Here is a 115343-nt window from a genome sequence, read left to right on the forward strand (position 1 = left end):
TGAGAGCCTACTCTAAGCTTAATGGCTTGAGAGTGAGGCGGACCATATAATTAAGCCCAATGACCGAAATCATTGGGCTTTCAAATCACTATTAGGCTAAATAATTCGTTATCTATTTAGCCTATACTCGACTACAAGTTGGGTCCTGTTGTCGGGTTTTGTGGTAAGTTTTGACTCAAACGCTGCATACCTTGATACATACGGATAAACCAAACCACAATCGCAACACCACCGAACAACATGCCTACATATGGGATGTAGTAAGCGATGTCATCGATAATATGGTTTTGATACCAGTAATCGTTCACACCGATTAACACGCCATTAGAGGTCGCTACCGTGACGATAAGCACCACAAAGAACGTCAGGTTCAAGAAGAAAGAGCGAATCAAGCCGTAGTAATGGGTATCCACTACTTCACCGTCTTCGCCTTTATCTAAACGATAGCCCGCGTAGATGATGGCAACCACACCAGAGAGAAGGCAAGTAAATGGCGTAAAGCAGCTTAGTATGTAAGCGACCCAAATGCCTTTATGAGGTTTGTTCATTCTTATTCACCCCTTCCGTTTTCTCTGTTGTTGCATTTGCGCTTTGTTCAACGCCGTTTTTCTCTTGTTCCATTACTTCTTTGTACCAAAGGTCATGGTGCTCTTTAGCCCAAGTCTCATCAACTTCGCCTGTTACCATGCCTTCTAGTGCCCCTTCCATACCGAACAAGCCGATGTAGATGTGGAACACGAAACCACAGATAAGGATCAAAGCAGCCAACATGTGGACTAGGTTTGAAAGCTCCATATCTCGACGCGTTTGACCGAAGATTGGGAAGTCTAAAACCAAGCCACTGATCGCAGCCACACTACCCATAACAATCAATAGCCAGAACAGTGCTTTTTCACCCGCGTTCGAAAACTCTGCAGATGGATGAGAACCTTTATGTTTCCCGACCATACCACCCAGCTTCATGAACCACTGGATATCGACCATCTTGAAGATAGACTTGCGCCACCACTTGATAAGAACAGCCATCAACAGCACGTAGAAAATCGGGCCGATGTAGTTATGGTATTGCTTAGCCAGTAGAACGATGAAGCCCCATAGATCCGTTGGGATATAAGGTTTCAAGAAGTGTTTACCGTAAACCAACATCAAACCACTGAACGCCAGTGTTAAGAAGGTAAACGCCATGCTCCAGTGCAATGCACGATCAAGTCGAGACCAACGTTTGATCTTACGGCCTGTTCTTGGTGCACTTAGCATTAGCGGGCCAATCACAACGTACATCAAAGTCACAAAAGCAATACTGCCAAAGATAGCGACAGCACCGGCTGGTGACATCCACTTCTCTTTCAATATGTACCACGTTTGACCTGGAGTACTGATTAAAACACCGTGCTCAGCTGATTGAGATGTAGTGTAACCTTCCTCACCATTTCTTACTTGTCGCCAAAAATCGGCACCAGCAAGCTGTGTGATTTCTCGTTGAGCAGAGCTCGATTGAGTTTGTGATGAGTTCGTCTCAGATGCATGACTCATAGGAGAAAGCATTGTTAGTGCTGCCAACATCGGCAGCACAACAAGGAAGAGACGCTTAAACATTGTAAGCATATGTCTCTCCTACTTAGCTCTTAGTCGCATCGTAAGAAAGGTCGTTGCCGTCTGTCCAACCTGCACCTTTCGCACCACGTTCAACTACACGCTGACGGAAAACATCAGAAACTTTCTCTGCGTCACCCGCTAGTAGTGCTTTGGTCGAACAAAGCGAAGCACACATTGGCAGTTTGCCTTCAGCAATACGGTTCGCACCGTACTTTTGACGCTCTTCAACAGAACCTGGCTCTGTTTCTGGGCCGCCAGCACAGAAGGTACATTTGTCCATCTTGCCGCGCTCACCAAACGCTTCCTGTTTAGGGAATTGAGGTGCACCAAACGGACAAGCAAACAAGCAGTAACCACAACCGATACACAGATCTTTATTGTGAAGTACGATGCCGTCTTCTGTATGTTCAAAACAGTCTGCAGGACAAACTGCCATACAAGGTGCATCAGTACAGTGCATACACGCTACTGAGATAGAGTTTTCACCCGGTTCGCCATCATTCAGTGTGACAACGCGACGACGTTGAATACCCCATTCTAGAGCATCATCATTTTCATTCTTACATGCAGTGACACAACCGTTACATTCGATACAACGCTTGGTGTCACAAAGAAATTTCATTCTAGCCATTTTAAGACTCCTTACGCTTTACGAATATTACAAAGGGTTACTTTCGTTTCCTGCATCAACGTGACAGGGTCGTAACCATAAGTGGTTGCTGTGTTAGCAGCTTCACCAATAACGTAAGGATCAGTGCCTTCTGGGTATTTAGAACGCAAATCTTCGCCTTGGAACTTACCACCGAAGTGGAATGGAATGAACGCCAGCCCCGGTTTCACACGACGCGTTACCATCGCTTTCACCTTAATACGGCCTTTCTCTGCACCTTCAACCCAAACATCGTCACCGTCTTTAAAGCCGATGTCGTTCGCGTCTTTCGGGTTCACTTCAACGAACATCTCTTGTTGAAGTTCAGCTAGCCATGGGTTTGAACGTGTCTCTTCACCACCACCTTCGTACTCAACCAGACGACCAGAAGTCAGGATAATCGGGTATTCACCAGATTTGTCTTGCTCTTGAATCGACTTGTAAAGCGTAGGTACACGGAAGATCGCTTCTTTGTCATCCCACGTTGGGTAATCAGCAACTAGGTCGCGACGTGGTGTGTAAAGCGGCTCACGGTGCAGCGGTACGCGGTCTGGGAATGTCCAAACAATCGCACGCGCTTTTGCATTACCAAATGGGATACAACCGTGTTTAATTGCCACACGTTGGATACCGCCAGAAACGTCGGTCTTCCAGTTTTTACCTTCAGCAGAGGCTTTCTCTTCTGCGGTTAGGTCATCCCACCAACCCAGTTGTTTCAGTAGTTTGTCACTGAACTCTGGGTAGCCATCTTTGATTTCGCTGCCTTTCGAGTAGCTGTCTTCAGCCAGTAGGCTTTGACCTTCAAACTCCACACCGAAACGAGTACGGAAGTTACCGCCGCCCTCAGCAACAGGCTTAGACGTATCGTAAAGGATATGTGTGCCTGGGTGTTTCATCTCTGGGTTGCCCCAACATGGCCAAGGAAGACCGTAAGTCTCGCCATTCGCTGGGCCGCCTTCTGCAGCAAGTGTTGTTTTGTGGAACGTATGCCAGTTTTGTTGGTGCTCTTTCAAGCGCTCTGGGCTTTGACCTGTGTAGCCGATCGTCCACATACCTTTGTTGAATTCACGTGTGATGTCTTCAATCAATGGTTGGTTGTTCTCAACACGGATGTTTTTGAACAGCTGATCAGAGAAACCAAGCTTCTTAGAAAGAAGGTACATGATTTCGTGGTCAGGCTTAGATTCGAACAGAGGATCAACAACCTTGTCACGCCACTGTAGAGAACGGTTTGATGCCGTTACACTGCCGTAGGTTTCAAACTGAGTCGTCGCTGGAAGCAGGTAAACGCCGTCGGTACGATCGTTCATTACCGCTGCAACGGTTGGGTATGGGTCAACAATAACCATCATATCCAGCTTCTGCATCGCTTTCTTCATCTCTGGACCACGAGTCTGAGAGTTCACTGCGTGACCCCAGTAGAACATCGCGCGGATGTTTTCGCGTTGACGAATCTTGTCTTTGTCTTCAAGCACACCATCAACCCAACGAGATACAGGAATACCTGCACTGTTCATTGGTTTTTGACCACCGTATGCGCTGTCGTCGAATCGGCCTTTTACCCAGTCAAAGTCGATATCCCAAACTTTTGACCAGTGACGCCAAGAACCTTCAGACAAGCCGTAGTAGCCTGGAAGTGTGTCAGAAAGTACGCCAAGGTCAGTTGCGCCCTGTACGTTATCGTGACCACGGAAGATGTTTGCACCGCCGCCTGATTTACCGATGTTACCTAGCGCAAGCTCAAGTACACAGTAAGCGCGTGTGTTGTTGTTACCAGTCGTGTGCTGAGTACCACCCATACACCAAACGATACAACCCGGACGGTTTTCAGAAAGTAGTTTCGCTGTGTGGTATACGTCTTCTTCGCTTACGCCTGTTACACGCTCAACTTCAGCTGGGCTCCACTTCGCGACTTCTTCACGGATCTCGTCCATGCCGAATACACGTTGGCGGATGAATTCTTGGTCTTCCCATTTGTTAGCAAAGACATGCCATAGCACACCCCAGATAAACGCAACGTCAGAACCTGGGCGAAGTGATACATAGTGATCAGATTTCGCAGCAGTACGCGTACGACGAGGATCCGCAACAACGATCTTACAGTTGTTCTTCTCTTTCGCGATCAAGATGTGTTGCATCGCTACTGGGTGAGCTTCTGCTGGGTTTGAACCAATGAACAGCATTGATTTACAGTTGTGCATGTCATTGAACGAGTTTGTCATTGCACCGTAACCCCAAGTGTTTGCAACACCGGCTACTGTGGTTGAGTGACAAATACGCGCTTGGTGGTCAACGTTGTTGGTGCCCCAAAGCGACGCCATCTTACGGAATGCGTAAGCTTGCTCGTTGCTGTGTTTCGCACTACCGAGGAAGTAAACCGAATCAGGGCCAGACTCTTTACGAAGCTCTAACGCCTTGTTACCGATCTCTTCAATCGCTTGTTCCCAAGAAAGCTTCTTCCACTTACCGCCTTCCAATTTCATTGGGTACTTAAGACGACGCTCACCGTGGCCGTGCTCACGAAGTGCTGCACCTTTCGCACAGTGTCCACCAGCGTTAAATGGGTGATCGAATGCAGGCTCTTGACCTGTCCATACGCCATTTTGAACTTCAGCGTAGATACCACAACCCACAGAACAGTGAGAACAGATAGTACGTTTCACTTCTGTTTTCGCTTCTGGATCGACTGATTTAGCCTGTGCTTTCTTCATCATGCCTGGTGCAAATAGACTTGCGCCTACCACTGCGCCACCAGCAGCTAATGAAGTGTTTTTCATGAAGGCACGTCGAGACACGCCTAATTGATTGGTTTCTTTGCTCACACTATCGGAGCGTTTGACAAGTTTCATCCGTTATCTCCTAAAGTGTGTCGTAGTAATCGCGAATATGTTGCGTTTCACGATACCCAGTCTTCTTCACGTCTTCTTTCGAAATTTCAACAGTTTCTGAAGCGGTTGCCACTTTAGTTGTACCAGCGACAACGGCACCAGCTACGGCTGCAGTCGTCAAGCCTTTGAGTAAGTCCCTACGGCTTGTATTTATATCTTTATTATCTTTCATCATTGCTTCCTTACCTTACGGTAGATCTTTTTTTGGAGGCTTAATGCCCCTCTATCGATATAATCGCGTACTGCTCGATTACTCGTAATCAGTGACGTTTTTCACATCAATCTTTAATTTGTGCTTACTGCTTTTTGTATTCACACTAAAACGCACTTGTTCTAGCGTTAGGAATGCTTCACACAGCTGAGCGGCCGATTTGTAGAAGTTCGCGCTTTCTGCCCCTTCAAGCTGACGCGTGAAAGAGTTAAACCAAGGGCCAAGGTGCTTATTGAATACCGCTTGTTGTAGGGCTTCTTCTTCAGCCGTTAGCATGGCCATCACTTCACACAATGCTGCGATATGATCTTCTGGCTCTTTCACTTGATCGTCACGCTCAATACCTAAAAGCTCTAAGTCATGACGAATCTCTGCTAATGGTTTTTCCATCATGGCGCCAGTGCGATGCCAAGAACCGAATGGAACCACTTCTCCGCGACCAATGCCGATGAATAAGTCTTGATATTCTTCTTCAAGAGCTTCACGGTTTGATTCTGTTGCCGCTTGTTGAATAGCAATCCAAGCCTTTTGCATCGCGCTTTCAGACGCTTCAATATCTAGCGTTTTTAGAAAGTCGATCACCTCTTCAGAAGGTGCGCTACGAAACAGTGCTGATAGAACCAAATAGATCTCAGTTCGTAGTGTCTGTTCTTGTGCCTGATCCAAATTCGTTTCCAAGGCTAACTCCTAGTATTTCAATTGTTTCAATGGGTCTTGAGCCATTGAATCGAACATATCCACCACACGACAGTCTTCACACATCGCAATACGATTAATCGCTGCTTCATCTGAAAAGTGAGAGTGACCGCGTAACTTGTTCTGTAACATGTCAATCATAGATTGAGGTGCGAATGGTTTATGGCAACGTACACATTCCGCTGCTTTCTCTTCATGAATCACAACCGCTTTCTGACGTTCTTCTTTTACCCAGTTCATACGAGGCGTAAGAGTCAGAACATTCTCAGGACATGCTTTTTCACACAGACCACATTGAATACAGTCTTGTTCTACAAACTTAAGTGATGGAGATGCGCCGTCTGTATGAAGTGCTCGTGTCGGACACACAGCCACACAACTCATACATAAAGTACAATCTTTGCTTTCACACGAAACCGTGCCATATGGCGCATTCGACGGAAGCTCAACAATGTTCTCAACTGGAATACGAGCCGAAGACATCGCATCAAGTGCTGTGAATAGACGTTGGCGCTTATTACCGTGAAGATCGCCAAGTGCAAGGTCGAATGAATCAACGCACAATGTTGGAAGCCCTTCACGTAGAGATTCTAAATACAGGATATCGATGGTTTCTTTTGGAACACCGATTTGGTCTAGTAGCTCTTGAGCAATCCCTACTTCGTTATTCAGAACTCGAATGATCGTCTCTGGCATAAAACGAGAAGCAGCAAACAGAACCTGAGTCGCCCCATTTACCAGCGCGGCAAACCAAGTATCAATACCAATAGAAGGCAGTTCTTCAACAACGATTGGAATAACGTTATCTGGTAGTGCTTTTAGCGCCATTACATTGTAAGTCTCATGACGAGAGCTACAGATAAGTACGATTGGATCCAGACCGCCCGCATGCTCATAGTTAGCTAGCGTACGTTCAATGAACTTTTGAGTATCGTCAGGGTTTGGAAGCGCATAGGTAATCGCTTCTGTAGGACAGCTTGTTGCACAAGTTCCGACGCCTTGACATAGATAAGGGTTAATCTCGATCTTGTGACCTGTTTTGTCTGAGCCTTCACTTGATAGCGCGCCAGCAGGACAAGCATCAACACAACGTTCACACCCTTTTACGCCGCGAGAACTGTGCGCACAAAGGTCAGTGTCTAAACGGAAGAACTTAGGCTTATCAAATGTACCCATTAGCGTTGGAATCTCTTCCAGTGCTTCGGCCAGTTTTGGATAGCCTCGGCCCACTGGGTAATAACCCGGTACAGGCACTTCTTCTGTCATGCAGCTATTCAGACATAGGTCTAGAACAACATCGAAACAATCGTGATTAATCGCGATTTTCGCTAAGTTGCTTGATGTGCCTTTACTCTCAATCACAACTTCAAACGTGCCAAGGAAACCGGATACTTGAACCGAATTCGCGAAGTACAGTTCTGGGTTTTTGCCCTTTTCGCCGTCTGTCGACAATAAGGTTAAGCTCGTCAATTGAGGTAATTGAGCCGCAGCACTTTCAATGATCGCAGTTGGACCAATAACAAGAGTATTACCGCCGCTTTCGTAGCTAACAGTAGGTGGAATCAGATTTGTTAACTCAACTGTATTTTCAAATGCATACAGTCTTGCTTTAGCGTTATTTGAAGTTGCTTGTTCTAATAATTGTTTAAGCATTGCTCAGTTCCATCTTTGGACATGGATAATCTGTTCAACCTTCATTGTAGTAAGCGATAGAGAACTTGCTGAGTAATCCGTTAACAACTAACCCTTTAGCCAGTGTCTCGCTCGTCAGACTATGAATTCGTCTATCTACAAAAAAGTTGATAATAAACGTTATTTAGCAAATGCCATGCCAATTTAATAAACCTTATATATCAGTAATTTAATTCTTTATAGCGTTTATTGTGCGTATAAAAAAACCGCTTGGGACATTTTGTCGCAAGCGGTTCATTGAGTATTTAGTCAAAATGTACCTATTCTTTGTGTGGTATATTTTGTCCCATCTCTTTCAGGTCATCTTCGTCTGATGTGGTAGCGCTTTTATCTGACACTGTGTTTTTATACAGTTCTTTTTCTTGTTCGGTTATTTCGGCACTTTCTGAAGTTTCAAGTTCATTATCAGATACCTCAAGATCGCTCTCAGAAGTTTCTAAAACTGAGCCCTCATCTTTATTATCAATGACTTGGTCTTCTTCTGGTGTAGTGTCTTCTTCCGTTTTATCTTTAACCCAATCACGCAGGGTTTCCGCAACCCCTTCAGAAAGAGACTTTAAATTACTGTAATCGTCGTCGTAATCATCTAAACCATCACGAACATTGAATTCTTCTGAAAGGAATAATTTACGCAATGCGGCTTTTTTTACGCTTTCTGAGGCTTCTGATACCAATAATTGAGCAACAGACAAGTCTTCAGTGGCTTCTGGTGCGGGATCTTGAACGTCAGCAGCATGAACTTCTTCATTGGTTTCTAAAGCATCACTATCTAAAGACTGAGGCGCTGCTGCTTCCATTTCAGAAGAAAGATCAGCAGACGAAATCTCAGAAGATGAAGAATCAGAGGAAGTGAGTTCCGGTGCTTCCAGTGTTTGCTCTACTTCCAAAGCTTCGTCAGTGGATTCGTCAAGCTTTCGTTGAGACCAACGGCTAAAGAAGTTAGTTGCCATTTGATCTACCCGCACCTTTACGTTTCTTACGTCTTGCTTCTAGCAACTCACCATGACGGCCTATGAAGGCTTCCATCCAAGCTTGCACAGGTAGCGGAATGTCGTATGAAAGGACTTGGTTGTCACCGTCCATGTATTGCCCTGCAACGGTTTGTGATGCTGTAAGTAACTGAATAACTGGTTTTACACCAGAATCGACATTATCCATCACTAAGAAAAGCTTAGGTTGCTGAGAGCTTAAGTTGAAACGATAGTCCGTACGCTCGTCTTTGTGTAACTGAAGTAAGCAAACGTCTTGGGCATCACCTTCTGGCGACAGTTCAAACCCCGTCAATTCCCATTGCGTCGTTACCCAGATACCTGTTTTGATCTCTTTCTCAATTCTTTGGACACCGATTGGCCAAGCTGCTTCTGTTTTTTCATATTGTTCTTTGAATTCTTTTATCTCAGACATACTTCACCCAATTGATTTTCTTTGGTCTGAATGCACTTAGGACATTTTGTACTGTGCGCAATCATATACACCCCATAAAGCAATAAACACGCCAATACGGATTAACTACGAGAGCGTATCTATAGCGTTCGTTATCAAGTTGTCACTATAACGTTAGTCGATACTGGTTATTTCAGACAACTCCACTCGGTGAACTCTCATATTTTGCGCTATTTTAATCGAATGCTTCATGTTTTCCTGAATACCCGTTATTTTGGAATAAGATTTGCTTTAAGCATGAGTTAAAGAATCGATGAACAAGAACGGCGTTAGACCCTCTTGTTACAACCCTATCTCATTAAGTAGGAAGTGATTGTGGTAAAACCAAACATAATAAAAACTAGCGAAAACCCACTTCAAACAATCGAAGTTGAAGTGTTTGATGAATATGGTGAGAAGCTAACCAAACAGATCGCTTGTGAACGCCCTCTTACCGTTATGTTGAACTGGAAAGAGATCGTAACACTGATGACGCTTGGCTCGCGCCCTGAATCTTTAGTCTTGGGTTATTTGAAGAACCAAAGCTTCCTTTCTGACCCTGAAGCGGTTGAATCTATCATCATCGATTGGGAAACCAGCTCTGCAGCTGTTATCACCAAAGAAGATACTAGCCAACTTGAGCAAGCGCTTAAGAAGAAGACGGTGACCTCTGGCTGTGGTCAGGGCACCATGTTTGGTAACGTGATGAAGCAGTTGGAAGATTACCAAGTGCCTCAGACCAAAATTAAGCAATCTGAAATTTACACGGCTTTAGAAGCACTGACTCATTACAACGACACGTACAAGAAAGCTGGCGCGGTACATGGTTGCGCTGTTTGCAAAGACGACAAGGTTCTATCGTTTGTTGAAGATGTTGGCCGTCACAATGCGGTAGATACGTTGGCTGGTGAGATGTGGCTTAACAAAGAAGACGGCACAGACAAGATTTTCTACACCACAGGTCGCCTTACCTCGGAAATGGTCATCAAAGTAGCGCAGATGGGTATTCCTGTTCTGCTATCACGCTCTGGCGTAACGCAAATGGGCTTAGACTTGGCTCAGCAATTTGGTATCACGACCATTGCTCGCGCTAAAGGCCTGCGATTCCAAGTGTTCACTGGCGCAGAGAAGATTGAATTCGATGTTAAAGGTGATCAGGCTTCGTCTGAAAGCTAGATTCAAAAGCCCTGTTCATGCCTAATTAAAGTTGATTTTAGGCGAACGATATAGCTAAACAACAATGCCGCTCACAACCTTGATGAGTGGCATTTTTTATTTGTTCAAAGTTTATTTCAAGATATGCCTAGTAAGCTATATAGCTTGGAGGTTTCTATCAACGGTGCCCACTGATTTTCGCTTGTAGATAAATAACGGCTCCCTCGACCTTAGTTGTAAACGAATCTTGCTTTAACAACCTGATAGGCTATTAGTTACATATTCATCATTTTAATGAATCTATTGATTACAAAACAAAGATGAATATTAACGTCACTGGCTTAAAGGGAATTAACCATGAGTAATCCATCGGAACCTCAGCGTCATTCGCTGTCTCTTTCAATACGCAGTAAATTCATTCTAATCAACCTCACCCTGTTTGTTTCAGTCTTTATCTATGCCATCTATGAGCAGTTTAGCTTAGACAAGCTTGAATCCCTGGAACGTGCTGCTACTGAAAATTTGAGGAGCTCTGTTGACCTGCTCACCCTGAGGCGACATGAAAAAGATTTCTTATCTCGCCACGATAACAAATACGCAGAACGTTTCGACAAAACCGCCAACACTCTGAATCAACGATTGATGACTTTGAACCAAACTCTAGCTTCACACGAGCTTCATTTGTCTGACCAAATGACGCGGATTTCGGACACTCTTCATCAATATCAAAAGCAGTTTCATCGAATTGTCGAACAAGTAAATAACATTGAACGTACGACCGCGCCTTTAGGTTTTGTCGCTGCGTTAGATTCCAAAAGAACCGAATTAAAATCAGCGATCGAATCTGAATCGAGTTTGGCGTTAGAGCTTGCGTTGTTGGAGTTGATTGAAAAAGACTTCCATTATCTCGCTCATATCAATGACCAAACACATATGGCGTTAGCTGATGCTCTTAAAGAGTTTGAACCCTACTCTCAAACGTCGGTTGCGACAGAGCAAGCCTATTCGAACTACAAGGCTGCGGTTGAAACGCTTCTGCTGGCTAACACCAATTTAGGCTTGTCGGCAGAACTAGGCCATAGAGGCGCCTTACGTAGCAACGTCCACCAAACAGAACAAGCCATTGAAGAAGTGCAGAATGAGATAAGCCAAGCGATTACAGCGGCAGTTAGAAACACACAAAACATGTTACACCTGTTTGGCGCAGCTATCGTTGCTCTGCTTTCTCTGTTATTGGTGTTCATCGGTCGCAACATCCTGGGTCGTATCAAAGCGATAAACGTGATGATGGAGTCTATTGCAAATGGAGATGGAGACTTAACCGTCAGAATGAACGCTAAAGGTAACGACGAGCTCGCTCAACTTGCCCACTCGTTCGATACCTTCATCGATAAACTGCACGGTAACATCAAAGAGCTATCCGGCGTGATGACGGTGCTGACAGACAGTTCATGCAGCTCTGAAGAAGCGGCAGTTAAAAGCATGAGCAATGCAGAGAAACAAAAGCAACAATCTGAATCGGTAGCGACGGCAGTTAACGAGTTAGTGATGACGAGTAATGAGGTGACGGCGAACATCGAAAATGCCGCAACCACAGCCGAGAAGATCAAAGAAAATGCCCATCAAGCGCTACAAAAAACACAATCAACCAACGACAGTATTAATGTCTTGGTAGAAAACATCGCAGAGTCGCAGGATCTCATCGTTCAGCTCGAAGAACAGAGCCGTGAAATCAATCAGGTGGTCACGACTATTCAAGGTATTGCTGAGCAAACTAACCTATTGGCACTTAATGCTGCGATTGAAGCAGCGCGTGCTGGCGATCATGGACGAGGTTTCGCTGTGGTTGCGTCCGAAGTGCGAGAGCTTTCGTTAATGACCAACGACTCAACCCATCAAATAGAATCCACGATTCACGGTTTAACCACTGGGATAGACAAGACCGTCGCTAAGATGACAGCGAGCTTAGAACAAACTGAGCTGGTAAAAAGCCAAACCAAAGACGTAGTGAATGCGATAGAAGGAATACACTTCCAAGTTGGCGAGATGTTCGACTTAAACAGTCAGATCTCAACAGCGTCCGAAGAGCAATCAATGGTTTCGGTTGAGATTGACCGAAACATTACGGATATCGCACACCTTGCCAGTGATACTTATACCGTGGTTTCTGGATCAGTGCGTTGCAGTGAACAAGTCTCGAGCGTGAGTGTGAAGCTAGAGAAGATTGTCGCGCAGTTTAAGTACTAGCGATTAACGATTAACGATTAACGCAAGCTAGTTGATTTATGTGGTTTGGAAAAACAAAAGGCCTCTATCTTACTAATAAGATAGAGGCCTTTCTAATTTTAAATACGTACTAACGTGTTATTACGTATTAGCCGCGTGCTTTCAAGAACTCAGCGTAAGTACCGCGGAAATCGTTGATCTTGCCATCTTTGATTTCAAGGATACGAGTTGCAAGCGAGTCTACGAATACACGGTCGTGAGAAACGAAGAACAATGTGCCTTTGTAGTTCTCAAGAGCTAAGTTAAGCGCTTCGATAGATTCCATATCCATGTGGTTTGTTGGCTCATCCATTAGAAGGATGTTTGGTTTATGCATCATGATCTTACCAAGAAGCATACGACCTTGCTCACCACCAGAGATAACCTTTACAGACTTCTTGATGTCGTCTTGGCCAAACAGCATACGACCTAGGAAGCCACGAACAACTTGCTCGTCTTCGCCTTCTTGGCGCCATTGGCTCATCCAATCAAACAGGTTCATGTCTGTTTCGAAATCGTGTGCGTGATCTTGAGCGTAGTAACCGATGTTTGAGTTTTCAGACCACTTGTACTCACCAGTGCGAGGCTCTAGAGCGCCAGCTAGTGTGTTAAGTAGTGTTGTTTTACCTACACCGTTTTCACCGATGATAGCAACACGCTCACCGACTTCGAAGATACCGTCGAACTTGTTGTATAGGTCTTCTTCAAAACCTTGAGATAGGTTTTCAACCACAAGTGCGTTACGGAATAGCTCTTTAGACTGTTCGAAACGGATGAATGGGTTTTGACGGCTAGACGCTTTAACTTCGTCTAGTTGGATCTTATCGATCTGCTTAGCACGAGACGTCGCTTGTTTCGCTTTCGATGCGTTAGCAGAGAAACGAGAAACGAACGTTTGAAGTTCAGCAATTTGTGCTTTCTTCTTAGCATTGTCAGACAGTAGACGCTCACGAGCTTGAGTCGCAGCCGTCATGTACTCATCGTAGTTACCTGGGAATAGACGAAGTTCGCCGTAATCAAGGTCAGCCATGTGTGTACAAACAGAGTTTAGGAAGTGACGGTCGTGCGAAATGATGATCATTGTGCAGTTACGTTGGTTTAGCGTATCTTCCAACCACTTGATAGTGTCCATGTCCAAGTTGTTCGTTGGTTCGTCAAGAAGCATGATATGCGGGTCTGCAAACAATACTTGAGACAATAGAACACGAAGTTTCCAACCCGGTGCTACTTCGCTCATTAGACCGAAGTGCATTGATTCTTCAATACCTACCGCAAGAAGAAGCTCACCCGCTTTAGCTTCTGCCATATAGCCGTCCATTTCAGCGAACTGAACTTCAAGGTCAGCCACTTTCATGCCGTCTTCTTCGCTCATTTCTGGCAAAGAGTAAATGCGGTCACGCTCTTGTTTAATAGCCCAAAGCTCTTTGTGACCCATGATAACCGTGTCGATTACCGTGAATTCTTCATAAGCAAATTGGTCTTGGTTTAGCTTAGCAACGCGCTCGTTTGGATCGTAGCTTACGTTACCAGCACTTGGCTCAAGTTCACCCGATAGGATCTTCATGAACGTCGATTTACCACAGCCATTCGCGCCGATTAAACCGTAGCGGTTGCCTTCGCCGAACTTAACTGAAATATTTTCGAAAAGTGGCTTAGCGCCGAATTGTTGGGTGATATTTGCTGTGGAGATCAATGCCATTACCTTATTAATGTGAAAAACGCCGCAACGTTACTTGTTCAGGGCTTTAACTGCAAGTATTGATTGCAATTACTGCCCATTAAGTGAGTGCTAACCTAGCCAAATCATAGTTTGAGCTGACTCACATTTTTGATTTTCTATTTATATCCGAAAAGCCGTCGATTTTAAGGAAAAATAAAATATCGAACAGCACCCCATAACGGGTGGTATATAACGTCCCAAATCATGCTAACCATTGAATATATCGCATGCTGATTGGTCACAGCAAAAGCAACCCGAACAACGCAACAGTAGACATAGCAGAGATGCTCAAATATTAGCTTAATCCCTGACAATTTCATGACAAAATCGCTAGAAACAGGAATAAAGTACTCGCCCCCGACACGGGGTTGGATTTCACAAAGTCAGATTATCTAACTATAGTAATCCTAACCTCATAATTCTAAGAGACTTTTATGCGTTCACTATTGCGCTTCTTAATCCTCACTTTGGCCATTCTCTCTTGGCCTAGTCATGCCAACTTGGAATATGACTTACAATCTCAGCCGCAGGTATCCGATTCTGCTGTTAACCTCGATGATCGAATTGACTCCTTACCCGACCCCCTCTTTATGGAGCCGTCGGATAGACGCCAAGTCAATATCTTGCTCGCTGAAGTTCTGCGAGTTCAAAAGCAGGAAATCAAAACCTTCGAGCAACAGATAAAAGCCTACAGAGCGAACAACGACGCCGAGCAATGGTTTGCCGTTCAAACCAGTTACGTCACTTTGAATAGCTTGAATGTAAGCAAGCAACACCTGTTAGAGCAGACGAACTCCGCTAATAAAGAGCGTCTAACAGGTTTTGGCCCTTACGGCGTAACTCAATTTAAGCAAGAGTGGGAATTAACCAAGCTCAACATTGAGTATCTTGTTTACTTCCAGATTCGTAGCTTTAAAGCGCTCGTTAACGACATCTTTATTTCGCCAGTGCCTGTGATTGGTGCATCGTTAAAAGTGTTGTTCATCTATTTTGGTTTAGCGTGGTGGCTTGCCAACAGCACTCGCTTGATTGAGTTGTTCAGAATTAATTTTCTTGAAGCGAAAACTAACCCTCCTTTCTTAGTGCGTGTGATCTGGTATATCAGCCGCGCTGATCGTGCGATTGCTTGGTTAATCGCGATTACGCTTTCACTAAGAGTGCTTTCTAGCATCCCTAGCCTGCAACACCTGATTTTCCTTGAGATCTTCACCTGGTGGATTCTAGGTGGTTCGATTGCCATCAGCTTTATTTTGGAGTTTGCGTATCGTTTGGGTCGTACATCCAATCAAGAAGTGATTGCGCTGCGCCTATCGACTATTCGCCGTTATGTATGGAGCTTCATTGTTGCGGGTGTAACTTTGCAAATATCGAGCATCACGCTAGGCAAAGGCACTATCTATAGCTGGATCTACAGCGCTCTGTTTTTCTGGTTTGTACTGGTTACCATTTCAGTGCTTAGATTATGGCGAGCGAAAGTCTTTGATACGCTGCAACACATCTCTGATCGTCCGGTATGGGTGAATTGGGCGGTAAACCGTAAGGAAACCTTCCTACTTAATATATTGGCAACGGCAATTGGCATCGTATGGTTGAGCGTGTACAGCTTCCAGCACCGCATCATGGCCTTGCTGTCTAATTACACGCTGTTTAGCCAAGCCTTAGCCTATCTGTTTAGAATCGAAGTGGCTAAGCAGTCTGACCTTGATAAGAACCAACAAAACTTGGTTAGAATCAAAGGCGATCAAACCTATGAATACATCCTACCGGGTAATATCGACAGCACGCTGATTGATTACGCCGGTGATGAGGTTAAGCAACTGTCTCGCTACCTGATGTCGGACAGCCCTGCTATTTGCATTGTTTCAGGCGAACGTGGTGTGGGCGCAACAACGCTGCTTTATACCCTGCTGCACAAAGTCTCTAACGCTGAACCTGTTTACGTAAGTTGCCCTTACGCGGGTTACCAAGAGTTGTTAGCGCATCTAGCGGTGAGCATCGGCTTAGAAGAAAAAGCGACTGAAATTCAGATCTTGGCGCACCTTCGTAAAAGCAAGACAACGTACTTGATTGCGATCGACAATGCACAGCGATTGGTTAAGCCAATGGTTGGTGGCCTGTCTGATTTGATCCGTTTAACCAACCTACTGCGTCGCTCTAAAAAGAATCACCGTATCGTGATTTCGATTGCTAAATCGAGCTGGCGATTCGTCGATCGAGCGCGTGGTGAACGTCTGTTGTTTGATTTGGTGTGTTTTCTACCTCGTTGGACAGAGAAACAAGTCGGTGAGCTTCTAAATAGTCGTATCAATACGAAGCTTGAGAAGCCGTTATCGTTTGATGGTTTAGTGGTGCCTAAACAGTGGGACCAAGATGACATGAGCGAGGAAGACCGCGCACGTCAAGGCTTCTACCGAATCTTGTGGCATTACTCTGATGGTAACCCTACCGTTGCTCTACGCTTTTTCCGACTCTCTTTGAATCGAAACAAAGATACGGATCAGGCCGTCGTGAGATTGTTCCACGTACCTGAAGCACAAGAGCTGGAAAACATGCCAAAACCTATGTTGGCTGTGCTTCGCTCTATCGTGCAATTGGAAATCGCTTCTCCGGAAGTATTGTCTGATTGTACGCAGCTAAGTACGGCTGAGATAACCGGTATTCTGCGTTACTTTGAAAGCCGTGGTTATATTGGCTGGCATGAAGAAAAGGCTCGAATTTCCGAGCACTGGTTCCGCCACATTACTAACGTTCTCGACCGTCAACATCTACTGGTGAAGTAAAATGAAGAAGTTATTTATCCTACTATTTGTTGGCTTGGCAAGTGCTGTCAGTTTCCCGACCTTTGCGACGGAAGAGTTAGCCAATGTAGAAAACATCTCAAAGATAGCGAGCCTAGTGCGATGGAGCGGCGTGTTCTTCTCCATGATCGTTATTGCCGCGATGTGGTTGCTGCTTAAGTTTATCAACTCAATGGTGACGAGCTTTGGTAGCCAATTCGTGCAATATCGAATGCTGCTACAAAAACTGCAGTCGTTTACTCAATTCTTTATCTATGTGAGCACCGGTCTTATCGTGTTCATGATGAGCTTTAGAATCAACGACCAAATACTGGCTTTGATAGGTGGTACCCTCGCCGTGTCGGTCGGCTTTGCGCTTAAAGATTTGGCAGCATCATTCATCGCCGGTATCACGGTGATGATTGATAGGCCTTTCCAGGTTGGTGACCGCGTCACGTTCGAGGGTAACTACGGTGACATTATCACGATTGGTTTACGTTCTGTACGAATGAGAACCTTGAATGACGACATCATTACTATTCCGAACAACAAGTTCTTAAACGAAGTGACCACCAGTGGTAACTATGGTGCCTTGGATATGCAGGTGGTGATTCCGTTTTATGTCGGAATGAATGAAGACATCACCCTAGCCCGTGACTTGATTCAAGAAGCGGCGTCTTCAAGTCGCTACATCCACTTACCAAAGCCCGTGACTGTTCTGGTTAAACAGACGATCACCGACAACTACCTTGCGATACAGTTGACGTGTAAGGCTTATGTGGTGGATACCGCGTATGAGAAATTGTTTGAAACCGATATTACCCTGCGTGTGATGAAAGAGTTTAAGAAGCATAACATCAACCCACCGAAGATTTCAGTGGCAGCACATTAGTCGCAGTTGGTTTAACGCTCGGAGAGTGAATTAATCTCCTAGTCTGCAACAAACGAAAACACCTCCGAACTTATCTCAAGTGCGGAGGTGTTTTTTTATGAGGTTTTATTTTTGTTAACGCTAAGCAGTTATGGGTTTACACCTTAAAATACTTCAACTGTTCAGTTAGATGCTCTGTAGTATTGGCCATTTTCTGGCTGTCTTCTGCGAGCGATTGTGAGGCTTGCAGAACTTCATTAGCGGCTAAGTGAATACCAGTAACACTCTCACTCATTTCCGTTGCTACTGTGCTCTGTTGTTCCGACGCTGCGGCAATTTGAGCCACCATGTCATTAGCGTTGTGAAGCTCATTCACTATCACATCCAGTTGTTGGCGTGTTTCGTTAGAAGCCACGACACTGTGGTCGACTTTCTCATTACTGCTTTGCATCGCTTTAAAGGTACGCTCAGCTTGCTGAGTCAGTTTTTCAATGGTTGATTGCACTTCGTTGGTCGAGTTCTGAGTACGACTCGCTAGGTTTCGCACTTCATCCGCGACAACCGCGAAGCCTCTGCCTTGCTCACCTGCTCGTGCTGCTTCTATCGCTGCGTTCAGTGCCAACAAGTTTGTCTGTTCTGACACATCACGAATCACACCAACAACTTGGCTAATCTCAGTGACACCAGATTGAAGATCTTTGACTAGGTTATTCGCTGTCGAGATGTTCTCTGAAACCTGCGAGATGGTTGTCGACGTTACCTGCATGTTCTCGTCGTTCTGATTTGCATGATCGACCACCTTATTGGTGCTCGCAGCTGTGTTCTCAGCATTCACTGCAACATCTGAGATAGTCGCACTCATTTCAGTCATCGCAGTAGACAGTAATTCCAGTTGCGCATGTTGTGAGTTAACACTGGTTGCGGCCTCTTCACTGGCTTGCGCGATGTGACTTGCCATGTTGCTCGATAAGTCCGCCGATTCATTGGCAGTGCGAAGCGTGCTTTGAAGCTTATCGAGCATGGTATCGATCTGATGACTCATATCTCCTAGCTCATCTTTGCGTGTCATGTTCATGCGCACACGAAGGTCGCCATCGGCAATCTTATGGGTGTTCTCGATAAGCTTATTCAGTGGAACAAGAATGTTGTTGGAAATCGCGTAGCCCATTGCGAACAGTAAGCCTGACAAAACAACTGCTACCATCCCTTCTTTAATGGCTAAGGCATAGAACGCCTCTTGAATATCCGCGACCAAGATTCCAGAGCCGATGACCCAGTTCCATTCTGGAAACAGCTGAACGTATGAGATCTTGTCTTTGAGTTCGCCTTGGGGGCTCATCCATTGGTAATCAAGAAAGCCTTTCTCTTCAGGTGTACGAGAGATGGTGACCATTTCTCGCCAGTGATGCTTACCTGCGCCATCTCTCAGGTTTCCGGCATTGGTGCCATTAAGCTCTGGCTTTAATGGATGACTAATGATGTTGAGCTGCTGGTTCAGAATCCAGAAATAATTAGTGCTGTCATAGCGAAGCGTCTCAATAGCTTTTAGCGCTCGGTCCTTTGCGACCTCTTCACCCAGCACACTGCGTTGGCTGTAATAGTAGCTTGCCAAACTTACCGCCGTTTCGACTTGCGCACTGAGTTTATCCTGTCGCTCTTCCATAGAGCTCGCGCGCTGCTGCATTAAATTAAAGGTGGATGCCATTACCAGTAAAACGACCGATAAAATGACGATGGAGACGAGTTTTGATTTGATAGATAGGTTACTTAATTTCATAGCTGACTGACTTTATTATTTGTTTTGATTATGGATTTTCGACCAAGTTATCAAAAATCCGTACAGTTCAGATGATATGCATCAAGATGGAAAGATATACACTGTGTTACATAACCAAAAAGAGGTGTACGTCAAACGGGCAGAGGTTGAGATTTGGCTGGCGATAGATTAGTAGTGCGGAATTTTCGTGCTTGGGCTAAAACGTTCGTGTAATAGCCCAAGCGCGTTAGAAATATCATCGGATGATAATATCGGTGAATTGGTTGTTAGAACTTATAGATTTGATACTAGCAATTGAGGTGTCGCTTTCTGTTGAAGATAGATACTAAAACAACTTCCCTTACCTACTTCGGATTCAACACGTATTTCACCGCCCGTTTGGCTCAAAATACTTTGAGAAACGGATAAGCCTAAGCCTGTACCATCTCGCTTAGTCGTATAGAAAGGCGAGAAAATGCGTTTCAGCTGCTCTTCCTTAATGCCGCAGCCTTCATCTTGAACATGAACGATAGCGCCATGAGACACGCCATTTTCAACCCAATCTTCACTCGAAATCGTTAACGTACCCTGTCCGTTCATTGCATGAATTGCGTTCATTTGCAGGTTGACGAGAATTTGCAGCAATTGGTTTCGGTTCACTTCGACTGAGGTTTTAGCATTCAATTGCGAGACATACACAATGCCTTTCTTCTTCGCGCCTGTTTTTACGAGCGTAATGCTTTCATCCACAATTGGATTGATATGTTGCCATGTAATTTCGTCTTGTACGCCACCGTGACGGCTGTATTGAAGCAGGCTTCGTGTGATGTTTCGAATTCGGTCAATCTGCTCCATGATCGCGTGGACTTCTTCGTCTACACGGCTCACTTCATCGCCCAGTTCAAACTTCATCAGCTCAACGTTGCCAAGAATTACTGCGGTTGGGTTATTGATCTCATGAGCAATCCCCGCGGTTAATTCACCTAATGCGGCCAGTTTTTCATTGACCACCAGCTTGTCTCTGGCTTGATTGAGCAGTTTGATGTGCAGTTCGAGTTCTTCAGTTTTCTCTTTCAAGCTTGCCGTACGTGAGTGAACTTTGCATTCCAGTTCAGAAGCCGCTTGTTGAATCTCTTGATTACGCTCGTGCAGTAGATCCAACATCTTGTCGAACTGTTTAGCGAGCAACGTTAGTTCGTGCTGATCATCCAAACCTAACGTGCCAATTCGCTTGTCTTGCCCCATTTGGACAAGCTTGACGACTTTATGAATGCGTTCAATGGGGTTGAAAAGATCACGGGCACCACGATGAACGATCAAACCTGAAGCTAGCAATAGCAATACAATGGTAATGCTTATTTCACCAAGGTTAGTTAAATAAGTTTGTATGAGAGGCCAAATTAGATAACCGGTGTAAAGCATGCCAATCACATTATCAAATTGATCGTGGATTGGTTGGTAAGCCGTGATGTACCAAGCATCGTAAACATACGCTCGATCTAACCACTCTTTACCTTCATTCAAAACTTTTGAATGAACCTCATGAGAGACACGCGTACCAATGGCGCGCCCTACACTGTCTTCACTGCTCAAAGGTACATTGGTGCTGACACGAAGATCATCAAGGAAGACCGTGACCGTACCTATATGACGATTAAAGCCTTCTCTTTGTGGATAGATAAGGTTGTTGATTTGGTCGACAAGTTGAGTACTGTTATTCAGTAAGATCCCACCATCCAGAAAACCAATCACATGATCATGTTCATCTGTGATAGATATAACGGTTCGACTTACCAATCCGCGGGTCTCAACTTCTTGCCCATTGAGCATCGGAACTTCTGCTTTTTTAGCGAGGTCACGGTCGAGATAATTGAGTTCATTACGGCTTAATACACTGAAAAAAGAAGACTTGTGAGTTAGGTTTAGATATTCAAGTTTCTTTTCCATGCTCTCGACACTGCGCCAGCGCAGAAAATCGAGCTCATAACGAGATTTGTTTTCAGACACCCAGCGAGTTAGGTCTTCGTGTGAAAGATCACTCGCAAGCTTGGTTCGAAAGTTATAAGACTCAGCAAACGCACGAACGTTGTATGCTTGCTGATTTTGGATCAGGTGAATACTGTTATCGGCAACATCCAAGCGTTCATCAACATCAATCAGAGCGCCCTGCCACGTGTAATGTATTGACCAATACAGTGTGATCGCCACAAGCGCACACAAGGTAAGAATAATTGGAGCTGATGTTAGAAATAATAAGCGGTAGCGAACCATGGTTTTGAATCGGAACGCCCACTTTGACCACCAACGACGTCTAATCGGCATATTCAGAACCTTCTGTGTTCCAATCTTTGTATTTACGCTCTAGCGTTTTACGCGCGACGCCAAGATCTCTCGCAGCAGCCGACTTATTGCCATCATGGAAACTAACAAGCTGTTCTATATGAGATTTTTCCACTTCTTTGAGTGTCCAAGTGTTTGGGTAACCCTCGGCAGCGTCTGCATTATTCAAGTTTGGCATTTCTGCGCCATGTGACACCGTCACTGAAATGCTAGCGGGTATAGGATCGCCATTAATCTCACGCCAATAGTGTGCTGGTGGCTTGTCTAAAAGAATGCATCGTTCAACTAAGTTTTTAAGCTCACGAATATTCCCCGGCCATTCGTATTCGTTCATCGCCAAGATATCTTCATGTGCCCAATTTGGAATAGGCATGCCAAGTTCGCTTGATAAAAGACGAGTAAAGTATGGAACAAGTTCAATCAAGTCTGATGGGCGATCTCTTAATGGCACCACATCAATCTTAAGTACATTGAGTCGGTAGAACAGATCGCGGCGGAAGTGCCCTTTGTCGACCTCTTCTTGAAGGTTTCGGTTAGTCGCCGCCACCACTCGCACGTCAACGGCAATTTCCTTTTCGCTACCGACCGGACGAATGGTTCTTTGCTCTAACACACGTAACAACGCAGCTTGCATTGGCAGTGGCATTTCACCGATCTCATCAAGGAACAAGGTGCCACCACTTGCGACTCTAAATAGGCCTTCACGGTTTTTCTTCGCGCCGGTAAATGCCCCCGAGGTATGTCCAAACAATTCACTTTCTAAAAGTTCTGGTGCAATCGCACCACAGTTGATTGGTACAAATGGACCCGTACGTTTACTGGCTTCATGTACACCTCGCGCAACCAGTTCTTTGCCGGTACCCGACTCACCTTCTATCAAAACGGAAGCACGAGACGGTGCAAATTGACTGATCAGCAATTTAAGCTGTTTGGTCTTGTCTGAATTGCCGATCAATTCGGTCTTGATATGACGACTAACATCACGCTTCAACGCGTACTGCATTCTTTGGTCGAGTCGTTTATCCATACAACGCAGAACCGATTGTATCATCTGTTCGAGGTTGAACGGCTTAAGAATAAAATCTGAAGCACCAAGCTTAAGTGCAGATATGGTCATCTCTAGATCGGCGTAGCCCGTCATGAAAATCACATCAGCTTTTCGGTCACTGTCATTAAAGGCTTCTTCCCATTCAATACCAGAACGACCTGGAAGGTTGATATCGAGAACAATGAGATCGAAGTGTTCATTGCAACGCAGAACCTCAGCCTCTTCAACCGACCCTGCGCTCGACACCTTGCCAAAGAACTTACCCAGTGCTTTCTTTAAGATAGCCTGCATCCCCAATTCATCATCGACCACCAAAACGGAAAACGCCTGATACTGAGTCAATGTGTTCGGGTTTAGATTGGATGCAGATGAACTAGGTAAAGACATAATGATTAGCCGATGAGGAAAGTTGGGACAGAGTGTACCAATTAACCTTTTCTCCAACAGGGACAATGTGCGACATTTTGTCCTAGCTCATGTTTTGATTCATTTTAACGAGGTAAATGACGCAATTTTGTCCGAAATAACAGCAATTTAATGAAATTTGATGCATGATTTGTTGGCATTAAGCTTGCTTGTAAGGTGTAGATTTCTAATTACAATAATTAGCGTCTTATGCACATGCCCTTCTTTGAGCCCTTTAAAACTGAAGGCATGTCATTCATTTATAACAGAATGGACATAATAATAATGAAAGCAATTCCCCTAACTATTGCAGCCCTATCTATCGTCAGTTACACGGCTAGCAGCGCGGAAGACACCACTCATATTAAGTTGGCGACAACCACAAGTACTTATCACTCTGGTCTACTGGACTACTTATTACCTGAGTTCGAAAAGGATTCTGGTATCAAGGTTGATGTTCTTGCTGCTGGTACGGGTAAATCACTTCGCATGGGTGAAAATGGTGACGTTGATTTGGTGATGACTCACGCACCAAAAGCGGAAGCAAATTTCGTAGAAAAAGGCTACGGCGTTTTACCTCGTAAGCTGATGTACAACGACTTTGTCATCGTTGGCCCACAAAGCGACCCTGCAAAAATTGAATCTCAAAAAGCAGTAGCAGATGTGTTTAAAGCGATCGCGACTAATAACGTGACGTTTGTCTCTCGTGGCGACGACTCTGGCACTCATAAGAAAGAGATGGGTATTTGGGCGCAAACTAAAATTGAACCAAACTTTGGTGGTTACCGCAGTGTTGGTCAAGGCATGGGCCCTACTCTGAACATGGCGTCAGAGATGCAAGGCTACACCATGACAGACCGTGGTACTTGGTTGGCTTACCAAAATAAACTGGATTTAGAAATTCTTTTCCAAGGTGACAAGAACCTATTTAACCCTTACCAAGTGATTTTGGTTAACCCTGAGCGCTACCCAAGCATTAACTACCAAGCTGCGAAAGTGTTCAGTGATTGGTTGGTTAACCCTAAAGGTCAGAAACTGATTAACGACTTTAAACTGCACGGCAAGCAACTGTTTGTTGCAAGCGCAGAATAGTTTGTTGTAAGTGAACAGTCGTTTTCTGTAAGTAAAAGTAGCGCTAAGGGTTCAACCCGAATCAATTAGCGCTACGCTTAACTAAACAGTTAACGAAGCACCTAAGCAATGTCGCTTTAAAAACTATCTTGTTTTAACAGAAGATCACTATAAAGCTGTCTCGCTTTAATAACGTTCACGCTTAAAAACACAATCATGCTTAAGAGCAATAGCTGACCAATACACACTCAAATAGTTAGTGTCAGCTATGATTAACATCAGTCATTACCGATAAAACCTATTATCGATTTACACGAGATACTTCATGACCCTATGGCAAACAACGATTGATGCAATGAATCTACTGGTGAGTTTTGACCACGAATTGTGGCAAATCGTCGCGGTATCCTTCAGCGTATCTTTGTCCGCCATCTCATTGGTGATTGTTCCTGCAATCCTTATGGCTTTCTTATTGGCTTATACTGAGTTTCCCGGGAAATGGGCTCTGCTTTCAGTGATCAACACCCTGCAAGCAATCCCTACTGTGGTTATCGGTTTGTTGATGTACATGATGCTTTCTCGCTCTGGCCCGCTAGGTGATTGGCAATTGCTGTTCACCCAAAAGGCGATGATTCTAGGTCAGATGCTGATCTGCTTCCCGATTCTGGTTGCTATGATGCACGGCGCGCTGCAAGCCAGTGACCGTCGAGCGGTTGAAACGGCACGCACTCTTGGCGTATCAACAACGCGTGTGGCGTGTACTTTGATATGGGAAACTCGTTTTCCTCTATTAGCTGCAACCATTGCGGCATTCTCTCGTATCGTGACAGAGGTAGGTTGTTCAATGATGGTCGGTGGCAACATTATGGGGATGACAAGAAATATCCCAACGGCTATTGCTATGGAAAGCCACAAAGGCGCATTTGCTCAAGGTGTGGCACTTGGTATGGTTTTATTAGCATTGGCATTAGCCCTTAACTTTTTCCTTTCCAGTGTGAGAGGAAAAGGCTACTTGAGAACTTAGGAACGCTGTCATGAGTATAAAAATAACAACGCAGCAAATTTCAATGCGCTATAAAGAGCGTGTTTTGTTCCACATCCCAGAACTGTCGATCGGCCCTAACGATGCCATTTATCTCAAAGGCGATAACGGTGTTGGCAAAACGACCCTACTTAAAATCTTATCAGGATTGATCAAGCCGAGCTCTGGCCGCATTCAGTCTCCGATACAAAGCTGGCAGCAGATCTTGTTCCCTAGGCTCAAGTTCAAAGACATTATCTACCTGCATCAAACCCCATATCTTTTTGATGGTTCGGTGTACCAAAATGTCGCTTATGGCATTCGCTTTAACAAAGAGAGCCAAAAAGATAAGCGAGCTCAAATAATTAATGCATTGAGAATGGTAGGTTTAGAAACCTTGGCAGATGAGCACATCTCTGTGTTGTCTGGTGGTGAGCGTCAACGCGTAGCAATGGCTCGAGCTTGGATTCTTAAGCCTTCAATCTTGCTTATGGATGAACCAAGTGCTTCTTTAGACAAAGAATCTATTGAAAGATTGGTGATTATGGCCGAAGATCTTCTTCAGAGAGGCGCGAGTTTAGTCATCACCAGTCACCAAACTAACGCGTTAACCGATTTATGTAAGAAGCAGTGGTGGATCAAAGACAACACTTTGACCGAATCACCGCTTCTGCAAGTTATTAAAAAGAACAAAGCACAAGAGAATATTTATGCTGCTTCCAACGCAAACTAGTTGGGTTATTTTGGCTGGCGGACAGGCCAGCCGTATGGGCGGAAAAGATAAAGGACTCGTTGAGCTCAACGGTTCTCCGCTTATTCAATACGTTATAAACAAGCTGTCACAACAAGATGTCAGCATCACTATCAATGCCAATCGTAACTTAGACAGTTACCAAGCATTTGCTCCGGTTGTTTCCGATTCTTTCCCTGACTACCCAGGTCCGTTGGGTGGCATTCATGCTGGCCTTAAAAACGCGAACACAGACTGGGTTGGCTTTGTCCCTTGCGACAGCCCACAAATCAGTGACGACCTTGTTGAGCGTTTTTGTTCTGCAGTTAAAGAAGACAGCGATATTCTTGTCGCGCATGATGGCGAATTTAAGCAACCTGTCTTCACCCTTTTCCACAAGCGTGTTCTACCAAAGTTAGAAGCGTTTTTGGAACGTGGTGATCGTAAAATCATCTTGTTATACAAAGAGTGTGTCACCGAATACGTTGATTTTAGCGATTCTCCTAACTGCTTTGTCAATCTCAACACGCCAGAAGAACTCACTCAATTCGGAACGCTTCAATAATGAAAGATTCTAAACAACGTCCTAACCTTCCTTTATTGGGCTTTGCTGCTTACAGCGGTACAGGTAAAACGACCGTACTTGAAGCCCTGCTTCCTTTATTAACTGATGCGGGTTTAAAAGTTGGCGTGTTAAAACATGCTCACCACGATTTTGATGTCGATAAGCCGGGTAAAGACAGTTACCGCTTACGTAAAGCGGGCGCGAACCAGATGTTGATCGCTTCTCGCAACCGTCACGTAATGATGACAGAGACGCCAGAAGCCGAAGCAGACTTCGATTACCTGCTGACTCGCTTTGATACCAACACGCTTGACCTGATTTTGGTTGAAGGCTGTAAGAACATCGCTTTCCCTAAAATTGAATTGCACAGAGATGAAGTGGGCAAACCTTGGTTGTATCCGAACGATAACAACATTATTGCTATCGCGGCAGACAGCCAAGTTGAATCAGATTTGCCACAAATGGCGATCAGCGACTTAGAAGCGATTCGTGATTTCATAATCGAATATGCTCAGTCATTCGACCTTGCCTCTGCAACAGGCAAAGCAGTCTCATGCTCACCTTCAAAAGACGTAGCTCCAGCTGTTTGTTGTGATTCGTTCTCTCCTGCAGGTTTAACCGTTACTCAAGGTCAGCAAAAGATTGTTGATAGCATTGACGCGTTGGTTCTCACAGAATCAGTGGCGTTAGAAAAAGGCTACGGTCGCGTATTGGCTGAAGATGTGATTTCACCAATCAATGTGCCTCAGAACACCAACTCTGCAATGGACGGTTATGCGATTCGTAGTGAAGATCTAGAATTGGACTGCTACCAACTGGTTGCTGAAGTTATGGCTGGCCACAGCTACGACAAAACCGTTCAACAAGGTGAAGCCGTTAAGATCATGACAGGTGCGCCAATGCCTGAAGGCGTTGATGTTGTTGTGATGCGCGAACAAGCCGTTCAAGATGGTGACAAGGTTAGCTTCCCTGACGCGAAAATCTCGGTTGGACAAAATGTCCGTATGGCGGGTGAAGATCTAGAAATTGGCCAACCTGTCTTTACGAGAGGCACACGAATCGAAGCACCAGAAATGGGCATGATGGCGTCGTTAGGTTTTGGTACCTGCCCTGTTCTGCGTAAAGTGAAAGTGGGTGTGTTCTCTACTGGTGACGAAGTTCAAGCACCGGGCAGCGAGCAAAAACCAAACTCTATCTACGATTCAAACCGTTTTACTATTATCGGTATGCTTCAGAAGCTAGGTTGTGACATCGTAGATTACGGCATCATTGAAGATGACGAACAGAAGATGATGGATGTACTTCACGCTGCGTCTTTAGAGACCGATATGGTTCTAACTTCAGGTGGTGTGTCTGTCGGTGATGCTGATTACATCAAACTCGCATTAGATAAGCTGGGTGAGATTAACTTCTGGCGCATCAACATGCGTCCAGGTCGCCCACTGGCTTACGGTAAAATTGAAGACAAACCGTTCTTTGGTTTGCCGGGTAACCCTGTTGCTGTGATGGTGTCGTTTATTAACTTTGTTGAGCCTGCGATCCGCAAGCTTCAAGGTCAAACGAACTGGACGCCAGTGAAAGCTAATGCTGTAGCAACTGAACAACTGCGCTCACGCCAAGGCCGTACTGAATTTAGCCGTGGAGTGTTCTCGATGAATGAATCAGGCGTGCTTGAAGTGAAAACAACGGGCAAGCAAGGTTCAGGTATTCTGCGTTCAATGAGCGAAGCGAACTGCTTAATCGAAATCTCTCCAGCGGTTGATACTGTGAAAGTTGGCGAGACAGTGACGATCATTCCTCTGCAAGGTCGCGTTTGATTCAAAGCTCAAACAACTAAATTGACTTAGCAGCTTTTTAATTGACTTAGAAGCTTTTTAATTGATTTGGAAGATCTTCGCCAAGACATAGACGAAGCCCCTTCTATCGAGCTTTCGATGTTAAGGGGCTTTTTGTTCTTTTCGTTTCGTGAAAAACAATCTGTTCGTTTCCTAAAAGACAAATAGCTTAAATTACGCTAAACGTTTAGAACGATAATCTTAAGATTTCTTACCATTACCTTGAGCCACGTACGGTTTTTATGTAGAGTGCGCGCAAAGTAATAATTCTATTGGAGAGCACCATGGCTCGTACCATTCTGTACACTTACAAAGACGAAGACAAAGAGTTACTGTTTTCAAAACAAGAACACCGCACGATCCAAGAAGCTGTTGCTGCAGCTGAAGGCATCGACATCTCTGAGTATCTAAAAACTGAGCAACAGCTTGAGTTGATTTCTGATACTAAAGCGGTTCGCAACTACCAAGACAACTACTTCCGCAAGCTGGGCTTTACTAAGCTTACGTTGAAGCAAAAAGACAACCTTGGTGTTGGTAAAAAGAAGAAGTAAGCCCTCTGGCTCTTTTCTTGATATTTAGCTTCTAGACTCTAGCTTTTCGTTTGTAGTTAAGCTCTAAGCTCTAAGCTCTTAGAGCTAAAGAAACGAAAACACTGAACAATAAAAAATGCCGCAACCTCTTTCGAGATTGCGGCATTTTTATTTGTGCTTTTTAACTATCTAACCTTAACTAGCTTAACTTAAGTGACGATTACTTAATGTTAAGGAATGCAGCGCCACGAACGCCGCCCGAATCACCATGCTTCGCTTTGATGATCTTAGGGCACTTAGCTACAGACAGTAGGTATTTAGGGATACGTTTTGGCATCTCTTCGTAGATAAGTTCGAAGTTTGAAAGACCACCGCCCAATGCAACTACGTGTGGGTCAAGACCGGTAAACAGGTTCGCGAAACAGATAGCCAATAGCTCCATGAAACGATCCACGTGCTCAGCCGCTTTTGCTTCACCTTCGTTGTACGCTTGAATGATCTCGATTGCTTTCTTCTTCTCACCGAAGTAGTGCTCGTAAATCAATTCAAAGCCACGACCTGATAGGTAGCTGTCTAGACAACCTTTTTTGCCACAACCACAACCGAGTAGCGGTGCGTTGTCGCCAAGGTGGAACCAAGCATCAATAGGAAGACGCATATGGCCCAGTTCACCTGCAACGTGGTTACGACCAGAGAAAACTTTGCCTTCGTAAACTAAACCGCCACCAAAACCAGTACCTAAAATTAGGCCTGCTACTGATGGTTCGTCTTTCAGCTCGTCATCCCACGCTTCTGAAAGCGCAAAACAGTTCGCATCATTTTCAATTTTCACACTACGACCAATAAGCGCTTCTAGGTCTTTACGTAGTGGTTTCCCCGTTGAAGCTGGCACGTTAACAACCAGCATTGTACCGTCGTCAGCATCTTCCATACCAGGAAGACCAAGACCAATTTTACCTTCGCAAGAAAATTCGCTGTCGTACTTCTTCACCAAACCGGCAATTGTATCCAGTAGCAGTTGATAATCTTCAGTAGGCGTTGGTACGCGTTCTGTTGCTACTCGCTCAAGTTTTTCATTGAACGCACCAAATTCAATTTTTGTGCCGCCAACATCGAAGCCGTAATACATGAAATCTCTCCAATTTTTCCCTAAATTCGGGCAAATAAATTTTTTAAATTAAACATCTAGGAAGCATTATCCATAACACTCCCCCTACAAACCGTGATAGATAACAAACTTATCTCGTGTTCGAATCTGTTTGAACAACAAGTCAGCACAAAGCGGTTAAAGGTTAGAGTGACGTCTCATTTTTAGTGTGCTCTATGAAAGCGTTCAGGCTTGGTTTGGTTGGATCGGACTTATAACGCGTCTTGCTTAGCATGTAGCTTTCGCGAAATGTTTCAAACCAAAGCTGTAAAGTCTGAGCGCCCCGCTCTTCACCAGCCTGTTTCAAAACCAAGCTCGCCACTTCTGCAGTCGAAAGGTGTTGTTCGTTGTCTGACTTACGCATCATGTATTGGGAAACCGATTCTGGTTCAATCGACAACACCGGTAAATCTTGCAGGTACTCTGAACGACGGAAGATACGTCGCGCTTCACGCCAACTACCATCAATAAAGATCAGCAGCAACGTCTTGTTCGAATCTCGCATTTCACCAAGGTCTGCAACCACGCGCGATTTGTCATCGGTATAATCTTCAGGAAAGACCACGACTGGCTGATATTTATCGTCTTTTAGCACATCAAGCATCTCTTGATTCGGTTCAGTGCGGTGCCAAAGGTAGGCATAGCTGTCTTTAACGGTATCAAGGATTAAACGGCCGGTATTACTTGGCTTGAGTATTTCGTTGTCCGATAAGATCAACATGGTCGCGACGTTCGTATTTACGTCTGGTTGATGTTCACAGATACAGCTGTCTTGTTTGATTTTACAGAACTCACATCGAACCACTTTACACCCGCGCGCGTTAAACGGCTTGGTAGAAAGAGACAAACGGTGTTGATATAAACGGTGAAAAGCGTGGATTCTCATGGACAATAACGATAAATCTAGAAAAGTGGCACGATTGTACTTACAGTGTCTCTAGAATGATAGAAGGAATTCCCATGCAAGACCCATCCCTGCTTCGCCTTGTTTGTTTTATTGTCGTTTTTGGATTGTGTGCGCTTTGGGAATACCGTTTTCCACGTAAAACACTGACTCAAAGCAAATGGTTTCGCTGGGTAAACAACTTTGCGCTGGTTGCTTTAAACAGCTTTCTATTGGCCACTCTCATTCCTATTGCTGCATTCCAAGCGGCGGTCATCGCACAAGACAACCAATGGGGTTTGTTCAATACCCTGTCACTTCCGAAAGAACTCACCATTCTGATTTGTGTATTGCTCTTGGATTGTGCCATTTACCTACAGCACTTGGTGTTTCACCGTATTCCTTGGTTGTGGAAGCTACATCGAGTTCACCATGCGGATCTAGATATCGATGTCACAACCGGAACGCGCTTTCACCCTATTGAGATGATTCTTTCAATGCTTATCAAAGTCAGCTTGGTGATCGCACTTGGTGCGCCTGTCATTGCTGTCGTGATCTTTGAAATTGTTCTTAATGCCAGTGCGATGTTTAACCATAGCAATGCACGTCTTCCGTTATGGTTTGATAAACGATTAAGAAAAGTGATTGTGACACCAGATATGCATCGAGTGCATCACTCAGTGATCGTCAAAGAAACGCATTCGAATTTTGGTTTCTTCTTATCTGTGTGGGACATATGGTTTAAAACCTATCGCGCTCAACCAAAGCTTGGCCACGATAACGTTCAAATTGGCGTTCCAGAGATTCAAGATGGTAAAGAGCAACGATTGGATTTGATGCTGCGTCAGCCATTTGTACGATTCCCGACAACGAAAGACTAGGTTCGAATTGAGTTGATTCTCAAACTTATATTGAACTGAACTTATCCTAATACCAAAACGCCCTTAGATTCTTGTGAGAACTTAAGGGCGTTTCTGTATCGATATACCTAAGAGCAACTAGTGCTTCAACTCCTGTGCTTTCAGGCTTAACTCAGCACGGTCGATTGCTCTATTTCAGTACGTTCGTTTATTTCAGTACGTATTTGTGAAGCATAGCTTGTTGGTGCCCTGCTATCTCTCCGACTTGTTCTGAACTCTCGATCATAGATTCAAGTTGCAGCTTAGTATTCTCACCTTGCTCAGATACTCGGGTGATTGAATGCGTTACATCGACAGTTGCACGAGCTTGCTGTTCGGTAGCCACCATGATTTGTTCAACCCGCCCTTTGATCTGGCTAACCGCGAATTCGATTTTCTCGAAGGCCTGTCTTACATCGCCACTGGTTTCCAGTGCATTGGCCATTTCGCTTCTCGATTCCGTTACAGAAGCGCGCGAGCGATCAGCTGCCGTGACAAGCTCATTCATCATGTTGCGAATATTGGTGGTTTGCTGGGATGTGCCGCTCGCCAATTTACGCACTTCGTCGGCAACAACCGCAAAGCCTCGACCTTGTTCACCTGCTCTCGCCGCTTCTATTGCAGCGTTCAGTGCCAATAAGTTGGTGTTTTCAGCAATACCACTGATCATGTCGACCATTTCACGAATCTGTTTCACTCGACCATCCAAGTCAGCCATCGACTCTTCGTTCATGCTAAGCGATTGCTCAAGCGCTTGTAATCGTTGCTGGTTAAGACCAACCACTTGGCTGCCATTCACTGACTCATCTTCTGCTATTTGCGCATCGTCGTTTGATGCATTAGAGATACGAGCAATCTCACCAATGGAAGCTTCCAGTTCAGTAATCGTGGTAATCATATTCTGAAGTGATTCGTTCTGTTCGTTCAAGCTAGCATTGGTTTGCTCTGCAGCGTCGTGGCTTACTTCAGCGGTTTGGTAAAGCGTTTCACAGTTGCGCGTGACCAAACGAACCGAATCAGCTGTGGAATCAACGACCGTATTGAGTTTTGAAGTAATAACCTGCAGCTCTAGAGGCCCAAGCAGTTCACTTTGTTTAGAGAAGTCATGATCTGCCAGTGAACTCAACTGTTGAGTAATGTTTTTAAGCCCTTTATTCATCCAACGACGTAACACGAACCATGAAATCACAATAATTATGGCAATCACTAGCCCGCTGATAAACAGCACACGATCAATATTGGTGATGGTTTGATTTACAACCAATTCACTTTCATCAATCAAGTGGGAAGCGGTAGAAGACAACTGATTCAGTGTACTGATGACGGTGTTCGCTAAGGTGATGACTTGCGTTAGGTTCTGCTCTTGCTGCTGAACCAGTTCGAGTTTCAAGAGGATTTGTTTAATTACGCCCTCTTCGGTAAAGCCCTCTTTCACCATCTCGTAAGGCGCCGTCAAGCTCGCGAACTCAGCGATGTCTGGATGCCAATCGGAAAAATCACTGTAAGCTAAGTTAAGGCCTGCAATTCGGTTTCTCAATTGACGATATTCGTCTTGTGCTTTATTAAGGTCAGATTGCATCATCAACATTAAGAAGGTGTTTGCCATAGCAGACGCACTGGATGTAAATCGGTTCGCTGCATCGCTCGCTTCCGGGTTGTCTTCAACCAAGAATGAGCTGATTCGATTCATTTCTGGTCCAATAGATCCAACGCCATAGCGGAACTCGCCCATTTTGCTGTCGATTAGATTTTGCTTACTTTGAATCTCAATCTGCGCTAGTAGTACCATGTTGGTCATGGCTTGTAGTTGTGCCATGTCATCGATAAGGTTTTGTTGTTGCTCTAAAGAGATCGCATCAGGAAAAGACTGGGAGATAAAAAGAAGTTCCTCTAGCGTGCTATTACTCTTTGTCGCGAGTTGGTCAATTGAGCCCCTTGTAGCATTCAGTGTATCTAAGTCGGTTGATTGGGTGCTGTATGTGAGAAGTTTTACTTGTTCTAATACGCTTTGCGTTAATTCTGCGTTGTGCAGAGCAAGGGGTAAAGCTTGTTCTGAGAGTGCGTCAAAGTGTCCACCTACCCGCTCAACGCCCCGAATGCTAACCATTGATAAAAAACTAACAAGTAAAAGAATGGAAATAAATACAGCAGTGACAGTTTGAATGAGCGAGAATGTATAACGTGAGGGTTTTGTTGATAAATTTGTGTCGGGCATGTGAAATCCAGTTTGACTAAGAAAAGAGATATCCTTAAGTTAGTCCGTATACTAGAAGTCCTTGATGACGTTTTTATTTCAGTTTTTTGTCAGAAGAGTTACATATGAAAATCAGAAAAATGGCTGTAGTTACAATAACTTTAGCAACATTGGCTGCTTGTAGCTCGTCACCATCGCCTTCTCAGCTTAGTCAAACCGTACAGAAACCTTTATCAAAGTCAGAACAATTGACTACAAACGCCTATATGAGTGTGTTTGAACAGTGGAAAGGTGTGCCGTACCATTTCGGCGGTACCTCATTTAGAGGTATAGATTGCTCCGCTTTTGTTCAAATCGCCGTGCAAAATGCGACTCAACAAGCCTTACCAAGAACTACAAAAGACCAGAGTAAAAAGGGGAAAGAAATCGCGTATGGGCAGGCAACAAGCGGTGACTTGGTGTTTTTCAAGACTTCGATGACGGTGCGACACGTAGGCGTTTACTTAGGAAACAACCAATTTCTACATGCCTCGACATCAAAAGGTGTCATTATTTCTAGGTTAGATAACCCCTACTGGGCATCCAAGTTTTGGCATTTTAGGCGTTTATAGCGGTTCGAAAGATAAACCGCTGAGCGAGGTAACTCTAGAAAGATACGACTTAAACGCCCGTAGTTATTTATCCTAACTAATTACGACAATAAATGGGCAAATAAACCGTTAGTCGTATTTAGCAACAGCAGTATCAAACAGGTTCTTCACTAACGCGATGTATTCATCAAGGAATACAATTTGTTCGTTAGTCGCTTTCTTAGCCCACACACCCGCTAATACTTCACCAAGGTCCGCTACTACCGCATCGGCTTCTTTCAAAAGCTGAAAACGAACACTCGAATGCAACTCTGGGTTTTGTTCGAAAATAGCCATGATGTTCGTTGAAATCATGTCGGTAACAATGTCTTCGACACTTTCGTTTCCAGTATCACCATTACTATTGGTAAACACATCAAGGTTGAATGATAGGTGCTCGATTAAAGCCAAATAGCCATCGGTTTCTACAACCACAATAATTCTCCGTTTTAAGCTTTAAAGCAGATTAATACGTACTTTCCTAATACTATGTAAATGAAGCTATTTGTCATCACTTTATTGCCCAAAACCGCATTAAAATGATCCTAGTTAGTATTTCAGCTTAAATTTAAATCGATATAGCGCTATGTGGTATACCTGCCTACTTGAGCCATAAGTAAATTCACGCCAACAAAGTGTAAGGCAAACTTTGAAGCAAAGTATTGCGCCAGTTAACAATAGCCCTTTCAACTAACTCGAAAAGCTCATTTAATTTAGTCGCTAGACGATAACAAGCTCAAATCACTTTCCAGTTTGTTGCGTTCAAAACCGTTTCGATTGTGAGACCAGTTCCAAACTATTTCATCACGTCAGGTTTTCAATTTATGTTTGTATTTCAAAGAGCTTGAATCAGTTCGAGTTCACAATTCGGCCAATTGATTCTGCGTAAGATGAAGAAGAGCTAAGAACATTGACGAGTGCGTCTATAAATTGCTCAGATTTATCCTAAACTATTGCTATTAAACAAACAGTATTTCTAACCTTCAATCTTTTTAACTTTCAGTCTTTGAGGATTTCCTATGTGGCAGGCCATTTCTCAACAACTTTCAGATACTCTTCTATTTAACTTTCAGATTACTGAACGTACCAAGGTTTCTGGTGGCGACATTAACGATTGCTATATGATCAGCGATGGTAATGAACGTTACTTTGTGAAAGTGAATCAGCGAGAATTTTTACCTAAGTTTGAAATAGAAGCTGAGAACTTACGCTTGTTAAGAGAAACCTCCACCGTCTACGTTCCCGAGTTGGTGCTTATTGGCAAAACCAAAGAGTGCTCGTTCATTATTCTCAATTATTTGCCGACCAAACCGCTCGAGACGGGCAACAACAGTTTCGATTTCGGAGTACAGCTTGCGCAGCTTCATCAATGGGGCGAGCAAAAAGAGTTTGGTTGTGACCAAGACAACTATATTGGCAGCACACTTCAACCCAACCCTTGGCATAAGAAATGGGGACGCTTTTTCTCTGAACAACGCATCGGTTTCCAACTGCAACTACTGAAAGAGAAAGGCATCGAGTTCGGTGATATTGATGATATCGTTGATGTGGTGAATATGCGTCTTGCTGGCCACAACCCTCGCCCTTCTTTGCTTCATGGGGATCTTTGGAATGGCAATGTAGCAAATTCAGCTTTTGGGCCAATCTGTTACGACCCTGCTTGTTATTGGGGCGATCATGAATGTGACTTGGCATTAACGGAATTGTTTGAAGGGTTTCCAAAAGAGTTTTATGAAGGTTATCAGAGCGTCAATCCACTCGACGTTGGCTATACTGATCGGAAAGACATTTACAACTTGTACCATCTTCTTAACCACTGCAATCAATTTGGTGGCGAATATTTAGCACAAACTGAAGCATACATTCAGAAGATACAGGCTGTTTAATACCAATCACAACTGCTTATAGCGATATATAAGCTACCGCGATCCATACAAGCTACTGAGATCTATAAAGCTACTACGATTGGAACAAGTTACAGTGAGGAGAGTCCGCGATGCATAAATACACAGAAAAACATGTCTCCTGCCCCCACTGTGGGCATGCCATCAGCATCACGCTTGATGCTTCTAATGGGAGCCAAGATTTTTATGACGATTGCCCAGCGTGTTGCAATGCCATTCACCTCGACATGCAGGTAGATGAAGTAAGAGACAGAATTAATCTCTCGATTGATGCAGACGACGAACAAGTCTTCTAACAGCTACTTTCTTGTCGAGTTGGATCTACACCTCGACTTAAAGCTACCCTCGATTCTGAGGCTAGCCTAGAAATACACAAAAATAGAAAAAGAGCACCTAATGTGCTCTTTTTAAATATCTTCGGATAAACCGCTACTACTATTTCTGGTTTGCTAATACGCGTTCAACAGTATCAACAATCGCTTGTGTTTGTGGGTCGAACTCGATGTTTACTTGATCGCCTACTTCACGGCCGCCAAACAGAGTACGATTCAGCGTTTCTGGGATTAAGTGAACAGAGAAACGGTTCTCTTCCACTTCACCGATCGTCAATGAACAACCATCAACGCCGATGTAGCCCTTGTTCAACACATACTTCATTGATTCTTGAGGCAGCTCAAACCAAAGCGTGCGGTTGTTTTCTGTCTTAATCACATCAACGAGATTAGCCATCAGAGTAATGTGGCCAGACATACTATGTCCGCCAATTTCGTCACCAAACTTTGCTGCACGCTCAACATTCACTTTGTCACCAACATTCAGCTGGCCTAAGTTCGTCAATCGCAATGTCGCTTGCATTAAATCGAAAGCAATCTGGTTACCTGAAATTTCCGTTACCGTTAAGCAACAACCGTTATGAGCTACTGAAGCACCAATGGCTAATCCTTCTATCATTTCATCGCTTAGCTCAATGGTATGAGTTTGAAACGACTCTTTTTTGTTGATAGCAACCAGTGTTGCCATGCCTTGAACGATACCTGTAAACATAAGATTCCTATTTAGCATTTTAGTAACAGTTTTTCATAGCAGTTATTGTGACATTTCTTTATGATTCGTCCAGTGGAAGCTTAAGATCATTGTCTCTGATTCCTTCAGAATGTCCTTTCCTACACTATTATTCTAATTTTCCCTCTTATTTGGAGTTGTTTGTGCATCGTTACAAAGAAGAATCCTCAAATCTAATCAAACTTGCGACCCCAGTATTGATCGCATCTGTCGCACAAACTGGAATGGGTTTTGTTGATACCGTGATGGCCGGTGGCGTAAGTGCTATCGATATGGCGGCGGTTTCGATTGCAGCAAGTATTTGGCTACCATCAATTTTATTTGGTGTCGGTCTATTGATGGCGTTGGTTCCTGTCGTTGCACAACTGAATGGTTCTGGTCGACAAGTCAAAATTCCGTTTGAGATTCAACAAGGTGCGTTTTTAGCGCTCGTCATTTCCCTTCCAATCATTGGCGTACTGTTCCAGACACAGTTGATATTGGAGTGGATGGACATTGAACAACTCATGGCGGAAAAGACCATCGGCTATATGAATGCGGTGATGTTTGCTGTACCTGCATTTTTGTTGTTCCAAACATTGCGAAGCTTTACTGATGGCATGTCTTTAACTAAGCCTGCAATGGTGATTGGTTTTATTGGCTTGCTATTAAACATCCCGCTTAACTGGATGTTCGTATACGGAAAGCTTGGTGCTCCTGCCTTAGGTGGTGTTGGCTGTGGTGTTGCAACGGCTATCGTATATTGGGTGATGTTTTCACTGTTGTTCGCTTACGTTTTAACATCAAAACGTTTGGCGAAAATCAATATCTTCGGTACGTTCCACAAGCCGCAACTTAAAGCTCAAATTCGTCTGTTTAGACTTGGCTTCCCTGTGGCGGCCGCTATCTTCTTCGAGGTAACCCTGTTCGCGGTAGTTTCTCTGTTGGTTGCACCATTGGGTTCATTGATTGTTGCGGCGCACCAAGTCGCGATCAACTTCTCTTCGCTAGTCTTCATGATTCCAATGAGTATTGGTGCAGCTGTGAGTATTCGTGTTGGCCATAAGTTGGGCGAAAACAACACCGAAGGTGCGAAGATCGCAACACACGTGGGTATCATTGTTGGTTTGGTTACAGCCCTAATGACAGCGGCATTAACCGTCCTGTTCAGAGAGCAGGTTGCATTACTTTACACAGAGAACACTGCAGTAATTACCGTTGCAATGCAATTGCTGTTATTCGCGGCGGTTTATCAATGCACTGACGCAATCCAAGTTATCGCTGCTGGTGCTCTGCGTGGCTACAAAGACATGCGTTCAATCTTCAACATTACCTTCGTTGCTTACTGGCTGCTTGGTCTTCCTATCGGCTACATCTTAGGAATGAAAGATTGGATTGTTGAACCTATGGGCGCGCACGGCTTCTGGATTGGTTTCATTGTCGGTCTAACGTCAGCAGCGATTATGCTTGGTATGCGTTTACACTGGATGCACAAGCAGGACGATGACGTTCAGCTAGAATTTAGTTCTCGCTAGATTCGCGCTCGCTAAGTCGGTCTATCTGATTTCGAATATAAAAAAGAGCTCTGATTTTCAGGGCTCTTTTTCGTTAACTGGTCAGATAGATCATATGTACCTTAATATTCACTTTTTTCTCTAACAAAGCGCGCGAACTTGGGTTTGCCGTTTTGAGTAAAGCCATTGTAGCGAAAGGTAATACGGCTGCCGATCTCAGGCGGTGCAAGCCTCATTTGATCACTGAACCCACTGCCTATATAAAATTCCACCCCCTCTTCTGTGTGAACTAAAATCGACCCCATCATCCCTTTATACTTTCCTGTCCCGCCTTTGTAGCCAATAACAGTTGCTTCGGCATCATGATGCCTTTTGAGTTTTAATAGGTCGTTGCTTCGGCCTGCTTGATAACGACTGGTGATCTTTCTAAGCATCAAGCCTTCGCCATTACGCTCATCGACATTATCAAGCTGGTGAAACAGTGCTTCTTCACTGTGAATCGGTACATGCTCTATATAGCTGACGTGAGATTCTCCAATCACGCTTACCCAGTGCAAAATGTTGTAATAGCGCTTTTGATAATCACCCGCAGCGCCAGGCATATCAAACAGCATGAAATCTATTTGGCGCCATGCTGTGTCATTAGGCGTATGATCGAGAACGGTAGATTGGACAAGGTGGAACTTGCCTCTTCCTGCCCATAATTCCCCTTCGAGGTGGACCTTAGGCAAGTTTTCCGTAAACCATTTCGGTGAGTAAATACGATTTCCATTGCGTGTATAAAGATGCTGTCCATCCCATAGAGCCCGAATCCCATCAAGCTTTTCACTCTTCCAGTATTCAGAAACATCTATGCCTTGCTGATAGGAGTTTGCAAGAACCAAATGATCGGGCGGGAAATAGGATGAATGAGATGAAAGCGAACACGCCCATAGAGTGGCTAAAGCCAGTTTGGTTAATCTCATCATCTGCTCCGTATTAATATCTGTAGTGGTCAACAAATGCCTTTAATCCTAAGCGCTCTAACACGCAGTTAGACAATCTTTGCGAGAAGATGCGATCAACTCATCAACCTTATCTAACCTTTGCATTTATTCATTAAATTAATGAATTATAGCTCTCATATGTTCCGCCGTTTTTAGTTCTCAAATTGAGAAACGGCTTTTCTCAATTTGAGATGGCAATTCACACCTAATATAACTCATTGAAAAATAAAGATATAAAAGTTGGCACATTCAGTGCAATTGTCCATACATACTTAAAAGGAGATACCGCTATGGAACTACGTAAGATTGATTTAAATACAACGACACTGACACTTTCTATTTTCGGTGATTTGGATGCAGCAGGCAGTCGTGATGCACAAACAGACATTGATGATGTAATTTCCAACGATGGCCACCCTGAAATCGAAGTTGATTTTAGCCAAGTTGAGTTTTTAGACTCATCTGGTGTTGGCGCGATTGTTTACATGTTCAAACGTCTGACCGAGCGCGAACGCAACATGCGACTTGAAAATGTGACAGGCCAGCCACTTGAAATTATGAACTTGCTGCGTATTGGCCACGCTATCCCAGTAAATTCAAAAAATCCTGCAAATTCATGAAGACCCACTAAGCTAGAAGTAACAAAAAATAATAAGAAAAATTAGAAACATAGGACGTTGGCATGAAAATATTGAAAAACTACATAGCCCTTTCTCTGTCCGCTCTCGTTCTGGGTGGCTGTACTAGCTATCCTGAACAAGGCACAGGGGGTTTGGCTGAAAGTTATGATTCTATCAACTATCAAAACTCAGACTTCTCTCCTGTCATGCCAGACGAGCCTCTTGGGCCAGAACATGGATTACGTTTCGATTGGCAACTCGCTAAATTGCACCTAGATGCTTTGATACAAGAAGGTGCTCGCTGGTGTTTCCCCGCTGCTGTTGTCCAAGCCATCGAAAAGCAAAATCGTATTGCTCGTGAACTTCAAGGTGGTCTACTACTGGATGCCGCCAACGATCTAGTGATCCAAAGAAAACGTCTAAATGAACTTGAAGTTCAACTTGATTACGTGACCTCACAAGCCCGTTGCGAACCACCTAAAAACGAAAACCAATTCCGCATGCAACTTTCTGTCATTCAGCAACTATACGATTTGTTCAACGTCGACAATCAATTCGCTGAAAACTCCACTGAAGTTAACCCAAAGTACATGGGGCGACTTGCTGAAGCGACCAACCTGTTGAAAGAACACAAATCTCTAGACCTTGTTGTTACTGGCCACGCTGATGCAACGGGTGCCGAAGAATACAACGATAAGTTAGCACTTGGACGAGCGAAACAAGTCAAACGCTACCTAACTATTTTTGGCTTAGGTGCTCAACGAATCAAAGCTGTTTCTGTCGGCGAAACCGTTCCTCTTTTTGAAGGTGACTCGGACGGTACGCGATTAACTAACCGTCGAGTGAGTATCGAAATTATCTCGCCTAAGAATGCTGAGAAAATGGGAGGTGGACTATGAAATCATTGATCGTTTTTGTCATCACCCTTTCGTTATGCTTTGCGAATATCGTGAATGCTAACGACGAGTTTTCAGACGCAGTTCAAGTCGGTGACCTTATCCAAGTTAACGTACCCGGTGAAAGTACCTTAAACACAGGTTTCCAAGTGGATAAGCGTGGCCGTATTACCCTTCCAGAAGTAGGCGCTGTGTTTGTTGCAGGTTACGACAGTGAGCAGCTTAACAAAGTCGTTTTAGAGTCACTGGCAACCGCTTATAAAGATCTTTCGAACGCTTCAGTATATGTAAAAGAACAGCAAATCATCATCTACGTGCAAGGTTATGTAGAACAACCTGGCGAATACACACTTGCATTAGGTTCTAGCATTCAAATGGCGCTTTACGCTGCAGGTGGTTTACGCCCGGGTGCGCAACTGGATAAGCTTATTCTTAAAAGAGGCGCGGATAAGAAAGAGTTTAACTACAAACGATTCCTTGATTCAGGAGACGAATCAACATTACCTACTCTTCAATCACTGGATTCACTGTTTGTTCCTGCTTCTCCATTGGTCGGTAACATAGAGCAAGAGTTTGACGCAGCAAAGCTCGCTAACTCAGGTGACAGTGCCGACTCTCGCAATTCAATTAAAGTATTTGGTGAGGTAAACGCGCCGGGTTCGTTCACTTACAAAGAGAATACCGACCTTGTCGACGTACTAATGCGTTCGGGCGGTGTTACTCGCTATGCCAGTGTTGAGCAAATACGAGTGATCTCAAACAACACCCCAACGCTGTTCAATCTAAAACGTTACTTAGATTCTGGTGACGAAAGTCTGCTTCCAATTTTACGCCCGGGCGCGACCATTTTCGTTCCTAAACAAGAAGAAGAAATCAAATCCGGCGCAAACATGGTTTACGTGATGGGTGAAGTCGCTGCGCCTGGTGCTTTTGAAGGCAAAAGAGACGCGACCTTTATGGATATCCTTGCCAATGCGGGCGGCCCGACTCGTTTCGCAGAGTCACGACAAATCCGTGTGATCAAAGCGGATGGCAGAGTGCTAAAATTCGATTTAGCGGCTTACACCGAAGGCTTACCTAACTCTAACCCTCCTAGCATCAATGCCGGTGACGCGATTTTCGTTCCTGAGAAAACCGACATGAACGAAAAATCTTGGTTGAAAATTACGCCAGACAGAGCGGTTAACGTGATTGGTGAGGTGAACAGACCTGGTCGTATCGAATGGTCGGATGAAATGAACTTCATGGGATTATTGGCGCATGTCGGCGGCCCTACGCTACGCGCTGATACATCGAAAATTGAAGTCGTGACTGGTAGAAAGCTGGTTGTGTTTAACCTTGATGATTTCATTCGCAATGGTGCGCCACGTGACCAAATGCCTCAAATTCGCGCAGGTTCTATCGTGCGTGTTCATGACCTGCCACAAGATCCATCAGACAATAAATCACAATGGGTTCGTCAAAGCTCAGACGCTTCAATCTACATCTTTGGGCAAGTGAATGCGCCCGGTCGTTACCGCTTCACCAAAGACATGCACTTCCTAGACATCTTGTCAGCAGCTGATGGTCCAACTAAGGATGCTGACATTCATAATGTTCGCGTTACTCACCGCGATAAAACTTATTCTAAGGTCAGCAAACTGAACCTGTCGCTGTATTTTGAAACAGGCGATGAATCATTACTGCCAAACGTAACCACCGGCGACACGATTTACATCCCTGAAAAAGGCAAAAACTGGTTAGATACACCAAAAGAAGAGACGGTTCGTGTCCTTGGTGCCATTAACAATCCTGGTCGATATGTGTTTAATGACAACATGACCATTCTTGATATCTTGGCAGAAGCCGCGGGGCCAACAGACAGTGCTTATGTAGAGAAAATTACCATCGTTAATATGTCTTGTTGCCAAGGTCAAGCGCGTACCTTTGACCTTGTTGAATTCAGCAAAACAGCCAACATTTACAACCTGCCGGTACTTCGTGCTGGTGACACGATTTACATCCCAGACCGCCGTGAAAGCTTTATCGAAAAAGCACGTGTCGGACTCGATGACATACTGCGTATTACGACCACTATCGTATTAATAGGAGCTTTATAATGACTATTTCAGCGACCCATGCCGAAGTTGAGCAACTGTATTTAGCTTTTGAACTTAACGGTCAAAAATCGATATGCGTGACCGCTTGCCATTCAGGTGACGGGGTAACATCTATTGCAACCGCATTAGCCGAACGTTTTCTGCTTGCGGGACATTCAACGCTTTATGTTGATCTCAACTTGTTCAACCCTGCTTTCAAAGATCTGAATATGCTAGAAGACAGTCAGCAGGGTCAATTGATAGAACATGTTGAATCTCAGCGTACGTTTATCGGTGTCCCTGCTCCACAAGTGGCTTCAACTCAGTTGGCTTATAAAGATCCAACAACGTTGCAAAAAGTGGTGAACAAATGGTTAGAGAAGTACGACAGAGTCATCATTGATACTTCACCGCTTCTCAACATAAACAAAGGCAACATTCCTGCGCAGTCTGTAGCTAGCGCTTGTGACAGCACATTGATGGTTGTCGCCTATGGTGAAACGTCGAGTCACCACCTAGAACAAGCGAAAAAGCTGCTTGATGCACAAAGTATCAACCTAATGGGCAGTGTGATGAACATGAAACAAAAGCCAAGCTTTGCGCAAGAGTTGGTCAGACAAATCAATCGAATGAAATTCATCCCTGCTAAGCTTCGCGATAGCTTGGCAAAGAAGCTGTATCAAAATGAGTTTTTGAACCTGCCGATGTAACGTTTCCGCGCCACTATAGCTTTCTTGTACAACTGTATGGCTGTCATTGATACCATGACATCCACCTATCCTATTAGACTTCAAGCGTGATAGCTCTAAATAGCCAAAAACGAAATTAACCATTTTTGGCGAAATTATCATTTAATATAAGATTTTAAAAACCATTCAACGCATTTCACACACGTCATTCATGGTCTTACCACCTTCAAATTCCTTCAAAAATCAACCGCCCTACGCCTAACTTTAGCGGTAATGTGACACAGACAGTTAAAGTGCCATGTAAATCGCATCAAAGATGGAATTCGTACGATTATTCCCTAAGATTATAAATAGAGGTGGTTTTTGACGAATTTGTAATAGTTTGACAAAGTTATCCGATGGCTGTTGAAACACAGTGGATGAATTGGCAGATCACACTTCACTGACTTTGCACGTTTATCTATTTCAAACTTCACCCATCCCTCCTTCTGCTCAAATGGTTCAAATACACGGAAAGGATCACCATCGAGCAATTTAGATAATCAATTTACCTTGGTTACCTTAGTTGTATTATTAAAGAGAAAGGAAACTCAATATGAAATACAAGTTAAGCTCCGTATTTTTGTTAGTAGCAGCAGCCAGCGGTAATGCTAACGCTGGAGAATGTGGCAGCGTAACAATCGCAGATATGAACTGGAACTCTGCAACACTGATCGCCAATATCGACCAATTCATCCTTGAACATGGTTATGGGTGTGATGCTGAACTTATCCCTGGCGACACGATGCCAACAGGCACGTCTATGATCGAAAAAGGCCAGCCTGATGTTGCACCTGAACTTTGGAGCAACAGCTTAAAAGACGCATTAGATAAAGGTGTTGAAGAGAAACGTCTTCGCTACGCAGGTAAAGCACTTGTGAACGGCGGCGAAGAAGGCTTTTGGGTTCCAGCTTACCTCGTTAAACAGTACCCTGAAATGGCAACCATCGAAGGCGTACGCAAGAACGCTAGTTTATTTAAACACCCTGAAGACCCAGATACATCTGCATTCTACAGCTGCCCTGCAGGCTGGAACTGTCAGATCAGCGCCGGAAACTTGTTTAATGCTCTTGAGCTAGAAAACAGTGGTTTCACGATTGTTGACCCTGGCTCGAGTGCCGGTTTATCTGGCTCTATCGCAAAAGCTTACGAACGCGAAGAAGCTTGGTTTGGTTACTACTGGGCACCAACCGCTGTTCTAGGTAAATACGACATGGTTAAAGTCGACTTTGGCAGTGGCGTTAATGAGGAAGAGTTCCTTAACTGTACCACCAAAGAAGATTGTGAATCGCCAAAAGCGACCATGTACCCGCCTTCACCTGTCCACACGATCACCACTGAAAGTTTTGCGTCACGAGCACCAGAAGCGTACGACTACTTTACAAAACGTGGTTTCACAAACGACAAAATGAACTCGCTACTTGCTTGGATGGAAGATAACCAAGCTGATGGTGAGGAAGCGAGTCTACATTTCTTGAGTGAATTCCCAGAAGTATGGCACCCATGGGTTTCTGAAGAAGTCGCTAAGAAAGTTGAAGCCGAGCTGTAATTATTTAAACAACAAGTAATTACGCTTCAACAATAGAACAGAAATAACGTCGCTATACTTGATGTTATTCATGATTCGGAGCCCTTTTCATTAGCGATTTTCTTATCGCATGAACAAGTGGCTCCGAACTATAAGGATATAAAATGGCTGACAGCAATTGGTTATCAAGCTTTCCAGAGATGGAACGCGCTGATTTACGAACCATAAAAAAGACGCTAGATGGCGCATACCGTGAATTTTCCCGTGAATACGGTGAAATGATTGAATCTCTCTTTGACCCTCTTCTTTCATTCCTTGTTTGGTTTGAAAAACTCCTTATCTCAACACCTTGGATTATTGTCCTTGCCGTGTGCACCAGCCTTGTTTACGCAGCAAGCCGTTCTTGGAAACTGGCTTTGGGTTGTGTTGTTTCTCTACTTCTCATTGGTTACTTTGGAATGTGGGAAGACACCATGCGGACGCTCAGTATCATCACTGTGTGTACCTTGGTTTCGATATTCTTAGGCATTCCGATTGGCATTGCGATGGCTCGTTCAAATCGAGCACAATCTATCGTTACGCCGATGCTCGATATTATGCAAACCATGCCTGCATTCGTTTACTTGATTCCAGTGGTAATGCTACTCGGCATCGGTAAGATTCCAGGGTTAATCGCCGTGGTTATCTACGCGATTCCACCTGTGATTCGTTTAACTAACCTAGGCATACGCCTAGTCGACAAAGAAGTCCTTGAGGCTGCTACCGCATTTGGTGCGAGTAAAAAGCAACGCTTATGGGGTGTTCAACTTCCTCTAGCAATGCCAACGATTATGGCGGGTATAAACCAAACCATCATGATGGCCCTGTCTATGGTTGTTATCGCATCCATGATTGGCGTAAAAGGCCTAGGACAACCGGTTCTTAAATCGATCACCAACCAATATTTCACATTAGGCTTGATGAATGGTTTCGCCATCGTTGCCCTCGCAATCCTTTTTGACCGCGCTTCACAAGCGTACGCGAGAAGAACTAATGCGCATCTAGGAGGATTCAAGCATGACTAAACCATTGATTGAAATTAGTGGTCTATACAAAGTGTTTGGACCGAAACCAATGTCTGTTATGAACCGAGTTCAAAACGGCGAACACAAAGACCAAATTCTTGCGGACACGGGTCATACCGTTGGTTTAAAAGAGATTAACCTTGAGATTAACCGCGGCGAAATCTTCGTTATCATGGGACTTTCTGGTTCGGGTAAATCGACACTGATTCGCCACTTCAACCGTTTGATTGACCCGACTCAAGGTAAGATCATGGTTGAAGGCATTGATGTTATGAGCCTCAAAACTAAAGAGTTAGAAGAGTTCCGTCGTCATAAAATGTCGATGGTATTCCAACGCTTTGGCTTAATGCCTCATCGCACTGTGGTTGAAAACGTTGCGTACGGGTTGGAAGTACAAGGTATCAAAAAAGAAGACCGTTTAGCCAAAGCCAACGAATGGTTAGAAACAGTGGGTTTAAAAGGTTACGGTAAACAATACCCAGCTCAACTTTCAGGTGGTCAGCAACAACGTGTTGGCCTTTCTCGCGCTCTGTGTACTAACGCTGAAATCTTGTTAATGGACGAAGCCTTTTCGGCACTCGATCCTTTGATTCGAAGTGAAATGCAAGATCAGCTTATCGAGCTTCAAGAGAAGCTTCATAAGACGATTATTTTCATCACTCACGATCTGGACGAAGCACTCCGTCTAGGCGATCGAATCGCAATTTTGAAAGACGGCGAGTTAGTACAACAAGGCACACCACACGAGATTCTGCTAAATCCAGCCGATGATTACGTGGAAGCGTTCGTGAAAGACGTAAACCGCGCTCGCGCATTGACCGTTGAAACCGTTATGCAGCCTCCTCTCTATCGAATCACATCAGAAACGATTGAAGGTGCTCTGGCACAAATGAAGATGCTGAAAAACGATTACGCTTATCACGTAACAGATGACGGCTATCAAGGCCTAGTCACACAAGAGAGTCTACAAGACGCTGTTGAAGATTCATCGGTACATGATTTTAGTGACGAGATATATGAAGAAGTCCCTGCCATCTTACCAGATGCGGTGATTGAAGAAGTGCTACCAGACACTATGTCTTGTGACTACTCTCTTCCGGTTGTAGATGAAGACGGTAATCTAAAAGGTGAACTTGAAAGAAGCGCTGTTGCTGATATCTTCTCTGAAAGTAGCGAGGAAGAAGTAGAAGCCGGCCCAAAGCAAAAGATTGATAAAGCTTCGTAGCCTAAACTACTTAACCCCCTCCAAGGCCACTGTTGTTAATTCACTGCAGTGGTCTTTTTTTTGTTTTGGTCTCTTTCTCCTGAGATTTACCTGCACTTTAGGCTTTATAGGCACCTAAGTTTATATTTCATAAGAGAAAACAAAATTAAATCAGTCCGTTAGGTTTGTCACAAACCCAGTAGCAAGATGAGCGAGACGCCAATTAATTGCTCTGTTTGTACAGCAACCAGTTGAAATTATTCTAGAAAATGACTAGAACTTATTAGTACTCACGGATATTAGGCTCAACAAAAGGACTTAGTTTGATGAACTCTACTTTAGCGTCAGACGCATCTAAAGATCTAAACTCACAAGAAGTTAGCGGGCTTGTCGATGAAAGCGTTCTGGAGCAAATGATTCGCGATACAAGTGCGGACATTATCCCTATCTTGATCGACCATTATGTCGAAGAATCACAAACACGCTTGGTCGCCATAAAAGAGGCTGTCACTCAGAAAGACGCTCAAATGCTTGAATTCGAGGTCCACACTCTCGGCAGCACAGCGCTTTCGTTAGGTAATCGCCCTTTGGGTGAGCTAGCTCGCGCTCTAGAAAAGCAATGTTTAGAGCAGTGTCATGAAGCGGCATTTCAACAAGTTGACGAATTGCTTGAACTCGCAGAGCGTTCAATAAAAGCCTTGCTTGAAAGGAAAGAGGCAGGCTTCAGCTAGCTTTGCATGCTCATTATCGGTATCAGATTAAAAACTCAAAACAGTCGTTATTAACTTAGTCGTTATTAACATAGTCGCCATAAAGATGCGATCCATCATGAACAGCAATGCGAGAAATTATACAGGCCGCTTCTTAAAAGATTGCATGCGGTAGATAACAAATACACAAAACTCGTATTGATGGTTGAATATCACTATGTTATTGATTGGTTAGGATAAAGTTTCAAAAGGAATATACAATGCGCCCTAAGGTATTGTTAGTTGAAGACTCCACCTCACTCGCCGTACTCTACAAGCAGTACGTAAAAGACGAGCCCTATGATATTTTCCACGTCGAAACCGGCGCGGAAGCGAAGACCTTCATTGAAAGGCACTCTCCACAGCTTGTTATTCTCGACCTTAAGCTGCCTGACATGCCAGGCGAGGAAGTCTTAGATTGGATTACTGCCAACGAAATACCGACCGCAGTTATCATCGCGACAGCGCATGGCTCAGTAAATATAGCTGTAGACCTTATCCAGCGCGGCGCGGAAGACTTCTTAGAGAAACCTATTCAAGCTGATCGACTCAAGACATCTGTTCGCTTACATCTTAAAAGAGCGAAACTCGAAAACCTTGTCGATAACATGCAAAGCAAGTTCGATCGTGACCGCTTTCATAATTTCATAGGCTCTTGCCTACCCATGCAGGCGGTTTATAAGATCATTGATTCGGTAGCGCCAACTACTGCCAGCGTGTTTATTAACGGCGAGAGTGGCACGGGTAAGGAAGTGTGTGCCGAAGCGATTCATCAAGAGAGCCAGCGGAATGGTAAACCTTTCGTGGCTATTAACTGTGGTGCTATCCCTCGAGACCTAATGGAGAGTGAAATCTTCGGTCACGTTAAAGGTGCGTTTACCGGCGCGACAACCGACCGTAAAGGCGCGGCGATGCAAGCGCATGGCGGTACCTTATTTCTCGATGAGCTTTGTGAAATGGAACTGGAGATGCAGAAGAAGCTCCTGCGATTTTTACAAACCGGCACGTTTACTCCACTTGGTGGTAACCGCGAGATTAAAGTGGATGTCAGAATTATCTGCGCAACTAACCGCGACCCACTGGTTGAGGTAGAAGAAGGACGCTTTAGAGAAGACCTTTACTATCGTGTTCACGTTGTGCCTATCGAGATGCCACCGCTTCGTGAACGAGGAAGTGACATTGTCACCCTGTGCAATCACTTCTTGAAGCTTTACGCGAAGCAAGACAAGAAGAAGTTCAAATCAATAGACAAAGAAACGCAGAACCTATTTAAACGTTACGTATGGCCAGGCAACGTGCGCCAGTTGCAAAACATCATCCGTAACATCGTGGTGTTGAACAACGAAACGAGCGTGACCAAAGACATGTTGCCGCCTCCGATTAATAAAGTAGATACAGCTCCAACATCGAAGTCAGTGACACCAATTCGAGTAACTGCGCCCCAACCTACTGTTGTTGTCGCACCAGAAGCTAAGTTGCCACCGATTACTCCGGAAGAGTTCGATCAATCGTCAGATGTTCCAACGAACAACGACTCGATGACGCCCGCCTTTACCACAAGCGAAGGTGCCATTCGTCCTATGTGGCAAATAGAACGTGAAGCCATTCAACATGCCATTAATCATTGCGATGGGAATGTTTTAAATGCTGCTGTGTTGTTAGAACTTAGCCCTTCTACTGTTTATCGTAAGAAACAGGCTTGGGAATCAGATGAGTACAATCAAGCCTAACCAAGATGTACTCAACGTAAACCTTCATGAGATTTGGCTGTTGATCGACAGCCAAACTTTTGGAGGTATAGAAACGCATGTTTTAGAATTAGCACAAGGCCTAATATCTGAAAGCACTCAGCATTCAGAGTCAGTTCGAATCGTTCTTTTGACTCAGTTTAACCCTGAAGCGATCATCGTTGAAAAGTTAGATTTGCTGAACATCCCTTATAGTTACCTCTCTGATCTAGCCTCATATTCTACTGTTTCAAGCGGCAATAGCGCGATACAGCTTAAACGTGCCGTTCAACATTATCAGCCAAGGCTTATCCATGCTCATGGTTACAAAGCCAGTTTGGTCAGCAAGTTAATCAAGCTCCCACCTCGCTTAAACAACACAAAGCAAATAACCACTTATCACGCAGGTGAAACCCCAACAGGCAAAGTATGGCTTTATGACTGGCTCGACCGTTATAGCTGCTTTCTTTCTGATCAGTCGCTCGTGGTCAGTGAGAAGATTAAAGCGAAGGTGCCGGGCAAGACCTATCAATTAAATAACTTTGTTAAAGTCCCAATAGGGTTAACAAGCTCCCCTTCATCAAGCCCATTCCATGTTGGTTTTGTGGGGCGATTGAGCCATGAAAAAGCGCCTGATCGATTTGTCGCATTAGCCAAACAGTTTCCCGACGTTCGGTTTGAGCTTTTTGGTGACGGACCAGAAATGGACGTTTTAGCTAAATCGCAGCCTGATAATGTCACCTTCCACGGGCATCAGACCAATATGGACGGCGTCTGGAGCCAAATCGATCTGTTAATCATCCCTTCCCGTTTTGAAGGCTTACCTATGGCGGCATTAGAAGCCATGATTCGCGGCATTCCCGTCCTCGCCACCTCAGTTGGTAACTTGCCTAAACTCATCGACCACCAAGTTAACGGCTACCTCGCTAATACAGAATCCGAGCTACAACAATTTTTATCTTTGTGGATGGCATTGACGAGCGAACAACGTGACTCCCTCAAGAGTAACGCGATAGAAACAGTGAAGAACCAATATTCGCCACAAGCCGTTGTCCCGCAGTTGTTGGAAATCTATCAACTCGACCGTTAATTCTAGATGCCTGTCGTTGTAAGTCCCTTGCGTACTTAATAACAGATCATGTTGACTTGATGAGTTAGGTACTTTAATCCGTTTTATACTGATTCTCAAAATGACAAAACTCACCTCAAGGCTACGCTCTCACTTAATAATCCATCAGTAAATCAGTTATTTAAATAAAATGCATAACTGGCACTCACTTTGCAATATTTAACGTCAGGCGTAACTACGCCTTAAAAAATTGCGAGCGAGTCATGAAGAGTTTATTTGCGAAGAGAGGTCAGAATGGTCAATCCTGAAGCCAATAGATTGCCAGTCATCATCACGATTAGCACCTTGTGTGTTGGGCTTGGTGTTGTTTGGTACTTTGTGCCTCACCCTGCTGTCATTGTGGCGCTCGCTCTTCTGCCACTAGCTGGTTTATTCGTCTTAAACAAGACCTTCTGGCTAGTCCTATTGTTCGTTGTCTTTTCATTTTTCCGAATTCACGAAGCCATACCTCAACTCTACTCGTTAAAAATACCGCTGATGCTTTCATTGGGTGCTCTGTCAGCTCTGCTCTGGCATACGTTAATCAGTAAAGAGCTTAAAATCTTCTGGCACCCTTGTCTAAATTGGCTCGCGATATTTTGGGTATTGGTTTTCATTGGCATTATCTTCGCGTCTAACAGGCCCATAGCACTAGCGGAATTCAAAGGCGTTTATTGGAAAATAATCGTGATGACACTTGCGATTACTTGGTTAGTAAACACCACAGAAAATCTCGCAAAAACCGCGATGACGATTATCTACGCAGGCGCTTTAGTCAGTTTTATTGCCGTCTATAACTCAGTCAATGGTATCGGGCTTGTTGAAGGCTCACGCGTGACTATTGGCCGCGACTTTGGCTCTATGTTAGGTGACCCGAACGACCTAGCACTGGTACTGATGTTCCCACTCGCCTTTACGATAAGCCAAGCCACTACGTCTGGCATCTCAAGGTCCAAACGTTTAATCAGTGGCTTAGTTTGCTTGTTATTGCTCGCCGCCATTATTGCCACTCAAAGCCGTGGCGGATTACTGGGTTGTATTGCCGTTATTGGTATTTTTGCGTGGAAATTAGTGCGATCTAAAGTTCTCTTAATCTCGGTAGGAACTGTCGCAGCCGTGGTGCTCTATTTGGTTGCCGGAATATCAGACAGATCTTCCGGTGGTGCCGCTGAACAAGGTATCGATGAATCGGCAATGGGGCGAATCTATGCATGGGAAGCAGCAGTGAAAATGGCAGTAGAGAACCCACTGACTGGGGTTGGGCTCAACAACTTCTTCTCGAACTACTTCTTTTATAGCTCGCACTGGGACGGACTGAATCACGCCGTTCACAGTACTTGGTTTGGTGTGCTAGCAGAGACCGGCTTTATTGGTCTGATCATTTTTGTCTGCCTTATCGTTTCTTTGATTAAAACCTCTCGCTCTACGCTAGCTCGATTAAAAAACTCGTCCACAGAAATCGCACCCGAGCTCAATTCGGTCGCCTATGCGATCTATGCAGGTCTGATTGGAACAATCGTTTCGGGTACATTTTTAACTCAAGGCTTCAACTGGCCGATTTATATCCTCGCAGCACTCACAGTTTGCGTCTCAAACGTATCTCAAACTGCCTGTCAAAATGAGAAAACCTAAAAGCTACATTTTAACTTATTGAAATTATTGTATTTATTAAATGGCACAATATATGAAAGTACTTCTATATAACAAAAAAGAGGATTTTCATTATGACGTCAGTATCTATACATCAATTCAAACATTGGCTTAAGTTTCATCCTAATTCTCGAATTAGAAATGTGTTTTTCATTTTGAAAGACATCAGAAGCGCAGAGCTACCTACCCCTCAAATACTTAATCGTTGCCTATATCAAGCGCACAAGCTAGTGGTGAATTTGGTTTCTGGCTTTACGCGATTCTTCTACTGGACACCGGCTTTCAAAGGTCGTGTGGCTCAATGTGGCAAACGCCTGTATTTGTATGGCGGTCTGCCTTTTGTCAGCGGTCCGGTGCAAATTACGATTGGAGACAACTGCCGTATCTCTGGGCACACTACATTCTCGGGTTGTACTCAGCCACTTGAAGGCTTGGAACACCCACTATTGTCAATTGGTAACAATGTCGACATCGGCTGGCAGTCGACTATCGCTGTTGGCGGTAAAGTTGTTATCTCTGACAACGTACGAATCGCTGGCGGCGCGTTCCTATTTGGATACTCTGGACACCCACTTGATGCAAAACGCCGAGCACTAGGTGAAGGCGATGACCCTCAGCAAATCGGCGACATCATTCTTGAACCCGATGTGTGGCTAGGCACTAATGTTACGGTTAAAGGTGGCGTAACCATAGGCGAAGGTGCCGTAATAGCCGCAGGCAGCGTAGTAACAAAGAACATCCCTGCCTTTGCAATCGCAGGCGGTAACCCAGCTCGAGTTGTCGGTCACATTAAATCTGTTGAAGTGACTGAATCCGATGTGTTTGATTCGTTAGAGACTCATGGAGGTGACCATGCGTGATTTAATCGTATTTGGTGAAGACTTTGGTGGCCTACCTTCATCGACTCAACATTTAGTTCGTCACCTTGCCAAGGAACACAAAGTCTTATGGGTCAACTCTATTGGCCTAAGACAACCGAAGCTGTCCACTAAAGATGCAACACGAGCGTTCAACAAATTGTTTGGCAAGACCAAAGCCGTTACTCAAAACATGCTCGACTCTGACGGCCACGACAACATTACTATCGTTAACTTAAAGACAATCCCTGCGCCTGCTTCTAAATTTTCTAGACAGTTGGCTCAGCAAATGATGTTGCACCAACTAAAACCGGTTATTGCGGAGCTTAATCTTAACGAGCCTATCCTATGGACTTCTCTTCCGACCGCTGTTGATTTGTGCGGACACTTAGGCGAGTCATCTGTGGTTTATTACTGCGGTGATGATTTTAGCGCGCTGGCTGGTGTTGATCATGACACCGTTGCACAGCACGAATCAGAGTTAATCGATAAAGCGACGCTTATATTCGCGGCTAGCAAAAAATTGATGGATAAATTTCCAAAGCATAAATCGCACTTGCTACCACATGGTGTCGACGTAGACCTATTTTCAACACCCGCACCCAGAGCGAATGATTTACCAAGCAACCACCGCCCTATTGCTGGTTTTTATGGCAGCCTTTCTAAATGGCTGGATTATGAAATGATTGGTCAAGTTGCGAATGCGATGCCGGAATGGGACTTTGTTTTCATTGGTCCAAACGAGCTTGATACGCTCATGCTGCCTAAGTTGAGTAACGTACATTACCTTGGCCCACGTCCACACCACACGCTACCAAGCTATTCCCAACACTGGGATGTGAGCTTGCTGCCGTTTGTTGATAACGAGCAGATCCGAGCTTGTAGCCCACTCAAACTAATGGAATACCTTGCGGCGGGCACACCCATTATCACAACACCGTTCCCTGCTTTGGTTCCATACCAAGAGCACGTGACCACGGTTGGCAGTACGAACCAAATGATTTGGGCGCTTGATCATGCACGCCAGCTAAGCAATTCACCTATCTCTGTCGTCGAACAAGAAAGCTGGCAAAACCGTGGTAACTTCGTACATTGGATGTTGGAGCTATTATGAATAATCTGAAATTGCGGTTATTAGTTATCATCAATGCGATGTGGCGCCAACGCTACGTTATCGTTCTTCCAATGCTTATTTTGCCCTTTGTAGGCTTTGGTGTGAGCAAGTTGGCTCCTACTAAATATGACGCGCATACCAGTATGTTGATTCAAGAAACGGCCAAGATGAATCCATTCTTGGAAGACATCGCCGTTTCGACCATGCTCAAAGACCGACTTAATGCATTGAGAACACTGCTTCACAGTCGACATGTGCTTTACTCGGTCGCTGATGAACTGCAATTAACCACGCCAGATATGCCTGAAATTGAGAAACAAGAGATCATTACAGACCTGTCTCAGCGTCTATCGGTGACTCAGCTTGGAAAAGACTTTTTAAAGATAAGCTTAACGTCTAACACATCAAATGGAATGGAAGCGACGCTTCGATCGGTGAGTGAACATTTCATTGAACAATTACTTGCGCCGGAACGTTCGTCGATTGAAGACTCAAGTGACTTCTTGAAAATTCATATAGACAAACGTAGCGCAGAGCTTGCAGAAGCAGAAGAAGCGCTAGCCGCATACATGAATGAAAATGTGCAATCGACACCTGAGGTACAAAGTCAAAGCTTGAATCGCTTAGCTTCACTCAAGCAAACACTGGCGGAAAAAGAGGCCGAGTTATCGGGAGTTGAAAAAAGCTTAGGATCAATCGACCAGCAACTTTCAAGAACCAACCCTGTGATCGGTAAACTAGAAGACCAAATCATCGACATTCGCAGCGACCTTACCTTGTTACAAGCTAAATACACGGACAAACACAGTGCTGTACAAGCTAAAGTCCGTGAATTAGACAGACTTGAAAATGAGCGAAAGAGTTTGCTCGAGGTAACCCAGCCAACGATGAACAGCGATCAGCTTTGGGACATCGCAAGCAGCACGACACTGAACAAGCTTTCTGATACCCAACCTCTTCTGGTCACTCAATTACACAGCCTACAACTGGTTCGTGCTCGCTTTGAGTCTTTAACTGAAGAGACCAAAAGCCTTCGTACTATGATTTTCGAATTAGAACACAAGGCCAATAACTTCGGCGAAAATGCAAAAGAGATGTACCGCCTTAAACGTCAAGTTGAAATCAAGCGTCAGCTATCCGATGAACTGACAGAGCGTTATGAAATGGCTCAGCTAACGGGTTCGCTTGGTGTATTCGAGCAGAACAAACGTGTGAAGATTATCGATTTGCCCTTTACACCGAGTGTCAAATCTAACATGCCGACTTTTGTCTTTATTCTGGCTGGATTCGTAGCAGGTATCGGATTGGGTATTGGCTTGGCTGTGTTGTTCGAGCTGTTTGATTCTTCAATCAAACGCAAAGACGAAATTGAAGAGATCTTGGGTGTTCCTGTGATTACCGTTATCCCTAAAATGAGTTAGTCAACTCTAGAAAATCAAAGCTTAACCCAGATTTTTTCCTATCAGAAAACGCCAACACTCGCTTGGCGTTTAGTTTGTTTAAAGCCCCAAGTTTTAACGCCAATTTCGATTTACCCAAGCTCTATGGTTCAAACTGCCATTCAATCGTATTTTGTTTTGATTCCCATTTTGAGAAATGAAAACCACCTTAAAACCAAATCACATAAGCAATTGAAATATAAAGATTATTTAATTGGCACAACTCCTGCAATCTCATGTTGTAGTTAAACGTTTTAAAGAATTTTCTTCAAGAGAAACGTCAGGAAAGGCGAAACAAGAATTATAAAGGCAGGGTCCAAATTATGAATACGCATTTAACGAAGCATGGCAAAAAGATCATACATGTTGTTCAGCACCTTGCTCCAGGTGGATTAGAAACCCTCACTCTGGATTTACTTCGCCTTGCTAAACCAACTGACCAAGTATTAATTGTCAGCTTAGAAGGCACAAAACAACAGTCGATCAACAACTGGCCGAAGCTAGAGCCATACAAAGAGCAGATCGTCTTTTTGGATAAAGCTCCGGGCGTACAATTCAATATCATTGTTAAGCTAATCAAAGCATTCAATGCGATTCGCCCTGATGTTGTTCATACCCATCATATTGGCCCATTGTTGTACGCTGGTTATGCCGCTCGCGTAACAGGGGTTCCAACTCGAATCCATACCGAACATGACGCTTGGCATCTTAACAACAACAAACGTCGTCGATTACAAGCGCTTGCTCTAAAGGCCGCTCAACCAACGTTAGTTGCTGACGCAACACGTGTTTATAACCAACTACGCACCGCTTTTTCTTATGAGAACATCATTACCATCAAAAATGGCGTGGATTGTGAGAAGTTTAAGCCAACGTCTAAAGAGCAGGCGAGAGCAAATCTAAACCTGCCGACAGACAAACACATCATCGGTTGTGCAGGACGATTAGAACATGTCAAAGGCCAAGACCAACTCATTAAAGCACTGACTCTTCTACCTAAAAACATGGTTGTCGCATTTGCTGGCGGCGGTACGAAGCGCAATCAACTAGAGCAAATTACTAGCCGCTTGAATCTAAGTGAGCGAGTCATTTTTCTAGGCTTAGTTGAAGATATGACCACGTTTTACGGAGCGTTGGATACCTTCTGCCTACCTTCACGTCATGAAGGGCTGCCGCTTTCTACACTCGAAGCTCAAGCGTGCAATATCCCAACCGTCGCAATGGATGTTGGCGCTGTCGATGAAACCTTATGCCCTATCAGCGGAACGCTCGTTAAAAAAGGCAGTATCACGGGATTAGCCAATGCGTTGTTAGAGAATCAAAATGAACGCTTTTTGTCACCTCGACGCTACGTTCTTGAGAACTTCGACATCATCAAAATGGTTTCGTCTTACAACGACATCTCAGAAGGAGCTTACGCATGATTGATTGGTTGCTTGCGGGACTGTGTTTGTTCTCTGGCGCGTTGATTGTCTATCATCACGCAGCCTACCCTTTGTTATTGCGTTGGTATGCGAAAGGCCACCCTGCACGTCAAGTTGAAGAGAGCCATCGTTGTTACAAAGATGAGCAGCAAGATTGTACGTTACCGACTATCACCATTCTTGTTCCCGCCTTTAATGAGGAACAATGGATAGCAGACAAGATTCGTAATCTCGCTTCGTTAGATTACCCAAAAAAGAAGCTGGAAGTGATCATCGCTTGTGATGGCTGTACCGATAAAACCGTCGATATCGCTCAGATGACCATCCAAGAAGCAATGTGCAGTGACGTTTATTTTGAGATACATGACCATCAATTAAACCGAGGTAAAGTCGCGGTTGTTAATGAAGAAGTGACACGTATAACCAGTGACATTACAGCGATGAGTGATGTATCTGCCCTTATTTCATTGGATGCCTTGCTTATTGCCGCCGCTCACTTTGAAAGTGACAAGGTTGGAGTGGTAAACGCAACGTACCAGCTTTGCCCAACAGGAAATGAAGGCGAAAACACCTACTGGCAATACCAAACCGCCGTTAAAGAGTCTGAGGCTTCGTTAGGTTCTAGCTTGGGTTCTCATGGCGCTTTCTACTTGTTTAGAACACACCTGTTTGAACTGCTTCCACACAATACTATTAATGATGATTTCATCTTACCGATGCAAATCGTTAAACAAGGTTACATCGCAGAATACGAAACCCAAATGGTGGCATTAGAACTAGAAGAATCGAACCTAGAAACGGACTTCAAAAGAAGACTTCGTATTTCAGCGGGCAACATGCAGCAAGCGATTCGATTATTTGGTTTGTTTAGCCCGAAGTTCAAAGGTATCGCGTTTGCGTTCTTCTCAGGAAAAGGACTTCGCCTACTCACTCCATATTTAATGATTGTTTGCTTAGTGTGCTCAATCTTACTTAGCAACTACTTGGTATTTGAAGCGCTATTATGGGCTCAAGTTGCTGTTTATACCATTGGCGTACTTGGCTGCATCTTGCCAAAGCGTCTAGTAAACAAACCTATTTCATTAATCTCTTATTTGATAGTTGGACACTATGCCAACTTCATTGGTGGCATTCGTTACCTAATCGGACTAGAAAACTCACCTTGGACACGAGCGAATCATTAAGGACTTATTATGATGAACATTGAACAGCTATCTACTCAAAACCTATACCAGTACAAAATCTCACGTGCTAAACGTACTTTCGATTTCGTAAGCTCACTGATTGCTTTGATTTTGCTAGCACCCGTATTTCCGTTGATTGCGATGGCGATTGCACTCACTTCTCGTGGCCCTATTTTCTACCGTCAACTGCGTGTTGGTAAATCGACACCGGAGAAAATGGAAATTTTTGAAATCATGAAGTTCCGTAGCATGTACGAAGATGCAGAAACTCGCTCTGGTGCAGTTTGGGCTACCGCGAATGACCCACGAATCACACCCGTTGGCCGCTTTTTGAGAAAGACGCGTCTTGATGAACTGCCACAACTGATCAATGTATTGAAAGGTGAAATGTCTCTAATTGGCCCACGCCCTGAACGCCCTACTTTTTACACCAAACTAGAGAACGAAATCCCTTACTTTGCTGACCGTACATATGGCGTAATGCCTGGTATCACGGGGCTTGCACAAGTGAATCAAGGTTACGACACTTGTATTGATGATGTACGTCGTAAAGTGGGTTTTGACCACAGTTACGCACTAAGCCTATGTTCTGTTAAGTCTTGGATTGCCGCAGATCTCAGCATCATCTCTAAAACAATCATCGTAATGATAGATGGTCGAGGTCGCTAAGCCAGTATGGTTTAAGGTGAGAGAACAAGCTGCTAAGTCCAACATCAAAAATAGAGCGGTCTGCCCAATGTGAACACAAAGCCAGCTTTGATAATGATTTATCAGCTGGCTTTTTGCTGCCTCAAAACAAGCCAAAATCAAGAACGCTTCGATTTTAAAATCCAATTAGTATACGATGCCAACATATTGTTCTAAAAACGATTAAATGCCGTTGTTATGAAAATCGAAGATCTAAAGCTATTTACCACCGTTGTTGAACTGGGTAGTTTTACTGCCGCTGCCAATGCACTCGACCTTCCTCGTGCTAATGTTAGCCGGAGAATTAACGACCTTGAGAAGTCTCTCGGCATTCAATTGTTCTTTAGAACCACTCGCAGCCTTTCCTTAACTAAATCTGGTGAGTTGTATTATAAAGAATTACTCAATGCGTTAAGTGCGCTCGACAAAGCGAACCATATCGCCTCGAATCTATCAGAAGTTGCACACGGACAAGTTAAGATTGGCCTGTTGCCAGAAACCAGCGACATCATGCAATCGACACTGTTTAAATTCCAAGATATGTACCCAAAAATTGAGCTTGATATTCGTACGATCAGCAATGGTTTTGTCGATATGTACCGACAAGGTTTAGATCTCGCGATGCACGGTGGTACTTTAAGTGACGCGAACGTAGTAGCGCGCAAAGTAATGATTTTACAACGTGTTTTTGTCGCAAGTCCTGATTTTCTAGAGAAAGAAGGCACACCTTCAAGCTTAAGAGAGATCACCCACTACCCCTTTGTTTGCTTTAGATGGCCAAGCGGTGATATCGACAAGCAATGGGATATCAAAGATCACATCATCAAGGTCGAGCCTTCGGTCGTGAGTGACAGTATCGGCTTCGTGATCGGTGGCGCGACACGTCACAGAGGGATCGCATTGCTACCAGAAATCTTGGTACGACAACAACTCAAAGACGGAACCTTGATAAACCTATTCCCTGACGAGAATCTTCAAAAAGAAGAAGCATGGCTACTCTACCCGCAACGCAAAGCGCTGAGTCATTCTGCTCAACTTTTGATTGATTTTCTATTACAAGAACTTCCAAATCTTTAGTTATTGTAATGAATTTTATGACAGTGTTTCGCGAATAGACTAGATTATCTAGACATCACTGAAAGATAGAATTACTCCATAAATTGACAGGAGTAATCCATGAAGCCTATATCTCAACAATCGTCTATCTTTCAGCAGACACCTACGTTTAAGCGCTCACCAATTCTTAAACAGACGGTCATTGCACTAAGCCTAGTCTCTCTTTTTGGCTGCAATGACTCTGAGGCGACGATAGCTCAAAAACAAACTCGACCAATTCAAGTGATCCAACTTGAGCCTCTTTCTCATCAAGTTGAAAAATCCTTCACGGGTAAATTACAATCATCAGAAACGGCTGGTGTCGCCTTTCGTGTGCCTGGCACTATTCAAAACGTCATGGTCTCGGTTGGTGATTCAGTTAAGAAAGGCCAACCTTTGGCACAACTCGATCCGCACGATTACCAAGTAGCATTGGAAGAGTTACAAGCCCGCTCTCTTGAAGCAAAATCCGCACACAAGCTGGCTAAGACTGAACTTACACGAGTGAAACAAGCCATTGCTGACAACGCGATTGCTGATGTTAATCTGGACCGTGCAATCAGCGGGTACGAAAGAAGTGAAGCGGCGGTTAAAGTGGTTGAACAAAACATACGCCGCGCAAAAGATTCGATTCGTTATACCGAACTGCTCGCGCCATTCGACGGCGTGGTCGCGGCATCTAACTTCGATCAGTTTGAACAAGTCCTGCCGGGCATTTCAGTTTTCACCATCCACAACCCTGATCAGCTTGAAGTTAAAATCCAAGTCCCAGAAAACTTGATTCATGAATTCCAACCGAATCAAACCGCGGGTATCAACTGGTATGGTTCAGAGGAAAAACTGATTGGGCACGCCACTGAAATTGCGACGTCACCTCACCCTATTAAGCAGACTTATTCGGTTACTTACCATGTAGAGTCAGCCGACAAATCTGTATTGCCGGGGAAAGCCGTTACACTCACGACTCAACTTGGCGAACCAACCAATAATTTCTGCTTACCGTATTCAGCGATCGTGAACCAATCGGGCATTGAGCAAGTTTTCACCCTTCAAAACGAACAAGCGCATGGCGTGACTGTGGAAGTAGTGTCGATGTCTCAAAATACTGTGTGTGTCGAATCTACACTCAGCGATGGTGATTTCGTCGTGGTGAGCGGTGCTCAATACGTCATAGAAGGCCAACACTTCTCTGATATTCAAGTTAAGAGCCTGTAGGTAAATCATGATGAATCTAGCTGATTTTGCGATAAAACAACGCACCTTCATCCTGTTTTTCACTGCATTGAGTGTAATTGCGGGCCTGTTTTCTTACTTTGATCTTGGCAAGCTCGAAGATCCAAGCTTCACCATCAAAACGGCCGTGGTAGTAACCCTCTACCCTGGCGCTTCTGCAGAAGAAGTGGAGCAACAAGTCACCGATACCGTGGAAACCAAACTGCAAGAAATGGGTTCATTGAACCGACTGCGTTCACTGTCTCGTCCAGGCATGTCGATGGTATTTGTTGACTTAAAGGAGTCTCTTAATTCAAAAGCACTTCCTCAAGAGTGGGACTTGTTGCGTCGTAAAGTGTCTGACATGAAGCTGTTACTGCCTTCGGCGGCACAGATCAGTGTCGTACAGGATGAGTTTTCTGAAGTCTACGGAATGCTTTTTTCTATCCACAGTACGGATGCATCGCCTGCTGAACTAAGACGTTACGCAGAAGAGTTACAACGACGCATCAAAACCGTCGATGGCATTAAGAAGATTGAGTTACATGGTGTTCAGCCACGTGTTGTCCACATCAACATCCCAGATGAAAGATTGGCACAATACGGCCTATCTATCACGCAAGTTTGGTCACAACTCAATACTCAGAACATGACCTTTGACGCGGGCAAGTTTTCAGCTGGCACTGAGCGTATTCGTGTTCAACAGTCGAGCGAGTTTGGTTCATTAGATGACATTAAAAACCTGATGATCAAAGGCGGCGTGAGTGAATTTGGAACCAGCTTAATCCGTTTGGGCGATATCGCAGACATCACAATGGGCTACCAAGAGCCACTGATGACAGAGAACCGCTACAACGGCGTACCTGCAGTTACATTGGCAATGAGTCCTGTTGCGGGCGTTAACGTGGTATCGCTTGGCGATGAAATCCACCAGATCGTCAGTGATTTCCAAGCAACTCTACCGTTAGGCGTCGATATCTCGACAGTTGCAAACCAGCCGGAAGAAGTTCAGAAATCGATCGACAACTTCGTAAGCAACTTGCTTGAGAGTGTCGCGATTGTATTCATCGTCCTGTCCGTATTCATGGGGCTAAAAAGCGCAACTATCGTTGGTTCAAGCTTGCTGCTGACTATCTTGTTAACGCTTATCTACATGAACATGGCTTCAATCGATTTACACCGAGTTTCGCTAGGTACGTTCATTCTTGCGCTCGGCATGTTGGTGGATAATGCCATTGTTATCACCGATATGATGATTGTGAAAATCAACAAAGGCATCGACCGCACCAAAGCCGCAATTGATTCTGTTAAAGAGACAGCAACACCACTCTTTGGCGCGACAGTTATCGCTATCATGGGTGCGAGCCCTGTTATCTTTTCAAAAACGGATGCCGCTGAGTTCGCTAGCTCAGTATTCCTTATCATCGCCTCTTCACTATTACTGTCTTGGCTAGTCGCGATGACGTTTACAGCCTTGATGTGTTGGTTCTTTATCAAACCAACCAAACAAGCTGACAACACCAAAGTGAGCTTATACCGTAAAAGCGTAAACTGGACAGTAGATAACCCACTCAAAGCACTTACGGGACTTATTCCACTGATTTTAGTGACGGCACTGGCTATCCCGAACATTGCGGTTAACTTTATTCCACAAGCCGACAGACCTATTCTGTTCTTAGATTACTGGCTACCAAATGGTGCCAAGGTTGAACAAACCTCAGAGGATATGAAACGCATCGAGCAATGGTTGTTAGAACAGCCGGAAGTCGACAGTATTTCAACGTACGTTGGCGCGGGTGCTCCACGTTTCTCAGTGACCATTGAACCAGAACCGTTTGACCCGGCTTACGGTCAGATCTTGATTAACGCTACGGATTTTCCATCACTTAGCCCGTTGATTGCACGTGGTGATAAATGGTTAATGGAAGAGTTTCCAAATGCAGACCCTCGCTTTATAAGCTTAAAATTGGCGACGGCGGATAAATTCAGTGTTGAAGCGCGTTTCTCCGGCCCGGATGTCGAAGTGCTTCACGGACTATCAAAGCAAGCGAAAGCTATATTTGCTCAACATCCAGACACCAAATACGTACGTGACGATTGGCGTCAAAAAAGCAAAGTGTTAGAACCTATCATTAACCAAGACAAGATGCGCCTTGCAGGTATTAACCGCGCAGACATTGCATTCGCGATAAAGCGCGCGTCAGAAGGTATGCCATTGGGTCGTATGAACTTGAACGATGAGTTGGTCACGATTCAACTGCGCGGGACAGAAAGCTCAATTCAATCACTTGAAACTCTGCCGGTTCGCTCTCTATTGGGCATACACAGCGTTCCACTCGGCCAAGTCATCGATGGGTTTGAGCTAACCAGTGAAGAGACCATGATTTGGCGTCGTGACCGAGTGAAAACCATCACTGCACAAGCTGGCGTTGGTCGTTACACCACACCTGCAGCAGTAAGAAACTCCGTTAAAGAGCAAATTGAATCAATCCACCTTCCAGATGGTTACCACTTGGAATGGGGTGGCGAATATTACGACGAGCATAAAGCGGTCAGCGATATTCTTAAGCAACTGCCTAAAGCAATGTTGTTGATGGTAATTATCTTAGTGGCGATGTTTAACGGCTTCAAACAGCCAGTGATCATCTTCACCACCCTACCGCTTGCGGCGACGGGTGCAACATTCAGTTTATTGTTGTTGGATAAACCATTCGGCTTCATGGCTCTGATTGGCGCGGTAACATTAACAGGTATGATCATCAAGAATGGCATCGTGTTGATGGACCAAATCGAGCTCGAACGTAAGAACGGTCGCTCACTGTCTGACGCAATCAAAGAAGCGACGGTGAACCGTACGATGGCGATCTCAATGGGCGCACTCACCACGGCACTTGGTATGATCCCATTGCTAAGCGATCTACTGTTTGACCAGATGGCAGCAACCATTATCGGTGGTTTGGCTGCGGCAACCGTGTTGTCTCTGTTTGTAATGCCTGCGCTGTACAAGCTTTTCTATCGAACTGAAGAAAAAAAGACAGTAGAGGAAGCCATCAAAGACGCAGTGATCGTGCTTGATGCAACGCCTCAATCTACAAACAGCGGCACTACAACCTCATTCAACAAGGAGCAATAAACATGTATCCATTAACAAAGTTTAAAGTGGCTCCTATTGCTCTCGCCTTGTTGCTGACAGGTTGTGCGGTTGGCCCTGATTACGTAGAACCACAAACGACCATGGCTGAAACGTTTCTATATAGTCAAGACGGTGTGAGCCATAATGAGACAAACCAACAACACAACCATTGGTGGACGCAGTTCAATGACCCAACGCTTAACCAGTTGGTGGCCGATGTTCAAAACCAAAACATCCCGCTCAAACTCGCTGCTGAACGAATCAACATGGCTAACTCATACAAGAGTGTCGTTGAATCTTTCAAAGTGCCAACTGTGAATGTTGGTGGTGGTTACTACAACTATCAATTAAGTGAGAACGACTCCCTACTCGGCCCTGTATTTGGCGCGTCTGACGCAGTTGAATCAGCCACAGGTATGTCGTTGCTTGAAGCACAACACGATGGTGGCTTTTTAGGCGCGAGCATTGCGTGGGAAATGGACTTGTTTGGACGTATCGACAGACAATCCAACGCAGCAACAATTCGAGTGGAACAAGCGGAGATCTTTCAATCGGGTTTGAACACCTTGATCACTGCAGATGTCATTCACAACTACCTGCAATATCGCGGTGCTCAAGAGCGAAAAGCAATCGCACTAGAAAACATTGCCGACCAAAAGCAAACCTTAGAATTGGTCACCAAAGTGGTTCGAAGTGGCTACGGCTCAGAGTTAGACCTAGCTCAAGCTAAAGCCATGCTTGCTGCGACTGAATCCATTGTTCCTCAACTTGAAATCGCAGAGCAAGTACACAAACAGCGCATGGCAGTGTTGTTAGGCGAATCACTTACGAGCGTGAACCAACGTTTAGCAGGTGAATTTACCTTGCCGCGAATGAACGATGTTATTCCGACAGGCTTACCTTCTGACTTGTTAGAACAACGGCCAGACATCCGTATTGCAGAACGAGAAATGGCAGCCATTAACGAAGAGCTTGGCGCAAGCATCGCCAATCGCTACCCCAAGTTCTTCCTAACGGGAACGCCAGGAGTATCCGCAGGAAGTTTTGATGACCTATTCAGTAGCGACTCATTCGGTTGGGCGGCATCTGCCGGTATCAGTTGGAATGTATTCGATGGTGGTCGAGGTGAAGCCATGGTTGAAATGAACGAAGCAAGGTTCCGTTCTGCAGCGCTTAACTACCAACACTCGGTAGACAGCGCCTTTGCAGAAGTCGATTCAAGCTTGTTTGCCTATGGTCGTAGCCAAGAAAACCAAAAGCGCATCGATGAAGCCACCCTTGCCGTTGATAACGCAGTGAGCAAGGCAAAGTCGCTCTACAAAGCGGGCCTCGTGGATTACCTGTCGGTGTTGGATGCACAAAGACAACAAAAAGCGATGCAAGATCGCCAAGTAGCCGCCAAGCTTCAAACCGCCAACACCACGATTGCAGTGTATAAAGCCTTAGGTGGCGATTGGAAAGTAGCTAATGAAACGCAGAGTGTTGAATTAGCTCACGCTAAGTAGGCTCGCTGTTCTCAGCTGAACGACGCAATCAGCATAATAAAAAATACCGCCGTTGATTACGGCGGTATTTTTATGAACTCGTTAACTGGCTAATAAGTTGACCAACAAGATAATCCGTTACTTTGTATCGTTACGCTTCGCCCACTCTTGTAAGGCATCACCCATAGTCAATCCTGTCGCATTGTTCATCCACTGCATAAAATCACGGTCAAATTTAAACTCTTCACCAAGCTTGGACTTAAAATATCGACGCACGTTCTGAGTCGTTTTGTAACTGTCCGTAATGACGGTACTGTCATCAATCTGATTCTTGTGCCAATCAACCTTTTTCATGGTTTAATCTCTTCCTGTCATCTCAATGCATGAATTATGCGTTTCGAGGACCAAACATAATAATCGCCATACCGAGTAGTGCAACCGAGCCACCAACCAGATCCCACGTTGTCGGCTTTTCGCCATCAACAAGCCACAACCATATTAGGGCAACAGAAATATACACACCGCCATAGGCTGCATAAACACGCCCTGTCGCGGTAGGATGAAGCGTCAATAACCAAGCAAATAACGCGAGGCTTATCGCAGCAGGAATCAATAACCAAATGCTCTTGTCTTCTCTCAACCAAAGATAAGGTAGATAACACCCTACAATCTCGGCGACCGCCGTAAGTACAAAAAGACCGACCGTTTTAAATTCAATCACAACTTACCTTTATCAATTTAAACGCAGAAAACACTATCGATGATCCATCCTACATCAACAACTCCCATACACCACAGATGCTCCTCTTTTAGTTTCAATGGAGCATAACGTTGGTTGGGCGAATGCTATTTTGGCGCTTCTGACTCTGTAAAATTGGTTTTAAAAGTGAAGGCATACGGCGTATCACCGATTTCTCTGAGGTGTTCAAGTCGCTCTATCGCTTCTTCGAGTGTAGGAATATGGTCTTCTTCGATCCACCAAAGAACATAAGTATCTTCAGGTAAACGATGAAACCAGTCCCCCTTTCGGCGCATGAAATCACGGTGATGTGTGCGGAACATGAAGTTCTTTAACGAATCCACAGAATCCCACACCGACATGTTCACAATCATATTAGGATCATCAAAAGCTTGGATGTTGGTGGCGTCACCAGATTCATCTTTCAGACGCCAAACAAACCCTTCACTGCTTTCTGCAATTCCATTAACCAACTCTAAGTTATCGACAAACTCTTTGATTTCCGGCGCATCTAACGGGTATTTAGCCAGAGCGATATTTAACTGAGCTAATTTCATAATGTTTCTTCCTTGATAAATTATGAGTAAAAAATTCAAACGCACCGACTAATACTAAGACAACTAAAGAACCGTCACGCCTTCAACTTCAATTACTGAGTTAACATTAGCGCGCTCGATTATCTTGAGTAACGTCGTTTGGATTAGCTCATTATCTCGGATTTCGGTTTCACAAGAAAAACGCTCTTCTTGGACACCATCGCCCTCACCCAGCATAAATTGAACTGCGACTTCCGTTGCGAGATCTTTAGTCACCCCGTAATACGCTAACGTGATTTTTGGGTATCCGTTGTCGCCTTTTTTAACCTGCTTCGCGATACGTTTTTTAGCTTTATCTAAATTCATACAACTTCCTTTTAAGGCTGAAACTAACATGAACAAACGTCTGATATTTCTTAGCTTTACTATAAAGCATTACCACATTCACTACATGATTTAATGGATGAAAATCCACTTTTTCTTCCGTTAGTTTTTCCACAAGAACCACAAAATTTCAAAGAGTGGACATTGTAAATAGACATTAAAGTAACAAGCGGAATCCAGACCAACAATTCTGGCCCATTACCACCTGAACAATAGATAAAACCAATCGCGAAGATACCAAACATAACAGACTCCAAAGTCCACAATGTTTGTTTGTACTTTGCATCTTTGATAATAAAAAACGTAAAAAATCCGATTAAACTACTGATAACCCCATAGACCGCAAATCCTATAAAGGCTTCTTGTTGATTCATAACTTTCCCTGTCCACATACCACTTTACGGTCCGAGCAACGCCACTGACCCAAAACCATATGACCTGAACATTAGCCAAACCTTAAACGAAAAATGCCAAGCCTCGTAAATCACTTTTGAGTTATCTGTTCGTTAGCGGTTTTCAAGGCCAGCTTTAAACCGTCCGTATCCTTACAACCAAGGTAAACATACTTTCCATTGCTTAAGCTTAACTTCAGCGCTGAACCTATCGATGCATTATACAACCAGCCATCGCTCAGCATTCGGATGCCTATACCTTGATACCACTTGCTTTGATAGAACGATGTCTCTGCAATGTCTGATACTTCTACATTCTTACGCCAAAAGCCAAAACCGAAATACCAGCTTAGTACATTGTCTTTGACTTCAATTGTCATAGAGAAAAAGAGCAAAGCAATTAAGCCGTTAATGGCGTGAGCGATTAATGTCTCAGGGTTGTTATCAGAGGTAATGACAATGAAAGCACTTATCGAAATAAGGATTAGCAGCAATCCCTTGTTGAATTCCTTACTATAAAACACGGTGACAACTCCTATCGACAACGAACTAGCCAAACAGCTATCTTACTGCGGCCTTTCTAAATAAACGTGGTAAGTAATGAAGGCATAACCCCACAACCAAGCCGAGTAGCATCGTTTTGACGCTACCAACCCAAAGTATCAAACCGGTATAGCCTTGTGCTGGCCCTAACTCATCTTTGTTAACCACATCTGTCAACATGAATCCGTTCCAAAACAAATGGAGCAGCGCTGTAAAGAAGTGCGCGCAAATTGCAACGGTTCCGAGTAACTCATATCTATCAGAAACGCTATCTCGGCAAAATAAGAAAACAAGTACAAAGGTAAAAATCAAAGGCGCAGACAACAACAACGACACCGTTATAACTTCGACGTAGCTTTGGCTTCCATAGATAAAAGTACGAAATATCATTGCCGTTGATAGTAATAGCGGAGCCAGCGCGACCCATGTCATTCTGTTCATTTCAGTTCCCTGTCTTAATAGTTGGTTTGATGAAAAATTCGATAATCGACAGGGAATGTTAATTACCAAAAATAGTGTAACTGGAGTGCAATTATCGCTCTACTACTCGATGGACAACTCAGACTTTCATAAACCCGATGTAACCTAAGGCTTAGAACACAAGCTAGATAACAAAAAAGCCACACACCTTCACGTCTAGTCGCATATCTTATTGAGCTTCCTGTTGAACCCAAACAACATTTTCGTTTGAAGTTGGAACCTCAAACCAAGACCAAAACAGATCTAACATTTCAGGTGTCATTTCATACGACTTACCATTGAGTTGCGAGTTACGGCTAAATGCCCTCTTCTTGCAAGTCTCAAACGGAACATCAAGGTAGTGAACTTCGCTGTCCACACCTAGTTTTGATGCCCAGCTTGTAAAAGAATCTCGGTCAGACTTACGCCAAAAACCAAAGTCAAAAATCACAGGAACACCCAAGGAAAAAAGCTGCATTGCAGACTCCTTGAATAACCCTTGTAGCGTAGCCAACCGGCGATCAAAAACTTCACGCTCCATATGTTCGCCATACAAAGGAATCATCCACTCATCGATCGAGAAACGAAAAGCCCCATGCTTTTCTGCAAGCGATTTAGAGTAAGTCGTCTTACCCGAGCCGATAAAGCCACACACGAAATAGATTTTAGTCATGATGCCCCTTTAGTCTCCTTGTTACGCATGATTCTATCTTTCAGAAGTGTACCAATACTGCTAACGACAAACGTAAAAGCAAACGCCACAATTGGTCGATAGAAATCAAACTCACCATCCATCATAAAAAAGTACTGATGAATGGCGACACCCAAACCAACACCTAATGCCAGCTTCAGATTCTTGAAAATTCCTTGATTCATGTTCATTCCCTCGTAGAAAGCAATCGAGTGAGTAACGCTAGCATCTACTTAAACCATTGTGATATAAACACTGAAATTGAAGTAAGCCAAAAATACCAAGCGTTGAGAATCAATCTTAAATTGTTAGGCAATCATATCAATATCAACTGTGCCTCTAGTTGGTTGACCTCTAAGTGACACATTCGTAAGGCGTCAGCTAACTTGATATCACCATCAATATTACCTGTAAGGGTTGTCATAAACACTTCATAGTCATCAGGATGAGGAAAGTGTTTTAACATTAATAATTGTATAGAGAACAGAACTATACGTGTTGCAGTTTCAACCAAAGATATCTCTGGGCAGACTAGATTATTTTCACCATCAGGGTGAGGGAACTCCATACTACCATGTGCAAATAGATTTCTAAGGTCATATACAGCGTATAAACCGACTCCTGAAACACCAAACTCTTTTAATTGACCAATTCTGGTTTCGACACGTTCATAGCCAATAGATTGTTGCGCTAACTCCCTGAACATAACGGTTTCAACAAGTAACTCTGGTATTGAATCTGCGCGGTTAAAGGTGCTTAACCATAAACAGGCATCTCTAATTTTTCCGCGCTTAGATTTATCTGGGTTCTTAGGGGGGTTAACGATATCAATTGTGGACTCTAGAGCGCCCCAAACAAAATTGAAAATGGCTAACTTTTCAGCAAAAATCGGCAGTAACTTATCCCTAGCTAAGTCAAATTCATCAGAGGATGAACACCAGCCAAAGGTATTGTTGTATTTGATAGTATCAAGGGAAACTGATTCAACAGAAGCGGCTATTTGCAACCACTGATAGACACCACTCCATTCGGCCACATCGTCTGTTGAGAACATGACATGTGACAGTGTTGCTATATGATCATTTAGTTGTCTCAATACTTGTCCTCTTACGATATTGCCTAACAGCTATTAGACAGAAACATTCTGCTTTTAAATACAGAATTATTCAGTCTAGTTTCATATGGGCGGAACTCTACCACGATTAATCACAGCATTTCAGTGACTTAAAACATAGATAAACTCATTAAATGATAAAATGCAGAATATTTCCATATAGTATGAATTTCGTAAAAACCCCGACTGACTGGATATAAACACAGCGCTCCACAGATACCCCAAAACACAAAAAAGCCTGCCATTTATGCGAACATAAATGGCAGGCTTTATACGTTAGTTAAGCTTGTGAGTGGCTAACTTACGCCGCTTCGAATGCTAGGGCTTTCTTCTCTACTTGGCGGAAGATCAACGTTAGTATGCCGTTTACTGCTAAGTAGAATGCGCCAGCAATACCGAACACGGTGAGAGTGTCGTAGGTTTGGCCGTTGATACGCTGAGCGTAGCCCATCAAGTCCATGATGGTGATGGTGCTTGCCAGTGACGTGCCTTTGAATACTAGAATCACTTCGTTTGAGTAAGCAGGAACGGCGCGGCGCAGTGCGTATGGCAACAACACTTTCAACGTTCCGATTTTGTCCATGCCGAGTGCGCGGCATGCTTCCCACTGCCCTGCTGGAATGGCGTTGAATGCGCCTCTGAACAGTAGCGTGCTGTACGCTGCTGTGTTCAATGCTAATGCTAACATTGCACAGAACCAAGGTTGGCTTAACCAAGTCCATAGGAAGCTTTCACGAATCCAATCGAATTGACCTGGGCCGTAATACACCAAGAAGATCTGTACCAATAACGGCGTGCCCGTGAACAGCGTAATAAGTCCACGAGTAAACCAATGTATTACTGGTAATCTTAGGATCAGCGTTACGGTCATCAACAGTGACAAGATACAACCAACAAGCAATGAAGCGCCTGTCAGTTGAAGACTGGTCACTAAGCCTTCAAGCATTTGAGAGAGGTATTGTTGATTCATGCCATTGCCCCTTTGTTACCCAAACCTTGAATAGAGAACTTACCATCAATCACTTTTACCAATCTTTGTGTGATTAAAGTGATGACCAAGTAGATTGCAGCTGCTGTCGCGTACCAAGTAAATGCTTCGTGCGTTGCTGCTGATGTTAGTTGTGCTTGTTTAAGCAAATCCGTTACGCCAATCAGCGAAACTAGCGCGGTGTCTTTTAGTAACACTAACCATTGGTTGGTTAACCCTGGTAGTGCGTGTCTTACCGCTTGAGGTAACACGATACGAAAGAATGCACGCGACTGAGAAATACCAAGCGCACCTGCTGCTTCTCTCTGCCCTTTGCTTACTGCTTTTAATGCACCACGCAAGGTTTGCGAAGCGTAAGAAGCAAAGATAAGTGACAGTGCAACAACACCAGATAAGAACGGGCTCACTTCTATGAAGTCGCCAGTGATCATGAACAGAACTTGTGTCGAACCAAAGTAGATAAACAGTACGACCAGAATTTCTGGTAAACCACGAACAATCGTCACAAATGCAGTCGTTGGCCATTTGATTGCAATACGACGAGACATCTCACCACTTGCAAACAAAACTGCTAGAACCAATCCAACCAATAGGCTTACAAACGCAAGCTGAACAGTCATCCTGCTTGCTTCGACGAGCCCTAAAGAGTAACCCGTTAATTCCATAAATTACTTACCGAAGTACTTGTTGAAGATCTTGTCGTATTCGCCGTTCGCTTTCACTGCTGCAAGTGCAACGTTAAGCTGGTCTACAAGTTCTTGGTTGCTCTTGTTTACTGCGATACCAAAGCCGTTGCCGAAGTACTCTTGGTTTGTTACTTGGTCGCCGACGTACGTTAGGTTGTCTTCTTTCTTGAACCATTCAGCTACAACGGCTGTGTCACCGAATACAGAATCGATACGACCGTTTTTCATGTCGATGAATGCATCTTGGTAGCTTGAGTAAGGTACCGCTGTTACGCCAGTCATTTGCTCAAGTAAGAAGCTCTGGTGAGTAGAACCGTTTTGAACACCAACACGCTTACCTTCTAGTGCTGCTTGGTCTGCTACTTTGCCTTCAAAAGAGATGAATGCTGCAGAGTTATCGTAGTAAGCGTTAGAGAAGTTCACTTGTTGAAGACGCGCTTCAGTGATGTCCATTGCTGAGATAGCTGCATCGTAACGTTTGAATTTAAGTGCAGGGATCAAGCTATCAAATGCTTGGTTGTGGAAAGTACAGGTTGCTTTCATCTCTTCACAAAGTGCGTTTGCTAGGTCTACGTCAAAACCTTGGATTTGGTTGTTCTCATCCATGAATTCAAATGGTGCGTAAGTTGCTTCCATTGCGAATTTGATTTCTTCTTGAGCTGCTGCGTTGAAAGAAGCAAGACCGATAAGTGAAGCTAGTAGAATCTTTTTCATTTTGTTACTCCGAATACGTGTAATAGTGGCCTGCGGCCATTCTTATAATTTGATTGTTTTAATTGATGTTGTGTTTAGCTAAATCTAGTTAGTCAACTTTCTTTTAATAAATGACTTACTTAGTGAGTCAAATATTCAGCAAACTCTGGAGTCTGCGGATTAATAAATGAATCGCTGGTGCCGTGTTCAACGATGTACCCTTTCTCTAGGTACAGAACGTGGCTAGCGATCTTCTTCGCGAAATCGACTTCGTGCGTCACGACCACTTGGGTAATGCCCGTTCCGCTCAATTCTTTAATGATGCTCACGACTTGGTTGGTGATCTCAGGATCAAGCGCCGCTGTTGGTTCATCAAACAACAACACATCCGGTTTCATCATCAGCGCACGTGCAATCGCAACACGCTGTTGTTGACCGCCAGACAGTTGAAGTGGCCAAGCGTCTGCTTTGTCGGCAAGTTGAAGTGTCTTTAGTACTTCTTGCGCTTGCTTGATCGCTTCTTGCTTATCCAAACCTGCAACTTTGGTTGGTGCTTCAATCAAGTTTTCCATCACAGTCATGTGTGGCCATAAGTTGTATTGCTGGAACACCATGCCGACTTTACGACGAAGTTTAAGCCCCTGCTTCTCTTGGATTTGACTTGAAAAATCGAATTGCTCGTTCGCAATGTCTAATTCGCCGTTGTCCGCGATTTCTAGCAGGTTCAAAACACGCAGTAGTGAACTCTTACCAGCGCCGCTTGGGCCAAGCAGTACCAAGGTTTCGCCACTCTCACAGTTAAAACTGATGTCGTGAAGAACTTGGATATCGCCATATGATTTGCTGATGCTCTTTACTTGAATACTCATGCCACAATACTGCATTAATTGTCATTTGTTGGTTATTCTATTCAATCCGAGGTTTTATGCAAGAAAAATGTATAAAAAACTACTTTGTTGAATTTTTGTAATAAATATTGCACAAAAAACAGTCGCTATAACTGGTCTTACAACCAAAGCTTTCAAGTCATTGATAAGGTTAATATCGAGACAAAAAGCAAACGTTTCGCTATCAATTTATAAATCATCACTCGATTGCTAACTTATGAGTGCACTCTCCTATTAACGCCTATTTACTTGCATAAAAATTAGGGTTAAATCCCTCGCTTTCCTATCGAACTGACTGGACCAGAATGCTTAGTTTTCCTTTAAGGTCGTTTTGAACTTTATGATGAAATGTTGGAAATTGAGTTTCCTAGGGAGCGTCACAGCGCAATAAATGCTTTAATGGGTTCTATTCTCAACAACTACTTCCCAGCGAATAACGCGCAGTACTGGCAACAAGCCATAAACCATAAACCATAAGCAAGAAGTAATAAGTAACAAGCCATCTATTTTTAAAGCGACAACACATTAAGGCAGTCATATGCAAAACGATGTCTCTTCTACGCTCGACTCTACTCAGCGACAGACTCAGCGATCGACTCAACAAGCGCCAGAGCCCAAGCCAGAGAAAAAAAGCCTCAGCATTTTATTTGAGCTAAGCAAATTCATTCAGCCTTATAAAGGTCGAGTGTTCGTCGCACTACTCGCCTTGATCTTTACGGCAAGCTTAACGCTTTCAGTTGGCCACGGTATTCGTCTGCTTATCGACCAAGGTTTTAGCCAACAATCACTCTCAGATTTAGGCAGCGCAATTCAGTTCATCATGGTCGTGGTCGTATTGATCTCGATTGGTACTTTCTTCCGCTTCTATTTGGTTTCTTCTGTTGGGGAACGCGTGAGTGCGGATATTCGTTTATCGGTTTTCAATCATGTCGTGACGCTGCATCCGAGCTACTTCGAAACCAATGGCAGTGGCGACATCATGTCGCGAATCACCACGGATACCACTCTGCTTCAAAGCATCATAGGTTCGTCGTTCTCGATGGCGATGCGCAGCGCGTTGATGTGTATTGGTGCGATCATCATGCTGTTTGCGACCAATATTAAGCTGACATTGATTGTATTGGCCTCGGTGCCATTTATCCTGATTCCTATTTTGGTATACGGTCGACGTGTAAGAGCCTTATCTCGCCAAAGCCAAGATTCCATGTCTGATGTGGGTTCTTACGCAGGTGAGGCAATTGAGCACATTAAAACGGTGCAAAGCTATAGCCGAGAAGCGCAAGAGAAAGCTTCATTCGCGGTAGAAGTGGAAAAGGCTTATGAGATTGGTCGCCAGCGTGTAAAACAGCGCGCGATTCTTATCTCTGGTGTGATTGTTATCGTGTTCAGCGCAATATCAGGGATGCTGTGGGTTGGTGGTAGTGATGTTATTAACGGCACTATGTCGGCGGGTGATCTGGCTGCATTTGTCTTCTATGCGATCATGGTTGCTTCATCACTAGGTACGATTTCTGAAGTAATGGGTGAATTGCAACGTGCGGCAGGTGCGACAGAACGATTAATTGAAATTCTACAAGTTGAAAGCCACATTGTTGCGCCTGTTGAAAACCCAACACCACTGGATAACGTGACACCAGAAGTCGCTTTTGATGATGTGACCTTCTGTTACCCATCAAGACCCGACCAGCCCGCAACAAGTAACCTCACACTGACTGCCCATGAAGGCAAAGTGTTGGCATTGGTTGGCCCATCTGGTGCAGGTAAAACTACCCTGTTTGAACTGTTGCAACGTTTCTACGACCCGCAAGTGGGTAAAGTCACCTTAGGCGGTGTTGAACTGAATCAGTTTGATCCTAACGAGCTAAGAAAGCAGATGGCGTTAGTTCCTCAGCAACCCGCCCTGTTCAGTAACGATGTGTTCCACAACATTCGCTACGGAAACCCGAAAGCAACGGACGAACAAGTTATCGAGGCCGCTAAAAAAGCACACGCACATGAGTTCATCCAAAACCTACCTGAAGGCTATCACAGCTTTCTTGGTGAACGCGGTGTAAGGCTTTCTGGTGGTCAGAGACAACGTATTGCCATCGCTCGTGCCATCCTAAAAGATCCAAACATTCTATTGTTGGACGAAGCAACCAGTGCGCTAGACAGCGAAAGTGAGCATCACGTACAACAAGCTTTAGAAGAGTTAATGCGTGGTAGAACAACTATCATTATTGCCCATCGTTTATCAACAATTAAACACGCCGACCAGATTGCGGTGCTCGATAAAGGACAGCTAGTAGACATCGGCGACCACCAGTCGCTCATCAATAGCTGCGAATTGTACCAACGCCTAGTTGAACTGCAATTCAAACACCTGAGTAGCTAAGTTATAGAGCAAAAGCGTTCAAGTCATTAAGTAATGAAAGACTAAGTCACTGACATTGTGTGGTTTCAAGCTTCAAAAACTTAAATCACACGTGTTGCAGTTTTGTTAATTTAGCGGTAGGGTTTTTATTCCAATAACAACTTATCCCGATGAAGGATAAGCCAATAACGTTAATTACCCAGATAACATTAACTACACAGATAACAATAAGAGAGTTCGCATGGAAGCACTATTATCTGATTACCCGGTAGTAACAGAAATCCCAGTCGCTTGGGGAGAAATGGACGCGCTTAATCACGTTAACAACGCCGTATATTTTCGTTATTTCGAAACCGCTCGCTTAGATTTTTTCAAGCACGTCGAGCTGATGGAAGAGATGGCGATTACCAAAGTTGGCCCTGTTCTTGGCGACACTTATTGTAAATATTTCCGACCAGTCACGTATCCAGACACGCTGATGATTGGCTCTCGCGTTACAGACATTCAAGACGACCGCTTCACCATGGAATACGCGATCGTCAGTAAGACTCAGCAAAAACTGACGACCATAGGCACCGCGACCATCGTGATGTTTGATTTTGCTTCAAACCAAAAAGCCCTGCTCTCGCTGCGCTTAACCAACGAAATTGAAAAGATGAACACGTTGAAAAGCCCATGCTTCAAACAAGAAGCCGTGACGGAATAACGTATTCGCTGATTCAAAATACTCAGATACAAAAAGGCCACTCGATTGAGTGGCCTTTTGTTTATTGGTTCAGAGTACTTATAAGCGGTTATAAACGGTTAAGACTTATAGACCTTGAATGCTGAACGCTCTTTGCTTTAGAAGCTATAAGCCGTGCAGCCTATAAATCTATAGACCTACAAACCTTGAACCCTATAGACCTTGCACCCTATAAACCTTGAACGTACTGAGCATTAGTTCGAACTTCAACCATCTGTTCTAGGTTCTGTTGTGAACCATCAACGCCATCAATCAAACCTTGGAAGTGTTTGATTAGCTCTACTTTGTCTTGTACTTCTTTCGAACCTGCACCGATGTTAGTCAGGTCAATGAAGAACTCATCGAACAGACCCGAGAAATCCGTTACCGCATCATGGTTTAAGAACTGTTCGTGGTTGTAAATGCTTGGGTAGCCACCCTTCTGTTTATCAACCGCGAAAGAGATGCCTTTCACGTTGGTAATCGTGGTCGCTTTCTCACACTTCAACATACAACCTGCTTCGATGCTTGGCTTGTTACAACCAACGGTTCTTTGGAAGAAACACTGGCGGCTGGTCATCATCAAGATTGGGTGGTAGATGCTGTAGAACAGTTTGAAGTTCTCTGGGCGGCGAATATGACGAATCTGACCTTTGTTGATCTCGTTCGAAATGAAAGCACCAGCACAGTTCAGCTCTTCTTTCAGCGTAACCAGTGCGTGAGAGTTGGTCGTGTTCATGAACGGGCCTGCAACCCACTCAATTCCCATCTCGTAAGCTTTGTAAGCAATACCCGTGTTGTTGGTCACGATGCGAGCTGGCTTGATCTCTTCAAGAATACGAACCGCTTCATCGTAATCTTTGCCGATTAATACTGCAGGGAACCAAGGAATCAAACGTGGGTTTGCTGCCAAGATGTCGATGTACTTGTTACAACGCTTCTTGAAGCTTTCAGGCAGTTTAAAGTAAACATCCGCGTCAGTTACGTCACACAGGTGCAAGTCTTCCACATCAGCGATAAGCATCGACATGGTTGGCTTTTCGTTCACCTTTGGTTGCTGAGGCAGTGCTGGTACTTCAACGTGCTTAATCACTTTCACAGAACCGTTTAAGATGAAATCGATTTCGTCTTTTAAGACCGACACTTCTTTCAAAGGAAGAATCAGACCTTCATCTAAGTTGTCGTAGTTACAGTTTTCAAGCGTATGAACCGCACTCTTCACTGATTTGAAACGCTTCTCAAGTAACGCCTGAGTAATCGAAGTCTCTTTAGCTGTTGCCAATAATGATTGAGATTGAACCGTAAAGTTTTCTTTTGGTGTGTTCACTGTCACCGTAAATGGTTGACCCACCTTAGCACTAAACGACAATGACACGGGTGTTTTACGAATATCAAGGAACTCGATCTTGTCGCGCATTTCACTGCCTAGGGCATTTTTCGCTTCATAAAGATCGCTGGTCACTTCTTGAATTTGTACCACTGAGATTTCATTGTTCTCTTTCGTCGCTTTATCAACGGCGTAGTTCATGCTGTTGTCACGAGGATTATCAATGAACATGTCTTTCGTTAGGTTGCCCTTAAGGAAAGAGTTAGTGAAATCACGGTTGAATACTTTGTGCAGGTTTGAATCGTCTTCGATCAACAAACCACTTTCTACAAAGCTATCAATTTGTTTGCGCCACGTATCAACCACTGTGTATACGTAGTGTGCGCCTTTGATACGGCCTTCAACTTTCAATGAGTCGACTTTCGCGTCAACCAATTCAGGTAGGTCGTAGTACGCTGAATTATCTTTCAGGTTCAGTGGGAACTTGTTTCCTGCATCAGTGATTTCGTATTCATCACGACATGCTTGGCTACAACGGCCACGGTTACCTGAGTTACCCACACTTACTGAGCTTGAGTAACATTGGCCAGAGAATGCGATACACAAAGCGCCATGTACAAACACTTCGGTTAGAACATCGTGGTCGTGTGCCACTTCCGTCAGCATTTTGATTTCTGGCAGGTTCAATTCACGAGACAAGTTAACGCGTGTTGCGCCAATTTTAGACAAGAACTTAATCTGGCCTTCGTTGTGTGTCGTTAACTGAGTCGATGCGTGAACATCTAACGATGGGAAATGCTTTTTCACCAAATCGAACAAACCAAGATCTTGGACGATGATGCCATCAAGCTTAGTGTTCACAAGCTGGTTCAACAGTTTAGTGATGCTCTTAATTTCATGCTCCAGCAGCACAACGTTAAGAGTCAGAAACACTTCACAACCGTATTCATGAGCAAGGCGAATCACACCATTCAACTCATCTAACGATAGGTTAGAGGCTCTGTTACGAGCGTTGAAGGTGTCTAAACCGCAATAAACCGCATTAGCACCCGCTACGATAGCTGCTTTAATCGCCTCTACATCGCCACCTGGGGCTAATAACTCAATCTTTCTGCTCATTTTTGAAGTCGCTCACTTACTTATAATTTTTAAGCCGCGTATTCTACCTACATCACGATCTCTTTACCACCTAACAACACTTTTCAAACTAAATGACCTCAATAATGCCAAACGAATCCGATTTACCTATCCTTTATTCTTTACGTCGCTGCCCTTACGCCATGCGCGGACGAATGGGCATCGCACTATCACAGCAAAAAGTGTTACTTCGAGAAATCGTTACCAAAGACAAGCCTAGCGAACTATTGGCCAGTTCGCCAAAAGGTACTGTTCCGGTATTGGTGTTACCAGATGGACAAATCATTGAGCAGAGCTTGGATGTTATGAACTGGGCACTACAGCAAAACGATCCTCAAGATCTTCTGCGTTCAAGTAATCCAACACTGAGCCAACAAGTCCACCAGCTCATCAAAACCAACGATGAAGATTTTATTGGCCACTTAGAAAAGTACAGAGCGTCTGTTCGTTACCGAAACATCGATGTTGAACAACGTCGACAAGCCTGCGAAGCGTTCATTAGTCAGTTAGAAGCGCTACTCACCGATCAGCCCTACTTTTTTGGAGAAACCCCAAGCTTAGCCGACTTTGCCGTGATGCCTTTTGTCAGCCAGTTTGTACGAGTCGAAAAGAAGTGGTTTGTGCAATCTGAGTACCAAAACGTAGGACGTTGGTTAAGAGCGCACTTGGAAAGTAAGCTCTACACCCAAGTCATGAAGCAATACCCTTTGTGGAATGAAACCAAGCAAGATTGTGTTTTTGGATGGAACTAAGTCGTTAATCATAGCTATAAATAGTTCTAAATAAGCTTAATTATCTCTAGATTGTTTTGAAAATCGTGACACTGAATTACAGGTGGCACCATTGATGGCATATTAAAGTTCAACGAAAATAGCGTTTCACTCAACCACAACGTTAGTTTGAAATGTGCTATGCCCAAAAACAAAGTAAACCCGTTCAACATATCTAATCACGGCCTCAAAGGCTTCTCGGAAGTTTCACTTTTGGTGGCCTTATCGCTAGCCCTTTCAGGTTGTAGCGCAAAAAATAAAACCACTAATACCGGCAACTTGGGGGCGTCGCAAAAACAAGCCTACACTGCAAAAAATTTCTACAGACAAGACAACAAAGTCACTCTTATCCTCTCATTTTCAGGCGGAGGTACACGCGCGGCAGCGCTCTCTTATGGTGTATTACAGGCACTACGTGATACCGATATAGAGATCGATGGTGAACGTATCAACCTATTAGAAGAAGTCGACATGATCAGCTCTGTATCTGGGGGCAGTTTTACCGCTGCCTACTATGGATTGTATGGCGACAAAATATTCGAAGATTACGAAGAAGCATTTCTCTATCACGAAGTGTCTGAAGACCTAATCTCTATTCTGTTATCGCCAAGTTATTGGTTCTCTTACGCTACTAGAACCGATAAAGCGACCGATTATTACGATGACAACATTTTTGGTGACAGCACATTTGCGGACATTCGACGAGAAGGTGCGCCTTACATAGTAATTAACGCAACGGATATATCGACGGGCTCTCGCTTTTCATTCACACAAGAATACTTTGACCTGATTTGTTCAGACTTAAACAGCTATTCCGTGTCGAGCTCGGTGACGGCGTCGTCTGCTGTACCTTTCGTTTTCACACCTGTAGTACTTGAAAACAAAAATGACTGTGACAAATCAGATCATTTGCAGCCTTCGTTTGAAGCCACCAGTTATCGCAATAGAAACCTCATCAAATCGCTAGAGTCCTATAGCCATAAAGACGAAGTCAATTATCTTCATCTAGTGGACGGTGGGATTACTGATAACCTTGGCTTGTTATCTGTTTATGAGATGTCCGAATATTTGCGTTTCAACGACAAAGAAGAACTGCAAAGCTTGCACAAAAACCAATCAGCGCGCCCTATTGTCATCATCTCGGTTGATGCATCGACCTCTCCGGAATCAGGTATTAGAAAGTCGATTGAAGCGCCATCGATGAAACAAACTGTCGACGTCATTACCGATATCCAATTGCATCGATATAACGATACAACAAAAGATCTGATCGTTGACGAGTTGCAGTCTTGGTCGGAGCTAGCCTCTCATCAAGGTCATACTGTTTCTTCCTATTTCATTGAGATTAGCCCGAATAAATCAGATACCAGCGCTAAACGTTACTTGCTCAATCAAATACCGACAGATTTTATGATAGATAAAGCAAACGTAGACCTACTAATTAAAGAAGGAAACAAACAACTTATTGCCGATCCGGAATTTCAAAACTTCTTATCATTTGAACGCAAGAAATAATGTTAATCTAGTTGCTTATTAACACCGTTAGGCAATCAGAAATTACGTCAGCATTTTTCCCTTACAAGGACAACTATGGAATTTGAAAACAACATCTTACATCTCGGATCATTTTTTGCGGTGACCATGGGTATCGTGGTGCTATTTATCGGACGAAGGCTGAATCAAGTCGTCGGATTTTTAAAAGAATTCAGCATCCCAGAACCCGTATCCGGTGGGATTTTAGCGTCACTTTTATTTGCAGCGCTTTATGCAACGACTTCGATTGAGGTTCAATTTGATCTGTTTGCTCGCGATGTATTGTTGGTCTACTTCTTTACCACCATAGGTATTAATTCAAGTTTGAAAGACCTATTCAAAGGCGGCAAACCTTTGGTGATTCTACTTGTCATCACGATCTTCTTTATGATCATGCAAAACATTGTCGGTATTTCTGTCGCATCGATGTTTGGTCTTGAGCCTGTGTTTGGCTTATTGAGTGGCAGTATTTCATTGATTGGTGGGCACGGAACCGCGATCGCTTGGGCACCAAAGGTTGCGGATGAATTTGGATTACAAAGCGCGATGGAGATTGGTATCGCCAGCGCCACATTTGGGCTTATCTTAGCCAGTTTGATGGGCGGCCCAATTGCTAAGTTTCTTATCAAGCGTCACAACCTAAAGCCAGCTGAAGGCCAAGCTAACGCGGAAAGTTCGAATACCGAAAAGCAGAAACAAGCACTCACGTCATTTCAGTTTCTCGACGCCGTATTAGCTATTCATATCTGTGTCATCGTCGGTGCTTTACTGAATGAATTGATCAGCCAAACCGGGTTACAACTGCCACTGTTTGTGTCTTGCTTGTTCGCCGGTATCGTGATTACTAACTTGATGCCAGACTCCTATCCAAGAATCTCAGGTACAAAGTGGCCAACACGCTCCCCCGCTATCGACCTCATTGCAGAAATATCTTTGGGTACTTTCTTAGCGATGTCTTTAATGAGTATGCAGCTTTGGACACTGATCGATTTAGCAGGCCCGATTTTTGCCATATTGGCAATGCAGCTTCTATTAGCCGTAATCATCAATATTTTCATCGTGTTCCCATCTATGGGTAAAACGTATGATGCAGCGGTCGTGTGTGCCGGTTTCGGTGGGATTTCATTGGGTTCAACACCCACAGCGATGGCGAACATGTCCGCGGTAAGCCAAAAGTATGGTCACTCAGTGCAAGCCTTTATTATCGTGCCATTGGTGTGTGCGTTCTTTATTGATTTAGCCAATGCTTTGATCATTCCTTACTTCATGAGATTGATGTAGTTAGCCTTAATTCCGAGCAGGAACAACCAAAAAAAAGAGCCACTTCATCAGAGAGTGGCTCTTTTATTATTAACATTCTATCAATAACTTACAATTAAAAGCTTATTGAATCGCTATCGAAATCTCGACTTCCGTTTCGCCTTTGTAAAACTCAAAATCAGTTGTGTAAGTTCGCGTATGTGGACAATCTGGATCGTTGAAATAAGCCCACACTTCTCCCCATAAATCGATGACCGTTTGAGGGAGTTCACCTTCGGCAGAGAACGTTAAATATTTGCCTGTTTGTATTTCGGTTTCGACAAGCGCATCTAAATTGTTATCGGTAAGTGCATTGGTACACGCAACAACATCGAACTCACCAGTAAAATCCGATTGGTAATTGGTATAGACACCATACACTTTTGAATCAGGCGTTAATTTTAGAAATGCTTGGTCAAAAAAGCCCTGCCACAATTGACTTATCTTGGCTTTGGCTGGGTCCATCTCATCGGTATTAGTGGTTCTTACTGAAAAACCATACGCCTTCACGGCTTCAATCATCTCTACTTTCATTCGTTTTATTCCTAAGTCAATCGATGCGTAACTCTATTAGATCCAAAGTTTCGCAGAGCAACACGGCTAATCTTGTATCTCTTTATGGCCACACTTTTCACAGACAAGATGACGAGAAAAGTCATCCATTGACGCGATAAAAGGACCGAGGAACCAACCTTTTATCACGCCAGCCCAAACTTCGCTTCGCTTTTGGTTGGGCTTATCTGCAAACGCACTCTTCTTACGAACCAATATAACGACATGCTGTGTCTCTTCTCGGCATGCCGTACAATAGCATTGTTCTATGGTGTTATTCATTTGAAAGCCTATGACGTTTTGAACGAAACCTGCTGAAAATGAGGATTGTCGACACAGACCTCTAGTGTTGAAAGATCAGTGAGTACGACAAGCTGTTCTGCACCTTGAATACTGACCTTAATGCACTCTTCACGGCTATCATTGCGTTGAGTATCTAATCCGACACATTCAATCTGCTCGCCAGACTTCAGCGTTAATTTGATTGGGTATCGGTGCATACACACAATCTCAATATAATCGTAATCGTTGCAACTAATCATAATACCCCTCCAATTCATCCACCACGCTAATGCGACACGCCATACTATGCAATATGCATATAATCAATCATTTAACTAAGTCACATTGATGTTCGTCCGCAACTAAACTTGCTTCTAATCCTATTTCTAAACGTGCTTCTAAACCTACTTCTAAACTTAGCTTAATCTCGCTTTATCCATTCACGTTTCTTCTACTCACATCTGCTTATTCTTTCATTGTTAAATAATAATCGAGAACAAAACAATGAAAACCATGAACCATTTACACGTGTTAGCTTTATTAGGTTTAGTCGCTTCAATGATGACGTTTAATGCGAGTGCCGCCTCAGAAATCGATGCGAGGCACTTTGCCAATGGTAAAGCCAAATACACGCAGCTTTGCCGGGTGTGTCATGGCGACAAAGGACACGGTGATGGCCCCACTGCCGCTTCATTGCCACACAAACCCGCCAATATCGCTAATAAACTAGGCGGCTTTTTTACCAGTCCAAGTTCTTTGGCGGATGACATTTTAGAAGGTAACGTAGAACAAGGTATGCCAGTGTGGAAAGGTACAATTACCAAGCAAGATGCTCTGGATATTCTGACGTACGTAGAAACTATCCAATAGTAAACGTTGTTCCATTCGCCTTTTGAACCGATATACCGGTTAATACTCCTCGTTCTATTGCGCTATCTATTTGATTGATTACACTCAATTTAATGGATAGTGAATAATACGGAATGTTATGACCTTTAAACCTTTAGCACTAAGTAGCCTGATACTTTTTTCTACGGCGACACACGCCGTCAGCTTTATCGATGAAATTGATGGCCAACTCGATATGGGAGAATACCTCGCAGAAAATGCCTACGGTTTTCTTCCTGTGCCAATTCTCATTACAGAGCCTGCGGTAGGATACGGTGGCGGCTTCACCGGTATCTTCATGCACGAATCTGAAGAACAAAAAAATACGCGTAAAGAACTCGCTGAAAAATCCATCGATGGTGGCGCGCAGCTTCTCACCCCTGCAATCACTGCGGTTGGCGGCTTTGCGACAGAGAATGGCACTTGGATGGCGTTTGTTGGCCATAAGCGTAGTTGGAATGAGGATTCAATACGCTACCTTGGTGGATTAGGTTATGGCGATATCAACATGACCTTTTATCGACAAAGCTCTCCGAATGCCTTGTCTCCACTCGCTCCAAACGAAGGTGTTGAGTTAGGGCTAAAAGGCATGGGCGGGATACAGAAGCTCCAATTTAGAGTACCCGACTCGCACTGGTTACTGGGGTTTTCTCAACAGTTCTTCGCACCAACACTCTCACTTAATAATCATCCTAAAGCGCAAGAAATCTTAAACAACATTGGCAACACGTCACCGACCTCTTCCGGCTTGGGTTTAATCGCTGAATACGACAGCAAGAACAGCTTCTTAAATCCCACTCAAGGATACAATTATGTCGCGGAATACCTTTGGTTTGGTGATGCGATTGGCAGTGATTACACCTATCAAACGTTTAATTTGGAAGGGCTTAATTATTGGGAGTTAAACAAGGAGTGGAACTTAGCATTGCGAGGACAGTACAAATCATTGTCGACCAATGAACGTGTTCTTTCGCCGCAGTACTACCCAGATATCGATCTCAGAGGCATCGCACGTAATCGTTATCAAGGTGAACACACCGTCGCGGCAGAAGTTCAAGTAAGCAAACAATGGACACCACGCTGGTCAACCGCTGTGTTTACGGGAATTGGTTATGCAGGTGACAGCGATAAAGACATGTTTGATCAAAGCTCTCACGCGGCTTACGGCGTTGGTTTCCGTTACCTTATCGCAAGACGCTATGGTTTAATTTCGGGGATTGATATTGCGTTCAGTGAAGAAGATACCGCGCTCTATTTTCAAGTTGGCGCAGGTATCTAGCTCACGTGCGTTTATTTAGGCGTACTTGTAATTTCAGCGAGCCTGAATTTAAGATTGCGCGAACGCTTTCCAATATTGGTACAAACCGTCGATATCTGAAGAACACATCAATGGCATCGCGCCTTTGATTTGTTCTTCGTTCCACTCCCACCATTTCATTTCTAACAACTGAGCAATTTCAGTTTCATTGAAACGATAACGGATGTGACGCGCTGGGTTTGAACCAACAATCGAGTATGGTGCAACGTCTTTAGTCACAACAGCTCGACTTGCGACGATTGCTCCGTCACCGACCTTAACACCACTCATGATCATGGCTTCTGTGCCAATCCACACATCGTTACCAATCAAGGTATCACCAGAGCGTTCGAAGCCGTCTATCGCATCTTCAAATTTCTCGTCGTCTTGATAGAAGAACGGGAAGGTACTCACCCACTGATTTTGGTGACCTTGGTTGCCCGCCATCATAAATACAGCGCCAGAACCAATCGAACAATAGCTACCGATGATCAGCTTATCGATGTCGGTTCTATCCGGTAATAGGTAACGCGCACAGTCATCAAAACTGTGGTTATGGTAGTAACCCGAGTAATAGCTGTGCTTGCCTACGATGATGTTTGGGTTGGTCACTTGTTCTTTGAGTGACTTTCCGACAAACGGACTCTCAAAATAGTTTTTCATGTTTGTACTCTTAGTTTCGTTCTTTTAGTTAGGTACTTTTGTTGCGTGTTTATGGTTTTTACTGGTCTATCTTAGTGTAAAAGCTAACGAGCCCTATCGCCCGCCCGCAATATCAATGAATGATCCAGTTACATAAGAAGCTTCGTCTGACAGTAACCACGCAATAGAGTTAGCGACTTCTTCTGGCGTGCCACCTCGTTGTAGCGGCAGTTGCGAGGCTAATCTATCAACTCGCCCAGGCTCTCCGCCGTCTGCGTGCATTTCAGTGTAGATACAACCTGGCCTTACACCATTAACTCGGATATTACGCGCAGCCAATTCAAGCGATAAGCCTTTGGTTAGTGAATCCATCGCACCTTTCGATGCTGCGTAATCCACATATTCAAACGGCGCTCCTGTGCGAGAAGCAGCAGATGAGACATTCACGATAGAACCTGCACCGTCCGCTTGTTTGATAAAGGCTTTACTGCACAGGAAACAGCTTGATACATTCGATTTCATCACCTTCTCAAAGCGATCCAATTCGATGTCAACTAATGGTGACTGAGTAAACAAGATCCCGGCATTATTGACCAAGTGAGTCACTGGACCTAGCTTGTTACGAGCAATCTCGAATAAGGATTTCACGTCCGATTCAACAGACACATCCGCACGCACGCTTATGGCGGTTCCGCCTTGTTCACGAATCTCGTTCACTAGATCTTCAGCTCGTGACTCATTGTGTATGAAGTTAACGCATACAGCATAGCCTTTACTGGCCAACAATTTAGACGTCGCTGCGCCAATGCCTCGGCTTCCGCCTGTTACAATCACTACCTTGCTCAATGAAACCTCCTAATGCCACTTGTTTGTTATAACCTGATTTTTCGTCACAAACTGATCGTATCGATACAAACTAATTGCTCGATACAACCTCAACCCACTGCGATCGCCACGCCGGCGCTTCGAATGGGTCTGGCCAAAACTCAGTTTGCTTTTGGATTAAACCATCAACCACCGTGTGAAAGGTAATCACTCGATCTTTCAATACACTGTCAGTAACCGAAACGTCTGTTACTACGGAATCTCCTTCACAGACAATCGAATTGAGGGTGAATTTCCAAACACCATTGGCTGGGTATTCAGAGTTGATTGCAGTGAAGTTGTGGCGGCCTACCGTCAATTCAGACGACTGAGGCCAATAGCCTTCAAAATCTGCGGCTAGCCATTCACTCGCCTTTGCAAAATCATTACTGCGCATTGCATCCCAAAAACCTAATACCACTTGTTTTGGTGTCATTATTCTTCCTTAAAATCATTCAGGTGTGGTGATTTTTATACGTACTTGCCGATTATCGTTAAAAGATCATCGACATGGTTGGCAATATAATCGGGCTTGGTTTGCCAGTTTTCAGGCTCAGATCGGCTATAACCGGCGGCCACGGCAATCACTTTTGCGTTCTTACCCAATGCTGCTTCAATATTGCGAGCAAACTGTGTGTCCGCTTCATGGTCACCGATGTACATCAAACAAAGCTCGTTAGCCTGATCGAAGCCAAATATGTTCTCAACACATTTCACTCCACCAAATGGATGTGGCTTTTGGTGGCCGTTCGAGACATCGTCATAGCCCACTACCGATTTAAACAAATCGCCAATGCCATAACTGTCGAGTACACCACGAATATTCAATTGAGAGTTTTGAGAACAAATCCCATGAGGAAGATGAGCAAACTGACTTACCACAGTGTTCATCCCGTCAAACAAGGTGACAGCAGTTTGATTTTTCTCTTGATGCTCTGCCCACATTTCACCGGCGATCAACATTTCGTCATGTGATAGGCCATAATAATCGACATATAAAGCTTGCCAGTTTTTAGCACCGTGGTTGGCTTCGTGATAAAGCGCCTCACTCAACAAATATTTTGGTAAATTATCACCGGACAAATGTGGCGCGACCACAGAGATAATGTCTTTGGTGATTGCGATATTTTTCGGAACTGAATTGACTAAGGTTCCATCGTAATCCCACAGGATGGCATCTAACTTCATGGGGTATCTCGTTGTTTAAATTGACGATTTCAATTTATCACTTGAGGCCCTGTTAAGGGAAACCTTATTGTCTTGAGTTTCAAAATTAGTCTAATTAGAACAAAGTAATAAAACAAATAATTGCTAGCAAACAAAAACCAATAATCTTTACTCACATCACTGCTTTATCAATTGGAATATATGCGTATAATCCCCCGCTCTATAACGCTACCCAGCATAGGAATAGCGTCATCCCAAATTTTGTGAGTACCCAATGTCGAAACTATTTTTCAAAGGCCGTATCGAGACAAGACAGAACCACGTTCTTGCTGGCTACAATGTAAACCGCGATGTTAAAGTGGGTACTGAAGAGTCACCAGTTGCGGTAATGGTTCAAACTGAAGCTCGTAAAGCAGAAGTTGAAGCAATCGCGGCTGAGCATTCAATCTTTGTTACTGTATCTGTTGATGCAACTAAAGAAGAAAACACGCTTGAGTTCGACACGTTGCTAAACAAGCCAAAAACAATGACGTTCGAAAAGACACCTAACCGTAACGACCCATGTTCTTGCGGCAGCGGTAAGAAATACAAGAAGTGTTGTGCATAAGGCTTCTCACTCAAACTGCCAATAGCACGATGAGTTAAGTAATACCTAACGGGGAGATCATTGAGGTCTTCCCGTTTTTATTTGCCTAAGCCAAACTCACAAACTCAGTCTAGGTTGTCTGGTGTATTCAGATATGTTCCACATTGGGTACATTTGTAATCACCTGTCGCGCCCGAACCTGTTACACCAAAAGATAGAAGCTCCGATAAAATTCGTTGGAGTAAGCTCGGTTTTTTATCTTCAGCTTGTGGTGCCTTTTGCACTTGGCTACTGAACATCGTGTACCTATGCAGTGTAAGTTCCTTACAGTTACAGCAGAACGCTCTCGTCTTCTCACTTCCATACATAATATCTATCGCCTTAACTCAAAGCACAAATTCAACACATGGCAAATATGCCACATGTTGAATTAAATCTAAATATATTCATGAAGTTATGAGCAAATTAAAGCGTTTCAAAGAAAGGTAAGCTCTCACCTGTTAAGTGACGTGTTGGCGGACAAAGTTATTCAATTCACTCACGCTTCTGATGATGTGAACCTCTTTCTCTTTTGCGCGTAATTCTAACCGTAGTCTAAAGTCGTCATTCCAAAATTTAGGACAAAGTTTTAGTGTCTTATAACTTTGTATCGTGCCTTTTATCACTGAGCTTCCATCAGGCCAGCCTTCAGGTTTAACGAACAACCCTTTGAGCATTCGCTTGGTAACAAACCAGTATTTAATTGGATAAGGAAGGTCGATATAAACCAAAGTATCTGCGGCTTCTAAACGTGTGTTGAATGAGCTTAGAGGGCCAAAACCATCGATGATCCAGCGTTCTGACTTAAGTATGCTCTCATGAGCCTGCTCGAACACTTCACGCTCAACAAACTCTCCGTTGGCCTTATAAACAAGAGAGTCCAACTGGTGAAGCTCTATCCCTGTAGCTAGTGCTAACGCTTTGCTGATTGTGGACTTTCCACTCCCAGGCTTGCCAAAAACCGCGACCTTTTTCATATGACTTCCTCTATTCAGATAAAACCCATAAGACAGCGACAAAAAACCCACCTTACGGGTGGGTTCGATAAACAAAGCGCATCAACAATCCCACCACTCCTATGGAATGATGATAATTCGTTGGTTAGATGACGCTGAATTCAGTTTCATAACACTACTTTTATATATTGTTGCTTAATTGTCAATTCAGCCAAACGTTGATTGGGAAGCTATATCATCGTCAAGTCGCACCCATTATTGGTCTAAATGAGTGCTTATTGGCTCGGTTATTCAGCTTTCGCCACTGTCGCTTCTGAAAGCTTGCTTAGTACACCCGATATCTTCTTAACCACTTCGTCACAGCCATTGATTGCGTGACGCTCTACCAAGTAATTAGGATCGTTGTAAGATAGCCATACTTCTTTATTAGAATCCTCAGTGACTAACACCTTCTGCGGTAAGTCTATCGCGACATCTTGAGCGCATTGCATTAATGGTGTCCCTACTTTTGGGTTACCAAAGATGATGACTTCCGTTGGTCTCAATTCAAGACCAACCTTACTCGCATTTTTCTGATGGTCGATTCTCGCAAACAAGGTCAAACCTTTGCTTTTAGCGATTTCTTCAAAGCGGTCAGCGGTCTCTTTCACTGAGTAATTACTTTGGTATTTAATCAAACCATCAGAAGCCGCAGCTGAAAATGATGCCGAGAGCAAAATGGCGCATAGTGGTAGTAATTTTTTCATCGTCACCTCAGAGATTTAACCTAATCAAATTTACATTCATAGCGCCACTTCCAAAATCAGCGACGTAACCCATGTCAGTATAGACGCGTTTCCATTCTCAGTTTGCAGAGAGGATCACTTTTCTAATGCGTCTTATTATCATCAGTTTAGGCTAACTCGACGCTAACCATTGGCTTTGAAGCTTGAATGTATGGCCATCAAAATCAATAGTGCCTTGTACACCTAGTGGCGTGACTAGCATAGGATGGGTGTGGCAACTGTCAAAGCCATACAGGATCGGAACATTTTTACCGTTCAGCACTTCAAGAAGTACATTAAGTGGTGTTCGCCCTGTCCCTTTGTCATCAAACAGTTCATATTTGCCAAGCACAAGCGCACCTACTTTATCGAATACTCCGCAAGCCAATAAGTGCGCGAATGAACGCTCAACGGCTTCAATGCCTTTTAGTGAATCTTCGATAAGCAGAATGTCGCCTAACTGAATTTCTGGCATGTATTCGCTGCCCCAAATCCCTGCCATCGTACTCAGATTGCCACCAATCACACGACCGCTTACTTGACCTCTTCCCGTGAAGTGCCATTCGTTATCGTAAACAGGCCTTGCAGAGTCTTGAGTTTCCCAATCGTGTTTAATGTCCGTCCAACGCTCTGGCATCGTGTACTGATGTTGGCTTGAATCCGAACATACGATGTCAGTAAACGATTGGAAGGTTTCGTCGACTAATGGCGAGAACTCACCAAATGACGCGACGAGTGCCGGGCCATAGAAAGTCACCAATCCAGTTTTGGCGTAAATGCCGAGTAATAATGCGGTGACATCTGAATAGCCGATAATGATCTTCGGGTCGTTTCTAAGGGCGTCGTAATCGATGTATGGCAACAGTGAGTTGCTGTTGTTACCGCCAATGGTCGACATAATACAGCGCACGTCAGGGTCTCGAATGAGCTGATTGAGTTCTTCGGCTCGCGCTTGAATAGAACCAGAACGATACCCTTCTGAATCTCCAGTTAACGAACCTTCAACTAAAATGAAGCCCTGCTTTTCCAAATAACGTTTAGCACGAGCAAATCGATTAGGTGCAAAGACAGTTGCGGGCGATGACGGTGAGAAAAATCCTATTTTGTCACCGATATTTAAAGCTTTTGGGTATATCACTCGTTTGTCCTCCATAACAAAGTGGGATTAATACGCCTGATTGAAACTCATTAATTCTTAAAGCTAACTAGTTCTTTAAGCGAGTTAATTTTGAGGATTAGCGCTCGAAAATTAGGGTTGAATCAAATGTTCATACCCAATCAGTGCCACGACTTAGTCCCACACTTTTCACATTGGTATTCATAATCACTGTCGACATAAAAACCGGGAACATTATTGTCACCTTTAAACATTAACGTCATCATGTACTCCATCAACACGCCTAGTTTCCATTGTTTCTTTTCAGATTCAGCGTCCGCTTTAGATTGAGCATCGGAAGGGTTAACAGCAAGGTGCGGGGTAAGCGCGTTGCACTGCTCACAGTGATAAGGGTGTTTAATATACTTATTATCAAGCATTTACATAAGCCAACTAACATTTATAAAGTTGATGCATACTAACAACTTATCACTCGGTTCTCGAACTTATTGTTGTCCATTAGAGTTTTATTAGAAAGAAATGAGACATAAGATAAGTGCCATGCATCTTGAATCAGTTGCCATCGAGATTCCCCTCATTGAACAGCTAAAGCTATTGTTACGCTAAGATACGAAATTAACTTTTACTTTAATAGCCCTTTGTCCGCAGCACCTTCAAGTTGTACTTCTAGCTCTTTCCATAGAGCACTACTGCCTTTAGAAATACGCTCGCCATTGAAGGTCAGAACTTTGTCTTTGGATATGTTGTGCTTCTTCCAGCTATGACCACCACCATGGATGTTATGAAGCAAAGGTGGCACTCTATCGATCGCCTTACCAAATCTTGCTTCCGGCGACTCACCCGCTTCGAACTCAAGCCATAGATCCAAGTACTCGCTTCTTGAATGGCTCGGCAATAATTTCAGCAAGCGCTCGACACAGTTTCTCTCTTTGAGCTTGTTTTCTTCGGTTTCACTGGCATAAATGATGGTGTCTCCGGCATCGATTTCCCCAAGGTCATGTATCAGTAACATCTTCATCACTCGCGTAATATCGATTTCTTCATTGGCATAGTCTTTCAACATTAGAGCGCTCAAACAGACGTGCCAACTGTGCTCTGCCGAGTTTTCATATCGGTCCAATCCAACTGGTTTTGTCTGTCGATGAACATCCTTTAATTGTTCAATTTCGACCATGAATTGCAGAATGCCTTTGATTTCTTCCAAGATGAGCTTCCTTAACTTAAGTTGATGATTTAGCGGTGCGGAGGGTTAACCTAGCGACAGAGAAGCATTACTCCCAATGAACCGACATTTTGTAATACGCAACGCCCGATTTTTCAAATTCAGAGCCTTCTACAGCCATCCCAAACTTTTGATAAAATCCTAAAGCCGTTGTACGCGCATCGCACCAAAAGTATTGGATGTTTAAATCTTTGAGGTTAGAGATTGCATGCTCAATCACGTTTGAACCGATTCCCTGCCCTTGGAATTCAGGCAGCGTGGCAAACTTTCTCAGCCTCGCTCCATTGCCTTGGACATAGATAGACGCGACACAAACCAACTGTTCACCAATAAACGCGCCGTAATGCGTTGCTTGTTCGTCATCTGGCACCATACAAAACGACATCGGTTTATCAGGCCAAAGCACTTGATGCCTAACCGGAAGTACCTCCGTCGCTGAAAGCTTTTTTATTTCCATATTCTCTGTTTAGCTCCCGACTTGATGCCCTTGTTGTATGCAGGGCTTGTGATTGTTATTACTAAGCTTGATAAGTCATTAAGTGATAACGCTCCAACCCCTCTTCCTCTGTGGATGAGATAACAAAGCCTTGCGACTGATAAAAGCCAATAGCATTTTCATTGGCAGCCAAACACTTCAATGTCAGATTAGAGTAATATTGTTTGCAGGTATTAAGTAAAGCAGAGCCTGCCCCAGAACGTAGTGCTTGCGGGCAAACATAGAGGTGATGGATGAAGCTCTCAGGTTTCCAAATAGAGGCAAAACCTAAAACCTCTGCGCCAGAAACGGCGACCCATATTTCTTCACCTTTTGTATCTAAATCGAAATCGGATAACTTAAAAGCGTCGGCATCAGTCCAATGAAAGGTGCTCTGTCTTGATTCTAGATAGAGCGCCTGTAAAGCGGTTAAATACTTGGGTTGATACCTTGAGACTTCCATGTCGCTCCTGCAAATCCGTATAACTTGAATTAGGGTTATTGGTTAAGCTTATCTACCTGTTAGCCATAGGGTGTTCAGGGTTTAACTGAAGCAGATCCCACAAGTTACCGTAAAGGTCTTCAAACACAGCAACGGTGCCGTAGCCTTGCTCTTTAGGCTCTCGAACAAAGTTAATGCCCAAAGACGTCATACGTTCATAATCACGCCAGAAATCATCGGTGTTTAAGAATAGGAATACGCGTCCACCAGCTTGGTTGCCGATAAAATCAAGTTGCTCTGGTTTAGAAGCTCTGGCAAGCAACAGGCTCACTCCGGTTGAATTTGGTGGAGCAACAACAACCCAGCGCTTATCTTCTTCTGGCAGATACGTGTCTTCGATGAGATCAAACTTAAGCTTGTTTACATAGAAATCAAGCGCTTCATCGTAGTCTTTTACCACGAGTGCAATGTGGACAATATTCTGTTTCATAACATACCTTGTTGGGGTTTTAGCTGCGTGGGATGATGCCATGAAGCAGGTAAAGACACTAGGTATTGACGCTTAGTTTGGTGTTATGGCTAAATCAGTCCAAAGAGTACTCATGTTTTAGTTGCTAACAAAGCACCGCAAGTCGCCAAAAAGCCACCTGATAATCTGTTCAAGAGCGTCTTTGCTGAGCGCCCTTGAAATACAAAACGAGCTTTAGAGGCAGTGCAAGCATAGAGACTCAATACTCCACCTACAGCTATAGTTGAAATCACCAAAATCATCATCACATCTGTTGTGGTAAATGTTTTTAGGTCTATGAATGCAGGAAAGAATCCCATGTAAAACAAAATCGCCTTTGGGTTTGAAACTGTCATCAATAAGCCGATAATCACGCTTGAGGCTTTCGTACCTTGATCCGAAGACATACAAGATGATTCACTAACATCTGACGTCCATGTTGTGTAAGCTAACCAAAACAAATAAATAATGCCTACATATTTAATGACCGTAGCAAATTCACCCATTGCGCTGGCTAAAGCCGATAAACCAGACAAAGCTAAGAATATAAAAATGTAATCCGCGATTAGTACGCCAAGCACCACTAACAAGCCTTGTTTCCAGCCATAGCTTAGAGACCTCGACAGAACAGCGAGAACGCTGGGTCCCGGTATCGCTGCAGATAGTAACATAGCAGCAAACAGAGCTATTCCTGATGTAATTGACATAATCCCTCCCTAGATCGTTTGTCGTTCAAACGTAAAATTACTATCGTTATTTTACATATTCTAAAAGCTATGCATCACCTATAACTCCCAGAATCCGAGCTCGACGCCACCTTGAATAACAATGGCACACATACCGTGACGTGGTAACTCCACTGGAGGCACCGCGACTTCGGCGCCTAATTTCTCGGCTGCATTTACTGCAGACTGAATATCTTCAACCAGCGTGTAATGACGAACAATTGGTTCTTCAGTTTCACGAAGCGGTGCTCGAATGCCAATTACCCCACCATTAGATAGCTTTGCAGTGCGCGCCCCACCAAGGTTCACATCAACACCACTGAATTTCACGTTATAGAGCTGAGCGTATGTTGCACAAACGACATCGACTTCTGGGGTAACCACTTCAAGATATTGAACCTTCATCAAATTTCCTTTTCGTGTTCTTTAAGACTCTCAACCTGCACACAGCTATACAGGTGGTTCTCATCAATAATTAATCAGTTTCATATAACTAAGCGATTTGACCACGCATGATAAATTGCGGGCCTGCTGCGCCACCTAAATACTGTTCATTGGTATCTTCGAAGCCACCTTTCTGGTAACAGTTGAATGCTGCGGGATTTTTGCAATTCACGGTTAAGTAAATCGACTCATACGCTGAGTAATTCGCTTTTAAATATGGAAACAAAGCCTTGACCGTGCCAGTTCCTAAACCTTTACCTTGCTGGTTCTTATCAAGCACAAAAGCTCTTAACCCAATGCTTCCTTCAGGGCAGAATTCGTAGTGCTCTGCGTAAGCGATATCCAGCTTAAAGAAACCAACAACTTCATTGTCAAACTTAATCACGTGCAAATGCGTCGTTTCACTGCCGTCTAACAAAAACTCCGCAGCTGTGCCAGCGAACTTAACCTGTTCATCGGCGAGTTGGATAGCCTGCACTAACGCCACATGTGACTCTTCAAGCCTTTCGATAGTTATCATTGTTGTTCCTTCTGTATAGCACCCACGAAGAACCTACTAAAGCTCATCGCTAGTGTCTCGAGAACCGTAGTTTGGGAAGTTGATATTAAGAACGTTATCGTCCTCAAGCGTGAATAGAACACTTCCACTCTCTACACCGGTTTCGTTCCTATCTGAACAACCTAGAAACAACTCCCAATCAAACGAATATTTAAGTCGGTATTGATTCGCATTGATGTGTAGAACGTCTTTGATGTTAATGCCGTTCACCACGTGTGCCATATCATCGATGTATGATAGATCAGGGATTAACTTTTCTTCGAAATCACTCTTATGCTCGGTTAAGAAATTGAGCAGTTCAGAACATAACTCAGAGCCACGAACCAATGGTTTAGACAGACGAGAAAGCAACATTTCTAAATACTCCAAGGATTGTTTTGATATTGGCGGATACGCGCGAATCTGTTACAAATTCAAGCTCAGCCCGCGCGAACCTTTAAGGCTAAACGTTACTATTATCCGAGCTATTAAACGAGTACATTCGCACTTCATCGCGAGGAAACCAGCCCAATTTTTCGTAAAACTGTTGAGCATTGATGTTGTCGTTATAGACAAACAAGTGGGTCTTCGGGATGCCTAATCCTGCAAGTGCGTTGACCGCCTCTGCGACAAGCTTACAACCTAACTTTTGCCCTCTGAAGTTGGCCGAGACAGCTAAATGTTGTAAATACCCACGACGTCCATCCGTTCCGACCAACACAGCGCCAATGATCTCGTTGTTACTTTCAGCCACAAAACTCAGAGCGGGGTTACGGTCTAAATAGCTCGCAATGCTTTCTTTCGAATCGGCATCGCGAATACTCATGCCTTCTGTCTGACACCACAACGCGATCACTGAGTCGTAATCTGAAATTGCCATTTCCCGAATGTTGACCACTCTACTCTCCTTGTATATACGGGCGCTTAATAAGTCACGCATTCGCTACTTTTTGACGAGCGACTTGGTGAGAAGCGATAGCGAGGAATCTACAGGGTAATTTTCTAACACCATCTGGCATTCATACCCTCGTTTCTCATAGAAAGGCTTCGCTTGGAAACTTAATGTATCGACCAATGAAGACGTACAACCTTGAGACTGCGCATACTCTTCAATACGTTCAAGCAGCTCACTCCCGACTTGCTTTCCTCTCATCGAATCGTCGACCCAGAGGAACTTAATCAGTAACCAGTTTCCCCAAAGGTCAGCAATAATACCACCGACTTTGTTACCTTCCTCCATCGCGTAGTACGCAACTTGAGACTTGGGTATCCCTTCCAGAAACGGTGTATTGTGTTTGATTAATCCGCCTCGGACTTCATTAATGTCGTCATAGGAGGGCTCGATATCTAATTGGTATTCCATTGACTTCCTATCTCTGGATTAACGGCTTATGTAACAACAAGTAAGTGGCCAATAAGATTTATGTGTTAAAGAATATCTTGGCAAAACCTAAAGAGGTAACCGTCTGGGGTTTGGACTATGAACTGCTTCTGAGTCGCGATCGAATCCCCACATTGATAAGACTTTGCCTCTAACGCTAAGTAAATAGAATCAGCGGCGCTTTCGTTAACTCTCTGATATAGAGGTTCGATATCGATAACATCCCATTGGAAGTTAACACCACGCCCTAACGGAAACTCCAGATCACCTGGAAGCCATTTTCGACTTTTGCCCGCAATCCCTTCAAGCATCACATCAACACCATCAAGCGTTAGATAAACAAACTCTTCATCTGGGCGCTCGTACTTCACTTCAAACCCCAACACATCGACAAAGAAGGATTTACTCACATTAATATCGAAACAATAAAGTTCTGGAACTACTCGTAATGTCATGATTTACCTATTCACTAAATAGCAAGAGATTAGTAAAAATCTAGTCAGGGTTTCCACTCTAATATAGAGTTAATTAATCTGTATACTTTAAGCTTGTTTTGTAAAGCCTCTCGTTTATCTCCCAAAGCGCATTCCTGTTTGAGTCATATGTTAGAAGTTCTCTGGCTGTTTTGTAATCACACCAACGGTAATCTGTGTGTTCATTTGATAGTCGAGGATCTTCCATGACTTTTACTGAGAAGGAATGCTCAGGAATTACGAATGGATGCTCAGTCCAATTTTTATTTCCTGCATAAAAGACTTTTGGAAGCATGCACATTGAATCGAGCAACTGCCAGTTACAACCAACTAATTGAGTCTCTTCATAGAGCTCACGTTGTGCTGCCTCAAGTAATGATTCATTATCTTCGCCACCGCCGGATATCGCCTGCCATAAACCATTGTCACTTCGACGTGCGATTAAAAACTGAGGTTTAGCGTCGCCTATTTTATAGGGAAACACTAAAACTTGAAAAGGTGCTCTCATTGCTTTGTGCTCCAATCGCTGACGTCTTACTTCGCTAGCTTCCCAAAGGTGACTGGGTCGCTCAACAAATTCGTCAGAGGAAGAAACAGTGGTTCTGGTAACTCATCTAGCTTAAACCACTTCCATTGCTTGCATTTATCTGGCTCGGTCACCTGTGGTTCACCGCTAGCCTCAGAAGCCACAACAAACAGCGTTATATAGTGCTTGTTCTCTTTCTCAAAAATATCATTGGTAAAAGTCAGCTTCTCAAATGCACTAACAACCAAGCCCGTCTCTTCGAGTGTTTCGCGTTTGGCACACTCTTCAATGCTCTCACCCCATTCAAGGTGTCCGCCCGGCGTTGCCCACGTATGAGCTCCGTGAGAACCAATTCGTTCTCCAAGTAACACTCGCCCCTCACGCAGAATAACCGCAGCGACACCTACTCTTACTTCCTGACCCACTTAAAACTCCTTAATTTTTACCAAAAGACAAACGAACAGCTAAGTGACTAACAATGCTGAGATTGCGTTCAAACTTACCACTAACGCCAAGCCGAGTTAAATACCAAATGTTGAGAATCACATTTGGATACTTCGTTTTATGTAGTCTTCAACTAACTCGACAGGCTCAAACGAAGAACTAATTGGTAGTTTTAGATTCAGTTGTTCAATACCAACGGCCATAGAGCCATTTTCTGACTCAAACTCTTGCCAACTGATCTTTCTCACTTTTGTCACAGCTTTGGCGGCCAATAAGAGTTGAGCGAATTCTGCAGGACTATAACCTTGAGTCTCTGCAACAAAATGCTGCTTTTCTAAGGTTCGGCCTTGCGCCAAAAGTAAATAAAACCGTGCAATGTCATAGACATGAACATATTGGTTAAATCCTATAGACGGCATACCTACTTGGATCGTTTGGCTAGCGAAAGATTCTACAATTCGCTTTAACTGACAGTTCTCACCGCCATAAACCAAACTAGGACAGTAAACGACGTGCCACCTGTTTCTAATAGCGCTCTGTATTGTTTCTACATCTAATCTAACGGCTTCCAAGGGTTTCAGCCTAAATTGACTCAAATCAGCGCTAGAGGCGTTACCAAAGAGCCAAACACCCGATGTATGTATCTTTGTTGCATCTCTAGCGGCAAGTAGGTCTAACTCAGATAGCAACCTTTGCTCCACATCTGCAATTTCATCTGCTGAGAATTGTGACCAATGTGGACGCGCGCAATTCACAACCACATCAAAGTAGCCTTCAAAATCGGACCTATTTTCTATCAACCCGACTGTAAGAGGTGTGACGATTTTGTCTCTACCGTATGTAAAAACTTCAAAATCACTTTTTGCGAATAGCGATGTAACGTGACGGCCAATGTACCCACTAGCCCCTGCAATCAATACTTTCATTCTTTCCCTGAACTTTGCATACATGAAGCCCTAGCTTTACTTCTAAGCCAGAACATCGCGCTCAAAGGTTAAGTCTGTCCCGTTATCCAATCGAGAGTTATCAACCAGTGTCGTTATTTTCATAGTTCTCTTTTTATCTGATCACGAATCGCACATTGCCCAACGGAAATAAGGTCTTTGACCATCCATTCGCTCAACCTCTGCACCCAACCTTTTGTAGAAATCATGCGCTTTCTTATTGTGTGGACTTGCCGTCCATGAGATGTGAGAGGCTGATGATGACTCCGCTTGTGACTTTAAAGCCAACATAAGTTCACGACCATACCCTTTTGATCTTTGATTTCCTGTAACCAATAGGTCGTCAAGCCAGATTGATGGCTCTCCACTGAAGGATGAATATCGATAATGATACAGTGCGAAGCCAAGAGACTCACTATTCCGTTCCAATATTAAAGCATGGGCAAATGCGGAATCACCAAATAGTGTACGTTCGATTTTCTCTATAGTTGTCGAGATTTCACCGCTAAACCCTTTCATACTTCGGTCAAAGTCAGCTTTTTGTTCAATAAACTCTATTAAGACACTTGAGTCTTCTTTCGTCGCAGTCCGTACGATCACTCTCTTCTCCATTGGTGAATTTATTCGTTATTGTCTAACGCTTGTTAATAGATAAATATGCCACGCATTGCGAATCAGCTTACAGTGCTCTCAGGTTTTTGTTTCGCAGACGTTATTGCTTGGGCTATTTTGGCCCTATGGTTTATTTCCCACTCAGCGAGTGTTAATGACGCCTCTTTACTCGCTTTCTGTGAAGCCATTAAAAACACTTCGTCTTTTCTGGATTTAGGAATAACGACAATACCTTCTGCATCAGCAACAATGATATCTCCCGTAGAGACCTTTGCTCCCCCGCAAGTGATTGGAGCGCCCAATTCAGAATAAGCCTCTTTCTTTCCCGGTACTGGATGAACACCTTTCGCAAAAACTGGAAACTTCATATCTGAAATTTCAGTCAAATCTCGAATGACACCATCAATAATAAAGCCTTTGATACCTCGACTCTTAGCGACTGCGCATACATTACCGCCGGCTACTGCATATTCGCTATCAACTCCATCCACTACAATGATGGAACCTTCTGGAGCTTCGTATATGGCAGAATGAAGCATTAAATTATCACCAGACGTTAACTGAACAGTAAAAGCTTCTCCAAAAATTCGCGGTATTCCCAGCCAAAGAGGAGCAATACTAAAGTTAATAAAGTGCTCATTACTTAGTATGTTTCCATACTCGGTTGTCGCTAATTTAGAAAAATCTGACTTCATATTTATTCTCCACTTTCAAAGTTGGCAAATAATTCCGCAGCTGTCATATTATGTGTTTCATTTTTAAATTCATAATATTCAGGCTTTTCATCAAAAAATATCTGATGAGTTAATAAGAAAAACTATTTATTGTTTCCCTTATCCGACAAATGCCTCGCATGCTTTTTGGAAATCCATTGATGAATATGAAGACCTGTTTTACGAAAAAGATACCAATCTATTGCAGCCAGAATCACAAGTCCGATTATTGTTCCCATAATAAATACTCCATGTACATTGAACCGTCACTTTACCAAATAGTTTATAAAAGCACCGTGAATCCAAACAACCTATTAACACTAGGTATGGATAGTTAGTTTAATTCTGGAAGAATGACGAGGCATAACGATAAGCTGTGTATGAATGTGTACCGTGCCTGAGCGAAGCGAGTTCGGTATGCTCAGACTTAAGCGCCTTGTTGTATGTTTTACTTGCTAATATGCCAAGCCATTACACCACTACCAATAAGTAAAAATATACCTATCAATCCGACATTAACTGCAAAACTTACTTTATTACTTTCGTCTTGAAAGTCATTGGTTCGGGACACAAGTTCACGATGAATCATTAACGACAAAAAGTCTTGATTAGCTGGATTGTTACCATCAAATGTAATGCCTCCCAATACAACAAGTAAAACCCCGCTATATGCAATGTAGTCAACCAAGTCTATTGTGGATAGGTAATCAAAAAAATTGCGAGAAATTAGCAGAACTAACGAAATCACAACCAGATAAGCTAAAATCCCTTTGAGAAAACCCTTCATTGAAACTCCTTGTACATATAGCAACTATTAGACAAAAAAATTCTGCACTTAAATCCAGAATAATTCGGCCTAGTGTCTTAAATGCACAAATAATATACAACCAATCCATTATATAACAATGACTTATGTCACAGCTAATTTAAGACATGTGAAAAATCGCTTACTTTAGCTCATCAGGAATACGGCGACCTTTGTGGTAATACTCTCGGTCACGTTCGTTGATTTCGCGTACCACACGGCATGGGTTGCCGACAGCAACCACATTAGCTGGGATGTCTTTGGTGACGATGCTCCCTGACCCTATTACTGAGTTTTCACCAATGGTGACACCAGGAAGTACGACGGTGTGTGCGCCAAGCCATACGTTATTGCCAATACGAACAGGAACATTGAACTGCGCTGCTTTTAACCTGAGTTCTGGGCTGATGGGATGTGTGCCAGTGGCAATGGTCACGTTAGGCGCAATCATCACGTTGTCGCCAATGAATACGTCTGTATCGTCAACCAGAGTTAGATTGAAGTTAACGTATACGTTGTTGCCTAGGTGCGTGTGACGTCCCCAGTTGGCGTGCAATGGTGGCTCGATGTAACAACCCTCGCCGACTTCAGCGAACAGTTGCTTCATGATCTGCTGTCGTTTATCACCTTCGCTCGGGCGAGTGTGGTTGAAATCGTATAGCACTTCTAAGCATTGAGTTTGCTCAGCAACCAAATCAACGTCGTCACAGTAGTAAACGTCTTGGCTGTGCATTTTAGCCTTTATATCCATGTTTGAACCTATTTGATCATTGCCTTATGTCGGCATAAATAAAGAAACAGATGGATAATTTGAAGTTTTCACTGGCATTAATGCAAATTGGATGAATTAGCGCGGCCCAATATTTTCAGCCACACGCCACAGCACACCACTTGGGTCAGTGATACAAAACTCAAGCATTCCCCAAGGCTGCTCAACAACCTCGGAAACGGTAACTTCAAATTCCGTCATTACATTAGAGTTTTGCACGTGTTGATACCAACTTTTTACGTCTTCCACCAGCAAGTGCATCATGTAATTGTGACAGTGCGCAGGTTCGTAAAAATCTTGTAAAAGGAATGCATAATCGCCGTGACGAAAATAAGCGATATCATGGAACTCAGACATGATTTCGAAGCCGAGAGTTTGATAAAAGCGCTTTGATAGGTCAAAATCTTTCGCGGGTACGAACGACTTAATTTCAGTGACTTTGAGGTTTTCCATGATAAACAATTCCTTCTGTTTTAAAGCCCAGAAGTATCACTAGGCTCTATGCTTTAATTTATTTTAAGTTACTGGCTGAAAGAGCTAACTTCGTCTTCTGTGAGATAACGCCACTGACCTGCTTCAACATCTAAACGAATATCACCAATCTGTTCGCGATGAAGGCCAACAACTCGATTCCCTACCGCAGCAAACATTCGTTTTACTTGGTGAAACTTACCTTCTGTAATGGTCAACAGCACTTCTTTACTAGTAATCACTTCAAGCTCTGCCGGACGGGTCGGTTTTTGTTCGCCCTGCAATTGAATGCCCACTTTGAACTTATCAGCGACATCGTCTTTGATATCTCGTGACAATGTCACGCGGTACACCTTCTTACATGACTTGGTTGGCAGAGTGATATTGAATGACCAGCGCCCATCATCGGTAATCAAGACTAAGCCTGTTGTGTCTGCATCTAAGCGTCCTGCGATGTGCAGTTCTGATGCTTTGTCTATCTCGATGTATTTGAACAGTGAAGGATAAACTTCATCGATATTAGAGCAGATAGTATCCGCAGGCTTGTGCATTAGGAGGTATCGAAATTCTCGCAACTTAAGCGGAGTGCCATTTAACAAGATGGTGTTGCTTTCATGAACCTGAGTTGATTCATCGGTGACTGTTTCACAGTTTACGTTCACCTCGCCATTATGGATGCGTTCAATCGCTTCAGGCTTGGTTAGGTCAGTGCTTTTACATAGATATTTATCAAGGCGCATTAATCGTCAGCACCACATTTTGCGCATGGCTTATAAGTACGTTCGCCTTGAGCAATCACCACATAGTCTCGAACGCAATTATCACATAGCGCCAGCTTTGGGTAAGCGTCTTTCTGTTTCTTTGCGTTGATGTCGCCTTCGGTGGTGTATACGGTTCTCATTTTTATGCCTTGTTTTGATAACTTGCTAGGCGCAAATTGTATCACTGTTTACAGCCTTGTTTGGAGTGGTGTTAGGTAGTTAAAGAAATATTAAGTACTTCTATTTTAGGCTCCCTTCCCGAAACAGTTTAACCATGAACAACAAAGTCAACGTGCCACGGCTATCAGTGGTAAAATGACAAAAGCTCACCAACCAATGAAGTCACTAATGAAAAATTGTAATCAATGCGGAAAATGCTGTATCAAATATGGAGATGGTGACCTTGCCGCGACTCAAGAAGAGATTGATTTGTGGGAGCTGTTCAATCCAGACATATTTGAATATGTTCGAGGAAGCGAGATATGGTTTGACCCTGAATCTGGCGAACGTTTAACTCGCTGCCCTTTTCTGGAGCTGGTTCCGACGAAAGACACCAAAGCTCAAGCCAAGTACACATGTAGCATTTACTTAGACCGTCCAGAAGATTGCCGACACTACCCAAGCCTAATTAATGAGATGGTACGAGATGAGTGTGAAATGATTGAGTTGGTGGATTTACAAGACACGAAGAAAGCTCAAAGGAAACTCGACCTGTTGATGAAAGACAGCCGCCCTTCAAGCTATTCGTAAGCGATGATCTTTTGAAGATCAATCTTCAACATTAGCTAATAGCCGCTAAGACCTTAAGCCAAATACTGGTTCGCTTCTAACCAATCAAGCGCAACCAGTGCTGCCAGTGAACATACCGCTCTGTCGTTGCCATCAACAAACTTAAGTTCTTCGATTTCAGCATCTGGAGACAGTTCGCCAGTATAATCAGCAAGATAACAAGTCAATTGCACTGATACGCCTTCCGCTTTGCCATCAGCCTGGCCTGTAAAGGTCTCAACGTATTTGATGGAATCAGGCACTAAATCAACTGAGAGCTCTTCTTTGATTTCGCGAACCAGTGCTTGTTCATCACTTTCGCCAGCTTCACGCTTACCACCCGGTAGATAGAACAATTCTTTGCCTTTTGATCTCACCATTAACAGCTTGCCGTCTTTGATGAATATCCAAGCCAGCTTATCAATTACCTTATGCATGTCGTTCGACCTTATTTCTGTTTTAGTTCTCGTTATTACTCAATCTAGCCACGCCATTAGTCGCGACCAAACAAAGCCTGGGTATGTTACACGCTGGAGTGAATAGACTCTATTGAATCGAATCGGAAATATCATAACCAAAACGAAAAATGACAGCGTTCGAGACAATGCTCATCAACTGTCATTGGCGATGTCTACGGATTGCTCTCTAGCTGTCCGTAGATAGAATCAATCAACTAACCAATTAAGCGCAGAGTCGTGGGCTTCGAATGACTTAATCTCACCAGACACAAACCAGCTTCCTACTTTTGAAGCGAATTCTTGCCAGCTTTTGTCACCATAAATCGCGATTTTGTCTATCTTCGAATTGAGCTCTAATCCCAGTTTGAAATCATCCCAAGCAGCACGTAACTCCCAACCCGTTAAGGTGGAGATGTCGACCAGCATCTTGAGTTTAGATGAATCGAGTTCTTCTAGCGTGGTATTTAGAATTGGCATCATTGCTTGATAGTCATCGTGTGTGAGTTTGCCTTTCGCTTTGAACACAACAATGGTTTCACCGCTAACACGTTCAATTCCAACCGATATTCCGTGACGTTCGATATTCATAACCTAGCTCTCATAGTGGAAACTAGAATTAGCTTAGAGGATTAAACAACAAAGAGCTGAGAGGTTGGTGTCAAAACGGACAAGCATCCGAACGAGTTTTAGTTACTGACATTTAACGACGCTTAATCGCAACGACCGAGTAAGTGTGCCAATGCTTCATCCTACCCAACGACGTGAGTGCTTGTTCGTCACGCTCATCAAACCGAACCATCTCGAAATCGTTGAACAAGCTGAGTACTTTGGCTTTCGTTAACGGTGTTGTTGGGGTTCGATAGCCACGAGCCCAACTGTCATCAACGCCCATGAAATCACCCGCAAATACGCCACCCACTTCAAGACAGTTTTCAATATTGTGCCAAATCTCGTCAAAACAGGTTGGGGCAGCAAAAAACAGACTAGAATTAGCGATCACTACACCAGATTTCGGGTAATCATAGTTTTCAAATCCACTTTCAGATATCTCGACCAAAGATTTGCGACCAAAACGATCCCGACATAGTGCAATGGCATCAGGATTAACGTCGAACCCATACACTTGATACGCCTGCTGTTCTAAAAAGGCGATATCACTACCTGTTCCACATCCACAATCAATCGCAACATTTAAGCCTGACTCATTCAGTTTAATTGCGTACTCAGTTCTCTTTAAATGAGGTTTGCTTAGTGCCTTTTGGTAATACTGACGCCAGATCTCAGAGTGATCATCCATGGTACTTCTCCAATAGTTCGCTTAGGCTTTGAACTTGTACGATATTCGGATGCCCTGACTTAAGAGCAGTGCCTTCTGTGTTCAACCACACTGCTTTCAAACCCGCTTCAAGTGCTGGGTAAATATCTTTGTCTAAGGTGTCACCTACCATGGTGATATCTTGTGGTGCAACACCGAGTTTGGTAATGATGGCAGGATAAAAGCCCGAATCGAACTTAGAAAAACCAATGCTCGCCTTACAAAAGTAACCCAAGATATATTTAGACAGGCCAACACGCTCAAATGCTCGAATGATGTCGTCTTCACTAGAATCACCAGCATTGGTGGCAACATAGATTTGGTGATTTTGGGAGAGTTCAGCCAGTAATGCGCGAGCACCACTCACTTCTTGTACGGTTTCCCAGTCACACATTTTCCCTTGTGCGTCTGGGAAGTCGATCATTAAGGTGTTACCCCAGTCAAATAAGACGGTTTTGGTTAGTTTGGTCGAAACCGTTGATTTTGTAGCTTTGTTCATCATGCCTCCTGCATCGATGATGTAGCGAATGTTTCGCCGTACTTATAAGAACTTCTCGATAAGAATCTCATCATAGTATTGGCCGCCAAGCTTGGCGTGTTTCTTTGCTATTCCAACAGTTTCAAAGCCCTGTTTGAGGTACACCGCTAATGCGCGTTCGTTACCAGCTAGAACATAAGCAAAAAGCTTTTCGTAGCCTTTGGTTTTTGCGACTTCGAATGTGTGTTCAAATAACTGCTTTGCGACGCCTTGCCCACGGCTGTTTGCGTCTACATATGTTCCAATAATACCGACATGATCAAAGGCTTTCGTATAAGAGGCAAACGGCTCTACGTTTTGAAAACCAAGCAATTGGTTAGTCGTTTGATTGACAGCAACACTGAACACGCCACGTTCAGGAAACGACTCAATAAAACCTTTCTCTTCATCCAACGTAAACGTCTGATCTAAGATGGTATAACGCCCTTCGATGATGATTGGGTTTAATACATCGATAATACCCTGAGCATCATCTACTGTGACTTGTCTGATTGTTAAGCTCATACTTTCTCTACCTTTTTCTTTGGGCAGATTCTAGCTCGATATGCCATCCATTTGATAGGACAGAATGTTATCGAAAGCGATATCAAAGTAGAGTTCGTAGCTATTTTGTTCGACGTAGCCTAAATGCGGTGTCGCAGTGACGTTTGACAAGGCTAACAGAGGTTCAGTCTCTGACGTAGCGGGCTCTATTTCAAAAACATCAATCGCCGCTCGTTTGCTTGCTACCTTGGTGAGTTCATTAAATAGGGCTTTTGTCTCGACCAACTCTGCTCGGCTGATATTCACGAACAGTGAGTCTGGCTTCATTAGGCCAAGATCATCAGCAGTAACACAGCCTCTAGTGGCGTCATTCAAGCGCAGGTGCAAAGAAAGTACATCTACGTTACTGAAAAACGCGTGTTTGTCTTCTGCCGCTTCAAATCCGTCGGCCTGTGCTTGGTCTCTTGAGGTTTGGCTTCCCCACACCATCACATCCATTCCGAATGCTTTGGCATATTGCGCGATGTAACGTCCGATTTTTCCATAGCCCCAAATGCCTAGCTTTAAGTCCTTTAATGTTCTTCCTAAACCAAGTGAGCCTGAATCTTGCCATTGGTTTTGCTTGAGGTTTGAAGAGTAAGTAGGAATATGACGAGATGCAGCCATGATCAACGCCCAACACAGTTCAGACGGAGCGACAGGTGAACCGCGCCCTTCTAATACTTTCACGCCGAACCGTTCACACATGTGTGGGTCGATGTGGTTACTGACCTTACCTGTTTGGCTGATTAACTTGAGATTGGGTAACTTGGATAATAACGACTCGGTGATCTCGGTACGTTCGCGGATCAGCACAAGCGCCTCAAAATCGTGTAACTTCAGCGCAAGTTCGTCTTCAAGGTAACTTTCTGTGAATACCGTAACCTTGTGCTGTTCTAACTTTTGGTAACACACAAGGCTTTTTACTACGTTCTGATAATCGTCCAATATTGCAATTTTCACTACACACTCCTTGTTGTATTGCTTGACTGCTTTTCGAGATCTAAGTGCCACGAGTTAAGATTCAATTAAACCAATGGGCACTTTTTAATCTTACTCTTATTGATGAACCACTTTGAAACGCTCAAGTACCAACTTCATGTCTTCACTTGGTGAGATCTTGAGCTCTTCACATTCACGTGAGAAGAAGTTCCAATGCGCTTCCCTCCACCATTCGAGTGTTTTATCGCCCTCACCTTCGGCAGCAGCAAATTCAGCGGTCACTTGATTGTATGGACACAAGGAAACAGAGGTTATCTCAACAATACAGATAGGTTTGCCATCCCAGTCAGTGACGACTTGCAAATGCCCTACGACAGGCATCGCTTCTCCTTCATGACTGTACCAATATTCAAGGCTACAAGACGCCTGTTTTTCACCCTTAAGAATTAACTGAGCGCAGAGGTTAGCGTTGTATTCATCAGCACAGTAATAGTCGGCACTAAAAGAGGTATATTGCGAAGCAAAGTCTGCTGGCAATGTGTTTAGGTAGCTATCGAGATAAGCTTTGCTTCTTGCTTCCATGATCTTTCCAAATTCAATATTAGGTTGAGCCGATAAATACTTATAGATTAAGCATCTGGCTGCATTGGGTGTAACCTATCAAGTCAGGTTATTGCTGTAAACCGAGTGAATATCAAAATGTGGGTTCGCAAAGAAGAATATCGGTAGGATTTCGAGGCCAGTACAAGAAGAGCCAAAAGCACCTTTAGTCTGTGCTTTTAGCTCTGAATATCTCGTTAGTAGTCGCTCGTAATTGGCAGGATATTAACGGTTCAAGAAGTCGACCGCTTTGTCTGGGAAGTCAGTAAACACACCATCGACTTTGACTTGGTTGTAGAAGACATCCAACATGCCATCAAAGTTATCAGCATAAGCTGGGATTCTTCCCGGGTCGGCACGAAACGTGTACGGGTGAACATCTAAGCCCGCGTCTTTTGCTGATTTCATTAACGGTTTAATAATGATGTTATCTTTGGTCGATGCATCGTCCACCAACATTGGCTTCCAAGGCCCGATTCCTTCCGCATAAGTCGCCACTATTTCCATGCCACCAGCTTCAAACATCCAGTCGTAATTGTACGGCGTTGCTTTGTCGCCTTGGTACGTCATGGTTTCATTCCAATCTGTATAGGCCATCAACTGAACGAGCTTAAGATCCATTTCCATCGCAGGCATGAGTTCTTCATTGATGCGTTGAAGTTCATTGGCGTCAAAACACTGCAAATACACTTTGTCGTCTTTCGATAAATACCCATATTGATGCAAGGTCGCAAGCACCGCTTTGGATATGTCTTTGCCTTCGTGACGATGGAACCAAGGTGCTTTAATCTCTGGATAGATACCCACATCATAACCGAGCGTCTTGTTTAGACCTTGGATCAATTCAATTTCTTCTGCAAATGTAGCGACACGAAAATCAGACTGCCACATAGGAAAGCGTGCTGGGAATCCAGCCACTCGATTACCTTGGTCATCTAGGTTAAAGCCTTCAGTCACTTTTAATGATTTGATCTCGGCAAGCGTAAAATCAATCGCGTAATAGCGGCCATCTGCTCGTGCACGGTCTGGAAAGCAGTCAGCAACATCAGTGACGCGATCTAAATAGTGATCATGCAAAACCACCAATTGGTCATCTTTGGTCATCTTTGGTCATCACTACATCTTGTTCGATATAGTCAGGTTTCATTGCGTAAGCGAGTGCTTTAGCCAGTAATGTATGCTCGGGTAAATAACCAGAAGCACCGCGATGCGCAATCACTAAAGGATCGGCGAACGCATTTGCAGATAAGCTAAGTGCTAATAAAGTCAGAGACAGTGACGTTGTTTTCATTATTGTTTCCCTTGATAAAACAGAAGCAGGATATACCTGCCTCTGTTGTTATTAGTATGGTGTGGTTCAGTTAATAAACTACTGAGTTAGCGCTTCTTTCTCTCGTTCGAGATCTTTTTGTTTATGGTGCGCACGCTCACCGAGGAAGGCGTAAAGCAGACAAATTATTGAAGCAACACAAGCTCCGACCAAAATCATGAAGCCGCCATCCCAGCCGTAATGGTCAACCATGAAACCAAGCACGGCATTGGCAGCAACTGCCCCGCCTAGGTAACCAAACAAACCGGTTAAGCCAGCTGCTGTTCCCGCCGCTTTCTTTGGTGCAAGTTCAAGTGCATACAAGCCGATTAGCATTACTGGACCATAAATAAGGAAGCCAATCGCAATCAGTGCCAACATATCAACCGTTGGGTTACCCGCTGGATTCAACCAGTACACCAACACTGCGACAGTTACGAGAACCATAAACAGGATCCCTGCTGGAGCGCGTCGACCTTTGAACAACTTATCTGAAATCAAACCACACAATAACGTGCCAGGAATACCTGCCCACTCATACAGGAAGTAAGCCCAAGACGATTTATCTACAGAGAAGTCTTTCGCTTCTTTTAAGTAAACTGGAGCCCAATCGAGTACGCCATAGCGGATAAGATAAACAAACGCATTGGCAATCGCGATTGACCACAATAACTTGTTAGAGAAAACATACTTAAAGAAGATCTCTTTCGCCGTCATTTCTTTCTCATGAGACGTATCGTAGTCGTCTGGGTAATCGTCTTTGTGTTCTTCAATCGGTGGTAAGCCACAAGATTGAGGTGTATCTCTTACGGTGAACCAAACAAAAATAGCAACGAGAGTGGCAAAAAATGCAGGAACATAAAAAGCGGTTCGCCAGTCGTCATTAAAAGCCCAAAGACCCAATAAGAACATCGGGCCAATCAAGCCGCCACCCACGTTGTGAGCAACGTTCCATACCGATACGATCTCGCCACGCTCTTTGCGTGACCACCAGTGAACCATGGTTCGCCCACAAGCTGGCCAGCCCATGCCCTGAAACCAACCATTCAAGAACAGCAGGATAAACATCGCAGTGATGCTGCCTGTCGCCCATGGCATGAAGCCGAAGCAGAACATGACCAATGCCGACATTAACAAGCCGCCACTGAGAAAATAACGAGGATTTGAGCGATCAGAAACACTGCCCATTAAAAACTTAGATAAACCGTAAGCGATGGATACTGCGGCTAAAGCAATCCCTAGCTCTCCTCGACTGTACCCTTGCTCAATCAGGTATGGCATCGCCAAACTGAAGTTTTTGCGAACTAAGTAATAACCCGCATAGCCAACAAAGATGCCGAGAAAAAGCTGCCATCGTAATCGTGTGTAGGTGCTATCGATCTTATCGGTAGATAAGCGATCGATATGCGCCATAGGTTTGAATATTCCAAACATAGGAACCTCATAATTATTGGGCGAAGGAAGAATAAAATGCTCGAACGAAAAAATTTAGCGCTCATTCGAAATCAAGGGAATTGTATGTGCTTCAGGATTAATTTCTGTGATAGAGGTAGTTATTAACAAAAAATAACTTTAAATACAGCACATTAGTTTCATTTAATTAGACTGCGCTTCATATTTTCGTTTGTATCTGTTTAATTAAACATCAGAACTTTCGAGTGTGAACAGATCCAAAAAGAGCGAGCGAACATAAATCAACCAACAACAACTTTGTTATTACTGCGAATGCATAGTGAACAACAACAATTTTGGTTGAATCTGTGGAGTTATGAAGGTGGTTTGGGCTATTGGTTCAAGAAGTTCGCCAAAATCAATGCAAACAAAAAGGGTCTAGATTTCTCTAGACCCTTTTAGGTAATAACGCTTGGTGGCTTTATGTTGGCAAATTAGACAAACAATAGCTAATTACTCGAAGTATTAGCTAACCACACGAAGTGATTATGCGTCGATGTAAAAAGCTTCTACAGTGCCTTTTAGAGTAATAAGCATTGGCTGACCAAAACGATCTAACGCTTTTGGAGAAGGGATCTTAACCCAACCTTCGCTGATGCAGTATTCTTCAACATCAGTACGCTCTTTACCATTTAGACGAATGCCGATTGGGTATTCGAAACACTCAGCAACGTGGTGTGGGCTGCGTGGGTTACCTGCAAGATGATCTGGTAAAGCTGGTCTTGAATTAGTATCGCTCATGTTCATTACCTGTATGTACGTAAATAAAAAAAGTGCGTCATTCTAGTCAATATAGGCTTTGTGCTCAACAACTGCTGTCATAAATCGTATTGATAGTTTTAATCAGCGCCTAGTTGTTTGATTTAAAGGCGGTAGTTGCAGCATTTCAAAACAAAACTTTCACAGATTTCAACATTTCTAGCGAAGCTAAGAATGATTACCCTAATATAAACAAAGCACCCAGCCTGTTGGACTGAGTGCTCATAAACGAGTAATCACTGATTATAAAGTTACGTTACCAGTCATAAGTTACGCTCGCAATCACGTTACGGCGATCACCGTAAAAGCAGTAGTAATCACACGTCGCGACGTACTCTTTGTCTGCTAAGTTCTTCGCTGCAACTTGGAACTTATAATCTTCAATACGGTAGCTCAATGTTGCGTCAAACAAGGTGTAAGAAGACACTTTGTTTGTCTCGGTATTATCAGCGTAAGAATCACCAACATAACGAGCACCCGCACCAATAGTTAAGCCATCTAGTGGACCATTTAAGAAACGGTAGTTTGCCCAAACTGAAGCCAATTGGTCAGCAATTTGTGACGGCGTATTGCCTACATTACTGCTTGTCGCATCTT

122 protein-coding genes and 2 pseudogenes (1 of these 124 running past the window's edge) are annotated in these 115343 nt (G+C 43.9%); 45 read left to right on the plus strand and 79 right to left on the minus strand.

The features are described from left to right. Nucleotides 1-131: 131 nt before the first annotated feature. The 9 genes from OQJ75_RS04350 to OQJ75_RS04390 form a co-directional block, all read right to left on the minus strand. Nucleotides 132-548 (minus strand): hypothetical protein, encoded by a 417-nt coding sequence (locus OQJ75_RS04350; protein ID WP_017059624.1) that lies wholly within the window; start codon nt 546-548, stop codon nt 132-134. Beyond that, nucleotides 532-1605: a formate dehydrogenase subunit gamma gene (locus OQJ75_RS04355; RefSeq protein WP_102478359.1), complete on the minus strand. Its 1074-nt coding sequence runs from the start codon at nt 1603-1605 to the stop codon at nt 532-534. Before OQJ75_RS04355 ends, OQJ75_RS04350 begins: the two co-directional genes overlap by 17 nt. Nucleotides 1606-1618: 13 nt before the next feature. Then, a complete protein-coding gene (fdh3B, locus tag OQJ75_RS04360; protein ID WP_004742271.1) occupies nt 1619-2227 on the minus strand; it encodes a formate dehydrogenase FDH3 subunit beta in 609 nt (202 codons plus the stop codon). A gap of 11 nt (nt 2228-2238) precedes the next feature. After that, nucleotides 2239-5094: a formate dehydrogenase subunit alpha gene (locus tag OQJ75_RS04365; RefSeq protein ID WP_265971590.1), complete on the minus strand. Its 2856-nt coding sequence runs from the start codon at nt 5092-5094 to the stop codon at nt 2239-2241. A 10-nt stretch (nt 5095-5104) separates the two neighbouring features. Further along, on the minus strand, nt 5105-5305 hold the full coding sequence (locus tag OQJ75_RS04370; RefSeq protein WP_008217926.1) for a twin-arginine translocation signal domain-containing protein: 201 nt from the start codon (nt 5303-5305) through the stop codon (nt 5105-5107). Between the two features lie 78 nt (nt 5306-5383). Beyond that, nucleotides 5384-6022: a TorD/DmsD family molecular chaperone gene (locus OQJ75_RS04375; protein WP_265971589.1), complete on the minus strand. Its 639-nt coding sequence runs from the start codon at nt 6020-6022 to the stop codon at nt 5384-5386. A gap of 9 nt (nt 6023-6031) precedes the next feature. After that, nucleotides 6032-7693, minus strand: a complete 1662-nt coding sequence (locus tag OQJ75_RS04380) for a 4Fe-4S dicluster domain-containing protein (protein WP_265971588.1) — start codon at nt 7691-7693, stop codon at nt 6032-6034. A 299-nt stretch (nt 7694-7992) separates the two neighbouring features. Continuing rightward, nucleotides 7993-8682, minus strand: coding sequence for a DUF3306 domain-containing protein (locus OQJ75_RS04385; protein ID WP_265971587.1), 690 nt, complete (start codon nt 8680-8682; stop codon nt 7993-7995). Continuing rightward, a complete protein-coding gene (locus OQJ75_RS04390; RefSeq protein ID WP_016795575.1) occupies nt 8672-9136 on the minus strand; it encodes a DUF3305 domain-containing protein in 465 nt (154 codons plus the stop codon). The genes OQJ75_RS04385 and OQJ75_RS04390 overlap by 11 nt, the downstream gene beginning before the upstream one ends. Before the next feature lie 354 nt (nt 9137-9490). Between OQJ75_RS04390 and fdhD the strand changes: the two genes are divergently transcribed. Then, the gene (fdhD, locus tag OQJ75_RS04395) at nt 9491-10330 is read left to right on the plus strand and encodes a formate dehydrogenase accessory sulfurtransferase FdhD (RefSeq protein WP_265971583.1); all 840 of its coding nucleotides are present in this window, start codon (nt 9491-9493) and stop codon (nt 10328-10330) included. A 336-nt stretch (nt 10331-10666) separates the two neighbouring features. After that, entirely contained in the window at nt 10667-12556 is a 1890-nt protein-coding gene (locus OQJ75_RS04400) for a methyl-accepting chemotaxis protein (RefSeq protein WP_265971582.1), read from the plus strand. Nucleotides 12557-12683: 127 nt separating this feature from the next. Here the strand turns inward: OQJ75_RS04400 and OQJ75_RS04405 are convergent, their stop codons facing one another. Continuing rightward, complete coding sequence (locus OQJ75_RS04405) at nt 12684-14267, minus strand: ABC-F family ATPase (protein WP_009846736.1); 1584 nt, start codon at nt 14265-14267, stop codon at nt 12684-12686. A 461-nt stretch (nt 14268-14728) separates the two neighbouring features. Between OQJ75_RS04405 and OQJ75_RS04410 the strand changes: the two genes are divergently transcribed. Further along, a complete protein-coding gene (locus tag OQJ75_RS04410; RefSeq protein ID WP_265971581.1) occupies nt 14729-17074 on the plus strand; it encodes an ATP-binding protein in 2346 nt (781 codons plus the stop codon). 1 nt (nt 17075) lies between these two features. Continuing rightward, complete coding sequence (locus OQJ75_RS04415; RefSeq protein ID WP_132761908.1) at nt 17076-17963, plus strand: mechanosensitive ion channel family protein; 888 nt, start codon at nt 17076-17078, stop codon at nt 17961-17963. Between the two features lie 136 nt (nt 17964-18099). Here OQJ75_RS04415 and OQJ75_RS04420 read toward each other — a convergent pair whose 3' ends face one another. The 3 genes from OQJ75_RS04420 to OQJ75_RS04430 all read right to left on the minus strand — a co-directional run bounded on the left by OQJ75_RS04420 (nt 18100) and on the right by OQJ75_RS04430 (nt 23473). Next, entirely contained in the window at nt 18100-19719 is a 1620-nt protein-coding gene (locus tag OQJ75_RS04420) for a methyl-accepting chemotaxis protein (protein WP_265971580.1), read from the minus strand. Nucleotides 19720-19992: 273 nt separating this feature from the next. Continuing rightward, nucleotides 19993-22020, minus strand: coding sequence for a cache domain-containing protein (locus OQJ75_RS04425; protein ID WP_265971579.1), 2028 nt, complete (start codon nt 22018-22020; stop codon nt 19993-19995). After that, a complete protein-coding gene (locus tag OQJ75_RS04430) occupies nt 22010-23473 on the minus strand; it encodes a sigma-54-dependent transcriptional regulator (protein ID WP_265971577.1) in 1464 nt (487 codons plus the stop codon). The genes OQJ75_RS04425 and OQJ75_RS04430 overlap by 11 nt, the downstream gene beginning before the upstream one ends. A 303-nt stretch (nt 23474-23776) precedes the next feature. Here OQJ75_RS04430 and OQJ75_RS04435 point away from each other — a divergent pair, with 303 nt between their 5' ends. The 6 genes from OQJ75_RS04435 (at nt 23777) to OQJ75_RS04460 (ending at nt 29264) form a co-directional block, all read left to right on the plus strand. Continuing rightward, complete coding sequence (locus OQJ75_RS04435; protein WP_265971576.1) at nt 23777-24583, plus strand: substrate-binding domain-containing protein; 807 nt, start codon at nt 23777-23779, stop codon at nt 24581-24583. A gap of 304 nt (nt 24584-24887) precedes the next feature. Further along, nucleotides 24888-25586 (plus strand): ABC transporter permease, encoded by a 699-nt coding sequence (locus OQJ75_RS04440; RefSeq protein WP_009846742.1) that lies wholly within the window; start codon nt 24888-24890, stop codon nt 25584-25586. A 10-nt stretch (nt 25587-25596) separates the two neighbouring features. Further along, nucleotides 25597-26316 carry an energy-coupling factor ABC transporter ATP-binding protein gene (locus OQJ75_RS04445; protein ID WP_248371498.1) on the plus strand — a complete coding sequence of 240 codons (720 nt, stop codon included), beginning with the start codon at nt 25597-25599 and terminating at the stop codon, nt 26314-26316. Continuing rightward, nucleotides 26294-26878: a molybdenum cofactor guanylyltransferase MobA gene (gene mobA / locus OQJ75_RS04450; protein ID WP_017067176.1), complete on the plus strand. Its 585-nt coding sequence runs from the start codon at nt 26294-26296 to the stop codon at nt 26876-26878. Before OQJ75_RS04445 ends, mobA begins: the two co-directional genes overlap by 23 nt. Next, nucleotides 26878-28695, plus strand: coding sequence for a bifunctional molybdopterin-guanine dinucleotide biosynthesis adaptor protein MobB/molybdopterin molybdotransferase MoeA (locus OQJ75_RS04455; protein ID WP_265971573.1), 1818 nt, complete (start codon nt 26878-26880; stop codon nt 28693-28695). The genes mobA and OQJ75_RS04455 overlap by 1 nt, the downstream gene beginning before the upstream one ends. A gap of 302 nt (nt 28696-28997) precedes the next feature. Continuing rightward, a complete protein-coding gene (locus OQJ75_RS04460; protein WP_017063882.1) occupies nt 28998-29264 on the plus strand; it encodes a DUF2960 family protein in 267 nt (88 codons plus the stop codon). 199 nt (nt 29265-29463) lie between these two features. Here the strand turns inward: OQJ75_RS04460 and nagK are convergent, their stop codons facing one another. Both nagK and OQJ75_RS04470 read right to left on the minus strand, forming a co-directional pair. Further along, a complete protein-coding gene (gene nagK / locus OQJ75_RS04465; RefSeq protein ID WP_017068179.1) occupies nt 29464-30372 on the minus strand; it encodes an N-acetylglucosamine kinase in 909 nt (302 codons plus the stop codon). Between the two features lie 163 nt (nt 30373-30535). Then, complete coding sequence (locus OQJ75_RS04470; RefSeq protein WP_265971569.1) at nt 30536-31282, minus strand: tRNA-uridine aminocarboxypropyltransferase; 747 nt, start codon at nt 31280-31282, stop codon at nt 30536-30538. 68 nt (nt 31283-31350) lie between these two features. Between OQJ75_RS04470 and OQJ75_RS04475 the strand changes: the two genes are divergently transcribed. Beyond that, nucleotides 31351-32154: a sterol desaturase family protein gene (locus tag OQJ75_RS04475; RefSeq protein WP_265971567.1), complete on the plus strand. Its 804-nt coding sequence runs from the start codon at nt 31351-31353 to the stop codon at nt 32152-32154. 187 nt (nt 32155-32341) lie between these two features. Here OQJ75_RS04475 and OQJ75_RS04480 read toward each other — a convergent pair whose 3' ends face one another. Then, on the minus strand, nt 32342-34387 hold the full coding sequence (locus OQJ75_RS04480) for a methyl-accepting chemotaxis protein (protein WP_265971565.1): 2046 nt from the start codon (nt 34385-34387) through the stop codon (nt 32342-32344). 104 nt (nt 34388-34491) lie between these two features. Between OQJ75_RS04480 and OQJ75_RS04485 the strand changes: the two genes are divergently transcribed. After that, entirely contained in the window at nt 34492-34977 is a 486-nt protein-coding gene (locus tag OQJ75_RS04485) for a C40 family peptidase (RefSeq protein ID WP_265971564.1), read from the plus strand. A 108-nt stretch (nt 34978-35085) separates the two neighbouring features. Here the strand turns inward: OQJ75_RS04485 and OQJ75_RS04490 are convergent, their stop codons facing one another. Then, nucleotides 35086-35430 (minus strand): DUF3802 family protein, encoded by a 345-nt coding sequence (locus OQJ75_RS04490; protein WP_010440912.1) that lies wholly within the window; start codon nt 35428-35430, stop codon nt 35086-35088. A 584-nt stretch (nt 35431-36014) separates the two neighbouring features. Here OQJ75_RS04490 and OQJ75_RS04495 point away from each other — a divergent pair. Together OQJ75_RS04495 and OQJ75_RS04500 are read left to right on the plus strand one after the other, a co-directional pair. Then, nucleotides 36015-36881, plus strand: coding sequence for a fructosamine kinase family protein (locus OQJ75_RS04495; RefSeq protein ID WP_265971561.1), 867 nt, complete (start codon nt 36015-36017; stop codon nt 36879-36881). Nucleotides 36882-36991: 110 nt separating this feature from the next. Next, entirely contained in the window at nt 36992-37195 is a 204-nt protein-coding gene (locus tag OQJ75_RS04500) for a CPXCG motif-containing cysteine-rich protein (protein ID WP_004733789.1), read from the plus strand. Nucleotides 37196-37334: 139 nt separating this feature from the next. Here the strand turns inward: OQJ75_RS04500 and OQJ75_RS04505 are convergent, their stop codons facing one another. Continuing rightward, nucleotides 37335-37943, minus strand: a complete 609-nt coding sequence (locus OQJ75_RS04505) for a riboflavin synthase subunit alpha (protein WP_265971553.1) — start codon at nt 37941-37943, stop codon at nt 37335-37337. A gap of 161 nt (nt 37944-38104) precedes the next feature. Between OQJ75_RS04505 and OQJ75_RS04510 the strand changes: the two genes are divergently transcribed. Further along, entirely contained in the window at nt 38105-39475 is a 1371-nt protein-coding gene (locus OQJ75_RS04510) for an MATE family efflux transporter (RefSeq protein ID WP_248371484.1), read from the plus strand. Between the two features lie 101 nt (nt 39476-39576). Here OQJ75_RS04510 and OQJ75_RS04515 read toward each other — a convergent pair whose 3' ends face one another. After that, nucleotides 39577-40419 carry a DNA ligase gene (locus tag OQJ75_RS04515; RefSeq protein ID WP_265971550.1) on the minus strand — a complete coding sequence of 281 codons (843 nt, stop codon included), beginning with the start codon at nt 40417-40419 and terminating at the stop codon, nt 39577-39579. A gap of 311 nt (nt 40420-40730) precedes the next feature. On the opposite strand from OQJ75_RS04515, the gene OQJ75_RS04520 reads away from it, so the two are divergent. The 21 genes from OQJ75_RS04520 (at nt 40731) to OQJ75_RS04620 (ending at nt 67442) form a co-directional block, all read left to right on the plus strand. Beyond that, nucleotides 40731-41060 carry an STAS domain-containing protein gene (locus tag OQJ75_RS04520; RefSeq protein ID WP_050621341.1) on the plus strand — a complete coding sequence of 110 codons (330 nt, stop codon included), beginning with the start codon at nt 40731-40733 and terminating at the stop codon, nt 41058-41060. 62 nt (nt 41061-41122) lie between these two features. Continuing rightward, nucleotides 41123-41959, plus strand: coding sequence for an OmpA family protein (locus tag OQJ75_RS04525; protein ID WP_265971549.1), 837 nt, complete (start codon nt 41123-41125; stop codon nt 41957-41959). Next, on the plus strand, nt 41956-44055 hold the full coding sequence (locus OQJ75_RS04530) for an SLBB domain-containing protein (protein ID WP_248390649.1): 2100 nt from the start codon (nt 41956-41958) through the stop codon (nt 44053-44055). The genes OQJ75_RS04525 and OQJ75_RS04530 overlap by 4 nt, the downstream gene beginning before the upstream one ends. Continuing rightward, on the plus strand, nt 44055-44744 hold the full coding sequence (locus tag OQJ75_RS04535; RefSeq protein WP_265971546.1) for a chromosome partitioning protein ParA: 690 nt from the start codon (nt 44055-44057) through the stop codon (nt 44742-44744). The genes OQJ75_RS04530 and OQJ75_RS04535 overlap by 1 nt, the downstream gene beginning before the upstream one ends. Nucleotides 44745-45318: 574 nt before the next feature. Then, complete coding sequence (locus OQJ75_RS04540; protein WP_017063893.1) at nt 45319-46311, plus strand: ABC transporter substrate-binding protein; 993 nt, start codon at nt 45319-45321, stop codon at nt 46309-46311. Between the two features lie 143 nt (nt 46312-46454). Beyond that, nucleotides 46455-47354 (plus strand): ABC transporter permease, encoded by a 900-nt coding sequence (locus OQJ75_RS04545; protein ID WP_076678401.1) that lies wholly within the window; start codon nt 46455-46457, stop codon nt 47352-47354. After that, on the plus strand, nt 47347-48579 hold the full coding sequence (locus tag OQJ75_RS04550) for a quaternary amine ABC transporter ATP-binding protein (RefSeq protein ID WP_260809556.1): 1233 nt from the start codon (nt 47347-47349) through the stop codon (nt 48577-48579). Before OQJ75_RS04545 ends, OQJ75_RS04550 begins: the two co-directional genes overlap by 8 nt. A gap of 305 nt (nt 48580-48884) precedes the next feature. Continuing rightward, nucleotides 48885-49289 (plus strand): Hpt domain-containing protein, encoded by a 405-nt coding sequence (locus tag OQJ75_RS04555; protein WP_265971539.1) that lies wholly within the window; start codon nt 48885-48887, stop codon nt 49287-49289. 239 nt (nt 49290-49528) lie between these two features. Beyond that, nucleotides 49529-51037, plus strand: a complete 1509-nt coding sequence (locus tag OQJ75_RS04560) for a sigma-54-dependent transcriptional regulator (protein ID WP_248390660.1) — start codon at nt 49529-49531, stop codon at nt 51035-51037. Beyond that, nucleotides 51018-52124 (plus strand): glycosyltransferase family 4 protein, encoded by a 1107-nt coding sequence (locus tag OQJ75_RS04565; protein WP_265971535.1) that lies wholly within the window; start codon nt 51018-51020, stop codon nt 52122-52124. The genes OQJ75_RS04560 and OQJ75_RS04565 overlap by 20 nt, the downstream gene beginning before the upstream one ends. 273 nt (nt 52125-52397) lie before the next feature. Then, nucleotides 52398-53774 (plus strand): O-antigen ligase family protein, encoded by a 1377-nt coding sequence (locus OQJ75_RS04570; RefSeq protein WP_265971534.1) that lies wholly within the window; start codon nt 52398-52400, stop codon nt 53772-53774. A 92-nt stretch (nt 53775-53866) separates the two neighbouring features. Then, nucleotides 53867-54652, plus strand: coding sequence for an acyltransferase (locus OQJ75_RS04575; protein ID WP_248390670.1), 786 nt, complete (start codon nt 53867-53869; stop codon nt 54650-54652). After that, complete coding sequence (locus OQJ75_RS04580) at nt 54645-55763, plus strand: glycosyltransferase (protein WP_248390673.1); 1119 nt, start codon at nt 54645-54647, stop codon at nt 55761-55763. The genes OQJ75_RS04575 and OQJ75_RS04580 overlap by 8 nt, the downstream gene beginning before the upstream one ends. Then, nucleotides 55760-57184: a GumC family protein gene (locus tag OQJ75_RS04585; RefSeq protein WP_265971531.1), complete on the plus strand. Its 1425-nt coding sequence runs from the start codon at nt 55760-55762 to the stop codon at nt 57182-57184. Before OQJ75_RS04580 ends, OQJ75_RS04585 begins: the two co-directional genes overlap by 4 nt. Before the next feature lie 341 nt (nt 57185-57525). Further along, the gene (locus OQJ75_RS04590; protein ID WP_265971530.1) at nt 57526-58626 is read left to right on the plus strand and encodes a glycosyltransferase; all 1101 of its coding nucleotides are present in this window, start codon (nt 57526-57528) and stop codon (nt 58624-58626) included. Next, nucleotides 58623-59810, plus strand: coding sequence for a glycosyltransferase family 2 protein (locus OQJ75_RS04595; RefSeq protein WP_265971528.1), 1188 nt, complete (start codon nt 58623-58625; stop codon nt 59808-59810). The genes OQJ75_RS04590 and OQJ75_RS04595 overlap by 4 nt, the downstream gene beginning before the upstream one ends. A gap of 9 nt (nt 59811-59819) precedes the next feature. Beyond that, nucleotides 59820-60479: a sugar transferase gene (locus tag OQJ75_RS04600; protein ID WP_265971526.1), complete on the plus strand. Its 660-nt coding sequence runs from the start codon at nt 59820-59822 to the stop codon at nt 60477-60479. 216 nt (nt 60480-60695) lie between these two features. Next, nucleotides 60696-61574, plus strand: coding sequence for a LysR family transcriptional regulator (locus OQJ75_RS04605; RefSeq protein ID WP_265971525.1), 879 nt, complete (start codon nt 60696-60698; stop codon nt 61572-61574). Nucleotides 61575-61673: 99 nt separating this feature from the next. Further along, the gene (locus OQJ75_RS04610) at nt 61674-62807 is read left to right on the plus strand and encodes an efflux RND transporter periplasmic adaptor subunit (RefSeq protein ID WP_265971523.1); all 1134 of its coding nucleotides are present in this window, start codon (nt 61674-61676) and stop codon (nt 62805-62807) included. 10 nt (nt 62808-62817) lie between these two features. Then, the gene (locus OQJ75_RS04615) at nt 62818-65937 is read left to right on the plus strand and encodes an efflux RND transporter permease subunit (protein WP_265971637.1); all 3120 of its coding nucleotides are present in this window, start codon (nt 62818-62820) and stop codon (nt 65935-65937) included. 2 nt (nt 65938-65939) lie between these two features. Next, nucleotides 65940-67442, plus strand: a complete 1503-nt coding sequence (locus OQJ75_RS04620) for an efflux transporter outer membrane subunit (protein WP_265971521.1) — start codon at nt 65940-65942, stop codon at nt 67440-67442. Nucleotides 67443-67559: 117 nt separating this feature from the next. On the opposite strand, the gene OQJ75_RS04625 is transcribed toward OQJ75_RS04620, so the two are convergent. From OQJ75_RS04625 to artP, 14 genes are all read right to left on the minus strand, one after another. Beyond that, nucleotides 67560-67775 (minus strand): DUF6434 domain-containing protein, encoded by a 216-nt coding sequence (locus tag OQJ75_RS04625; protein ID WP_004733815.1) that lies wholly within the window; start codon nt 67773-67775, stop codon nt 67560-67562. Between the two features lie 34 nt (nt 67776-67809). Continuing rightward, entirely contained in the window at nt 67810-68142 is a 333-nt protein-coding gene (locus OQJ75_RS04630; protein WP_004733816.1) for a YnfA family protein, read from the minus strand. Nucleotides 68143-68267: 125 nt separating this feature from the next. Continuing rightward, nucleotides 68268-68717, minus strand: a complete 450-nt coding sequence (locus tag OQJ75_RS04635) for a DUF3291 domain-containing protein (protein WP_017080506.1) — start codon at nt 68715-68717, stop codon at nt 68268-68270. 63 nt (nt 68718-68780) lie between these two features. Then, nucleotides 68781-69062 (minus strand): hypothetical protein, encoded by a 282-nt coding sequence (locus OQJ75_RS04640; RefSeq protein ID WP_265971515.1) that lies wholly within the window; start codon nt 69060-69062, stop codon nt 68781-68783. A 59-nt stretch (nt 69063-69121) separates the two neighbouring features. After that, complete coding sequence (locus tag OQJ75_RS04645; RefSeq protein ID WP_102474876.1) at nt 69122-69454, minus strand: hypothetical protein; 333 nt, start codon at nt 69452-69454, stop codon at nt 69122-69124. Between the two features lie 110 nt (nt 69455-69564). After that, nucleotides 69565-70017 (minus strand): hypothetical protein, encoded by a 453-nt coding sequence (locus OQJ75_RS04650; RefSeq protein ID WP_265971514.1) that lies wholly within the window; start codon nt 70015-70017, stop codon nt 69565-69567. A gap of 16 nt (nt 70018-70033) precedes the next feature. Further along, nucleotides 70034-70456, minus strand: coding sequence for a hypothetical protein (locus OQJ75_RS04655; RefSeq protein ID WP_265971513.1), 423 nt, complete (start codon nt 70454-70456; stop codon nt 70034-70036). Nucleotides 70457-70664: 208 nt separating this feature from the next. Then, a complete protein-coding gene (locus tag OQJ75_RS04660; RefSeq protein WP_265971512.1) occupies nt 70665-71147 on the minus strand; it encodes an AAA family ATPase in 483 nt (160 codons plus the stop codon). Next, a complete protein-coding gene (locus OQJ75_RS04665; RefSeq protein ID WP_265971511.1) occupies nt 71144-71350 on the minus strand; it encodes a hypothetical protein in 207 nt (68 codons plus the stop codon). Before OQJ75_RS04665 ends, OQJ75_RS04660 begins: the two co-directional genes overlap by 4 nt. A gap of 131 nt (nt 71351-71481) precedes the next feature. Beyond that, complete coding sequence (locus OQJ75_RS04670; RefSeq protein ID WP_265971510.1) at nt 71482-72261, minus strand: hypothetical protein; 780 nt, start codon at nt 72259-72261, stop codon at nt 71482-71484. 319 nt (nt 72262-72580) lie between these two features. Further along, nucleotides 72581-73249: an arginine ABC transporter permease ArtM gene (gene artM / locus OQJ75_RS04675; RefSeq protein ID WP_260810945.1), complete on the minus strand. Its 669-nt coding sequence runs from the start codon at nt 73247-73249 to the stop codon at nt 72581-72583. Continuing rightward, complete coding sequence (gene artQ, locus OQJ75_RS04680; protein WP_265971509.1) at nt 73246-73932, minus strand: arginine ABC transporter permease ArtQ; 687 nt, start codon at nt 73930-73932, stop codon at nt 73246-73248. The genes artM and artQ overlap by 4 nt, the downstream gene beginning before the upstream one ends. 3 nt (nt 73933-73935) lie before the next feature. Continuing rightward, entirely contained in the window at nt 73936-74667 is a 732-nt protein-coding gene (locus OQJ75_RS04685; protein WP_265971508.1) for a lysine/arginine/ornithine ABC transporter substrate-binding protein, read from the minus strand. Between the two features lie 119 nt (nt 74668-74786). Next, nucleotides 74787-75515 carry an arginine ABC transporter ATP-binding protein ArtP gene (gene artP / locus OQJ75_RS04690; RefSeq protein WP_323054454.1) on the minus strand — a complete coding sequence of 243 codons (729 nt, stop codon included), beginning with the start codon at nt 75513-75515 and terminating at the stop codon, nt 74787-74789. 556 nt (nt 75516-76071) lie between these two features. Between artP and OQJ75_RS04695 the strand changes: the two genes are divergently transcribed. Beyond that, nucleotides 76072-77907 carry an ABC transporter ATP-binding protein/permease gene (locus tag OQJ75_RS04695; protein WP_265971506.1) on the plus strand — a complete coding sequence of 612 codons (1836 nt, stop codon included), beginning with the start codon at nt 76072-76074 and terminating at the stop codon, nt 77905-77907. A 220-nt stretch (nt 77908-78127) separates the two neighbouring features. Beyond that, entirely contained in the window at nt 78128-78592 is a 465-nt protein-coding gene (locus OQJ75_RS04700; RefSeq protein ID WP_016786146.1) for an acyl-CoA thioesterase, read from the plus strand. 208 nt (nt 78593-78800) lie between these two features. On the opposite strand, the gene OQJ75_RS04705 is transcribed toward OQJ75_RS04700, so the two are convergent. After that, entirely contained in the window at nt 78801-81056 is a 2256-nt protein-coding gene (locus OQJ75_RS04705) for a peptidase U32 family protein (protein ID WP_265971505.1), read from the minus strand. A 173-nt stretch (nt 81057-81229) separates the two neighbouring features. Here OQJ75_RS04705 and OQJ75_RS04710 point away from each other — a divergent pair, with 173 nt between their 5' ends. The 3 genes from OQJ75_RS04710 to gltS all read left to right on the plus strand — a co-directional run bounded on the left by OQJ75_RS04710 (nt 81230) and on the right by gltS (nt 84658). Then, nucleotides 81230-81826 (plus strand): glutathione S-transferase, encoded by a 597-nt coding sequence (locus tag OQJ75_RS04710; protein ID WP_265971635.1) that lies wholly within the window; start codon nt 81230-81232, stop codon nt 81824-81826. Between the two features lie 159 nt (nt 81827-81985). After that, nucleotides 81986-83359 (plus strand): patatin-like phospholipase family protein, encoded by a 1374-nt coding sequence (locus OQJ75_RS04715; protein ID WP_265971504.1) that lies wholly within the window; start codon nt 81986-81988, stop codon nt 83357-83359. 75 nt (nt 83360-83434) lie between these two features. Continuing rightward, nucleotides 83435-84658 carry a sodium/glutamate symporter gene (gene gltS, locus OQJ75_RS04720; RefSeq protein ID WP_248396778.1) on the plus strand — a complete coding sequence of 408 codons (1224 nt, stop codon included), beginning with the start codon at nt 83435-83437 and terminating at the stop codon, nt 84656-84658. Between the two features lie 102 nt (nt 84659-84760). Here gltS and OQJ75_RS04725 read toward each other — a convergent pair whose 3' ends face one another. The 3 genes from OQJ75_RS04725 to OQJ75_RS04735 form a co-directional block, all read right to left on the minus strand. Next, complete coding sequence (locus OQJ75_RS04725) at nt 84761-85210, minus strand: GyrI-like domain-containing protein (protein WP_265971503.1); 450 nt, start codon at nt 85208-85210, stop codon at nt 84761-84763. A 66-nt stretch (nt 85211-85276) separates the two neighbouring features. After that, nucleotides 85277-85510 (minus strand): hypothetical protein, encoded by a 234-nt coding sequence (locus OQJ75_RS04730; protein ID WP_265971502.1) that lies wholly within the window; start codon nt 85508-85510, stop codon nt 85277-85279. Nucleotides 85511-85518: 8 nt separating this feature from the next. After that, nucleotides 85519-85770 (minus strand): Rho-binding antiterminator, encoded by a 252-nt coding sequence (locus OQJ75_RS04735; protein ID WP_102552491.1) that lies wholly within the window; start codon nt 85768-85770, stop codon nt 85519-85521. A gap of 244 nt (nt 85771-86014) precedes the next feature. Between OQJ75_RS04735 and OQJ75_RS04740 the strand changes: the two genes are divergently transcribed. Both OQJ75_RS04740 and OQJ75_RS04745 read left to right on the plus strand, forming a co-directional pair. After that, nucleotides 86015-86380, plus strand: coding sequence for a c-type cytochrome (locus OQJ75_RS04740; RefSeq protein WP_265971501.1), 366 nt, complete (start codon nt 86015-86017; stop codon nt 86378-86380). A 118-nt stretch (nt 86381-86498) separates the two neighbouring features. Then, entirely contained in the window at nt 86499-87677 is a 1179-nt protein-coding gene (locus tag OQJ75_RS04745) for a BamA/TamA family outer membrane protein (RefSeq protein WP_265971500.1), read from the plus strand. Nucleotides 87678-87725: 48 nt separating this feature from the next. On the opposite strand, the gene catB is transcribed toward OQJ75_RS04745, so the two are convergent. From catB to OQJ75_RS04765, 4 genes are all read right to left on the minus strand, one after another. Continuing rightward, nucleotides 87726-88358: a type B chloramphenicol O-acetyltransferase gene (catB, locus tag OQJ75_RS04750; protein WP_265971499.1), complete on the minus strand. Its 633-nt coding sequence runs from the start codon at nt 88356-88358 to the stop codon at nt 87726-87728. Nucleotides 88359-88451: 93 nt separating this feature from the next. After that, entirely contained in the window at nt 88452-89183 is a 732-nt protein-coding gene (locus OQJ75_RS04755; RefSeq protein WP_265971498.1) for a glucose 1-dehydrogenase, read from the minus strand. Between the two features lie 70 nt (nt 89184-89253). Then, entirely contained in the window at nt 89254-89637 is a 384-nt protein-coding gene (locus OQJ75_RS04760; RefSeq protein WP_265971497.1) for a nuclear transport factor 2 family protein, read from the minus strand. Nucleotides 89638-89672: 35 nt separating this feature from the next. Beyond that, nucleotides 89673-90389, minus strand: a complete 717-nt coding sequence (locus OQJ75_RS04765) for an HAD family hydrolase (RefSeq protein ID WP_265971496.1) — start codon at nt 90387-90389, stop codon at nt 89673-89675. A gap of 253 nt (nt 90390-90642) precedes the next feature. Between OQJ75_RS04765 and OQJ75_RS04770 the strand changes: the two genes are divergently transcribed. Then, nucleotides 90643-90975: a PBPRA1643 family SWIM/SEC-C metal-binding motif protein gene (locus OQJ75_RS04770; RefSeq protein WP_004733856.1), complete on the plus strand. Its 333-nt coding sequence runs from the start codon at nt 90643-90645 to the stop codon at nt 90973-90975. Between the two features lie 104 nt (nt 90976-91079). On the opposite strand, the gene OQJ75_RS04775 is transcribed toward OQJ75_RS04770, so the two are convergent. The 27 genes and pseudogenes from OQJ75_RS04775 to OQJ75_RS04900 all read right to left on the minus strand — a co-directional run bounded on the left by OQJ75_RS04775 (nt 91080) and on the right by OQJ75_RS04900 (nt 106223). Then, entirely contained in the window at nt 91080-91322 is a 243-nt protein-coding gene (locus OQJ75_RS04775; RefSeq protein WP_265971495.1) for a hypothetical protein, read from the minus strand. Between the two features lie 132 nt (nt 91323-91454). Then, entirely contained in the window at nt 91455-91970 is a 516-nt protein-coding gene (locus OQJ75_RS04780) for an adenylate kinase (protein WP_265971494.1), read from the minus strand. A gap of 266 nt (nt 91971-92236) precedes the next feature. Beyond that, nucleotides 92237-92695, minus strand: coding sequence for a DUF302 domain-containing protein (locus tag OQJ75_RS04785; RefSeq protein WP_029406454.1), 459 nt, complete (start codon nt 92693-92695; stop codon nt 92237-92239). Between the two features lie 151 nt (nt 92696-92846). Continuing rightward, entirely contained in the window at nt 92847-93851 is a 1005-nt protein-coding gene (locus OQJ75_RS04790) for a S66 family peptidase (RefSeq protein ID WP_265971493.1), read from the minus strand. A gap of 140 nt (nt 93852-93991) precedes the next feature. After that, nucleotides 93992-94249 (minus strand): hypothetical protein, encoded by a 258-nt coding sequence (locus OQJ75_RS04795; RefSeq protein ID WP_265971492.1) that lies wholly within the window; start codon nt 94247-94249, stop codon nt 93992-93994. A gap of 203 nt (nt 94250-94452) precedes the next feature. Beyond that, on the minus strand, nt 94453-95034 hold the full coding sequence (locus tag OQJ75_RS04800) for an HD domain-containing protein (protein WP_265971491.1): 582 nt from the start codon (nt 95032-95034) through the stop codon (nt 94453-94455). A gap of 67 nt (nt 95035-95101) precedes the next feature. Continuing rightward, nucleotides 95102-95509, minus strand: a complete 408-nt coding sequence (locus OQJ75_RS04805) for a GNAT family N-acetyltransferase (RefSeq protein ID WP_265971490.1) — start codon at nt 95507-95509, stop codon at nt 95102-95104. 61 nt (nt 95510-95570) lie between these two features. Further along, nucleotides 95571-95990 carry a GNAT family N-acetyltransferase gene (locus OQJ75_RS04810; protein WP_248396762.1) on the minus strand — a complete coding sequence of 140 codons (420 nt, stop codon included), beginning with the start codon at nt 95988-95990 and terminating at the stop codon, nt 95571-95573. Between the two features lie 52 nt (nt 95991-96042). Next, entirely contained in the window at nt 96043-96459 is a 417-nt protein-coding gene (locus OQJ75_RS04815; protein WP_017061801.1) for a VOC family protein, read from the minus strand. Between the two features lie 110 nt (nt 96460-96569). After that, complete coding sequence (locus OQJ75_RS04820; protein ID WP_265971484.1) at nt 96570-97184, minus strand: LysE family translocator; 615 nt, start codon at nt 97182-97184, stop codon at nt 96570-96572. 78 nt (nt 97185-97262) lie between these two features. Continuing rightward, complete coding sequence (locus tag OQJ75_RS04825; RefSeq protein ID WP_265971482.1) at nt 97263-97607, minus strand: VOC family protein; 345 nt, start codon at nt 97605-97607, stop codon at nt 97263-97265. A gap of 88 nt (nt 97608-97695) precedes the next feature. Next, nucleotides 97696-98166 (minus strand): GNAT family N-acetyltransferase, encoded by a 471-nt coding sequence (locus OQJ75_RS04830; RefSeq protein ID WP_265971480.1) that lies wholly within the window; start codon nt 98164-98166, stop codon nt 97696-97698. A 36-nt stretch (nt 98167-98202) separates the two neighbouring features. Further along, nucleotides 98203-98559, minus strand: coding sequence for a hypothetical protein (locus tag OQJ75_RS04835; RefSeq protein ID WP_265971478.1), 357 nt, complete (start codon nt 98557-98559; stop codon nt 98203-98205). Between the two features lie 88 nt (nt 98560-98647). Then, nucleotides 98648-99082 (minus strand): GNAT family N-acetyltransferase, encoded by a 435-nt coding sequence (locus tag OQJ75_RS04840; protein WP_265971476.1) that lies wholly within the window; start codon nt 99080-99082, stop codon nt 98648-98650. Nucleotides 99083-99127: 45 nt separating this feature from the next. Continuing rightward, a complete protein-coding gene (locus OQJ75_RS04845; protein WP_265971474.1) occupies nt 99128-99547 on the minus strand; it encodes a GNAT family N-acetyltransferase in 420 nt (139 codons plus the stop codon). Nucleotides 99548-99612: 65 nt separating this feature from the next. Further along, complete coding sequence (locus OQJ75_RS04850) at nt 99613-100020, minus strand: bleomycin resistance protein (RefSeq protein WP_265971473.1); 408 nt, start codon at nt 100018-100020, stop codon at nt 99613-99615. Nucleotides 100021-100093: 73 nt separating this feature from the next. Next, complete coding sequence (locus tag OQJ75_RS04855) at nt 100094-100546, minus strand: NUDIX hydrolase (RefSeq protein ID WP_265971471.1); 453 nt, start codon at nt 100544-100546, stop codon at nt 100094-100096. A gap of 26 nt (nt 100547-100572) precedes the next feature. Next, nucleotides 100573-100989: a nucleotide triphosphate diphosphatase NUDT15 gene (locus tag OQJ75_RS04860; RefSeq protein WP_265971470.1), complete on the minus strand. Its 417-nt coding sequence runs from the start codon at nt 100987-100989 to the stop codon at nt 100573-100575. Nucleotides 100990-101106: 117 nt separating this feature from the next. Continuing rightward, nucleotides 101107-101934 (minus strand): NAD-dependent epimerase/dehydratase family protein, encoded by an 828-nt coding sequence (locus OQJ75_RS04865; protein ID WP_265971468.1) that lies wholly within the window; start codon nt 101932-101934, stop codon nt 101107-101109. Between the two features lie 141 nt (nt 101935-102075). Then, nucleotides 102076-102564, minus strand: coding sequence for a GNAT family N-acetyltransferase (locus OQJ75_RS04870; protein ID WP_265971466.1), 489 nt, complete (start codon nt 102562-102564; stop codon nt 102076-102078). 62 nt (nt 102565-102626) lie between these two features. Further along, nucleotides 102627-103259, minus strand: a complete 633-nt coding sequence (locus tag OQJ75_RS04875; RefSeq protein WP_265971465.1) for an RraA family protein — start codon at nt 103257-103259, stop codon at nt 102627-102629. A 2-nt stretch (nt 103260-103261) separates the two neighbouring features. Then, a pseudogene (locus tag OQJ75_RS22560) lies at nt 103262-103378 on the minus strand (GFA family protein); the annotation flags it as partial. Nucleotides 103379-103725: 347 nt separating this feature from the next. Further along, nucleotides 103726-104064 (minus strand): hypothetical protein, encoded by a 339-nt coding sequence (locus tag OQJ75_RS04880; protein WP_248390785.1) that lies wholly within the window; start codon nt 104062-104064, stop codon nt 103726-103728. Between the two features lie 160 nt (nt 104065-104224). Beyond that, on the minus strand, nt 104225-104833 hold the full coding sequence (locus tag OQJ75_RS04885; protein ID WP_265971462.1) for a sugar O-acetyltransferase: 609 nt from the start codon (nt 104831-104833) through the stop codon (nt 104225-104227). A gap of 96 nt (nt 104834-104929) precedes the next feature. Continuing rightward, nucleotides 104930-105304, minus strand: coding sequence for a VOC family protein (locus OQJ75_RS04890; RefSeq protein ID WP_265971460.1), 375 nt, complete (start codon nt 105302-105304; stop codon nt 104930-104932). A gap of 68 nt (nt 105305-105372) precedes the next feature. Then, nucleotides 105373-106062, minus strand: coding sequence for a pseudouridine synthase (locus OQJ75_RS04895; protein WP_265971459.1), 690 nt, complete (start codon nt 106060-106062; stop codon nt 105373-105375). Continuing rightward, nucleotides 106062-106223, minus strand: a complete 162-nt coding sequence (locus tag OQJ75_RS04900; RefSeq protein ID WP_012604036.1) for a hypothetical protein — start codon at nt 106221-106223, stop codon at nt 106062-106064. Before OQJ75_RS04900 ends, OQJ75_RS04895 begins: the two co-directional genes overlap by 1 nt. Before the next feature lie 208 nt (nt 106224-106431). On the opposite strand from OQJ75_RS04900, the gene OQJ75_RS04905 reads away from it, so the two are divergent. Beyond that, nucleotides 106432-106833, plus strand: coding sequence for a YkgJ family cysteine cluster protein (locus OQJ75_RS04905; RefSeq protein WP_265971456.1), 402 nt, complete (start codon nt 106432-106434; stop codon nt 106831-106833). A 53-nt stretch (nt 106834-106886) separates the two neighbouring features. Here the strand turns inward: OQJ75_RS04905 and OQJ75_RS04910 are convergent, their stop codons facing one another. From OQJ75_RS04910 to OQJ75_RS04960, 11 genes and pseudogenes are all read right to left on the minus strand, one after another. Continuing rightward, nucleotides 106887-107288: an NUDIX hydrolase gene (locus OQJ75_RS04910; protein WP_265971454.1), complete on the minus strand. Its 402-nt coding sequence runs from the start codon at nt 107286-107288 to the stop codon at nt 106887-106889. 228 nt (nt 107289-107516) lie between these two features. Further along, complete coding sequence (locus OQJ75_RS04915; protein WP_265971453.1) at nt 107517-107897, minus strand: STAS/SEC14 domain-containing protein; 381 nt, start codon at nt 107895-107897, stop codon at nt 107517-107519. A 112-nt stretch (nt 107898-108009) separates the two neighbouring features. Then, entirely contained in the window at nt 108010-108606 is a 597-nt protein-coding gene (locus OQJ75_RS04920; protein ID WP_265971452.1) for a class I SAM-dependent methyltransferase, read from the minus strand. Continuing rightward, nucleotides 108599-109123 carry an HAD family hydrolase gene (locus tag OQJ75_RS04925; RefSeq protein ID WP_265971451.1) on the minus strand — a complete coding sequence of 175 codons (525 nt, stop codon included), beginning with the start codon at nt 109121-109123 and terminating at the stop codon, nt 108599-108601. Before OQJ75_RS04925 ends, OQJ75_RS04920 begins: the two co-directional genes overlap by 8 nt. 42 nt (nt 109124-109165) lie before the next feature. After that, nucleotides 109166-109666 (minus strand): GNAT family N-acetyltransferase, encoded by a 501-nt coding sequence (locus OQJ75_RS04930; protein WP_248390809.1) that lies wholly within the window; start codon nt 109664-109666, stop codon nt 109166-109168. A 30-nt stretch (nt 109667-109696) separates the two neighbouring features. After that, a complete protein-coding gene (locus OQJ75_RS04935; protein ID WP_265971448.1) occupies nt 109697-110647 on the minus strand; it encodes a D-2-hydroxyacid dehydrogenase family protein in 951 nt (316 codons plus the stop codon). 96 nt (nt 110648-110743) lie between these two features. Then, nucleotides 110744-111208, minus strand: coding sequence for an ASCH domain-containing protein (locus OQJ75_RS04940; protein ID WP_265971447.1), 465 nt, complete (start codon nt 111206-111208; stop codon nt 110744-110746). A 243-nt stretch (nt 111209-111451) separates the two neighbouring features. Beyond that, nucleotides 111452-112517 (minus strand): annotated as a pseudogene (gene glpQ / locus OQJ75_RS04945) (glycerophosphodiester phosphodiesterase). 78 nt (nt 112518-112595) lie between these two features. Beyond that, nucleotides 112596-113969: a glycerol-3-phosphate transporter gene (gene glpT / locus OQJ75_RS04950; protein WP_265971446.1), complete on the minus strand. Its 1374-nt coding sequence runs from the start codon at nt 113967-113969 to the stop codon at nt 112596-112598. Nucleotides 113970-114473: 504 nt separating this feature from the next. Next, nucleotides 114474-114728: a DUF3297 family protein gene (locus OQJ75_RS04955; RefSeq protein ID WP_017059204.1), complete on the minus strand. Its 255-nt coding sequence runs from the start codon at nt 114726-114728 to the stop codon at nt 114474-114476. 274 nt (nt 114729-115002) lie between these two features. Then, nucleotides 115003-115343 carry the 3' end of a TonB-dependent siderophore receptor gene (locus OQJ75_RS04960; protein ID WP_265971633.1) on the minus strand. 1861 nt of this gene lie beyond the right edge of the window, so only the last 341 of its 2202 coding nucleotides appear in the window; its start codon lies off the right edge, out of view — the gene reads right to left on this strand; the stop codon is at nt 115003-115005.

It is taken from the genome of Vibrio sp. 14G-20, assembly GCF_026241515.1.
In the GTDB taxonomy this organism is placed as follows: domain Bacteria; phylum Pseudomonadota; class Gammaproteobacteria; order Enterobacterales; family Vibrionaceae; genus Vibrio.

Excerpts from the sequence above, each read along its gene's own strand:
- OQJ75_RS04835 (WP_265971478.1), bottom strand. The coding sequence starts at position 98,559 with ATGTTGCTTTCTCGTCTGTCTAAACCATTGGTTCGTGGCTCTGAGTTA.
- OQJ75_RS04955 (WP_017059204.1), bottom strand. The coding sequence starts at position 114,728 with ATGAGCGATACTAATTCAAGACCAGCTTTACCAGATCATCTTGCAGGT.
- artP (WP_323054454.1), bottom strand. The coding sequence starts at position 75,515 with ATGAGTATTCAAGTAAAGAGCATCAGCAAATCATATGGCGATATCCAA.
- OQJ75_RS04460 (WP_017063882.1), top strand. The coding sequence starts at position 28,998 with ATGGCTCGTACCATTCTGTACACTTACAAAGACGAAGACAAAGAGTTA.
- OQJ75_RS04580 (WP_248390673.1), top strand. The coding sequence starts at position 54,645 with ATGCGTGATTTAATCGTATTTGGTGAAGACTTTGGTGGCCTACCTTCA.
- OQJ75_RS04920 (WP_265971452.1), bottom strand. The coding sequence starts at position 108,606 with ATGGATGATCACTCTGAGATCTGGCGTCAGTATTACCAAAAGGCACTA.
- catB (WP_265971499.1), bottom strand. The coding sequence starts at position 88,358 with ATGAAAAACTATTTTGAGAGTCCGTTTGTCGGAAAGTCACTCAAAGAA.
- OQJ75_RS04740 (WP_265971501.1), top strand. The coding sequence starts at position 86,015 with ATGAAAACCATGAACCATTTACACGTGTTAGCTTTATTAGGTTTAGTC.
- OQJ75_RS04485 (WP_265971564.1), top strand. The coding sequence starts at position 34,492 with ATGAAAATCAGAAAAATGGCTGTAGTTACAATAACTTTAGCAACATTG.
- OQJ75_RS04930 (WP_248390809.1), bottom strand. The coding sequence starts at position 109,666 with ATGAGCTTAACAATCAGACAAGTCACAGTAGATGATGCTCAGGGTATT.
- OQJ75_RS04455 (WP_265971573.1), top strand. The coding sequence starts at position 26,878 with ATGAAAGATTCTAAACAACGTCCTAACCTTCCTTTATTGGGCTTTGCT.
- OQJ75_RS04865 (WP_265971468.1), bottom strand. The coding sequence starts at position 101,934 with ATGAAAGTATTGATTGCAGGGGCTAGTGGGTACATTGGCCGTCACGTT.
- OQJ75_RS04390 (WP_016795575.1), bottom strand. The coding sequence starts at position 9,136 with ATGTCTGAGATAAAAGAATTCAAAGAACAATATGAAAAAACAGAAGCA.
- OQJ75_RS04550 (WP_260809556.1), top strand. The coding sequence starts at position 47,347 with ATGACTAAACCATTGATTGAAATTAGTGGTCTATACAAAGTGTTTGGA.
- OQJ75_RS04875 (WP_265971465.1), bottom strand. The coding sequence starts at position 103,259 with ATGAAGTCAGATTTTTCTAAATTAGCGACAACCGAGTATGGAAACATA.
- OQJ75_RS04660 (WP_265971512.1), bottom strand. The coding sequence starts at position 71,147 with ATGACTAAAATCTATTTCGTGTGTGGCTTTATCGGCTCGGGTAAGACG.
- OQJ75_RS04830 (WP_265971480.1), bottom strand. The coding sequence starts at position 98,166 with ATGATAACTATCGAAAGGCTTGAAGAGTCACATGTGGCGTTAGTGCAG.
- OQJ75_RS04520 (WP_050621341.1), top strand. The coding sequence starts at position 40,731 with ATGGAACTACGTAAGATTGATTTAAATACAACGACACTGACACTTTCT.
- OQJ75_RS04440 (WP_009846742.1), top strand. The coding sequence starts at position 24,888 with ATGACCCTATGGCAAACAACGATTGATGCAATGAATCTACTGGTGAGT.
- OQJ75_RS04655 (WP_265971513.1), bottom strand. The coding sequence starts at position 70,456 with ATGAACAGAATGACATGGGTCGCGCTGGCTCCGCTATTACTATCAACG.
- OQJ75_RS04905 (WP_265971456.1), top strand. The coding sequence starts at position 106,432 with ATGAAAAATTGTAATCAATGCGGAAAATGCTGTATCAAATATGGAGAT.
- OQJ75_RS04420 (WP_265971580.1), bottom strand. The coding sequence starts at position 19,719 with ATGAAATTAAGTAACCTATCTATCAAATCAAAACTCGTCTCCATCGTC.
- OQJ75_RS04770 (WP_004733856.1), top strand. The coding sequence starts at position 90,643 with ATGTCGAAACTATTTTTCAAAGGCCGTATCGAGACAAGACAGAACCAC.
- OQJ75_RS04610 (WP_265971523.1), top strand. The coding sequence starts at position 61,674 with ATGAAGCCTATATCTCAACAATCGTCTATCTTTCAGCAGACACCTACG.
- OQJ75_RS04545 (WP_076678401.1), top strand. The coding sequence starts at position 46,455 with ATGGCTGACAGCAATTGGTTATCAAGCTTTCCAGAGATGGAACGCGCT.
- OQJ75_RS04385 (WP_265971587.1), bottom strand. The coding sequence starts at position 8,682 with ATGGCAACTAACTTCTTTAGCCGTTGGTCTCAACGAAAGCTTGACGAA.
- OQJ75_RS04560 (WP_248390660.1), top strand. The coding sequence starts at position 49,529 with ATGCGCCCTAAGGTATTGTTAGTTGAAGACTCCACCTCACTCGCCGTA.
- OQJ75_RS04535 (WP_265971546.1), top strand. The coding sequence starts at position 44,055 with ATGACTATTTCAGCGACCCATGCCGAAGTTGAGCAACTGTATTTAGCT.
- OQJ75_RS04555 (WP_265971539.1), top strand. The coding sequence starts at position 48,885 with ATGAACTCTACTTTAGCGTCAGACGCATCTAAAGATCTAAACTCACAA.
- OQJ75_RS04615 (WP_265971637.1), top strand. The coding sequence starts at position 62,818 with ATGAATCTAGCTGATTTTGCGATAAAACAACGCACCTTCATCCTGTTT.
- OQJ75_RS04880 (WP_248390785.1), bottom strand. The coding sequence starts at position 104,064 with ATGAAGGGTTTTCTCAAAGGGATTTTAGCTTATCTGGTTGTGATTTCG.
- gltS (WP_248396778.1), top strand. The coding sequence starts at position 83,435 with ATGGAATTTGAAAACAACATCTTACATCTCGGATCATTTTTTGCGGTG.
- OQJ75_RS04705 (WP_265971505.1), bottom strand. The coding sequence starts at position 81,056 with ATGAGCAGAAAGATTGAGTTATTAGCCCCAGGTGGCGATGTAGAGGCG.
- OQJ75_RS04605 (WP_265971525.1), top strand. The coding sequence starts at position 60,696 with ATGAAAATCGAAGATCTAAAGCTATTTACCACCGTTGTTGAACTGGGT.
- OQJ75_RS04710 (WP_265971635.1), top strand. The coding sequence starts at position 81,230 with ATGGGCATCGCACTATCACAGCAAAAAGTGTTACTTCGAGAAATCGTT.
- glpT (WP_265971446.1), bottom strand. The coding sequence starts at position 113,969 with ATGTTTGGAATATTCAAACCTATGGCGCATATCGATCGCTTATCTACC.
- OQJ75_RS04885 (WP_265971462.1), bottom strand. The coding sequence starts at position 104,833 with ATGGATATAAAGGCTAAAATGCACAGCCAAGACGTTTACTACTGTGAC.
- OQJ75_RS04845 (WP_265971474.1), bottom strand. The coding sequence starts at position 99,547 with ATGGAATACCAATTAGATATCGAGCCCTCCTATGACGACATTAATGAA.
- OQJ75_RS04350 (WP_017059624.1), bottom strand. The coding sequence starts at position 548 with ATGAACAAACCTCATAAAGGCATTTGGGTCGCTTACATACTAAGCTGC.
- OQJ75_RS04910 (WP_265971454.1), bottom strand. The coding sequence starts at position 107,288 with ATGCATAAGGTAATTGATAAGCTGGCTTGGATATTCATCAAAGACGGC.
- OQJ75_RS04600 (WP_265971526.1), top strand. The coding sequence starts at position 59,820 with ATGATGAACATTGAACAGCTATCTACTCAAAACCTATACCAGTACAAA.
- OQJ75_RS04810 (WP_248396762.1), bottom strand. The coding sequence starts at position 95,990 with ATGGAAGTCTCAAGGTATCAACCCAAGTATTTAACCGCTTTACAGGCG.
- OQJ75_RS04785 (WP_029406454.1), bottom strand. The coding sequence starts at position 92,695 with ATGAAAAAATTACTACCACTATGCGCCATTTTGCTCTCGGCATCATTT.
- OQJ75_RS04565 (WP_265971535.1), top strand. The coding sequence starts at position 51,018 with ATGAGTACAATCAAGCCTAACCAAGATGTACTCAACGTAAACCTTCAT.
- OQJ75_RS04515 (WP_265971550.1), bottom strand. The coding sequence starts at position 40,419 with ATGAGATTAACCAAACTGGCTTTAGCCACTCTATGGGCGTGTTCGCTT.
- OQJ75_RS04500 (WP_004733789.1), top strand. The coding sequence starts at position 36,992 with ATGCATAAATACACAGAAAAACATGTCTCCTGCCCCCACTGTGGGCAT.
- OQJ75_RS04530 (WP_248390649.1), top strand. The coding sequence starts at position 41,956 with ATGAAATCATTGATCGTTTTTGTCATCACCCTTTCGTTATGCTTTGCG.
- OQJ75_RS04695 (WP_265971506.1), top strand. The coding sequence starts at position 76,072 with ATGCAAAACGATGTCTCTTCTACGCTCGACTCTACTCAGCGACAGACT.
- OQJ75_RS04870 (WP_265971466.1), bottom strand. The coding sequence starts at position 102,564 with ATGGAGAAGAGAGTGATCGTACGGACTGCGACGAAAGAAGACTCAAGT.
- OQJ75_RS04855 (WP_265971471.1), bottom strand. The coding sequence starts at position 100,546 with ATGAGAGCACCTTTTCAAGTTTTAGTGTTTCCCTATAAAATAGGCGAC.
- OQJ75_RS04665 (WP_265971511.1), bottom strand. The coding sequence starts at position 71,350 with ATGAATCAAGGAATTTTCAAGAATCTGAAGCTGGCATTAGGTGTTGGT.
- fdh3B (WP_004742271.1), bottom strand. The coding sequence starts at position 2,227 with ATGGCTAGAATGAAATTTCTTTGTGACACCAAGCGTTGTATCGAATGT.
- OQJ75_RS04825 (WP_265971482.1), bottom strand. The coding sequence starts at position 97,607 with ATGAAGGTTCAATATCTTGAAGTGGTTACCCCAGAAGTCGATGTCGTT.
- OQJ75_RS04425 (WP_265971579.1), bottom strand. The coding sequence starts at position 22,020 with ATGCCGATTAGACGTCGTTGGTGGTCAAAGTGGGCGTTCCGATTCAAA.
- OQJ75_RS04635 (WP_017080506.1), bottom strand. The coding sequence starts at position 68,717 with ATGAAATTAGCTCAGTTAAATATCGCTCTGGCTAAATACCCGTTAGAT.
- OQJ75_RS04795 (WP_265971492.1), bottom strand. The coding sequence starts at position 94,249 with ATGCTTGATAATAAGTATATTAAACACCCTTATCACTGTGAGCAGTGC.
- OQJ75_RS04380 (WP_265971588.1), bottom strand. The coding sequence starts at position 7,693 with ATGCTTAAACAATTATTAGAACAAGCAACTTCAAATAACGCTAAAGCA.
- OQJ75_RS04475 (WP_265971567.1), top strand. The coding sequence starts at position 31,351 with ATGCAAGACCCATCCCTGCTTCGCCTTGTTTGTTTTATTGTCGTTTTT.
- OQJ75_RS04820 (WP_265971484.1), bottom strand. The coding sequence starts at position 97,184 with ATGTCAATTACATCAGGAATAGCTCTGTTTGCTGCTATGTTACTATCT.
- OQJ75_RS04495 (WP_265971561.1), top strand. The coding sequence starts at position 36,015 with ATGTGGCAGGCCATTTCTCAACAACTTTCAGATACTCTTCTATTTAAC.
- OQJ75_RS04775 (WP_265971495.1), bottom strand. The coding sequence starts at position 91,322 with ATGTATGGAAGTGAGAAGACGAGAGCGTTCTGCTGTAACTGTAAGGAA.
- OQJ75_RS04570 (WP_265971534.1), top strand. The coding sequence starts at position 52,398 with ATGGTCAATCCTGAAGCCAATAGATTGCCAGTCATCATCACGATTAGC.
- OQJ75_RS04430 (WP_265971577.1), bottom strand. The coding sequence starts at position 23,473 with ATGTCTTTACCTAGTTCATCTGCATCCAATCTAAACCCGAACACATTG.
- OQJ75_RS04435 (WP_265971576.1), top strand. The coding sequence starts at position 23,777 with ATGAAAGCAATTCCCCTAACTATTGCAGCCCTATCTATCGTCAGTTAC.
- OQJ75_RS04620 (WP_265971521.1), top strand. The coding sequence starts at position 65,940 with ATGTATCCATTAACAAAGTTTAAAGTGGCTCCTATTGCTCTCGCCTTG.
- OQJ75_RS04925 (WP_265971451.1), bottom strand. The coding sequence starts at position 109,123 with ATGAACAAAGCTACAAAATCAACGGTTTCGACCAAACTAACCAAAACC.
- OQJ75_RS04445 (WP_248371498.1), top strand. The coding sequence starts at position 25,597 with ATGAGTATAAAAATAACAACGCAGCAAATTTCAATGCGCTATAAAGAG.
- OQJ75_RS04685 (WP_265971508.1), bottom strand. The coding sequence starts at position 74,667 with ATGAAAAAGATTCTACTAGCTTCACTTATCGGTCTTGCTTCTTTCAAC.
- OQJ75_RS04730 (WP_265971502.1), bottom strand. The coding sequence starts at position 85,510 with ATGAATAACACCATAGAACAATGCTATTGTACGGCATGCCGAGAAGAG.
- OQJ75_RS04815 (WP_017061801.1), bottom strand. The coding sequence starts at position 96,459 with ATGAAACAGAATATTGTCCACATTGCACTCGTGGTAAAAGACTACGAT.
- OQJ75_RS04640 (WP_265971515.1), bottom strand. The coding sequence starts at position 69,062 with ATGAATTTAGATAAAGCTAAAAAACGTATCGCGAAGCAGGTTAAAAAA.
- OQJ75_RS04575 (WP_248390670.1), top strand. The coding sequence starts at position 53,867 with ATGACGTCAGTATCTATACATCAATTCAAACATTGGCTTAAGTTTCAT.
- OQJ75_RS04940 (WP_265971447.1), bottom strand. The coding sequence starts at position 111,208 with ATGGAAGCAAGAAGCAAAGCTTATCTCGATAGCTACCTAAACACATTG.
- OQJ75_RS04625 (WP_004733815.1), bottom strand. The coding sequence starts at position 67,775 with ATGAAAAAGGTTGATTGGCACAAGAATCAGATTGATGACAGTACCGTC.
- OQJ75_RS04890 (WP_265971460.1), bottom strand. The coding sequence starts at position 105,304 with ATGGAAAACCTCAAAGTCACTGAAATTAAGTCGTTCGTACCCGCGAAA.
- nagK (WP_017068179.1), bottom strand. The coding sequence starts at position 30,372 with ATGTATTACGGCTTCGATGTTGGCGGCACAAAAATTGAATTTGGTGCG.
- OQJ75_RS04725 (WP_265971503.1), bottom strand. The coding sequence starts at position 85,210 with ATGAAAGTAGAGATGATTGAAGCCGTGAAGGCGTATGGTTTTTCAGTA.
- OQJ75_RS04525 (WP_265971549.1), top strand. The coding sequence starts at position 41,123 with ATGAAAATATTGAAAAACTACATAGCCCTTTCTCTGTCCGCTCTCGTT.
- OQJ75_RS04915 (WP_265971453.1), bottom strand. The coding sequence starts at position 107,897 with ATGAATATCGAACGTCACGGAATATCGGTTGGAATTGAACGTGTTAGC.
- OQJ75_RS04505 (WP_265971553.1), bottom strand. The coding sequence starts at position 37,943 with ATGTTTACAGGTATCGTTCAAGGCATGGCAACACTGGTTGCTATCAAC.
- OQJ75_RS04400 (WP_265971582.1), top strand. The coding sequence starts at position 10,667 with ATGAGTAATCCATCGGAACCTCAGCGTCATTCGCTGTCTCTTTCAATA.
- OQJ75_RS04760 (WP_265971497.1), bottom strand. The coding sequence starts at position 89,637 with ATGACACCAAAACAAGTGGTATTAGGTTTTTGGGATGCAATGCGCAGT.
- OQJ75_RS04595 (WP_265971528.1), top strand. The coding sequence starts at position 58,623 with ATGATTGATTGGTTGCTTGCGGGACTGTGTTTGTTCTCTGGCGCGTTG.
- OQJ75_RS04735 (WP_102552491.1), bottom strand. The coding sequence starts at position 85,770 with ATGATTAGTTGCAACGATTACGATTATATTGAGATTGTGTGTATGCAC.
- OQJ75_RS04480 (WP_265971565.1), bottom strand. The coding sequence starts at position 34,387 with ATGCCCGACACAAATTTATCAACAAAACCCTCACGTTATACATTCTCG.
- OQJ75_RS04410 (WP_265971581.1), top strand. The coding sequence starts at position 14,729 with ATGCGTTCACTATTGCGCTTCTTAATCCTCACTTTGGCCATTCTCTCT.
- OQJ75_RS04370 (WP_008217926.1), bottom strand. The coding sequence starts at position 5,305 with ATGAAAGATAATAAAGATATAAATACAAGCCGTAGGGACTTACTCAAA.
- OQJ75_RS04365 (WP_265971590.1), bottom strand. The coding sequence starts at position 5,094 with ATGAAACTTGTCAAACGCTCCGATAGTGTGAGCAAAGAAACCAATCAA.
- mobA (WP_017067176.1), top strand. The coding sequence starts at position 26,294 with ATGCTGCTTCCAACGCAAACTAGTTGGGTTATTTTGGCTGGCGGACAG.
- OQJ75_RS04645 (WP_102474876.1), bottom strand. The coding sequence starts at position 69,454 with ATGAATCAACAAGAAGCCTTTATAGGATTTGCGGTCTATGGGGTTATC.
- OQJ75_RS04780 (WP_265971494.1), bottom strand. The coding sequence starts at position 91,970 with ATGAAAAAGGTCGCGGTTTTTGGCAAGCCTGGGAGTGGAAAGTCCACA.
- OQJ75_RS04745 (WP_265971500.1), top strand. The coding sequence starts at position 86,499 with ATGACCTTTAAACCTTTAGCACTAAGTAGCCTGATACTTTTTTCTACG.
- OQJ75_RS04590 (WP_265971530.1), top strand. The coding sequence starts at position 57,526 with ATGAATACGCATTTAACGAAGCATGGCAAAAAGATCATACATGTTGTT.
- OQJ75_RS04895 (WP_265971459.1), bottom strand. The coding sequence starts at position 106,062 with ATGCGCCTTGATAAATATCTATGTAAAAGCACTGACCTAACCAAGCCT.
- OQJ75_RS04900 (WP_012604036.1), bottom strand. The coding sequence starts at position 106,223 with ATGAGAACCGTATACACCACCGAAGGCGACATCAACGCAAAGAAACAG.
- OQJ75_RS04585 (WP_265971531.1), top strand. The coding sequence starts at position 55,760 with ATGAATAATCTGAAATTGCGGTTATTAGTTATCATCAATGCGATGTGG.
- OQJ75_RS04355 (WP_102478359.1), bottom strand. The coding sequence starts at position 1,605 with ATGCTTACAATGTTTAAGCGTCTCTTCCTTGTTGTGCTGCCGATGTTG.
- OQJ75_RS04850 (WP_265971473.1), bottom strand. The coding sequence starts at position 100,020 with ATGACATTACGAGTAGTTCCAGAACTTTATTGTTTCGATATTAATGTG.
- OQJ75_RS04700 (WP_016786146.1), top strand. The coding sequence starts at position 78,128 with ATGGAAGCACTATTATCTGATTACCCGGTAGTAACAGAAATCCCAGTC.
- OQJ75_RS04805 (WP_265971490.1), bottom strand. The coding sequence starts at position 95,509 with ATGGAAATAAAAAAGCTTTCAGCGACGGAGGTACTTCCGGTTAGGCAT.
- OQJ75_RS04715 (WP_265971504.1), top strand. The coding sequence starts at position 81,986 with ATGCCCAAAAACAAAGTAAACCCGTTCAACATATCTAATCACGGCCTC.
- OQJ75_RS04415 (WP_132761908.1), top strand. The coding sequence starts at position 17,076 with ATGAAGAAGTTATTTATCCTACTATTTGTTGGCTTGGCAAGTGCTGTC.
- artM (WP_260810945.1), bottom strand. The coding sequence starts at position 73,249 with ATGAATCAACAATACCTCTCTCAAATGCTTGAAGGCTTAGTGACCAGT.
- OQJ75_RS04540 (WP_017063893.1), top strand. The coding sequence starts at position 45,319 with ATGAAATACAAGTTAAGCTCCGTATTTTTGTTAGTAGCAGCAGCCAGC.
- artQ (WP_265971509.1), bottom strand. The coding sequence starts at position 73,932 with ATGGAATTAACGGGTTACTCTTTAGGGCTCGTCGAAGCAAGCAGGATG.
- OQJ75_RS04765 (WP_265971496.1), bottom strand. The coding sequence starts at position 90,389 with ATGAAGTTAGATGCCATCCTGTGGGATTACGATGGAACCTTAGTCAAT.